Here is a 115,343-nt window from a genome sequence, read left to right as displayed (position 1 = left end):
CTCAGGTTCTTAGCAAAGTTCAACAGGAAAACCGACCACTGCGCCGCACTGTGACCATAAAAGCGGGCAGATATGGCCCAAAATAATGCAGCGGTTAACGCGACAACGATGCCCATGATTTCTGTTCCCTAAACAAAGTTGACCCGCGCACCAGCAGAAGTCACACCCAAAGTCGATTGATCAAAAAACGCTACTATAGGGCAAAGCGAGTTGTCGGGATACGTTCGCAATTGCGACATTGTTTATGGGTTCTGTGCGAGCACACTCACATTACCGTTGGTGCTTAGCCCAAGTTGACCGAGCGGTTTTCTGTATCTTTTTATTCAAAATGCACGCGGACTCATTTCAAAAAACTTTTAAAACGCTTTTCATCGAAACCAGCTATTATCAGATTTTTACCCCAGGCTCTGGAGACCTGACATCATGAAAATCACCATTCAAACCACCGTCAATGCCGACCTCGATACGGTGTGGCAAGCATGGAATACTCCTGCCGACATTATGCAATGGAACGCCGCATCCGATGATTGGCACACCACCGCCTGTGACGTTGACCTGCGCGTGGGCGGTCAATTCAGTTCCCGTATGGAAGCCAAAGACGGCTCCATGGGCTTTGATTTTTCCGGCACCTACACCGTTGTCGAGCCTAATAGCCGAATAGAATATTCCCTCGGTGACGACCGACAGGTTCAGGTTTTGTTTGAAGCAACCGAGGCTGGCGTTAAGGTCACTGAAGTTTTTGATGCCGAAGATCAGAACTCCGCCGACATGCAAAAGGCGGGTTGGCAGGCGATTCTGGACAACTTCGCCAGGCATGTCGCTCAATAAAACCAATAACTGCGCCCTGTAACCATGCGGGTCTCTCGCAAAATCCGCCTCCTCAACAATCCGATTTTAAAATATCCGTTGACACTGCACTAACTGCACTACTATCCTTAGTGCAGTTGATTTGATAAGCGTGTCGAATGCCCATTTCATTCAAGCTCCACACCGACAATCAGGAACCGCTCAGCGCCCAGCTCCGCCGCCAGGTCGAACTGGCGATTGCGCATGGCGAATTGGCGCCCGGCGAAGCCCTCACCAGTGTTCGGCAGTTAGCCAAAGAACTGAAAATAAATCCCAATACCATCAGCAAGGCGTTCGGTCTGTTGGTGCAATCCGGCAGTTTGGTCAGTCATCCCGGCAAAGGCTATTTTGTGGCCCAGACCGAAGTTCGTTTCAGTGACGCCGAAATAGACCGGCAAATAAAGAACGCGGCAGAAACCTTTATTGTCGCAACGCGCCCACTTGGGGTCAGTCGCCAGCGACTGTTGCAAGCATTGGATGAGTTATTACCAGAGGATAATACGCGTGGATAAGCCGGCCATTTCAATTACCAACCTAAAACACCGGTATCAGGGTGACTGGCATCTGCATATCCCCAGACTCACGCTGAACTTCGGTCACATCTATGGGCTTATTGGTCGCAATGGGGCGGGTAAAAGCAGTCTGATGAAATTCATTGCCGGTGCTGAACAACCACTGACCGGTCACATTGCGTGCGCCTCAACTCGGGTTGGTCATATACACCCACAAACGGCGTATCCCGGTTACCTTCGTGTCGGTCAACTGGCCAGCCTGTTCCGCAGTCGTTCGAGCCAAACACAGTCGACCTGGGACGATGCCCGCTTCACCGAAATTGTGAATGTATTTAACATCGACTCACAGCAGCAATACCGCAACCTTTCCACAGGTGAGCGAGCGGGTTTACATCTAGCCATTATGCTGTCTCAGCATCCACAAATCTGGCTGTTGGATGAGCCCACGTTGGGTATTGATGTTGTTGCCATCAATCACTGCCTGGAAATTCTCAGTCAGATGTTTATGGACGATCAGCCCTGCGTTTTGTTTAGCACGCACCAAATGTATGAGCTGGAACGGCTCACCGATCAGGTTCTGATTCTTGCCGAAGGTCGGGTCACGTGGCATGGCGAAACCGAAAGCCTGCACGATATTGAACCGACATTCCGACATGCCATTGAAGCCATGTTACAACCAGCCAAGGAAGCAAGTGTATGACTCTCAGCGGGCTCATGAGCGCAACATTCTATCGACACTACTGGCCAGCGATGGTTGCACAGACGGTATTGAATATCGGCTTAATGCTGTTAACAGCACACTCCCTGACACTCAATGCGGACACCAATGTAACGTCTCTGTTCGGGATTGTTTGGTGGCTCGAAAACTTTTTGTTTATGTCCTATTTAAGCTGGCAGAATGGTCATGCATTTTTGTGGCGCCAGCTGTGGGCAACGCCCGGTGCGCGCCTGCGTGCAATCGGTCTACAGTTTTTGAGTGTTGCCGCGCTGACGCAGCTGGTGCCGATCGCCATTTGGTTGGCCATTCAAACATCGGCCACCTTGCCACTAGATATTGTCGCATTTGTCTGGGTCTGGTTTACATCGTTGTCGGCTATTTTGGTGGCACACTATTGCGCGGAATATCGTCAGGTCCGAAGCATCTTGGTGTTCGTTGCCTCCGGCTTGATACTAACCTGGACAGTATTGCCATGGCATTTGGCGCTGTTGTTTCCGATTTTCATTTTTACTCTGTTGGCTGGCACCTTTGTTACCCAACCCAAGCTCCGTTTTGCTTCCCAACAAATCCTGTTGCTGACCGGCCGAACCACCATAACTGCCCTGTTTGTATTCAGTTGTCTGCTGGTGAGCGATTATTCCTTACGGTTCCCGGTGCTTGTCGCTGAGCCTGCGCAGGCAATACAGCAGTCCGCTGGTGTCGAGTTCGTCACCGACAATGAGAGCGAACGACGCTGGCAGGAAAATACTCAAATGGCGCTGCAGAGCATTCCATCTTTTACGACCGGTGCACAGAAACCCGAACAGCCATCCAGCATTAATTTGACTGTTCGCAACCTGGGAAGCGTGCAACCCCTGGTACGGTCTCTGGGCTTAACCTACCGTACTGGGCAAGACATCAAAACCGACTGGTTAAGTCGTTCGTTAAAAAACCCATGGCTGAATACCGAAGGCTACACAAAGGACAGCAACAGTTATCAACGTTTTATGCAGCAAGCAGAATTGGTGTGGCAAAATCCGACCAGCACCACGCCCGTCTTTGTATCGTTCCAAGGCCAGGAGCTCGCCATACTCAACTCAACCCTTCTGCGCTACGCCAACAGTACAACCTCGGTACTCTGGCGACAGCCAGCGGTCGAGTTAAGTTGGTATTTCGTGAATGACGTTGCAGAAAAGGGTTACCTTGCTTTCGGTAATGCACAGAAAACGTTTCTGTTCAGATTGATCGACGGACAACCCGACATCACTGAATTCCCAACGGTACAACCCCCCACATTTGTGGTTTTCCATCAGACAGACTCTGAGCTGACGATGCTGGATGTATTCTATCCGGACAACAATGGCCAACGCTGGGCTTGGTTGCAGCGCAATCCGAATCGGCAAATGAACATACCGGTGCGGTATACCACCACTGCGTTAAGTGACACAGAAATTTCAAGCACATTGTTTATGTCATTAACTCTTGGCATCACCCTGCTTTGGTTTTTGTTCAGCGCCTTATTTCATAAGTACCGGCGACAGCGAATGCTCTCCGCCTAAACCCAACAACCCCATTTATCAACGATCATTTGGTGCTCCGTATTTTGAGCACCCGAGGCTTCGTTTGCTTAAAAAACGGCGAAAGGATCCAAACATCGCCAACTCAAAAAGGAAAATGCTATGTTAAACAAAACTCTTGGTACTCTGTTCTCACTCAGTATTTTACTGTCGGCATGTGGACCGACAGACCCGCCGACAAATTCAACAACAACGATTGCAGGACGCGTCATCGACGGCTACGTGTCTGGCGCGACTGTTTTTCTGGACCTGAATTACAACGGCATCGCCGACAGTGATGAACCCTCCGCTCTATCAGGTAACGCAGGGCAATATGAACTCGCACTGACGCCGGATCAACGCAGCTGTCTGGCCTACGCGCCGCTTGTTGTGCAGGTTCCGGTGGGTGCCGTGGATGCCGACCTCGGCACCGTGACTCAAGCCTACAGCATGACATTACCACCCAGCTTTGACGAAAACGCCAGCCAATCCAATGTTCACATTACACCGCTGACGTCGGTCATCTGGCAAAGCGCACAAAAAAAGGTGGCTGCCAATACGCTGTCCAATCTGAATTGTGACAGCGTGAAAGCCGATGTTGGCTTACAGACGGATCTGACCAAGCTCGTAGACGACGCCATAGCCGTAGCCGTTGCACACTACAATATGTCCCAAGAACGAATATTCGCCGACTTTGTGGCTTCGGGGGATATCGCCGCGTCTGACATTGCCCAGAAGATTGTCAAGGGTTTACAGGCCAGTGTTGCGCACACAGCACAGTTGCAGGCGCAGTATCCGGACGCCGCCCTGGCTCGGGTCAGTTTTTTTCAATCGGATGATCGCGACGTCGACGCTGACACTTACCCGGATGCCTGGTATCGTGAAACCTACCTGATCACCGATACCATCAATCGTTTCGAATTGATCAAAATCGATGAAGACCTGGAAACCGAAATCCGCACCATTATTTATGGTAACAAGACAACGCAGCCTTACGACAATGCGACCGTAACCGAAAGTTTTGAATTTGAATCCCGAAAAGGTGATGACAGCCCATACAGTTGCGACATAAAAGAAGGCGTTCGGTTGCACAGCGAAGGCATTGGCTATGAATTGGTTAATTTGTCTTCACGTACCGCGACGGAATATAACGATTGTGTGGTCAGTGACTTTGCCGCCATTCTGACCGGACGATATGCGTTTATCGACTATGAAATAGACGACATCGAATATAATACTCAGTACCACTACCCGACTGATACGGATTTTCCATTCTTGATTGATTGGGTCAACCTGAACAGTCTATCGGACTATATTGATTTCGATTTATTGATTCCTACGCTCTATGGCCTGTCTTATCGCTTCGATGACACCGAAACGGGGAGCGCGGATTGGTGGGTAAAAACGAAAACATTTAAAGACGGTGACGACGAGCACAGGATCTCCAGAAACCAGAAAGGTGAATGGAGGCGGAAAATTACCTATGCAAACGGTGAATACACAACCCAGTGTGGAACCGATGGCGTCTACTGGCAAACCTGTGTCGAGTAACCATAAAGACAGTTGCGTCATCGTGGAAAAAACCGTGTAATGCCACGCTATACGCAGCTGCACGGTTGCGTAATCATAGACCCTAAAAACGGACGTCTTAGTCTGATAACACAGGTGATGTCATTGAACGCAACCTATTTCGCAACGTTAAGCACGACACTGCTGTTAGGCAGTGCGTGCCTCTTTGCGGATGAAAGTGCGCCCGACTACCTGCGTGGTGCAACGGTTTTTCTCGATATTAATTACAATGGCACATTGGAGTTGAACGAACCCAGTGCCATTACCGGCTTAACCGGAAATTACATCGACGACCTGGCGGGCAGTGATGATCGCTGCATCGGCTTTGCCCCCATCGTCATTGACGCACCAAGTGGCGCACTCGATGCAAACAATAACCCCATTGACCGCGCACTACGCCTGACCATACCGCCCGCAGCGCAACAACGGCACGTCGATTCTACGGTTCCAAAAACACAACTCTCAGAACTGATTGCTCAAGCCATGGCTGTACCAGGCGAATCCTCCACGACAGTATCCAGCTGTGAGCAGGCAAAAACACTCAAGCAACAGAACACGCGCAACCACGCACTGATCGAAGACGCCATCACCGACGCGATTCGACACTACAACATCAGTGAAGCGCAAATGCTCAGCTGGTTGCAAGATGCGAAGAGTGGTGGGGAATTAGCCCGAGGTAAACAGTTGCTCAACAGCCTGATTAAAAGTGTTGAAGAAACACGCGCCTTGCAGCTGCAACATACCAATGCCATCTGGGCACGTGTCGCTTACCACCAGTTCGATTCCCGCGATGCCGACGATCGTTTTCCAGAAGCTTGGTACCGCGAACTGAACCTGAACAACAATGGCCAACAAACATTTCATCTGCAACGCGTCAGCGACGACCTCAACAACGCTCTCCATACCATTATTTTTGGTCAGGTCTCGCAAACGATGCGAAATGGTTTGTCGGTTCGTGAAAGCGTGGAGATCGAATCGCGGCAAGGCAATTTCAACCGCTACACCTGCGACATTAAAGAAATAATTTCAGCGCGCCAGGCAGGTGTCGAATACGAGTTAGTTAACCTCGCCGGAGGAGACGCGAACAGCTTTGAAGGTTGTTCACTGAATCGCCCTTTCGATGGGCGTTACATCTTTGTTAATTATCAACAAGACAATGCCGACTTCGCCAGTCAGTTTTATTTTTCGGGTAGCGATGCCTTTGCCTTCCTGCCCGACTGGCAACGTATACATCAGCAGGACGTCGACCTGTCGTTGTCGACGTTGGTGGTAACCGTTAACGAATTACCCTATACCTTCGAGACCAACACGCCCTCGCAAGCGCAATGGTGGGTAAAAACCAAAGAGTATCGCGAAGGCAACGACACCGTCGTTCTGCGCCGTGACAACCAGCAGCAATGGACAAAAACCACCACAAAAACGGATGGCACACAAACGGAACAATGCAGCTCCGATGGCAAAAACTGGCGCCCTTGTTAACCGACCCCAGAAAAACCACCCTTTCCCCCGCAACAATGACGACAATTGCCACGTGACATTAACTAAACGGTTTAGTAAGGTTTAGTTCAATTCCATTTGCCAGAAGCAGTTTCATGGCTCAGCTTTCTAAAAAAGACCAAATCGCCAATGCCGCATTAGCCCTATTCCTGGAACACGGAATTAAGGGGACCTCTGTCGACATGGTGGTGAAATCCTCCGGGGTTTCTAAACCCACGGTATACAACCACTTCCCGGACAAAGCCACGTTAATGCTACACGTCATTGAATGTTGGGTTCGCGCTCAACCAGCACCAGCGTTTCGCAGTAGTTCACCAAAAACGCTGACACGTGAACTCGGCAAACACTGGCTCACGCACGATACACTTCGCCTCTATGGTTTACTTATGGGTGAGGGATTCCGTGCCCCTGAAGCCCGGGACATTTTCAAAACCCAGTACGATCAGCCTTGGCGCGAGGCTCTTTACGTCTGGGGGCAGGAAAAAGATATCGAACAGGCTGTGCTGGAGTCGATGGTGAATAACACCATCGTGCATGCTCTGTTGTGACCCTAAACGCCTGCTCTTTTGTAAAACGCTTTGACGATGCAATTGCAAAATTGCCAGAATAGCGGCGAACACGGACAACGCTGAGGATCGACGTGACCGCATTTGCAATTGAATACAATCCCTTCAACGGTGCCCAGGTATCTGTCATCGAACAGGCTCCGACCCGTGCGGATATCGAAAGCCTCATACAGTTAATCCATGAGCAGAACAAAGCCCTGATCTGGATTACCCTGACGCGTGAGCAAGCGGCATGGGTCCCTTTATTTACAACACAGGGTTTTGTGTTTCATTTGTGTGATGAGCAATCGCTAACACTGATCTACCGCGCACAACCCGGAGCCTACGCTCCTTTCGCGCCGACACACACGGTCGGTGTTGGTGGATTGGTGCTGAACGACGATGCACAGGTTCTGTTGATTCGCGATAAATGGATGGACGGCAAGGGTTTTAAATTGCCCGGTGGCTACGTCGATCTCGGGGAAGACTTGAACCACGCCGCCGAGCGTGAAGTGCGAGAGGAAACCGGCATCGATGCCCGCTTCGACAGTATCGTCAGCGTGGTCTCCAAACACCCACATGCGTTTGCAAAATCGAACCTGTACATTGTTTGTCGTCTGTCCCCTTTGAGTACAGACATTAACGTTCAGGACACCGATGAAATCGAAGTCGCCCAATGGATGAACCCAGTCGATTTTATCGAAGACGAAAGCAGCCCGCGTTTTCACCGCCACCTGGTGCGCAGCTTACTGAACAAACAAGGGCTGTTCGACGACGCCTTCGATTTCGCAGACCTCAAAATCCATAAGGGCATGTACTCGGCCATTTAAACACGCATGAACGGCACAGATCATCCGGAGGGCCTTTTCCCAGCCTGCCTTTTCCCGCTAAACTAAACGGCTCAAGCAAGGATAAGCGATGTACCGGATTCATGATTTCTAACCTCACCGCGCTGACATTTTTAATTGGTGGTCTGCAAGGCCTGATGCTAACGGCCGCTCTGTTCCCTTTGCGCAAGCAGCATACCGCTTTTAAGTATCTGATCTGGCTGATCGGCCTGCTCAGCTTCGATACCCTTTCCCAGCTACTGTTCTGGGGAGATCTGCACAAAGCTTTTCCACATTGGCTGGGTATAACCTCCTTTTTTCCGTCTGCCTACGGTCCATTGTTTTACCTGTATGTTCATCAATTACTGCGTCCCGCCACCCGCTGGGGCTGGAAACTGCCGCTGTTGTTCAGTGCGATTATTCTCAGCTACCTGCTGAATGTGAATATTTACACACTGTCTGGCCCTGAGAAGGCGAGACTGGTTGAAACGATCAGCCTCGGAGAAATGCCCATCACCATTGCGATCGGGCAGATCATGATGCTCAGTTCGCTCGGGTTTGTCATCGCCGCGATTCTGCGCTTGCGTCATGACCGCAAAATCGGCATTCGCTCGCAATGGATCGATTGGGTGTGGATCATGTCGATCTTCCAATTGGTCATCTGGTTGTTCGTAATCCTCAATCTATTCACACCGTACAACTTTAATGGCCTGCCCTACATACTAGTCAGCCTTATGATTTACGTACTGGGTTACAAAGCCCTTTTTGCCGAACGCGCAAAACCCACCAGTGCCGCAACACAGGAAAGTACCCAGAAATCGGCTGCGACCGATACCGCCGAAAAAGAAAAATATGGCGGTAACCGGCTGGACGCCGATCTGCAAGCGCAAATCTGGCAAGAGCTGGAACACCAACTTCAGCAGGAGCGGCTGTATACCAACCCCGAGCTGCGCATTGCGGATCTTGCGGCTAAAACAGGCTTTCAAACGCACGTGGTCAGCCAGGTGATCAACGATTGCCGCGCTCAGAATTTCAACGAATTAATAAACGAAATGCGTATCGAAGAAGCCAAACGGTTGCTATTGGCTGAACCCGGCATGTCGGTCCAATCCGTCATGGAAGCCGCCGGTTTTCAAGCAAAAAGCACCTTCAATACGTTGTTCAAACAGGCGGTGGGGCAAACACCATCCGTCTTCCGCAAACAAACCAAAGCCCCATGATTCAAGGCCCTCACGGGTCTTAACACCCGAGATTTGACACTTCTGAACGTTCAATATCCGAATGTTGAACGTTCAGGATTCGAATCCCGGGCGCGCCACCTCGCCTTTCGGGCGATTCTGCTCTCACCGAATCCACGAAGAGCAACGCACCATGAAAACCAATCAATTTGTCTTGTCCATCGTCATCCTGATCGCAGTCGCCGCTGGTTCTTTAGCACAGGCCAGCGAAGCACAACTCACCGCTATCGACCACTGTAAAAGCAAACCCAAGCACGCCTTGTGTTATGACGCGACCCTTGCGGAGTCGGCCAATAGCGACCGGCCGGTAACCATCCGGGTTCAACACTGGCCAGCCAGTGGCGAACGTCTGAACCCTTACCCGATTGTCTGGCTGATGGGTGGTCCGGGTATGTCCAATTTGAACCCGCCACTGCCGGACTGGGTATGGGAACATTTTGATGTACTAACGATAGGATACCGGGGCATTGACGGCACACCTCGTCTGGACTGCCCAACACTACGCAAGCAATTCAAACTGGAAGGCAAGAACAACAAAGAGGATTTTCTGGCGCAAACAACGTTAGACCGCCTCACGGCAGAGGTTCGTGTATGCCAGCAACAATGGGAAGCCGACGGTGTCGACACCCAGGCTTATGGCATTTATGAAGTCGTCGAGGATATTGACCAAGTACGTAAAGCGCTCGGCCTCGCCAAAATTAACTTGCTGAGCGTGAGTTATGGAACCCGCATTGCGTGGTATTTCGACCAACTGAAACCAGGCGTAGTAGACCGCAACCTGATCATGAGCGCCAACCCGGATGGCGGCTTTTTCTTCGATCCAACCTACACCGATGCGCAGTTGACCGTGCTGGAGCAACAATGCAACGCCGACACCGACTGCGCACAAAATCTGCCGAACTTAAAATCGACCATGGCAGACGTGTTGGCGAACTTGCCCGAAAAGGCCTGGGGTGCCCACTTGGATGCAGACCAGATCCGGCTTATTACCTTTATGATGCTGTACAGCCGTAACTCCATGCCCATGGTCATCGACGCCTACAGCAAAGCTGCACAAGGTAACTACAGCGGCTTAGTTGCAATGCAAAAATTCCCAAACCCGTTCAAGAGCGAAGATTGGGTGTGGGGTACCTTCTTCAGCGCTGGAGCCATCGACCTGAATGGCCTGGGCGAAGTTGAGCAAACATTGGCGCGCACCGCCGACTCGACTGTACTGAACGCCCCGTTGTCAGAATTACTTTACAACGGTATCACCAAAGGTTGGCAAGCGCGGGCTTATGGGCCGCTGGCAAACCGACCTACGCAAACGCCAACGTTGATCTTAGGGTCGGATGTCGATGTCGCCACACCTGTTGAACGAATCGAACAGTTCTGGATGCCTTACGTCACCAATGGTGCACTGATTAAAGTCGCCGGAGCCGGACATGCGCCAGACCACATTTTAGCGGGCGGTCCTGCATTGGAAGCACACCTTATGCACTTTCTTGCGACCGGAGAAGCGACAACCGACCAGCAATTTGGCACTCCATTTGATTTCAAACCCGGTTTTTCACTGTCGTGGGTGACCTATGGATTCTGGAGCCTAGTGGCTGGAATCAGCGCAGGATTAATTGTCACCGCATTTGTTTTGCTGTAACCCAAATGAAGGAAACTCAAACCATGAACAAACCCACACACCGTCACCTGTTACCCGCTTTATTATTTGCCACTGCTGGGTTAGCCGCGACGACAAGCCAAGCTCAAAGCCAGTGGACCGCTGGCCTCGTCGGAATGGCTGCGTACCAACAAGAATGGACGCCCGCAGCGCTGCCCTGGCTGAGTTACCGCAACGACAGGCTCACTGTGAACCCCATGAAAATTGCGTTACTTGGTCAGTATGGTCCCATGCAATGGGAAGCCGGACTTAGCCTGGACTACAGCGAACTGTTTGACGACACCGAACGCGGATTTCTGACGCAACTGGACACACAAACCTTTATCGGACCGCTGCGATTTACCGCCAATGCGGCTGCCCGCATCAAGGACTCCATAAATGCCTGGCAAACCAACACCGCCCTCGGTTCACAAATGCCGCTGGGAAACGGCCTGCTTGGAGCTGAACTGGGTTTGCACAGCGAAGCAACGCAATGGGACGATTCCATCACCCGATCCACCGCCGTACTTGCGCCCACCGGCGCCGTACAGTACGGCATGCAATTTGGCGATTGGCAAACTATGGCCATTGCCCAATGGCAAGGGAAACCCTTTAACGCAAACGAAACACGCAAGCAAACCTATACCCTGTTGCTGATGTATAACTGGTGACAGGGTTTGTGTTAGTAAAGGTTCCAAGGGCAGACGAAATTTCGTTTGCTCGCGGTGCTTCTTGATGTATTGGCAGGTGCAAACGGTCGCTTGAGCGTGCGTCCCTGCACGCGTGGCGCTATTTTTTTTAAAATGAAGTAGCATAGTCAACAGCAACAGATAAGAACCTATACTTCTGTAATCGTTCACGGAGATAAAATGAGCTATCACGCCGCGACAAAAGTTGGCGCACTAGTCCTTCTAACACTTTGTTCTGGTTGGGCTGTTGCGTCACAGGCAAAAACCGCTTACGAGAATGAAATTTTTAAGCTGGAAAACATTCTAATTGATATGGATATTTGCCTGGATCATTTAGAGCGAACCAAAGAAGCCCCTTCGTTTGAGGGCGTATGCGAAGCATTTCAGGTTGAAGGGCCTATTGCGGAGCGCAGAAACGCCATAAGATCGTTACTTGGCAAAGCGACAGAGTTGCATAGGTCCGAAATAAGTAAGCTCTCGAAAAGCGAGACAATTGAACTTGACGGTTTGCGTCTGTATCTTGCCTATTTATTTGAAGCCTCTGCCAATCGACTTAATCGCTTTTTGGCGTTCAATGAAGAATACGATTTAAAAGAAAAAGAAAAAGAAAAAGAAAAAGAAAGGTCTACGTCACCATAACGAAACCACGACGTCGCTCAGTCAACGACTCCATAAAAGGCAGAGTTATACATCCAATTACTCGGTCCAATACAACAACGGTACTTAATGAAATTAACAACTAATGAATGACCCTTATATTGTCAAGTGGGGGGATACCCACTTCAAACTCGCATAGTTTGAACCAGGCGAAATACCGGCAGATGCGACAGTGACAACTACCCATGGGTATTGTTTCAGCGATGACGGGCTGTTAGTTGTGGAAAATCACCGGGGATTCGAGCTCCCTGGTGAGCATTTAGATCCGGGCGAGAACTACGAGACAGCCTTTATTCGAGAAGTTTTTGAAGAGGCTTGCGTGCGGATAAACGGTGTACGCTTACTCGGCTACATTCGCGTTGAGCCATTGCATATTGTCACTAAATATCCAGAAGAGTCTTTCATGGCTTTTTGTGCTGCAAGCGTTCATGTCATCGAGCCTTATGTGGTCAGACATGAATGCCTATCTCGTACCTTTATTGATCCATTCGACATCAGGCAAGTACATCATCATTGGCACGACATATACGAGCCATCGCTTCGGTCAGCTATTGCCCAATACCGATAGCCAGCGCCCGGAGTCATATGCCGCTGGCTCGGTTCTCAACTTGCTTCTTCCCGTGATTACCCCTATGTGCTCCAGCGCACCGACCCGTATGTTGATTAACCCCATGATACGCCCACTGACATTTCGCAATATTGCGAAATGAAGTAAAGGAAAGAGGCGTTTTATGAAAACGGCGAATGATCAAACCAAGACAAGCACACCAACGAACGTTCTTAAAGAAGATTGGAACAAGATGATGGGTGACGCGAAGGTTGCCTGGGGTAAGTTAACGGAAGATGAACTGCTCAAAACCGAAGGGCATATTCAGAAGCTGACCGGCATCGTGCAGTCGCGATATGCGATCACCCGGGAAGTGGCTGAAAAGCAAGTCCAAGGCTTTTTAGACAAGCATCGTAAGGTGCCGAGCAAAGCGCTGTAACTTTTACCAACAACAAAAGTTAGCTTTCTCCAAACGTTCAGCGGTTTCGTAAGTCAGCACCGGATCAGCGCAAATGCAGTTCTTAAAGTATTCAAACCACAGGATGTGATTTGTCGTAAGTCAGCAATTTGTTATGTGCCTACATGGAAGTGAATGAATATTAAAAAATCGACTCGCAGCCAAATGGATAGGCGACTTCTGAATTAACCGTTTACGGGGCACATGAAAATGTTGCCCCGTTTTTTTAATCAATGCATCCCGTGGTGCACACGGGCGAGAACGCCGTTGATACAACCAAACTGCGACTCTATTGCGTTTTCAATACCACTGGCACCCAGGTTTCGAAATAACTGTCTTCAGACATCGGGTTAAACCGTTCATCGTAAACCTCAATGTTCACGTTGCCGTCCATGCGGTAGTCCGATTCCGGTAACCACTGGCCGTAAAACGCGTCCAATGTTTCACCAATGTTCTGCAACAAACCATGGTGTGGCAATACAGCGAATTGTTGCCCCGCCACCGGTTCGCGGACTGGTGCGGAGAGTTTAATGTCGCCGTCATTTTCATTGTAACTGGCCAGGTAGCGCAGTTGGCCGCACGCGGGGTCATCGCTTTCATAGATAAGGCCGTAAAAGGTACCTATGTTGTGTGCCTGCGCCTGCGTTTCGGTATTAAAGCGCGCCCACAGTGCCGGCAGTATCTCGAAGTTATTCGCATTCTCCATGCCGTGGCCATTGAAGTAATCACATAAGCCAACCAGGTTCATGGCGGGTTTGGTTTCAATTTTAATGTTCATGGCTTTGCTCCATTGTTTGTCTTGTGGAATAAACAATTGGAAGGAGACATCATCCAGCAATCCGCGTTTGCGATACTGCCCGGGTGTTAACCCAAAATGAGATTTAAACGCACGTGCGAATGCTTCTTGACTGCCAAAGCCGGTATCCAACGCGATATCCAGGATGCCTTGTTGGGTATTCACCAGTTGTTTCGCGCCAATGGATAACTTGAACTGTCTCAAGTGCTCACTCAACGACAGCCCAGTGAGCGCCAAAAAAGTCCGTTGCACTTGCCAACGCGACAGACCGACGCATTCGGCAATAGTGTGGACCGTTAAGTCCTCTATCGGACGGGTGTCGATCTGGTGCACGATGTCTTTCAGCAGTATCGTCGCTTTGTTCATTTGTCTCTCCAATTGATGCATCCAGTGTACGTCCGTTTGTTTGATCAATTTTGATCGTTTGGAGCATGTTTGCAATGATCAGACAGGAAAAGTGCGGCGCAAAGCACGCGCGGTTTTGCTACTCGAAAAGGCGATACTGAAACAGCGGGTTGGTCGTTAATCCAGGTATTTCGTTTTAATCGCCAGCACCTCGTCTTTCAAACGAAGAAACAGATCCACTAAGTCGGGGTCGAAATGGCTACCGCGTTCATCTTTAAGCAAGTCGAACGCTTTTTCAGCGGGCCAGGCCTCTTTGTATGGGCGCACACTGGTTAATGCGTCAAACACATCGGCAATGGTCACAATGCGGGCAATGTAGGGAATGTCTTTGCCGGCTTTACCGGCAGGGTAACCACTGCCGTCGTATTTTTCATGGTGGTTCAGGGCCACTTCACGAGCCATTTTCATCAATTCTGAATCGCTATTGCCTAAAATTTCACTGCCGATTTGAGGGTGTGTTTTCATGATCGCCCATTCAGCGTCATTCAGTTTACCCGGCTTTTGCAGAATGTGATCGGGAATGCCGATTTTCCCAACGTCGTGCATCGGGGCCGCGTGTAATAACAGTTCGGCAGTGTATTCATCCAACCCGGATTTGAGCGCCAGCAATTGCGAATAGTGTGACATGCGAACGACGTGCATACCGGTTTCGTTGTCTTTGTATTCCGCGGCTTTGCCCAGGCTTTGTACAATCTGCAAACGGCTGTCTTGCAGTTCACTCGTGCGTTGCCTTACCTGCCGTTCCAGCTCTACGCTTTGATCGTACAGCGCCAGATGCGTGCGGATGCGTTGCATAACCACCACCGGCTGAATAGGTTTGGTCACATAGTCGACCGCACCCAATTCGAAGCCTTTTACTTCATCGGTACTTTGGCTTTTGGCAGTGACAAAAATAATTGGAATGTTGCTCGTGGTGGGGTCGGCTTTTAACTTTTCGCACACTTCATATCCGCTCATGCCCGGCATCATAATATCGAGCAACACCAGGTCGGGCTTGTCGTCTCCAGCCATTAGCTTCAGCGCGCGTTCGCCATTCAAGGCGGCGCGTACTTTGTAATCGTTGCGCAGCAGTTCATGCCAGAGCTCGATGTTCTGGCTACTGTCATCGACCACCAGTATGGTGGATTGTTTTTCAGCGTTGGTCATCGCCCACTCCTATCATCCGCAATAAGGCGTCGTGTGACGCGGCGAGATGCTGCTGCGCACGTTCAAAGTCGAATTGTTCTATCGCCTGACGCAAGTCGGCAAACGTCTCAGTCGACTGTGGCCCTAACTGCTCTGTCAGATCTGCAATATAGGTCAGTGCTTCGGTATCGTCATCATTCACGGCGTTCACCAACGCTGCATAGGTCGACGCTGCTGCGCCGGCATTCGAGGGTGCGCCGTTTATTTCAGTATGTGGGGAACTGGCGGCGTTTTCGTCGTCCAACCCGTTCGGCGGTAATGTGGCGTCTATCGCCAGCAACACGGCGTCGACCCCTTGCTGTAAATTCCCCCATTGTCTCTCAGAAAGCGGGCTCTGGCGCTGTAATGTGTCTTCCGCTTCCGCTGCAAGCTCACTGAGCGGGCGAGCACCAATGTTACCGGCCATGCCCTTCAGTGTATGCGCGGAGCGCTCCGCGGCCTGCCATTGCTGCGCATGCATATGATTTTGCAGTTGTGCCAATACGGTCGCCTGTTCTTCGCGGAACCGGCGCAATAACTTTTGCTGCAGTTCCACATTGCCGCCGCAAATGCTCAGCCCTTGTGTCAGGTCCAACACTGTTGGCGTACTTACTGGTGAAACCACTGGAAGTGACGGTAACGGGTCATCATTGCCCTGAAGATAACGGCTCAGCGTGGTAACCAGCTCACCCACGTTTATGGGCTTACCCAAATGATCATTCATACCGCTGGCTTTGGCGCGGTCTATGTCCGCCTGCATCACGTTGGCGGTCATGGCAATAATGGGCAGAATGTCGGCCGGGTGCGTTTCGCGGATGGCGTGCGTGGCTTCATAACCATCCATCACGGGCATTTGTATGTCCATCAGCACCAGATCGAAAGCCTGCTGTTGCACCAGGGTGACAGCTTCAGCCCCGTTGTGCGCGAGCGTGACGTCAATCTGTTGCTGTTGCAGAAGTTCGGTAGCCAGTTCCTGATTCAAGGCGTTGTCTTCTACCAGCAGTACCCGTTTGCCGGTTAGTGCGGCCACCTGTTTGGGAGCGCTCGATTTTCGTTTGGGCTGGTAAATGTCGGTCTGAAAATTCAACGCCGCTAACAGCGCTTCCAACAAGCCCGACGGCGTGAGTGGTTTCTGCAAAACGCTGTGGTATTCGATGTTCTCCATCTGCGCCAAGCGGTGGACTTCTTCCTGCCCGTAGGCAGTCACAATAATGAACTGCGGCGCATCCGTTGCGGGCAAGCGCTGCTGCACCTGGCGAATGGTTTCAATGCCATCCATGCCGGCCATACTCCAGTCCATCAACACCAGACTGTAGGGCGATTTCTCTTCCAGACGCAGGTTGATTTCTTCAATGGCCTGCAGGCCTGAACTAACCACGCGTAACTGAAAGCCAAGGTTTTGGAGCATATCGCCAATCACTTCTCGGGCGCTGGCGTTGTCATCCACCAGCAAAATGCGCGCATTGGCTAAGCTCGCTGGAATATCGCGGCTAACCAGCGGCTGCTCATGCGCGATCTGCAACGGTAAGGTAAAACTGAACGCACTGCCTTTGCCTTCGGTCGACTCCACCGACAATTCGCCGCCCATCAGTTCACAGAGCCGACGACTGATGGCCAACCCTAACCCCGTGCCGCCGAAACGGCGAGTGGTTGACGAATCGGCCTGTTGAAACTCCTCAAAAACCCGGGCCTGTTGTTCTGCGCTCATGCCAATACCGGTATCACGGACGGTAAATTCCAGCGACATCTGCTGCCCTTTGTGGCTGCGCACCTGTACATCCAATGTGACCTCACCCGACTCGGTAAACTTCACCGCGTTGTTGCCTAAGTTGGTCAACACCTGCTTCAACCGCAACGGATCACCAATAAACTGAGCGGGTAAGTTTTTGGGCAACCGGATCAGCAACTCCAGCCCCTTCTCAGCCGCGCGCATCCCAATGAGTTGGCTGATGTCATCACAGACATCTTCCAGACTGAACTCAATCGCTTCGATGGTGAATTTACCCGCTTCAATTTTTGAGAAGTCGAGGATATCGTTGATGATAGTCAGCAAGGACTCACCGGCGTGCTGCACCTTCTCGACATAATTTCGCTGCTTGGGATTTAAGCCGGTTTGTAGCGCCAGATGCGTCATCCCGATGATCGCGTTCATCGGCGTCCGGATTTCGTGGCTCATGTTGGCGAGGAAATCTGACTTCGCTCGGTTGGCATCATCGGCCTGAATCTTCGCCTGCAACAGATCTTCGTTCGCGCGCTGACGCTCCTCTACGGTAATAGCCACTTTGAGCGCGGTGGCCAGGCTTTTGGCACCCTGTTCTAACAATGCCATCATCTCCGCCGGGCAATGATGAAGTAACCCGATTTCCAGCAAGCCAATGGTCTTCTTGTCGTGTCTCAGCGGCAGGTAAACCACGGTCGCAGGGGACAGATCACCCAAGCCAAATTGCAGGCGCAAGCCTTGTGGAATTTCCAGACTGGTCATCGGCCCTGCACTTTGTACGGCTTGCCCTAATATGCCACTGACCGGTACCGACTCGTTGCGTTGATACTCCTCAGGATACGCCCAACAAGCGGTTCGCCGAAGTCGATCATCCGGTTCAAGGACATACACCGCGAGCATGGGTACCTTCAGCTCTCGGGCAATCGCCCCAACGATGTGAGCACTCAATTGTTCAATGTTCTGTTCACCCTGCAAGGCCTCATTGATATTGGCCAACGCTGTTTTCTGCTCATTTTCAGCCGCCACCATGGCATTGGCTTCTTTGAGTTTTTGTTCCACTTTTTTGCGTTCTTCAATGTCGCGCCGAATGCCTTTCACAATCACGATCACCAACACCACCCCCGCCAAAAACGTCACCAAACTGGTTACAGCAACGCTGGTTAGGCTGAACTCACCGCGAGAGCGCATACTGTTGGTTTGCAGGCTGAGTATCTGATCGTTCACGGCGCTGGCTTCGCGAGCGGCGTTATTCATCACCGCTTCGGCTTTGGTTAACGCCTCATACGCTGTCATCAACTCGGCCATGCGCCGCTCATTTTGTTCTACCTGTTGCCGCAATGTTTGCTTCAGATCGGCGTTTTCCGGGATGTAGCCCGACAGGCTGGTCAGCAATATTTTACTCAGCTCCGCGTTGCTGAAAAAACGCTCGGCGGCTTTCGGTTCACCATGATTCAGGCTGAATTCCAACTGGTTTTGCCGCAGTTTCAGGGTCACGTCGGCCAACTGCATCATCAGCTGATAACTTTCGATTTGCCCAAGCGGCGTGGTGGACTGTTGCCAGAACGAATTAGCAATGGTTTGCAGCAGACTGTTGACGGTTTCATTGGTCTGCGTGGCCAGTGCATCCAATTGCGTGTTGATTTGCTCAATGTCGCGCTGGGTGGCAACGAAATCATCGAAACCCTGCACGTATTGATTTACAGCAGCGCGTAAACCACGAATGCGCTCCTGATCTGTTGGCCCCCAATATTCGGATTTCTGCTGTGCAGCGTAGGCGTCGAAATCGGCTAATAACTCCTGAATAGACGCGCGGATTTGCGTTACATTCGCTTCACCGCCCATACGCGCGTAGGTTTTCTCCTCCAACCGGGTTTCATACATCAGATTCGCTAATTGGGTCACCCGGTTCGAATACTCTAACCGGGAAAACATCTCCCGGAAGCCGTTATAACTGAGCAGGCTGGATACCGCCAACAACACCAGAATGGCAAAAAAACCGATATAAATCCGGCGTAGCAGGGTATGGCGCATGTGTTTCATGCTGAGAGCTCCAGGCGATCTGTCACTTAGGGATCAAACTTAAGGGCACATTGCAAAGGACTCGCGATTCCCTTTCGTGTTTGCCTTGTTTTGCATGCTGCTAGCACACACGCAGAGATCGACGGACTTTGCAAAAGTGCCCTTCAATAGCCTAGCTGAAATCAATAAAAATGCAGGGGTAAAAAGACCTGTATTGTTATTTATTTCCGGGCCGAAGGCAGCGTTCACCTAGCTGGTCTGGATAACCTAATTCAGGTAAAGTGCTTAGGGCAACATTGATTAATTCAAATCACCTCAGCCCCATTTGATCGATGGCTGAGCGAGGCGTGTGTTGCAGGGAATGGCGAGTCCTTTTCAAAACACACAACAAAGCTCAGTCATCAATCTGAAGGACCAGGAGGGCGGGGCTGAAATGGCCAATTTCGTTGTTAAGTTCTTTGCCAAGATAATGAATATTGCCTGCAGAACTTGCCTCGATTTTTGCGCATTTCTTCTCCCGCTGAGGTAGATAGCAATTATTCAGAGTTGCCCTAGATGCCATAGCCACCATTGGAATGAAAGTAACATGAGTGAATCCATCCTAAAGACAACCTTCACCCTGAACCAAAAGCAAGATGCTTCACTAATGCCCGTGTTGAGCGCGCTTAATGCAGAAATGCACGGAGCGGTACTCAGTTTAACAAAGGAAAAACGATCTTATACCGCACAATGGACGCCATTGGATTATGACGAAGAGCTCATTCTTAAGGTTCATCAGCAAATCGTATTCATTGGAGCCAAAAACCTCATTTCCGAGTTCTATTTTGAAGAAACGCACGAATCTGTTTTCTTATCGTGCCATGAAGGTAAGCTAATCTCGGCAGATACCCCAAAAGAGCTAAATCAAAAGATTGCAGATAACAAGAACAAATCTGGAGTCATTTTTAAGTTAAAAAGGACAGACACGGATGACTATGCTGTTGCCAGATTTCTTATTCCAAAAAAAAATGACCGACAATTTTACCTGCAACTGTTTCAAGGTTTAGCAGATAAAACACCTCAACAGTCCTTAGACAACTTCACTGACGCCACACTAAAGAAGTTCAGAAAGTGGGATGGTCGCCCGGTAAGCTGGTGTCAATGGGTAGCCAAGGACCGGGATAGTGGCACCGAAAAGGTTTACCAAGGGTACAAAGAGCTCGTCCAATCCGTCGAATTTTCGGAACTGCACGATGATTGTCTTTATGTAGCATTTGACCTTAAAAATACTCCTTTGGGTAACCGAGATTTTAAAGCAATGGATTTCGACGAAGAAGACGCATTCGACGCCATGTTGCAAGATACGTCTGTCGCCCTGGGCATGCTTCGGGGAGTAAAGCACATTTTCATAAAATACAGGCTGGCCGGCCATGTCTGCGTTGAACTTAATGTAGCCGGTGTTTACGGCGGTATAGACTATCACCACCGAAAAACGGATGACAATTTTTGGGAAAGAACCTGGGAATAGCTAAACAGGTTTGAGCGTCTGAACGCTTTTTTAAAAGAGGATTGGGTAGATAGCGCGATACCCAACACCACAAGAGTGAAGAAAGGAATGAAGGGTTATGACTGACAGTATTCTCACGATAGAAATCAAAATGAACGATAATGGCACCGTTGATACGGTCAAAGGAATAGTCAATGACCACTTATCGAGGGATAGCAATAAGCTTCACAACAGTTCCATCAATGGCTCATTACTTAAACTGGAAGTGCAGAATCTAACAAATACCAATACCGCAATCGTTGCAGATATTCTCACGGAACTGAAAAAGTTTAGCACCGAGAATCCGTTTGCTTCTATCTGGTATGACAACACTGACGAAACTCTATATTACGCCATAACGAACAATGAACTGGTGGAATACGCCAGTGCAGAGGAAGCCAAATCCGCCGCATTTGAAGTACCAACCCACACATCGCATGCATTAAGTCAAAACCTCCGGCAGAACCTTTCATTGATAAAAATCAGCACTCAGAACAAAGCTCATCATGCGCTGGTTACCCAACTGACAGAGCTGGTCAAGCCAGAGAGCGCCGAGCAGAATTTTAGCTTGAATATCGCGGACAACTGGGCAGGTGATTTCTCAACTATTACACTGGCAGTGGCTTCCGTTATCGACAAAGGTACGTACATCGTTATTGGGTTAAACCTTAAGCAAACTGAGTTATTCCCACTTATCGACGAAGACGGCGACTACGATGCCGTCGATTTATCGATGGAGGCGGCCTCCGAACTCGCGGCAGAAATCTATAACTGGGAACATGTTGATTCCGTCGAACTCATCCTACGTACCAAATATCAACGTGGAAATAAATGCGTTTACGCAAACTATGTAGACGATGATATGGACTACGGTGGCGACAATATCGCTCCCGATAATGGCTGGTTTTAACCCAAAAGACATTAAATAAGGAAGACATAAGGTGAATTTCACATCACAATACTATAGCGGCACAGGGATAAACCACGACCGGGAAGAATTTTCCGGGAGCTTCAAGGTGGAAGCGCTGCCGGGTACACAGACGAAAGCATACCGCTACATCGCAACCCGAACAGCGGACAACACCAAAGTGCATGAAGAGGTTGGCCTGATCACCATAAACGAAAACAATGAGCCCGCGTTGCATGTGCACATGGAAGAAATGCCATGCACCACCGTACACAAATTAAAAGAGGCCAACGAAAAACGTTGGGTTTTTGAATATAAAGGGCACAATCAATTAGCCGGTTTTACCAGTGAGCTGGTGTTTGAGTTTGACGGCGACAAATTTAAATACCTGCACCGCTGGGCAATGGGTGGAGAAGTCAGTGATAAGTCCTGGTGTTTATTGGAACCAAAATAAAGAAACCCCCACGAGGGTTAAGCACCTCAGTAGAAAAGCAAGAAATTGGCAACTCAATTATTATTCGATAAAACTATTAAGGAAAAGACATGGACTCTGTTGAAAATACCGTAACTGATAGTGGTTTTGCCATAGAAGGCTTGAATTTACCCAAGCAAATAGAAAAGCCAAAACTGGTTTATCTCTTTATGCTATGGGCTCTCTTTGCGATCAACAGTCTTGTCGCGTCCACTGTTAACTTGGTTCTCAGCCGGATACATGTCCCAGAGAACTTCCAACTACTCGTTTTCTTGATCTGTGCCATTTGGCTGCTGGCTGGGTTATTCAAAGCTAACGTTACCATCACGCTTTTATTTGGTGGTCTGTGCGTGTATTCAGTTTTTGCACACGCCTATCTGTTACTGACTTTCCCAGAAAATGTCGATGTTTCTAGTGTGATAATTGGTGTATTCGTCGTAAAACTGACGATTTCCTTGGTGATGGCATTATTGATCTTCCGTCGTAACTTCATCAAACACCTTAAAGCATACGAGAAACACTCTTTGCAGCAAGACCGCCTGAAAGCAGCGCAAAAAGCATTAACAAAAAAGTTATGATGCATTTTGGAACTACAGTGTCAGGCAATTGTTAACAACCTTATAAGCAGATGAAATTGAAAAACATAAAAAACTTTGTGCAACTCACGGACACCATCGGCACTGCAGGGCAGCCCACGGCAAGTCAGTTTTCGGACATCGCCGCTGCAGGTTACCGCTATGTCGTCAACCTCGGGTTAAGCAATCACCCAAATGCGGTTCCGGAGCAAGATCGTCTTTTGTCTGAGTTCGGAATAGGCTATATCCATATACCCGTGAAATTTGATTCCCCCTCGAAGGAACAGGTAAAACTGTTTTGCAATCTCATGCACGCTTTGAAAGGGCAGAAGGTGTTCGTGCATTGCATTATGAATTTCCGGGCATCCGCTTTTATGTACCATTATTTAACGAAGGTCGAAAAAATGGCCGACGCTAAAGCGCGATCCATTATGTTCGAATACTGGGATCTGGAACCAGCTTGGGTCGAGTTGATGTCCTGGTCAGCCGAGGACATTGGTCTATTATAAGATCAGGCAGTTACCCCGAGGAGATTTAATGAACACACCGCTTGACCCCCTGTCCCTGTGGACCACCAGCTTCGTGAAGGAAGCCATTTTAAACTTCGTGGCCGATGTTACCAATGAACACCATGCGGACTTCGTGCCCGCTGCTGACCGCATTGCCGTGTTTGATAACGACGGCACACTGTGGGTTGAAAAGCCTCTATTGGCGGAACTGACGTTTATCAAGGAACAACTGCAGTTTAAGCGGGGCAAAACCGATGGTGAGCGACTTTCCTTTTTCGAGAAGTTAAAAGATGTCTGTGAAGACGCTGCGCAAACGCTGCTCAGTGAAGCGAAAGACCTCGCCGAAGACTTATTGGATGGCGTGACGATTCACGAATACGAGCAGGCTGTGAAAGAATGGATAAGCCAAGCACTGCACCCGCGATTCAAACAGCCGTATACATCACTTACCTATTCGCCCATGCAACAGGTGTTACGTCTTTTTCAACAACACCAATTTCAGTGCTTTATTGTATCCGGCGGCAGTACGGATTTTATACGCCCTTGGAGTGGACCTATTTACCAAATAGACAAACCCAATGTCATTGGCAGCAGCCTGCGAACAAAACTGGTAGAAAAAAACAAACGACTGCACCTGGAGTATATGCCCATACCCTTCTACTTCGACAACGGCGCCGCGAAAGTGCGCTCCATTGCCCGGCTTATTGGTAAACAACCCATCGCAGCCTTTGGCAACAGCAGTGGCGACATTGAAATGCTACGCTATACACGCCAAGCACCTCGCTCGCTCGCCTGCTTAATTCATCACACCGACAATGAACGAGAGTACGCATACAGTCCCGATTCCTCACTGCATTTCGGTAAAGATACACTGGAATACGCGAAGGAAGGCGATTGGGAAGTTGTGAACATGAAACTGCATTGGCTGGAAGTGTTCGGTCAACCTCAACGTGGTTGACATGTTAACAAGGCCTGACCAATGGTCACCCATCATCCTGGAAGTGTGCCAGACGCTTGAAAAAGCCGAAATTCGCTACCACGCAGATGCCTCATCGTCACTCTATGTACACGGGTTCGCGTTCAACATGGATGATTTCGATGTCACCGTCGAATGGGGCAAAATAGACCAAGCCTTGGCGTTATTTGAGCATTGCAACCCATCACCCATTTCCGGGACAAATCCAAGGCAATTTACGTTTCGCCTCTATGGGTGCCTTGTCGACATCATGTCTTATGAGAGTAAGACCGGCATTGGTCCAGACGATGAACGAACACAAGTGATGTTCGCCGGTTATCGCGTCTGGTCAAAAGTTCCGGCGTTTTATTTATCACGCATGAGGAAAGACCACCCGATTCGAGCACAGGCTCATCAGTTCTTCACTGATGAGTAATTCGCACCACCATAAAACCTCAAATATGTTTTTATCTCACTCTGTCTATGCTTTCCTGATTCAACGCGTTTACAACTGCGATGTACCTTTCTATCTGCGGCGGAATTTTTCATTCGTGAAATCATTGAATCGAGTTCACCAGGGTCACTTACCGCTGCACTGTCACATTGAATCGTCCGTCACCTTGGTACAGCGACAGAGGGTTCCAAGACCAGCTTTTTTAGGTTTCAAACCAATAGCGTTTGTAAAAACCAACTCAGCGAACTGAAGTCTTACGTTACTTATACCAATTTTTTATCTCAATGCATTATGCAACAGACGACCTCAATATCACTTTTAAACATTTAGATTTAGTTCACAGAATTTCAGTCAAAAGAGAAAATATATTTTTCAACTCCAACTATAAGTAAAGAAACACTCACTGAAATGAATGGTTATGAAACGTTAGAGCAACGCAGAAAAGGAAACATATTTACCTGTCATTGTCGCCATGCCGATAGATCAACTTCTGGCTCAATGGCCTTTGATCAGCAGTAAACTCAAGGCATGCACCAACGTTGTCACACCATTTCCTGTCGCAACCTGGATAGCCAATTTAGGCATATGCTTATAATTGCCTGTAGAATTCGACCGAGCACTGATATAACGTATTCCGATCTGATATTGAATCGACGGACTTTCAGAAGACACGAACTTGATGAATTCAAATTAAAAGTGTGTTGAAAGAGTCAGTCGAGGTAGTTTCGTGTTAGTAGGACCTAACTCAGCATTAATTGGCAGCAAATACATATGAAAGTTCTAATCATCGAGGACGATGAAGTACTTGCAGACTACATCGCGAAAAGCCTCAAAGAATATGGATACATCGTCGACATTTCGTTAAACGGAAAAGACGGACTATTCTTGGCAGTCACTGAAACCTATGACGTCATAATTCTTGATCGAATGTTACCCAATGTCGATGGATTGACCATTCTCAAAACCATAAGGGCTTCTAACAATAACACGTTGGTTCTAATTCTCAGTGCACAAACCTCGCTCGAACAAAAAGTAGAGGGTTTGGCAGAGGGCGCAGATGATTACCTGGCGAAACCCTTTGCATTTGAAGAGCTGAAAGCACGGGTAGAGGCACTGATTCGCCGAAAAGGTGAGGGCGAACGAAAAGATGAGTTTCACCTGACCGCTGGTGATTTACGATTGGACCTGAAAAAACGCAGAGCATGGCTAGGCACTCAGCCCCTGCATTTACAACACAGGGAATTTACCCTTCTTGAGTATCTGATGCGCAATGCGGGCCAGCTAATCTCCCGGACTATGCTGCTGGAAAATGTTTGGGAGTACTCATTTGAACCTCAGACGAACGTTATCGATGTCCATATCAGTCGGCTGAGAAGTAAAATAGATGTTGGACGAAAAAAGAGCCTGGTAACAACCATTCGGGGCAGTGGGTATGTATTTGAGTCAGATTAAAGAAATATTGAGAAGTCCAAATACGCGGTTTTTGGCTCTGTCCTATCTAACTATTTGGGCAGGGACTGCCATTGTTTTAGGTCTCATGTATTGGCTGATCATTCAAAAGATATGGGCCGATCTTGAAACCGACCTCGCCATACAAACAACAGAATTTAGAGCATTACTGACACAACAACCCAATACCCCGATAGAAGAAATTATTGAACAAATGGCTCAACAGCCTGAACTATATGTTGTGCATCCAGCCGACTCGGGACATGTTCATCTAAGCTCACTAAGCCAACAAGACAAGAACATGAACGCGTTGTTGAGCTTGAACAAGCCTCCGCAACATATTCGAGACCACTTGCATATTATGGAGGAAAAAAATGGTGCAAAGTTGATCACTGAAAACATACTGTTGCCTGACGGCACGGTTGTCGAGTTCTCCAAACGTATCGACTACATCGGCACACTAGAAATTCAGTTACTGAAAGTGCTGACCGCAGGTCTTGTTGCAACCTTTACCATTGCCATGATCATCAGTTTATTCCTAGCGCGATTGAGCGTGAAGCGGATCACACAGTATAACGAAACCTTTGAAAAGATAATCGCGGGTAACATGGATCGACGTGTTCCAGTAACCAAAATGAATGATGAATATGACCGCTTGGCGAACACCATAAACAACATGCTTGATCGAATCTGTACTTTGGTGAACAGTACCCGCCAGGTCTCGGATAACATTGCTCATGAGCTTAGAATTCCACTGGCCCGAATTCGCGCTCGGCTCGAACATCTGAACAAATCAGATAGCGCACCGGAAATTGCCAGTAGTCTCAATGATTTGGACAGAGTATTGAGCATGTCGGACCAATTATTGAAGCTTGCCCAAATGGAAAGCGCAACTCTCACGAACGCTAAGACGATCAATTTACATACGCTGATGTCGGACCTGATAGACTTCTATGAACCCTTGGCGCAGGAAAAGAACATTTCTCTGAATTATCAAGGCGAAGATGCAAATATAGTTGGCGAAGCCGATCTCTTATTCCAAGCGCTGTCGAACTTACTCGACAATGCAATTAAGTACACACCGTTACAGGGAGCGATTAACTTGACCTGTAGCGTGAATAAACGGCTCTGTCAGATTGAAATCAGCGATTCAGGGCCAGGAGTCGATGAAAATGAATTACCCCTGTTGTTCAATCGTTTCCATCGTACCGACCACTCAAGATCAAAACCTGGCTTTGGTTTAGGGCTCAGTCTCGTTAAGGTCATTACAACTCTGCACAATGGGCGAATACAGGCCTCTTCCGAGAATGGGCTTTCGATTAAACTCGCGTTTCCATCCCAGGTAAAAAGACCTACTGCACAATTAGCTTGAGCTGAATCAAAGCGACAGCAATGGTAATGGACACTTTGATAAGCATCTTACTTTTAAATGCATGAGTAAACTTTGTGCGAATAATAACCCCTGTCATCGAGCCCAATATCGCACTGATGCTCCCGACAATCAGTACCCCGCTGTACTGCGAAAAGTCAAAACCAACCGATGCAAACAACCCAAGTTTCACAATGTTTATGAACGCCGTAAATGCGGCAGCCGTGGTGACAATGGTCAAAGCGTCTTTAAACTCAGCTTGCAGTCTCGCCAAATGCAGGGGACCCGGTGCACCAACTGTAATAGACAGGTAGCCCATAAAGAGCCCTAACCATCCGTACCCAACCTGAGCAAGCTTCGCAATGACACGATTGCTTAACCAAGTAATCAGCAAAATGTATATACTGACAAATACCAGCAACATGGTTTTATTGATACTCAGATAAAAGAAGAACCCGATACCAACACCGAGCAATGCCCAGAAGCAAAACATCATGGTTGGTCTTAACGCGACATGACGAATAGCAGGCACTATACGGCCAAGATCACCAGAAAGATGAATGACAGCGTGCAATGGAATCATTATCGACAAGGGAAAGTAGAGTGCCATGGTTGCCAGCAACATCATTCCACCCAATGCCCCGGTCAAGCTGGTGACAATGAATGAAGCATAGGCAACCAATGCGATATATATTTCAGCGTTACTCATTGGCAGCGATGTAACGAATCAAAGAGTCGTCCAAGCTATGGAACATCTCTCGCGTCGGCGCTGACAATATCCAGTCTTTAAACTCGATCACTTGCAAAAGAGTCTCTTCATCGAGATCACTGGTTGGTATAATCAAACTGTAGATATTTGGAGTATCGTGCTCCTTTAGAACCACCAGATCTCGCTTGTTCTGGAACAGATAGAATGTAGAAGAGTCAACAAACATATAGGCTCCCATGGCCGCAGCGGTATTGAGAGACTGCCCACTGCCTGCACCCGTCTCTAAATAGTACTCCGACTTCGAGTAATCAACACCGTGCCCAGCCCAGGTATTCCTTTCTGCAATATGTGTCCCCGAATCGTCCCCTCGACTGATAAAAATTTGCTCTGCGTCGAGAATTAACTTGATCGCCTCCGCAACGGAGCTCGCTTGCGCTACGTTAGCGGGGTCATCTTTAGGTCCAACAATGACGAAGTCATTGGAAAAAATCTCGATACGCTCCCCAGGATGCTCTTCCAGGAACAACAACTCGCGCTCTTTGTTATGAACAATAGCCAAGTGCAAATCCTTCGTGTCCAGATAAGACAATACTTTACCGGTACCGGAAACCACTATTTTCAAATCTGTGTTAGAGAAGAGACTGTCATAGCTGTCTTCAATCAGTTTGGTAATGCCTGCATTATCCATGGAGGTTGTCATACCAAGCTTCAACTTATGGTCTTTGCCAAACCCGGTGCCTGCGATCAAAACTGTGAATAAAAACAATATAATGAGTCGATGATTCATTTCATTTATCCTAGAAAACTGTTGATGTATTTTCTGGCCGGGTCGGACACGGGCATTTTAAAGAATTCAGACCCTTCCGTGACCTCTGACACCATTCCTTCATGCATATAAACAACACTATCGGCTAGTCTCTTTGCCTGAGAAATGATGTGAGTTGTTAGTACTATATTGACGCCTTTCTCTTCTTTAAGATCAAAAAGGAGTGACTCAATCTCACTTTCCGTTTTTAAATCAATATTCGCAGTCGGCTCGTCAAGTACTAAAATCTTCGGGTTCAACATCAGTGCCATAATCAACGCTAGCTTTTGGCGCTCCCCGCCCGATAACCTGGCAGCGGGATGTTGTTTCTTTTGACTAAGACCCAAACGTTCCAATAATTCGTCTGCAAGAAAACCTTGGCCTTTGTTACGACGAACACGGACTATAAAGTCGATATTTTGCTGAACGGTTCTGTTCAACAGAATCGGCTTCTGAAAGACAAAAGCGATATCTTGACTGGAGAACTCTTTTCCGAGCACAACAGACCCGGACGAAGGGTTGACCAGACCGGCTAACACTTTTAAAAAGGATGTCTTTCCGGCACCGTTATGACCTAAGATAACCGTACCACCCTCTTCCAGGTCACACGTTAGGTCCGTTAAAATCTGGTAACCTCCGTCACCTATCAACGACAATGTCTGGGCGGTAAAAATGGCGTTTTTCATATTCATTTCTTCTGAAACAGCAGGATAGTCATACTTAACACAATGCTAATGGCAAGCAACGTAAGACCTAGATAAACAGCTTGATCGATATTTCCGCGAGAAGTCTCTAACACGATACTAGACGTTAATACCCTCGTATCTCCACGAATATTGCCCCCGACAATCATGACTGCTCCAACTTCAGACAGGCACCGACCAAGCCCGACCAAATACGCAACCTGAAACGTGGCGACATTTTCAACCATAATTATCTTAAGTCGTTCCCACTTCGATAAATGCAGCACTTTAAAAAAGTCAGTCCGTTCGTCGACGTAGACCCTAATCGATGAAAATGCACTGATAACGATGACTGGAAAGGACAGCACAACCTGAGCAGTAACCATCGCAGACTGCGTAAAAAGCAGCTCCATTTCCTTAAAGAAACCGGCGTAACTGAACAGAAGATACAAAACCAAGCCCACGAACACTGGCGGTAGGCTATTCGCCATGGTCAGTGACATCAAAATTACACGTTTGCCAAATGAATGCTTCTTATTAGTCAACCATAAGATAATAGGAACGGCTGTTAAGAACGCGATAAAGCTAGCGGTTAAACTTACTTTGAGTGTAGTAAGCAATATTTCAATCATGCTATATCCCTACAGTGAAATAGTGCCTGCATCTACAATGATTTTGGCGTTAATCAGGTAATTTAGACCAAAGATTGTTGCAGTAGTCCTTAAGGAAGTGCGCTTCAAAAAGCATCAGGCTTATATTCTTCATGTCATAACATGCATGCCACGATAAATGCCATAAGCAATTCTCCACGCACCGTCGAAGCACAGGTAACGTCGGTTGACTATCAGCCACCTGCCATTGCTTGGATTACGCGAATATTTTCATGCCCATGCAGGTTCACATTACTGAAGTTATCCGTCACTTGTTCATCGCTAACAAACACTTTGATGTGTTTGCGCACACTGCCATCGGCATCGCACATAAAAGGCAGTGCACCGGGAATGTCCTTGTCGAGACAATTGAACAGTTCTTGAAGTGAACCGGACTGAAAGGCTTCAACTTGGACGGACTTAGAACTCAAATCAAGTTCTTCTCGCATTCTGGAGGGTAAATGGACAGTAATCATTTCATTTCCTTTTTTTAATTAAGCACTACACACTTTGCATTGATGATCTTTTTCTATCTTTAACTTATTGAAATCCATGTCGGTCAAATCGTAGTGAAGCATCTTGCCTTTAAGTTGCAACTCGCCTTTCGCAATGTAGCTGATCGCTTCGTTCGCCAGCAGGCAGCCGATAATGCCCGGACCTGTTCCCAGTGCGGGGAAAACATGGCGGTCCACCCAAAACTCGGGTTTTTCAGGATACAAACATGAAAGGCACGGCGTCTCGCCTGGAACGAAAGACATCACATAGCCCTCTTGAGCGTACATAGAGCCCGATATCATGGGTATATTCAACATTTGAGAAAGCAGGTTGTTGTTATAGCGTTCTTCGAACATTGGCGCCGCATCGATAATGACATCAGCCTCATTAGCAAACGCCTTGATGTCATCAATTGACTTAGCGTGCTCCCCCAATACTTCCACCTCAACAGAGCTGTTGATTCTTGCAATTTCTTCTTTGAATACATCGACACATGGGCGGCCAACATCAGACTCGTGTGCAAGGTGCCACCGATTCAAATACTCGGCATCAAGAGTTCCACCATGAGCAAGCAACAGCCGACCAACGCCACTGCGAGCAAGATAGTTCGCCGCGGTGCCACCAACACCACCGACCCTAGAGATATAAACAGTTGCGTTGGACAGCTTTTTTTGTCCTTCTTCCCCTAGAACGGAGAGATGGCGCGCATATTTGGCGTTCATAAGTTAATTCCTTTTGTTAATCATAAGTGTCGTCTTACGGATTACTGAAAGTATTCAATGCTCTCCACTTCTTTTGCCCATTTTTTGATACCACCGCTCATCGAGTGGATCGTAACCGGGCCTTTATCTTCAGAAATCTTACAGATGTGATTGAGCGCCTTCATCGACCGCACGCCGCCTAAGCAATACAGTACAATTGGATCCTTCGACAGTTCCAAGAGTTCCTCGTCATACTTACCCGCTAAAATTTCGGCTAATGACATGTGTCTGGCGCCAGGCAAACTTGAGTACTGGAATTCATAGTCATGCCTAACGTCAATTAACACTGCACCGTTGTCCTGGATATAACGAGGCACGTGAGCGGGTTCGAGCTCTCGATCCGATTTCACCGGGTTTGCAACCTCACAACTGATGTCTGGGGTATCACCTAAGTGCTGTAAACTCCAGTGACCACATGCCGGACATTGAGGGTCTTTCTTAATGCTGAGCGTGCTGTATTCGTTCGTTAGTGCATCCATTAACAGAAGCTGACCCACCAGCGGCTTGCCCATACCGGCAAGATACTTAATCGCTTCGGTCGCCTGTGTAACCCCAATAATTCCGGGCAATACTCCGAGAACACCCGCTTCAGAACAACTTGGAATACTTTCTGGCGGCTCAGGGTAAAGGCAGCGATAGCAGGGGCCGTTCTCAGTAGCCAAAATAGATATCTGGCCGTCGAAGCGATATATGCTTCCGTAAACAAAGGGTTTGGAAAGCTTTACACAGGCGTCATTGATCAAGTAGCGAACAGCCAGACTGTCGCAACCATCGATGATCAAGTCATACTGACTGAAAAGATCAAGCGCATTGTCTGCACTGAGAAACTCTGCGTAGGTTTCAATAGTAATGAGTGGATTCAGCTTAGAGAGCGTCGTTGCAGCTGACTCAACTTTCAATTTGCCAACCGTGGAAGTGTTGTGAACGATCTGACGCTGCAGGTTACTTTCGTCAACGGTGTCGGCATCTATGATACCGATCGTCCCAACACCCGCTGCCGCCAAATACAAAAGACACGGTGACCCTAACCCGCCTGCACCAATAACCAAAACCTTCGAAGACTTTAATGATTCCTGACCGCGCAGACCAAAATCATCTAGCTTTAAATGTCTGGAGTAACGACGTATTTCTTCCTTATTCAGCATCCTTTTCACCTTGTATTCTGTTTTTTTTAAACACTAAACGAACTTCCAAGCATTGTTGAGTTAACAAACATTACGAAATGTTAATAGTCAGGAAAGCTACTCGTAAGGGCAATGACGCTACACTGCTTGGACAATATTCAATACGCTAATCAGAGGCGCTGAACTCATGCTAAGACTCGAGAACATAAATAAACAGTTTAAGGGGCAACAAGTCCTCAACTCCCTGAGCTTTGAAATTAAGAAAAATGAAATGATCAGTATCATGGGAAGATCCGGATCCGGCAAAAGTACGCTTCTGTCGATTATGGCCGGCCTGCAAGCCCCCGATTCTGGATCCATCGTATTTGATGAAAAGCAGCTCGGTGTTCTAAACGAAGAATCACTTGCGAGCTTTCGACTGCACAACATCGGATTTGTGTTTCAGGATTTTCTGTTGATGCCTTCTCTGAGTGTGTATGACAACATTTACATTGCTGCCCATCCACGAAAGGACATCGCAAAAACGATCAAGCATCAGCGGGTCACAGACCTCATTGAAAAAGTGGGCTTAGCAAGTAAGGCAAAGCAACGAATAGACAAACTAAGCGGTGGCGAACGCCAGCGTGTCGCTATCGCCAGAAGCCTGGTCAATAAACCCAAGCTTGTTTTGGCCGATGAACCAACGGGGAATCTCGATGCCAGCACCGCTGACGATATCATGAGCCTGTTTCGTTCTCTGCACAGTTCAATTGAAACTTCCTTCGTTATCATTACCCATGACGAACACATCGCGACGCTTACTGACAAAACATACCAACTGACAAATGGATCACTGCAATGAAAAACAAAATACACTCTATATTAGCCTTCGCAGCACTAACCTTTTCTGCACTGTTCAGCGTACCGGTGTTTGCGGGCGAATCTATAAAAATCGATATTGTCTACCTGCCACACGGTCCAGTGCTCAGCGTAATGAGAGACATCGAAAAGATTACACGTCAGTTTCCTGATGCCGATGTCACAACCTACAGTTTTGATGAAAAAGATGGCGTCGCCCTCGCAGCTTCGTATGGCTTTCGCGGACATATGCCAATTTTGGTGGTCGTCAACGGGTCCTACAAACATATTCTGGAAGGTACTGAGGTAGAGTTCTATAACTTTCCGTCGGACAATTCCTTCGCGCCAATGTTCAAAGGCTCGTGGTCTTACAGTGACCTTTCCCTGCTTTTAGATGAACTCGCTGCGAGGTAACCCAATGTTAACTCGGTATGTTATTTCGCACCTGCTTTACCAGTATAAGAAGGTCATTCCTGTCGCTATTATTTCAGCGCTCATACTGGCACTGCCTCTGGTAACCTTTTTGATATCTGAGCAAGCCAAAGTTCTGGCACTACGACCGCTAAAGCAACTGAATTCTGAGATCATTTTGCAGCTTAACAGCGAAACAAAAGCAGCGGCAAATTTGATGACCACAGGGCTTATTGAACCTTTCAACTTAACAACCTTTTCGAAGGAGGCCGTATCGAACATCGTCAACCAGGTCGATGGTGTCGCTCAGGTTTCATCTGCTCTACTGCTCTGGAAATTGGGACCCAGCGGCACATCGATTTTTGCGGGTATTGATTTGTCCGACCCAAATACCGGCATGCGAAATATCGATAACCTACTGGTTAAACCAGACGTGACATTTTCATCAAATAGCGCCCGGGAAATAATATTGGAACGCCATTTCGCGACGCTTATGGGGTATAAAATCGGCGACAGTTACGAACTCAGTAACACGTCGTTAACCATTATTAATTTCGTCGATTTCCAGGAAGAAAGTAACATTAACAGCGCAACCGGTTTCTTACCGTACACCACCGCCATATCTATTTCGGGCTTGGACGCTGGCGTCGTGAATCAGCTATTTTTGACGCTCAACGACAGCAGCAACCTTCCGGCAATATCAAAGGCGATCTCAGAACAGTTGCCAACCATTCAGGTCATAACGAAAGACAGCATGTATAAAAACCTTTCGGCGTACAGTCAATTCATTTTTAACGCTGGCGATTGGTCAATTACCGTACTGGTTCCTATTGCTCTGGGGTTAATCTATTGGATTATCAGGCTTTACCAGAAAGAAAACCGAATCTATATAAAAACGCTGCGCCTTATCGGCTGGCCTCGCCGCTACACACTGCAATGGCAGATATCCGATGTCGCCATCATTCTGTGTACCGCACTTATTTTCGCGGTCGGAATTGCGCTATCAACACAAAGCCTTTTTACTGCAGGGCTTGATCAATCCATCGTCATTAACACAGGGCTAAAATTATGATGATTCGTTACATGACGTCGTACTTTTTGAGCCAGCGATATAAAACCACGGCACTGGTTGTCAGTCTGTCCATCTACTTCGCGGTACTGCTTATCGCCTTCGTACTATTGCGGGCCATTCCAGATATCGCTGCGTTGCCGCTGAAGAGTATTGGTGTTCAAACGATCGTGCAAAAAACCGGTGAAATACCCGAGCAGATGATAGGTGTAGTATTCCCGCACTCCAATGCGCCGATCTCAGAAGAAGAGTATCAAAAACTGTCAGCACTGGAGTTCACAGAATCCGCCGAAGCCGTGCTGTTCTTTTGGTTCTTCGATGAAAGCTATTTCAAAGCCGTCAGTGGCATTAAACCAGAGAGCGATGTAGCAAAGCTGATCATAGACAACTCGCCGAACACCGTTGACAGTTTGCGGCTTAATGATGCCATTATCACCAGCTCTTTAAGCGAACGTCAGAATCTGGCCATTGGCGATAACATAGTCATTGGCCACATGACCTTTATCGTACGCGATGTTCTGGAGAAACACCCAAGCGCCAATATTGTTGCGTCTGACATCTACATTTCTTTTCAGAGTGCCTTTGATCTTGCGACAGCGTCACCACAAATTACTAACCTTTATTCTGACATATCGCAAACCGTCGGAAATGTCGTTTTATTAAAAACGAACCCGAGCGTTATGGTTGATAAAGAAACAGCCGTAAAAGACATCAACAAAAAGCTGATCGTTTTTAGTGAACAGAGTTTTACGGAGGAAGTTAATGACCAGCTTGCTTTAGTGTCAAATGCGGGCCAAACACTCCTTGGAATCGTCGGTACACTGTTGATCATTGCCTTTTGCTTATTGGTGTTTTATAACCTAAAAACACGAGAGACGGAAATTGCGACGCTGCGGAAAATCGGATGGAAACTGGCGGATCTGCGACTCCAGTTCGGCGCAGAAAGTGCCATCATTCTTGCTACCAGCCTACTGCTTGGCAACGTTATGGCGTTTATCGGCTTCCAATACCTTAAACAAACAACCATAGAGCTTGCTCTGCCTTGGGACATTACGGCCAAGCCTCATTTCCTGATGGAAGAAAATGCGATTGACCGGACCATAGAAGCCGCGTTACCCGTAAACTATGAGCCGATTATTGCGGTTTTAGCCAGCGGTGCGATGTTTGCCTTTTTCATCTCTATCAGCCTATTGATATTCCAACAACTGAAGAACATTAAGCCATACGACATGGCCAAGTAGCCGATACTTTTAGTGTTGGAGGACCCATATTCGGAATTCTCCAACACACGCTTTCGTTTGCCACAAAACGCGTCTGATCACCGGCGATCCAAATTCTTAGCAGGATTTCCCACCATTAAGGGCATCGTACCGACACCTATGTTCTGTTTGCTCATTACCGACGGATTAAAAACTCAGGAATTTTCGGACTGAACGTGGTAAAAATGGCTCATTCAGCCAACGGGTCAGAAGCCATGCAGTCATTTAAAACAACCTTTACCTTATCGCGCGATTATCTGGCGGAATGCTACGACCAATCGCTGCCCCATGGCAAAAACGCCAAGCCGAACTTTTTTTTCCCGGGCGCGTTACTGGTCGTCGGCGTTGGATTGTTTGTCTATACCGAGCAACCTAAAATACTTGGCAGCCTGTTTATTGCCATGGCCGCATTGGAATTACTGCACATCCGGTACCGACGTGCCTGGTGGCTGGCCAGACAGATGTGGGGCAATACAGCCAACACGACCGTCGAACTCACCATCGACGACAACGGTATTACGGCGAAAAGCACCAATAACGAAACGACCCTGTTATGGACAGATATAGACCGGATGATAGATACGGAGCTGGGGCTAATTCTGGTCAGCACTTCGAAAGGACAGCAGTACTTGTCCAAGGCGACACTGACACAGGACACGGTCGATCACCTCTTGGCAAAACACAAAGAGTCTTTACCTGAAAGCACATGAAAATTTACCTGGCACTGTTGGCCGAACATTGTATAGAAGTCGATGCGATTCGCGCTGAACACGACCCGCTGTTCGAGAAGGTTCCACTACATCTCACCTTGGTTTTTCCGACAGATGTGGACGATATTAATGACAGCGGGTTAACCCACTTCTTCGCGGCAGAAAACCCCATGACGGTTTCCGTAAGAGGCGTGACGGGTTCTCACGATAACTTGCTGTTCTTAACGCTGAGTCGCGGAAACGATGACATTATCGATTTACACCACCGGCTATATACCCAGTTCTTTCCTGACTCGTATGACCCAGCCTATACGTTTTTTCCGCATTTGACGGTTGGCCGGATGAACAGTCGTGTTGATATGCTAAACGCCATCCACCGAATGGGTTCCGTAAGCTATGAACACATCGACTTGCGTACTGTGGCTCTCGTCGAAATATGCGCCGATGGAGAACGGAAAATACTGCGTCGGTTTAAACTCGGTCATTCCTGAATGGCAGTCTTCAACTCAACCCCATTTTCTGCGCCTGTATCGCGGCTTCGGCCCGGCTGGAAACATTCAACTTCCGGTAAATGGCTTTGACATGGCTGGCGGCGGTATTGGCGCTGATGCCTAGGTAGTTGGCGACTTCAGTCCGGCTAAACCCTTTGGCAACCAGGCTGAGCACCTCTGCTTCACGCTCGGTTAAGCGTTCGGTTTCTGCGGCAACCGGCGCGGGGCTCGCTGCGGGTGCATTCAAGGTACTCGACTCTTTGAAATGGCGTAAGATTTTCCGGGCAATGGAGGCGGAAAGTGGCGGTTGGCCCAACTTGATATTCGACAGCGCAGAAAGAATACGATCCTGCCGTTCTTCCTTAAGAATGTAGCCGTGTGCGCCCGCTTGCAGAGCTTGGTACACATGTTTGTCGTCATCGTAAATAGTCGCGACCACCAAGTAGGCATCCGGCTGCTCGGCGGCCATTTTCTCGATCAGGTCATTGCCGCTGCCGTCGGGTAAGTTCAAGTCAATCATCGCCAGCGTATACGACTTTTTCGCAATCGCATCATAGGCCTGTGAAAGATTCGCTGCTTCATCGACTTCGCTATCCGTAAAAGCAATTTTAACCACTTCGACCAGCCATTCGCGGGTCGGCTGATGGTCTTCTAGCACTAATATTCGTTCCATGAAGTGGGTCTCCTGTTTGTCATGCGATCGCTTATAGAGGGACCGGGAAACGCAAATTAATATCCACGCCCTGCCCTTCGCGATCATCAAAGGTGATGGTGCCTGCCAATTCGTTCATGCGTCGGAACATGTTTAACATGCCATTATTCGCCTGCCAGTTTTGCACGGGTACAGCCGGGCCGTCGTGTTCCAGGTGCATGTCGATTTCAAATGCGTCAGTAAGCGACATGGTAATCCAAATGTTTTTGGGTTGACTGTGCTTCAAACTGTTCGTCATGCATTCCCGAATCACACGGCTTAGGTTAATCTGCACATGCGCGGTCACTTTGCAGTTACCCGTGGCAGGTACTTGCCAATGCAGTTCACAATTTGCCGCTTCGCACCGGTCAATACATTCTTCACGCAGGCTCGCCATAAATTCATCGAGCGGGCGGTCATTGTCGTTACCCAAGCTGAAAATAGTTTCCCGTAATGTGGTTAGGGCGGAACGGGCCATGTCCGCGTATGGGTCAGGTACACGGTGTATTAAGGTTAACAGCTTTGCGCCAACGTCGTCGTGAAGGTCCCGCATAATGCGTTCGCGTTCCCGGTTCGTGGCGTCTTCACGCAACATATATTGGTGCTCTCCGAAGCGTATAAGGTCGTAACATTGTTGCAGCACGCTGATGTCGCTGTGACTGAACAAACGGCGGCCTCCGTCGCAACCGGCCAGCTCCAGCGAATATTGACCATCGATACTGGGTGCGCGTAACACCATGCCATCGTCCTCAATCGCAAACTGCTCAGAGGGCTGTTTGTCTATTTCCTGCTGAATGGGCCGTATAGCCTGATCCAATAACGACTGCCAAAACTCTTCGGCTTTTTCCCGCGTGTGAGGGGTCAACATAAACGACAGAATGTTCGGCAGCAGTTCTTTTAAGGGTTGAGATTGACGACCCATAAAGCGACGCAATACACGCTGGCGCAATGGGAAATAGAGCCAACCGACAATCAAAATCGTTAAGGTCAATGAGCTGAGCACGCCAATATCCAATAAGGTGATTAACGCAATATCGACAATAAACACCAGCATACCGCTGAGAAACCATAACCAAACGGCTAACCACCAGCGTTCCAGATCAAAGATCCGGTAGCGACTGATGCCAACGGCAATGCCCAGGAATACACACAGCACAATGTAGGAGGCAACAACAAGATCGAGTTGCAACGCACTCGTTAAAACAATGGGCAACACATACAACAGCCAGATTAAGCTGAAGCTGATTAAAAAACTGAGCAACAACCAACGCAGCGCAGCTCGTTCCAATGGCTGGTCTTTTGAGCGGCGCCATTGCAGCATGCCATTTACAAACGACAACGTCGTGCAGATAAAAAACAGATCAAAGTAGGAATGAAACGGCGTGTCGATCCACTGCATGGTTTCATTCGTCCAGGCCAACAACGCCACCACGAAAGTCACACGACCAAATGGAAATTTGCCTAACTGGCTGGGGTAGTGCCAGAGCAGTGCTGACCCGCCATAGGTCAGTAACACCATACCTAAACGATTCCCGGCGTGGGCTATCCGAAAGGCCAGTTCGCTGATGGCCAGTTCACGGGTGGAGTAATACGCGAGTGTGGAACACAACAGGGCAAAACCGACACCGCTGATTAAAAAGATTCGTGCAGAAAGCAACTGAGGTTTGTAACTCCACACACCGGCGGTGATCATCAACCCTAAAAAACCTGCAATAATCTGCAACCAAAAGTCGATGGGTAAATCGCTGAGGTGTCGATTGCGCAGCGGCACGTTCAATTCATCGCCGTTGGCCAGAATAAGCGTTAGAACAGGCGCCTTAAGAACATCCGCCAGCCGCTGTTGGCGTGCCATGAATTCTTGCACCATGGCGAATTTTGGTAGCACATCGGGTTCGGGGATGAGATCGTCCGGGGTAATGTTGAAGTATACATTGCTCGAAGCAACGGTCATAACGTGGGCGTTTTTTAGTTCAGCGGCTTCGGCCACCTGGCCAGACACGGTAACGGTGTTTTCATCTACCTGCCAATCCAGACCGGTAACCCGCTCGTTGGAAACGGCGAGTACAATACCGACAACAGCGGCCAGAAACAGGGCCGCCACGGTGGATAACAATGAAGAAGGGGAGAAACGCACCATGATCATCCTTTGATTAAACGCCGGTTTCGGTCGTCGATCATAGAGCATCCCTGCCAGCTTGTCCTCCCCTTGCATAACGTGCCCTTATTCAACCCATTCAATGTGACTGACGGTGAAAACACTGGTGTCCAGTTCGTCTACACGCACGGCGGCATTGGTGCCCGTGTTGACCAGATACAGTTCGTTGTAGTCATCCGTTTGGTCTGCGACATAGGCAATGGCGGAATTGTCCGGCGACCATTGCGCACCGGCGACGTGCACAAACTCAGCGTTTTTCTCAGAAGGGTTAATCACCACCGCGTCGCCGCCTTCTGGAGATGCCAACACCAGATTCGTAGCGGTATTGACCATGGTCACCCGGGCAAAGACCTGCTCACTGTCCGGCCGGATGTCGTAGTCTTCCAATTGCGCCTGAGCCCCCACACCAACGAGTGTGTTGTAGAGGGTGTCGTTACTCATGTCGACTTGAAAAAGAGTATCTTTCTCGTCAATGTATTGGTCCGCGTGGTAAATCACGTACTCACCATTGGGTGCCACAATAAAACCACCCACATCCATGTCTGCGTTTTCAAATTCACCCACAGGGTCAGAAATTTTCCGACGATTGGTGCCATTCACATTGGCCGCGTATAACTCCATACGATCGTCAACGTCACCATCGGCGATAAACACCACCGGCCCGGCATCGGTGACCCAATCGAAACTTTTAACGTCGCCATTTTCAACCAAGGCATTGTTCAAACGCGTGCGGTTACCGCCGTCTATTTGCGCGACAAACATTTCTGTCACACCGTCGATCAGTACATCCCCCATGAAAGCAACATGAGTCCCGGACTCGTTAAGTTTCCAACTCAACACCGAGCCGCCACTGACCAGATCGTCATTAATGCGAACCAAACTGCTGCCATCCACCTGAGCCTGGTAGAGGTTGAATTGGTTATCGACAATGTCATCAGCTTTAAACAAAACACCACTGCTGTCTGGCAGCCATTGATAGCTGCTGTAGGCATCACCGTTTTCAACCAGATCTGCATTCAACTTACGAAAATCGCTGCCGTCTCGACTGGCGTAGTACAGGTTGTATTCGCCGTCGATGGCGGCATCGGCGCGGTACACCACGCCCTGACCGTTCGGCGACCAGCTCGGGGAATAGACATCGCCACCGGCGGTCAGGGTTTGATTCAGTTTGGTGCGGATGCCCGTCGCGAAGTCCGTCACATACAGTTCAAGCACACCATCGAGCTCGGCATCGGCGGTAAACAGCACAGCGTCGTCGGACGGTGCAATCTGGTAGATGCCGGCGTAGCCACCTTCCACCAAACTACCGGACAATTTCTGTTGCGCAAGGTCTGCCAAGGTGACGCGGTACAGTTGGTACTGACCATCCACCTGATTGTCGGCACGGTACACAATCGCCGAGCCGTCGTTTGTCCACTCAAAGCTCACCACATCACTGCCGTCGGTTTCCAGCGGCGCGTTTATTTTGCTGAGTTCTCCGCCGTCCATGGCGACAATATACAACTCCGATTTATTGTCATCGTCCAGATTGGCGCGTAGGGCAACCGTTTCACCATCGGGCGATGCAGCAAAGCTGTAGATACGCGTATTTTCCGTACCGGGCAACGTCAACGCGGTTGAAGTACCGATTTCAGCGTCCAACACATACAGGCGTTCGGCACCGGTTTCGGTGTGCTCACTGACAAATAAAAGGTGATCGTCGGATTTCACCGTCACCGAATGGACCGTCTCTGCGGTACGGCCGTCGGCGGCTTTCACAGACACTTTAAAGGTCAGCGTTTCTTCGGTGCCGATTGGCAATTCCGGTAATGAAAGTGAGACCATTCCATGGTCATCCTGACTCCATCCGTAGTCGGTTCCCGAGGTTTGCGTCCAGCTGATCGTCGTAAACTGGTCCGCGTTACCCGGAGCAAATGTATAGGTTTGGTTTTCGTGTAATACCGTTTCCGTCGGTAGGGCAATGCTCAGCGGGTCTTTCTGACCGTTATTATTATCCCCTGTTTGATCAGAGGGGTTACAGGCCGCTAATACAGCCGCTGACAGCAAGCAAAGTTTGTAATTCATCGTCACGTTCCTGGTGGTTACTTTGGAGACGCTAGAATGCGGTCAAACCGGAACGCTGAATATGCCCCACCCGGAGGAGACCCAAGGTGAGGTGGGTATCACCCGTTTGGGGGAGACGACTACGCTAATCTGCATCACTCTAGCCAGGTTATGATCCAGATATCGGTCCTTGCTTGCGGCACGTCCATACGTGTGTGATCTTTACTGGTCTTTGATAACGAGGGATGAGGCGGCTACAAAGAGCCAACAAAACGGCACGATAAGTTGGGCAATATTCAGACGGTTGGCCAAAAAAGACGTTTCAACCTTCAACAGATTTGGAACAGAATTTGAGCGCGCCACAAAGACCCTATGCGAGTATGTTTTGCGCCCAGAGGATTAGCGTAAGCGGAACTGGCCAACCAATGTCGACAATGACTCTGCGTGATCTGACAAAATAGAACTGGTCTGAGCTGTCTCATTAGCTGAGTCAGCCGTAGACTGAATAATGTTGACGATGTTCAGAACATTGCGGTTAATCTCTTCGCTGACATGTGTCTGTTCTTCTACCGCAGCGGCAATCTGAGTACTCATATCATTAATATTGGAGATTGCGTTGCTGATATTATTCAGTGATTCAATGGCATGCTGCACTCTTTCAACGGTCTTACTGCTTTTTTCGCTAGAGCGCTCCATCACCGAAACCGCTTGCTCCGACCCCTTTTCGAGCTTTTCGATCATCGCTTGTATTTCACCGGTGCTCTCTTGGGTTCTGGCAGCTAAAGCGCGAACTTCATCAGCCACGACAGCAAAACCTCGCCCCTGATCTCCAGCCCGTGCTGCTTCGATGGCAGCGTTTAATGCCAGAAGATTCGTTTGTTCTGCTATACCCCTTATGGTTTCCAGTACGCCAACAATACCGTTCACGTCACCCTTCAAAGACGACATTACTCCGGTTCCTTCAATAATTTCCGAGGACAGCTCAGCGATAGATTCACTGGTCTGGTTAACAATACCCTGCGCATTTAACGTTTCCTGATTCGCGTGCTGCGCAGATTGCGATACTTGCTGTGCGTTGTTAGCAACTTCATGCGCAGTCGAATTCATCTCGTTTATGGCAGTAGCTACCTGATCTGTATCTTGGTGTACCTGCTTGACTGCATTAAGGTTTTCTTCCGCGTTCTGAGTCACCGTATCAACGGCCTTGGTCACTTCCCTGGCGGAATCATCCACCAATTGCATAGAGTGCTGAATCTTTTCGACGAACACGTTAAAGAAACGAGCGACTAAACCAATTTCATCTTTTCGTTGAATACGGAGTCGTTGAGTTAGATCACCATCTCCCGAGGATATATCTTCCAACGCATCGGAAATTTCCTTCAACGGAGTCTTAACCAACCGCTGTACCAATGTGCTTAGCGAAATTGCAACCAGTAAATCGAGTATGACAATCTGAAATATGGCCTGACGCACCGCCCTCTGCTGCTGCATTTCAATTTCGGCGACGTTTTTCGCCAGCAAGACACGACCAACTTCATATACCGTGCCGCCTTCCTCGTAGCTAAGCTGCGTTTCCTGAACTTGCCCTTTCAACGCAGATGCATCGTTCGCTTCTGTCACTTCGCCATCAGGAGAGCGTACAAAGCCAGACAGCACTTTGTCTCCATCCAATACCATCACACCGACGATAGCGGAGTTTTTAATCGCGCTGGCAAGAGTCAGGTTGACCTGCTCGGACTCAAAATTCCACAACGATGGCGGAATCGTTTCATTCAGCGAGTCACTTAATATGGCTAGATCGGCATCCATTCTCTTATTCAGCTCAGCCGATTCACTTTGATAGTCATACACGCCAAAACTCACCAGAATTACGGTAATAATCGCAATAGCAGATAAATTAAAGCGCCAAATTAGAGACTGTTTCATAAACCACCTCGGGCATGTTCATTATTGCTATCGTCCATATCTCATTAAACTTTAGAATTTACAGAGTAGCAGACAACAATATGAGCGCATGTCTTGCCAGATTGCGGAGACCTCAGGCCCATCGCCACCCTATTCATTCAGAATCGGCCTGCTGCTTTCAGTTTCTTCAGTTCCGCTTCCAAAACCGGTACTAAGTCGGCATTGGCCGGGGTAAGCCAGGTGAAAAAGGGTATTTCAAGTAATGGCTCATCGATAATTCGCAACGGCATACCGGCATCGATCAGTTGCTGTGCGATCTCACGAGTTGCGGGCAAAAAATCGGCACGCCCGCCAGCAATCATTTTCGCGGAAGCATCTAAGCTGGACTGCTCAGACACCGTGGCCTGCATCTGTTGCCCAAGTAAGACATGAACCTGAATACCCTTCGTGGACGACATACGTTTGCCGACCAGATCTGCTTTCGTATTAAATGCTGAGTCACTCTTCACGATGGCAACCATAGGTAATGTCGCCAAGGGCACTTGCACCGGTATGGCTTCAGGAACAATATCCCGGAAGTTTGCCAAACGCATTAAATCACCATCGAGCTCTCCGGCTTTCAACATAGCAATCGCTCGCTCGCCGGGCAGCTTGGTTTTCACCATAGTGTGGCCTGCATTAGCATAGGCCTCAGCAACAGCTTCAATAATTTGAGGAAAAAACTGCTCGGTAGTATCGCTGGTAGAAACTCTATATTCTCTCGCATAGGCTGATGTGGCCAACGCAAAGACAACAGCCAATGTAGTCATTAAACGCAACATGAGCACTTCTCCAATACTGCTTTTTGGTGTGCCTTCTCAGCTTAGAATAAATTCCGGAATCTACCAGTTAAAAAATTACTGATCAGAAAAATAAAGGCAACGATATGAGCAAGGCGCTTTTTTACCACTGTACGCAAAACAGCCCCCAGAAAATGCCCGTGGAACTACGGAACGCCACTGACGCTAAATTCAAATCACCTCAGTCCTATCAGATCGAAGGATGAGTGAGGCGTGTGTTACAGGGAATGGAGAGTCCTTTTTAAAACACACAACATGGCTCAGTCATCGATCTGAAGGCCCCGAAAGGCGGGGCTGAAATGGCAAATATTCAGAGATGCCCCATCTGAAACTTACACGGCTCTCTTCAACCATCGCGCTTCGGTTAAGCGAAATTGCCAAAGGCGTTGCGCACCCGCAAACTGAGCAACATCCGGCGCCTGCCAGAGAATGCTTGCTCGGCCTGTCATGCTCAGCACATCGCCATTTTCAAAATCAATAAACAACAATCCGGCTTTTCCGGTTTGATGAATATTGCCCAGCGTACTGAACATCTGATTCCCCCGATAATCCGGAATCGTCAGCTGTTGATCGCTGTCGATGCGCACAAACCCCGGGTTGCCACCCCGGTGAGAGACGTCCGCGCCGTTGCTCTTGTTGGCGGGTTGTTCGTCGTCTTCGTAATAACTGGCCACGAAAAACGTATCGGCGTAACGAATCAGCGCCTGCATGTCGGCATCGAAAGTTTGCTGTGACGGCAACGACCCATCTTGCGCAACAGCTGTCTCGCTTAAGGGCAACCCCGGACGCGGGTGAATGTACTGAGGGCAATTGCCAAAGGTTTGCTCAATGGCCAGCGTCATACCCGCCGACGAATGTTCAGCCACGGTCGCGGTGAGGCGATTACGCCGTTTGTTGCTTAAATCGATGCCCAGCACACCCACTTTTTGCCCCGTTTGAATGTGAGCTAACGGGTCTGCGCTGAGTGGTTTGGCGGCAACGGTGAGGTGTTTTTCATCGCTTATGGTGATCAAACCATTTGGTTTTGCCAATACCGACGCCCAAGGCTGGCCCGCGTCGTCCACATGACCCACAAACACATAAGGAAGCTCGCGATAAAAGACTTGATGTTGTTCCGGCAGGTAATCACGTATAAACCGAGCGCCAATCGATTCCATTTTTTCCCGCACACCCAATCGAGCTTGAACCCACTGTTCGCCCCGGTGAAAAGGCGATGCATGGGCAGACTTGGAAATTGCATCAGACATAGCGACCTCGATTCAGGCGTGTTTGGCCAACAGACCAACCGGCGTTTTCTGCATGGCGACAAAACCCGGCAATTTTTCAACACGCAACAACCATGCACTCACATGGGGGTAGTCTTCCAACGCTATATCGCCTTCCGGCGCATGCGCCACATAGGTGTACATGGCGACATCGGCAATGGTCGGGTGCTCGCTAACCAGCCAATGTACTGTAGCCAATTGCGGCTCCAGAAAACGCAGTAACCCATGAGCAAGCTCTTGCGCTTTGGCTTTGTCCGCTTGAGCGCCAAACACATTAACGACCCGCGCTGCAGCAGCACCAAAAGCCAGTTTACCGGCCGCTAACGACAGAAAACCCTGAATACGGGACTGCAACAAAACGTCGGTCGGGTACCAGGTTCGCGCAGCGTCATAAACACTTGATAAATACACCAGAATCGCGTTCGAGTCGGCCAGGGTAACCTCACCGTCCTCGATCACCGGCACCTGCCCCGCAGGATTCTTAGCCAGAAACGCCGCTGTTTTATGCTCGCCCGCGGCCAAATTAATGTTAATCAGCTCCGCCTCCAACCCTAACAACGACAACATGAGTTGCACGCGGTGCGAGTGGCCCGATAACGCAAATCGATACAGTTTAATGGTGTTCATACACGATCCTTTTCTTGGGAATGTTGGGTTGTTCAACTGAACTGCCATTATCCGTGTTGACAATAGCCGGATAAATCGCCCTAATGTTGTTTAATTGTCAACATAATGCGAACAATACATGGATACATTGGACGGATTAAAAACCGTTATCGCGGTGGTCGAAACGGGCAGTTTTACGGCGGCAAGCGAACGACTGAACAGCTCGAAAGCGTTGGTCAGCAAATACATCGGTGAAGTGGAAGAGACTCTCGGCATTCGTTTGTTTAACCGCACCACGCGCAAAATATCGCTCACGGAAGCCGGAAACCGCTATTACGTGCAAGCGCAGCAGCTACTCGAAAGTTATCAGGCCATGGTCGATGACGTGGTTGGTGAACAGGTAAACCCACGCGGTGTGTTGCGCATCAGCGCACCGGTGTCTTTCGGCGACCGACAACTGGCGAGCATCGTGCCAGAATTCTGCCAACGCTACCCCGATTTGCAAATAGAGCTGGTGCTGAACAACCGGGCCGTGGACATGATTGAAGAAGGCATCGACGTTCGCATCAAAATCGGTTCCGTACCGGACACCACCTTAATTGCCCGCCACATTTACGACATCCCTCTTGTCGTTTGCGCCTCACCCGAGTACCTGCAGAAACAGGGCAAACCCGAAATACCCGCGGATTTAAGCCGACACCTCTGTATTGTCGACCGGAACTTTAAGCTCGGCCGTGTCTGGCCGTTACGCGATTCACAAGGCAAAACACATAACATCGACATTCAATCCCACGTCAGCGCAGACAGCCCCGTGGCCATTGCCAACATGGTTAAATCGGGTGGCGGCATTGGGCTGATCACGCAGCACGTTGTGGCCGATGATCTGCGTTCTGGAGAACTCATCGCCCTATTGCCTGCGTACAGCACACTGACGTTTGGCCTTTACCTGATGTACCCGCATCGCAAACACCTGTCGACAAAGGTAAAGTGCTTTGTCGAATTCATGCAGGAAAAATTCGGGCACACAACGCTCAACAACTAACCTCTTTACTGAACAAGGCAACCCATGCAGTACAACCAAAAACACCACATAGACGTTACCGCTCGTGCCGCCGGCGCGGTTATTTACAACGACGCGGGCGAATTACTCTTGGTACAGGAACGGCAAGGTTCCAAAAAAGGGCTGTGGCACATTCCATCGGGCTCTATGGAAAGCGGAGAGTTTCCAGCCGATACGGCCACGCGCGAAATCAAAGAAGAAACGGGGCTGACGATTCACCTGACGCACTACCTGAACACCTATGTGGGCTGTTTTGACGATGGCGACTTGGTGCTGCGTCATGTCTGGTTGGAAAAATACCCGGCCGACCAACCGTTGGCGCCGCAATTAACGGACGAAATTGCGAACCTCCGGTTTTTCAGCAAAGCCGACATCGCCGAACTTTACGCAACCAACCAATTGCGCATGTACCACACCAAACTCATGACCGATGATGCCTTCCGCGTACTGGAACGCTGACGACATACGCTGAGATTAGAGCCTGGTCGGGCTGGGCTAGGCTGGGCGGCTACCGGGGTTAAATCACTCGATGGTCATCTGGTAGGTTTGCCAATGGGTTTTATCGGCTATTTTGTCGTACACCGCGCGTGCCCGGTAATTGTTTTCAGCGGTAATCCAGCGGACCAAAGGCCACCCCTGATCTGCGGCAAATGATTTCAGCGCTTTAAACAGCGCATCGACAACACCCTGCCCCCGCGCCTGAGGCGACACAAACAGGTCATCCAGAAAGCCGACCATTTTACCGCGCAAAGGCGACGGCATCGCCCGACAATGCATCAAGCCCAAGCAATGACCGGCCCCGTCTTTCGCCACCAACGCATAAAATGGCTGCTGCGCATCGAAGATCCACGACCACACCGTGTTTAAAATATCCTCGTTCATCGGCACCTGATAAAACTCCGCATACCCACGGTATAACGCAGCCCATTGTTCGCGATCTTCCACCGACAACTCAATCACAGTGACGGCCATAAATACCTCCGAGTATGTAGCAATAAAAAGCTGAGACTACTGATTATGAAAAGCGTCATCCAATTGGGCAATCACCAATCGTCTCATTTTCAACATCGCCTGCATCGCCCGCTCTGCACCGGCTCGATCTGGGTTGCCCAAATAGTGAAACAACACACGCGGAACAATCTGCCAGGATAAACCGAACTTATCTTTCAACCAACCGCACTGACTTTCCTCACCACCATCGGCAATCAGCGCATACCAGTACTTATCGGTTTCCGCCTGATCATCCGTATACAACACAATCGACACCGCCTCATTGAACTTAAATTGTGGCCAACCATTCAACACCTGGTACGGCACACCGTCTAACTCAAAATCCACCGTCAACGGCTGTTCTGTTTGCACGTCACTGATGATTCTGGAATTGGGAATCAACCCCGTATAAAAACGCGCCGCCTCTAACCCATTACCGTCAAACCACAGACAGGTTTTTACATTACCCGCCATAGCGATGCCTCACTTTTGCATTGTTGAGATTCCGGCAGTGTAGACCAAACCCGGCTGCAAACAGCAGTGTGAGATGTGAATGGTACGGCATCCCGATTCGAGATGTTGTTTAAGTTTTGTGTAGGAGCGAACAACCGAGGCACGAGAGCGGTCGTGATATTTTTTTGGACGTTGTTTTTGGTGTTTGTGCTGGGAAATAGTTCAGTTTTTTCTTTCCAAGAGGATCTTTGAAAGCTGAATTCTTTTTGCGCCCTGAAGTTTTTGCATCATTCGGTCATTTGGTATCACTGGAAAATTTTCGCCGTCAAGGGCCGAACCGGTCCGACGATTCGGGCTCGGCCCTTAACAATCCCAGCCGCCGCCACAAACGACTGATCACACTTCTCAATTTCGTCTTCGACAGGTCGTTCACGACGGCCACCGAAACGTCGGACCGCCATTTCCAGCTCACTTGTTCAAGCATCCCTGCTTGACCAACCTGTGAAACGTAAATTGCTCCGCGTGGTCGTTTGAAAGGCGGTGAAACGGCCGCATGAGTTACCTTCTTGATAGATATTTCCAGGTCAATTTCTGTCACACCTTTATATAACTAGCTAATCGATAGCCATTGTCGACATTGGCGTAAATAGCTGTTCCGTCGCATCTGCTTTGGCTGACATAGCTGACACGTCGCAACGGATTCAAGGGCAGGGATGCCCTTGGAAGCGCCGCGCGTGCAGGGATCGCCGACTTGTCGGCGCACGCTCAAGCGACCGTTCGAGCGATGTGTTAGTTATGGAAGAGAACCAAAGCGGGCGACAAACGGGGGTGCAAGGGGGCTGCCCCCTTGGGAGAGAGAAAACTAACTAAACCATATCTTGAATGATAAAAAAAACCGAAAATTAAAATTCAAACTCGACAAAACGAAGAAAGCCCAAGACCACTGCTCTGGCGAAAAAAATCCCATCTCCTCATTGCTGCCGGCAATGAACAAATCTAATTTTTTTAGACATCCATCACAATAACCTCACCTCACACAAAAAATAAATTGTGTTCAATCCTCACCCAGTGTTTTATACAGTTTGGTTTTTAAGAAAATTCAGGAGGCAAATAACGGAAAGAAAGTAGCGAAAACTAAGCGCTACCCTCAAGTGCGGACACACTCAAGGGCAGCTAACCACAACCGATATAACAGGTATCAATTATGGCTAAGCAGGATTCTAAGCTAGAGCACCGCTCGTTCCAAGAAAATTTCCACTCACAAGAAAAACTAAGCGCACAAAACAGCGACCTTCAACACCCTGTTGAAGTGAAAAAAGCTTGTGAAACCGCTGTTAAAACAACAGCAACCTCCACACACGCCAACCGGCACCGAAACCCACAGATAGAAACCGACCCCGCGTACTTACGCGCCCTGCACTGGTGGCGTTTTCGTATAGCCTTGGCGTTGTACACCGGAGCTTTTCCAAATTCGATGCGGCTTAAGCCGTGTTCTGTGAAATACGTGAGTTATCAGCAACTGTTAAAGCAGTACCGAAGTAACAACAGCCGCTGAACGCACGCAGTAAAAAACACAGAACACATTGCTTAGCCGCACATCTTGCCTGCGCACGCAGGCAAGGTTTCTGATGCTTTAAAAACAGAAAACGAACTAACGAAAAGCGAGACAACCATGTACAAAAAAATCACCAACATCGACGACGAACTGCTGTTCACCCACGCCCATCAACGTGAACTGGAAAAACCCAACCCGGTTATTCTGGACAGCATCGCCCGTGCCGAGCTGTACATCGCCAACACCTTCATCCACCTAAAACACGAAGCCATACACGCGCTCATGCTCAGCACCCGAAGCGTACTGTTAGAAAGTAGACCGATTCTCACCGGTAAATTTTCACTGAAAGAACTCACCACCAATTTACTCATCAGCCACATTATTCAGGCCAACGCCACACGGCTCATCCTCATCCATCACAACCCAAAGGGAAGCTTATCGATCAAAGACAAACACCTGCTGGAAGCCACGCGAATAAAAGACCGCTTGCTGGAATACTCAATCTGGCTGGACGACTTCTTCCTCATAACTAAAGCGGATACCGCTAACAGCAGTGGCTACAACCGAATGAACACCACCTCACTCGCCAGACTTGGATTGGTGTAATCTCTTTTTTAAGTCGGGCTTTAGCCCGACAATCTTTCAAATCCGTCGCCGCTAAAGCTGGCTTCCACAGGTACGTGATTACATATGTGCCTTCTAACCACGTAGGAGCCTTCGGAGCAACGCGGAGAGGCGATATCTGTGTGTGTCGGGCTTCAGCCCGACATATTCATACTTCTACCCAGTAGACTTCAGAGCAATCCGGAGACGCATCGATTATGAAGGTTGGCCTTTAGGCCAACAAATGAATCTATTAAGCGAAGGCAGCCCAGCAACCACCCCAAGGTTCGCGCCTTCTCCCCAATAATGGGTAACCTTTGCCCAGTCACTTAGCAAGAAAGCCACTTTCGCGCCATAAAAGCTTTTGCGCCGCATATTCAGGAGAATTCCTGAATATCTATGCACGCGCGGCAAACCCAGGCGAAAACAGAATGACCATTTCCCCGCTTATTAAACTAACCCCCACGAACAGGGCGTTTCAGGCGCGCGAGTATTTCGGTAAAAACCGCTCGTGCGTTTTTTTTCAGGGTAATCAGATTGACAATAGTGGCTACACCGCCGAATATGAGCAGAAAACAATTCTGCATATGCGGCGCCGGAAAAACCGCAGTGGCGGCATAAGAAACTGTTAGGTGAAGGAATGAGAGTAATAGTCGCAAGGCATGCGGAAACTCAGAAGAACAAAGAAAAAATATTACAAGGATCTGGTGCAGGCCTAGGCTCTACTTTGACTGAAGTTGGTATTCGTCAATCCAATAAGCTTTGTGATCACTTACTGCGAGAGTTTGATATTAGTACTGTGATTTCCAGTCCCTCTAGGCGTACTCTTGAAACTGTTAGGTCGATTCAGGATCGAGTAAGTGTTTTTACTACAAACTCTAATCTGAGAGAGATAGATTGTGGTGATTGGGAAGGGGTAAAGATTTCCGTTCTCGAATCAGAATATAGAGCTGCATGGGATCGCTGGAAGAATGAACCGCTTGGCTTTACATTTCCTGGGGGAGAATCCCTTAACGACGTGTACAAACGAACAAGATTGTTTCTTAGTGAGTTATTTAATGGAAAAACACAAGGAGACGTTCTTCTAGTCTCGCATAGTGCCACCATCAGCACTTTAATTGCTAATGCAATGAAGATAGATTTAAGTGAGGCATGGGAAACAGGCATTGGGTATCACAAGAATGCTCATTATTCTGTATTTAGCTTTGATGAATTAGGTGGGATCAAAGAATCAACATTAAAGATTGGCTCTCACCTAACAAACGCATGAAAAATCGCGCGTTTAAAGACACCGCTTCGCGGTACGCGCTGGACTCGCAACACGTTTCTCGCCATTTATGCGGGCGTTAAGAGCTATGAAAAACACTATCACTATAATTTTCATCTCATTGTTACTATATGGGTGCTATGCCGGCAATGTGATTACTCAGTCATTCTATTCCGAAAATATAGTAGTGATTGAACTGGAAAAGCTCTTTTCTGATGCGGGATATGAGAGGTGCAATAAGGATTTATATGAAAATGCCTTTTGTAGCATTCGCACAGGTTATCTTAGCTTTTTCATGAGTGTGACTGAAAATGACATGCTAATCGAAATGTATGTAGTGCACGTTTCTGGGAAGACCGAATCTCAAAATGAGCTAGAAGCTATTACTAATTTGATAGAGTCAAATACGACGATTGTCCGAGGCTGTACTAAATCAAAAACACAGTGGGGCTTGGTAGGTACTGAAACTGACTCATGCGAAGGCTCTTAACAAAAAATTGTTGTTCAAAACCGCTAAAGACTTGCTATGCAAGCGGGCTTTGGACTCGTTTTCGCTAGCGCTCAACTCGCCCCAAAATATGGGCATTCTGTTCTAAAAGAAATATTTTAAGGAGCATCCTGAAAGTGATATATCCCGAGCCACTTAAAAAAGGTAGTCGAATAGCGATTACGGCGTTTTCTTCAGGCATTGCTGATAGACAGGAAAAAAGGTTTATCGAAATTCAACGAACACTCACTGAAAGAGGTTATGAGGTTGTCATAGGCGATTGCTTAAAAGGAAATCACAAGCACGTGAGCGCGTCAAAGGAAAAACGCGCAAATGAACTTATGAGCTTTTTAACTGACGACAGTATTGATGCTATTGCTCCTCCTTGGGGTGGCGAGTTGGCTATCGAAATCCTCCCTCTTCTAAATTTTAAAAAAATAGAAAATTCAAAGCCAAAATGGATATTTGGGTTCTCTGATGTTAGCACAGTAACCTCAGTTATAAGCTCAGTTGTGGGGTGGGTAACTGTTCACTCCTCAAATCTCATGGATATAATTGACACTAATACTGACCCTTTGATGGCTAGTACACTTAATTATCTTGAGCAGAAGGTTGGTACATCATTTTCTCAAAGAGCATCAGATAAACATACTCGGAGCTGGCCGGACATAAGCGTTGACCCATTGGCTGCTGTGGTAGGTGATAAGACCACTGAATGGAAGTGGCTTAATAAACCAGAAGGGAGCGAGCTTGTAACAGGGAGATTGATCGGAGGATGCTGGGATACCCTTATTCACTTATTTGAAACCCCCTTCCTTAGTCTTTCTAAACTAAAGTCAAAGTACCCTGATGACGGGTTGATATTGTATCTTGAAAATGTCGAAATGAGCCCTTGTGATGTTGTCAGAGCGATACACAGTATGGAGTTTAGGGGTGTGTTCGAAGCGATTGATGGGTTAGTTTTAGGACGATCTTTTGCCATTGACTCTAACGATGATTCAGCACTTACTTACCTAGAGGTTCTTCAAGAACACCTGGGTAACAAGAGTATACCCATTATGTATGATGTCGATATCGGCCACGTACCCCCGAACTTAACTCTAATGAATGGCAGTTTTGCACAATTCACTATTGTGAATAAACAGGGTGAGGTTACTCAATGGTTGAAGTGAGCCTCGTGGAACAGAACAAGACGTTGCATTTGACTAAAGCAAGCTTCGCAAATGAACGTGGGCGTTGGAAGCAATTATGAACCACCACATTAATCTTCATATCGAAGGAACAGAAAGCGATACTCAACCTGTAGAAGTTGAGTATTTGTCTGAAAATATCTATAGAGTTGTTCATTCGCCTGGTTTTGTTGAAGGTATCGCAGCTGGTGACGTAATTGAACTTGCGGAGCATGACACGACTAAGTTTTCTGTTGTTAGTTATGGTGGAAATGTTTCCGTTAAGATCTCTGATACCGCTAGTATCATTGAAAAACTACCCACTCTAGACAATATTCTCGGCACAGTTGGTGCGCGTAGAGATGGCAATTTAGAAAGGGTTGGGGTGTGGACTATGCCACTTAAAAGTGGTTTCGAGCCAATTGAAATAGCTATTAAAATGGCTTGTTCTGAACTCTGCGAGCCTACTTGGTGGTTTGGCAATGCCTATGATTCAAACAACCAGCCTTTAAACTGGTGGCTAGATTAATGCTGTTTCTAACAACGAGTAACAATTGCATAAACCAGCCTTATTCCCGCTTAGCGGGTTGGCCTATCGCCACACTATCGCTCGCGCCTGCACAAAGACGTTAAACAAAATGATATCGATACTAGGTTGTAGTGGTGTTGGAAAAAGCACCATAATCAAAGAGATTGTAAGTCTTGAGGATCAATGGGTTGTTCTCGAAGAGAACGTTAATGAGGTGCTTGAGCCTTTAAGCAATATAAGTTTCGATAGTCCGTATCAGAAATTCATTGCAACTCAGGAACGGTTTCTTGAACGGGACATATTAGAGCTTAATCAAGGGAGTCAATATTCTCTGTTCGATAATAGGTTAACTGAATATATCTTCTACTTGTTACATCATCCTGATTATTTAAATCGAATCGATGAAAGCAGAATGAGACTGAGTTCGAGTATTGAGCGAATTATAGCCGATAACCGAATCCGTTCTTTTTACTTAAGTGATAGTATCGACAATATTGAAGCTCGGGTGATATCAGATCACACGAGAAGCAGAAGCTTTTGGTCATACTTTATGGAACACTTCTTCCCATTTCATGAGGAGTGGCATTCTAAAAATGGAGCACGAGTAATCCCAATAAATGATCGCAATCCAAAGGAAATTGCTGTGGAAATACTGAATGCTCTCTAATAAGTTTTTGAACCCCAGGCCAGACATCCTTGCTCCGCAAGCTGGTCTTGGACTCAATTTCACTGGCGTCAAATTCAGCCGGTGTGCAACCTGTTAAATTCAAGGATAATATGAGGCTATTTGCAACCCCAAATTCACCTTTTTCTAGAATGGCTCGCATCGCAATTCACGAACTTGGTTTGTCGGATCAAGTAGATATTCAGTTTGTTACTGTTCGAGATTCTAAGAGCGAGTTACTTAACTATGGTCCTCTAGGAAAAGTCCCCGCGCTGCAAATTGGTGATGACCTGTTTTCAGATACTAGTATAATTATCAAGATGCTTGAGTCTGCTTCAGATTCTTGTAGGCTGACTGCTGAGAATGAAGATCCTAAAGCAATTGCATTCGAGGGGTTTTGTATCGGTTTCTTGGAAAGTATTGCCGTATGGATACGAGAAGCACGTAGAAAACCTGAATTAATATCTGAAGAACTTCTCAAAGTTGAAAAAGAACGAGCTCTAAGGTGCGTAGATTACATTAGCCAAAACATAAGCTACTTAAGAAGCTCGCTTTCACTATCTGCCATTGCTGTCGCTTGTGCTCTCGACCTTGCTAACAGAAGGCTTGGCTTTTACGAGTATGAGAAACACGGATATCTAAACGAGTGGCTACAAAAGGTAATTAAAAGAAAGTCATTCCTAATTACAGAGCCACAACCAATTTAACAAGGCGCGGATGGAATTAATCCTCCGAAAACCGCTACGCGCGGGCTGGGACTCGTGACCTATCCCAAGCGCTTAACGTTATGACATTTATGAATAAACTAATCTTGTTTTCCATACCTATAGCCGCCAGTAATAGTTTTGGTTTCGTTAGATATTCACTAATTCAATTAGGAATTCTTGATGGAATTGATAATCTTTTTAGATATGTGTTTTTCTTTTTAGCTGTTGGGTTAGCTTTTCTGATATCAATAACAAGGAATAGAGTTCTTGTTTGGGTGGCAGTAGTTTTACTTTCATTGAGTGCAGTTTTTTCTATATTTGGAATCTGGCTCGGAATACGCTTTAGCTCTCCCGTCGCTGTTCTTTTGGCGGTTTTGTGGTCGGTGGTTTTTTCTATAGCAGCCATTAAACTTCCGAAAATTTATATCCGGGCGCAACATGCATAACGAGTAGTAATTTCAAGTTGGCCCGCTTAAATCCGCTGCGCGGCGGGCTAAAGGACTTACTCCTTATCTTGGTAGCGAGATGCCATAAATTAACCACAACACAACCAACACTTCATTTAATATCTGCTACGAATCCAAACCCGGTTTCACCACAACAATATTCAAGCCTTCATCGTCACCCGGTGCCTGAAAGTACTGCGTGACTTCTGCAAACATTTCCGGTGTATCAAACTGTGACCGTTCCGGTTGCTCTTGCCGACGTTTGGCTACCTGTTGCAAGCAGGCATCGTCAGACAGTTCCAAATATATTGCTTGATGCGGGGCATTGGCAGATTCTGCAACACGCAAGAACCATTGCCGCGCATTGCGGGTGTTGGCAGGGAAATCCATAATCACCGATGCACCAGCAGCCAGTATCTGCGGTACGTGTGAACGCAGCACCGTTAACAGTTTGCGATGACGCACCAGGAAGTCGTCAAAGCTGTTAATTTCACCGGGGTACAGTTTGCTTAACCAGTCGTCTTCGGAAATGAGCACTGTGCCATTGTCTTGTGCAAAGCGTTTGGCGTAGGTTGATTTACCGGCGCCCATTTTGCCGATCAAAAAATACAACGTCCCGGCTGTCATTATTCAAGCTCCTCGCGGTCACCATGGCTCGGTGGTGTGGATGTCACGGTAAACACTAAATCCTGTTGCCCGTTGTTGGTTAATTGATGCGCGGTACCGGCGGGTACATGCAGCCCCTGCCCTGGCTGTAAATTATGTACCTGCCCGTTCACATCCAGAGTCGCCACACCAGACAAAACAAAAAAGAATTGTTCTGCTTTAAGGTGCCTGTGTCGCGTTTCACCACACCCCGGTGGTACCCGTTCCTGAATCACGCTGAGCGTGGGTGTGCGCACCAGGTGCCAACCGTCGCAGCGCTCACCCCAAATATAGTGTTCCGCGTTTTCAACAGACACCACTGCCATACAACAACCTCGGTTACTTTGTGTGGGTTCCCAGAATATCCAACGCGACCGCTTCGGCAACCCGGATGCCATCGACTCCGGCCGACAGAATACCACCGGCATAACCGGCGCCTTCTCCGGCGGGGTACAGGCCTTTTACGTTTAAGCTTTGGAAATCTGCACCACGGGTAATACGCAATGGCGATGAAGTGCGGGTTTCAATACCGGTGAGTACGGCATCGTTCATGGCAAAGCCTTTAATTTTTTTGTCAAATTCTGGCAACGCTTCCTGCATGGCTTCAACGACAAAATCGGGCAAGGCTTCCGCCAGGTTAACCAACTTAATACCGGGTTTGTAAGACGGTTCCACGCTGCCGAGTTCAGTGGTGGCTTTACCGGCGATGAAGTCGCCCACCAACTGACCGGGCGCTTTGTAGTCTCGGCCACCGATTTCAAACGCCAGCGATTCCAGCTTTTCCTGTAATTCAATGCCCGCCAATGGGCTGCCGGGGTAATCCACTTCTGGGGTAATGCCGACCACGATGCCGGAATTGGCGTTGCGTTCGTTACGTGAATATTGACTCATACCGTTGGTAACGACACGGTTGGGTTCGGATGTCGCAGCGACCACGGTGCCACCCGGGCACATGCAGAAGCTGTAAACCGAGCGGCCGTTTTTGGCGTGGTGCACCAGTTTGTAATCCGCCGCGCCGATCTTCGGATGACCGGCAAATTTCCCGAGCCGGGCTTTGTCGATCACCGATTGCGGATGCTCAATCCGGCAGCCAATGGAAAACGGTTTTGCTTCCATGAACACGTCTCGTTTGTGCAACATGCGGAAGGTGTCGCGTGCGCTGTGACCCAGCGCGAGAATAACGTGCTTGCTGTAAATTTTTTCGCCACTGGCAAGCTCTACGCCTTTTAGTGCTCCGTCTTCAATAATGACGTCGGTGAGGCGTTGCTCAAAGCGCACTTCCCCGCCGAGTTCGATAATCTGATGTCTAATTTTTTCCACCACGCCGGTGAGCCGGAAGGTACCAATGTGCGGTTTGCTGACGTAGAGAATTTCCTCTGGCGCGCCTGCGTTCACAAATTCATGCATGACTTTGCGACCGAGAAAGTTCGGGTCTTTAATCTGGCTGTACAGTTTGCCGTCTGAAAACGTTCCGGCACCACCCTCGCCAAACTGCACATTGGACTCTGGGTTCAGCACGCCTTTACGCCACAATCCCCAGGTGTCTTTGGTGCGTTGACGAACTTCTTTTCCACGCTCCAGCACAATCGGCTTAAAGCCCATCTGCGCCAGCAGCAATGCGGCAAAAATACCGCAGGGGCCAAAGCCCACGACCAAAGGCCGTTCTTTAAGGTCTTCCGGGGCTTGCGCCACAAAGTGATAGGCGGTGTCCGGTGCGGGGTTGACGTGTTTGTCTTTGCCAAGCCGAGCCAGCACGCTGGCTTCATCGCGAACTTCCGCGTCGATGGTGTACACAAAACAGAGTTCCGCGTATTTCTTACGGGCATCGTAACTGCGTTTGAACAGCGTGAAATTCAGCAGGTCGGCATCGTTAATGCCAAGGCGTTTCACAATGGCTGGGCGCAGCGCCTCTTCTGGGTGATCGATCAGCAGTTTAAGTTCGGTAATTCTGAGCATGCGGGACTCCGGCTCTAGGGCCGGAAGCAACCCGGCAACAATGGAAGGTGGCGATTATACGCGAAAACCGGCGCGACCGAAGTTTTAAGGCTCAAGGCTTTTAGGGTTCAAGAAGATAGGCGACGACGTTACTTCCTTTAGGACTAGTGAGTTGCAGCGATAGGAGTGCGCCATCACTGGCGCACGTTATTTGTCGACCCTTACCAATTTTGCAAAGGATGACTGTCAAGTTCATAAATCCGCACCCAATCATACTGGGTGGTCATTGGGTAAACATTGGCCCATTTATTTCCACCAAAAACATCCTGAATACTGTCGTTCGGAATCCAAAAATTCATCATGAGTTCGGTCAGATCATCAGGAATCGGTGTCGCGTGTATCTGCGGCCAAACACACCCTTTCGAACAATTAATATCACTTTGCTTAAGCGTTTTAACCAGGTTGCCATCGACAAACCACCGAATCTGGTCGGGTGTCCATTCAATGGCAAACACGCGCCATTGATCAACAGCACCGACGTCAATTTTGTGCTCCCATGCCCCCCATTGTCGCGTCGCATTCCAGTCTTGCGCATTATTTCCGTAGATGAGGTTGGCCTGAAACTTATCTGGTCGTCCTCCTTCCAACTCAATATCAATTTCTTCCCATTCGCGTGGATTTCCCTCATTCCGATACGTAAACAGAGAGGAAATGTAGCCTGATGCAACGTTGCGGTTGGGTGCTCTCATGCGCGTTTCTATGCGCCCATAGCGAATACGCTTTTCAGGAACCGTTCTTAACTCGCCGCAACTGAAGCTATAGGCCCCTTTCCAAGATTGGTGATCCTGAGACCACGAAGCCGGCACATATTCAGAACGCACCGTGAGTTCCAGATTGCCATCAACCACATTGACACCATTGTCGGTAAAGCGGCACATAGACTCTGCGCCAACAGCTCCGTCGCCTTTCGCCCAAACAGATGTATTAAATGTGTTAAAGCGTTCATCCAACACTAGGCTAAAACCCGGATAAACACCTGTATAGCCGGGATATGCGGTCGGGTTATCTGAGCCCGATGTAGGCGTAATTCGAAAGCTATCCAGGTTATAGGCACCTGCTCTTTGAGTCACCCGAATTGTATGGCTTCCGGCATTCAGTGCGATGCTCACCGGATCGGTTGACGACCAGTTCTGCCAGCCCCCTGTGTCTCCCACAGTGATCTCAGGTGCAGTTAACGAAGTACTTCCGCTGATCTGAAACTGAATGCGGCCTCCGCTTGGAGAAGCGGTACGGGCATCCAACAGGTAATCCCCCGGGTGCGCAACATTGACAGTGTAAGTTAACCACTCTCCTGGTTCGAACCAGCCCACGTTGTAGTCGCCGATTTGACTGCGTTCAATGTCTACCTGCTCATCACGATACTGCCCACCAATGTTTCGTGTACTGGTGTCGTAATACCCATTTACATCAAAATTTTCGGCCTGAACGGTGCCTGGCAGCTGTGCGACTTGCCCTTGAAAAGGTGTGCCTGCCAGGGCAAAACCAGTCAACCCCATCGACACCATGACGGCATGAGACACCTTTTTCTTTATTGTTTTTGTTTTCATTATCTTTTTGAACCTCGGTAATTTGACTTTCCCGAAGCCCACTACGAAAAACGAGCTTCTAGCGAGCGCGTTGTTACGCAATTAGTAACAAAGCAGAGAGGAATCTAACAGACTGCTATTCGAAAACTGTGATTGACTGCATAGTAATGTAAGCGCTTTCATTTGATTTCAAGCGGCCTGGCTCTTTTGGGATGCCATTCGCACTGCCTATGTGATGCCATTCAAGGTACTGAGCATAAATACACTCATGCACAACATGACCCCAGCTATCCACCGCTTGACCGGTTGTGTCATAGAGCCTATCCATACATTCCAATACTGTGCTCGGTATCTGAAATAAGTACCGAGCACCTTTATGAACGCCTTCGCCAAATACACCATGTTGCAGCTTGGCCAGCTGTTGCCAATTCGAGACCGCAACGCTTTTCTGTGCTGGCTGAAAGGCAAGTACAACATCGCCGCGCAGGCCGTCCGGTCGGGTTACCACCAAACCGTGGTGCTGGAGTTGGGTGAGCGAGTGGTCACTTCGGAGGAGCTGTTGCGCCTGATTGATGTTCGCGAAGGTAAGATCAGTCCGGAAATGGCGCGCTTCCTGGTGGATCTCATGCACAGCGACAAATTACCGAACGACATATACGCCGAAGATAAATCAATCGATTCGGCGTTCTACCAATTTGCGCTGCAAGCATGAAGGGTGGGCTTTGCCCATCCTTTAATGACAAAACTCGCGACGACCCATTTCCAACAGTTTGGTATCCAACATGTTCAGCAGGTGTCGCCGCATTAAAACGCCAATGACCTTATTGGTGCTGTCGACTACCGGGTACGTTTTCGGTTTCGCTTGTAACATCCGTTGCGCAATGTCGAATGGATCATCGTCTAAAGTCACGGCGATAACATCTTTCTGCATGACTTCTTCGACAGTCGATACTCGTGTGTTCTGGTCAGCACCATCACGAACCACCCGCTAATTTCACAAGATTTTATTGCAAAAAACCCACACCTAACCCTTACGTCAAGAACCCACTCGCACCAAAGTACGAAACATCTCCCCCAAGTGACCTCAACCATGACCTTGGCCATGTCGGCACACTCTTACACTCGCGACACCGATGTTTCGTTGACGTTGGTGACTCAAACAAAACACTTAGGAGAGAGTTATGGTGAAAAAATTCAGCTTTGCCGCGGCGGTCCGCGTGGTCTTGTCCTGTTTCCTGGCATCAATGTCGTTTGCGACGAACGAAGTCCGTTTGCAATACGCACAGTTCACGCCGTATTACGAGAACGGGTTTGACCACGCCGAATTAGAGGGCAGCATAGAAGTTAAGAATCTGGGCCCAGTGAAACAGGTCTGGTTGCATTACCAAAATGCACTTGGTGAATGGGTTGACCACCCAGCGTTTTACACGGCACCCACGGCCGATAATTATGAAGCGTTTACGTTTCGGTTGCCGTTGCCTGGCTCGGTCTCGTCGTTGCGATTTGCGGTGAAATACCAGGTGAGCGGTCAAACCTACTGGGACAACAATAACCAGCAGGACTATCGCTTCGATGGCAACACACAAACGGCATTCAGGCACCAATCGGTCGCCGTGGATGACGCGAGCCGGTATTACAACAAAGTCACCTTGTCGGCACGTTCACGGTATCAGTCAACAGACGATAAGGTCACCTTGGTCTATTCATTGGATCATTGGCAAACACAGCAACGACGGGAACTGACTCTCAGCCACACGGTGAATGGGCTTTATGGCACGAGCGGCTTTTGGCAAACCTCACTTGGCATCGAATACTATCGTCCTTTCGAGTATTTTCTGGAATATCAAACCGGCAATGACGTGGAACAAGACGACTATCACGGCAAGGGCTATCGGCTGTTAGCCTTTAACGACAGCTTCGGATTCGGCATGTTCAAGCAACGTTATCCACAACTGTATTTTCGGGGTCAACCCACAAACTGGACGTCGTCGCCGATGAGTCTGATCGCGGACTACACATGGTCGATTCTGGTGTATTTCGATGGATCTACGGATTTTAAGTTTGATGTCTATAACGACTGGTCACGCAATTTCGGAGACAACAACGCCGATGGCTTCATCGACCTTAATGGCAACAACCTGAAGGTCAACACGGCGGGGTCTATTCAAATTACAGTGAACACACAGACCGCAGAATATTGGATAGAACCCTATTATTGAACGGGCTTAAACAAGCGAGTTGCGCGGACGTAAGACCGCGCAACCGTCGTTAACTCAGTATTCGGCGTTGTGATAGACGTTTTGCACGTCATCTAGGAAGTTGAGCATGTCGAGGAATTTATCGAACATGTCTACGTCATCGCCACTGATTTCGGTCATCATCTGCGGGACAAACTGCACTTCATCGACTTCAAAATCGATCGACGGGAAGGCGGCTTTCAACGCATTGCGGGTATTGGCGTATTCAGTGTGCGGCGCAAAAACGGTGACTTTGCCGTTTTCCACTTCGATGTCGGTCACATCCACATCCGCTTCCATTAACGCTTCCAGAACGGCTTCTTCGTCGTCACCGGCAAACATGAAAATTGCGCTGTGATCGAACATATGGCTCACGGCACCTTGCGCGCCGATTTTCGCCTTGGCTTTGTTAAAACAGGTACGCACATCACCGTAGGTACGGTTCGGATTATCCGTCAGGCATTCCACAATCACCATGGTATTGCCGGGTCCAAAGCCTTCGTAACGTGCAACGGCAAAGTCTTCACCACCGCCACCGGCGGCTTTATCCAGCGCTTTCTGAATAACGTGCGCTGGTACCTGGTCCTTCTTCGCGCGCTCCAGCAAAGACGCCAGTGCCAGGTTACCTGACGGTTCAATACCGCCGGATTTGGCACAGACGTAGATTTCACGACTGTATTTACTGTAAACCTTGGCTTTCATGTCCGAGGTTTTGGCCATCGATTCTTTGCGGTTCTGATACGCGCGACCCATGCTGTTACCTTTTTCAAACAATTCAATTAGGCGGCGATTCTATTGAGTTTTTGTGTCTGAAACCAGCGCTCGACCGCTGTTTCTTTTCATCCAGAATGAGTTACTGTACGTAAAACAGGTCGATAATTCAGACGGAGCCACCTTTGAGACCCATTTTTGCCCTTTTCAGTACCCTATTGCTTCTGGCCACCCCGTTAGCGCAGGCACAAAACCGCGGCTGGACCATCGGAGGTGGCTTCGTCTCCAGCGACGTGGTGAACCCGGAACAGGCCGATCCGGTATTTCCGGCATTTCAGTTGGAAAACAAGCAGGTGATGTTTTTGCCTAATCTCAGTTTCCGCTGGGATCAATGGTCCATTGGTGCCGATGGAATTGGCTGGCAAACCGAAACGTTAAACGGCCTGAAAACGCAGATCACCGCGGGTTACCCCAGCAGCCGTTTCAGCATTGGCGGCCAGAGCGGTTGGTTCCGCTATGGTCTCAACAGTGGTCTGAGCTACAGCAATGGCGTGACCGCAACGCAAGGCATTACCCTGGGGCCGGTCGGTTACGAAGCCACGCTGGGTTTGGGAGAACGAGCGGATGATTTCAGCCAGAAAGCGTCTCTCGGTTTTCCTCTGTATATCAACCAGAATGCTGGCCTCACGATCATTGGCACCGGCTACCTGCAACAAGACAACGCGAGTTTTACAGCGAATGACCTGGAACTGAGCCAGCCGCTGACCAACGAGAATTTTGTGCACACCGGGCTGAATGCCTTTGCCGTATTCCAGGCCAACCCGAGGTTGACCCTCTTGGTTTCTGGCACGCTGCAATGGAACGACTCAAACCTGACTGACGAAGTAAGCGCTGTGGCACCGGTGCAGTTTAACGTGTTCACCATGTTGTCATTCTATTTAGGGCAGCTGTGAGCCGGTTGTTGCTGTCACCAGCGGCGGCCGATTTGTAACCGCAGCCGAGCGCTCCGTAATGCCAAACCCAACCCGAACATAAGGTACTCGCTTCAGCACTTCATAGCCGAGCACACTCAGCAGAAGTGTCGCTAATGCCATGAACCAGAATTTCGAAGCGATACTCCACGGCAGCGGTACCACCCAGAACGCCAGCAACACAATCCAGGTTTGATGCAAAATATAAATGCAGTAGCTCGACCGGCTCAGGTACCTCGACACAGGTGTGCGACGATTCAGGTAGCGTTTGCCATAACCAAGGACCGTCAGCAGCGCAACCCAGGTAAACACCGGTTCTGCGGCCCAGTACGGGTGAACGTATTCCGGGAATTGCAGATGCGCAAACCGCGCTAAGGTTAACATCAGGGCCAGGCTCAACAGCAGGGTCCGATTCCGCTCTATCGTGGCGACGAACCTGGGTTGCTGAATAAACAAATAGCCGTAACTGAACAAAGTGCCGTAGAACAATAAGGTAGCCCAATCGCCAATCAAGGCGTGGGTGGTGGGAAAGATCGGGCTCAGTATCAGTTCGATCAGCACTAACGGTAATCCGCACAGAAGTATCGCCCACAGATGAGCGCTGATCCGTTCGATCCAGCCATGCAAGCGAAGGCTCACAGCATTGGAACGCTGAAATATAAGGCTACCCAACAGGCAGTACACCAGCAGATAGACCACAAACCAGAGATGATGCCAACTGAGATTCCCTTGCGGATAGGGTACAAAGTCGAAGATTGTTTTATAGAAAGCGCCAACAGAGGCGTATTGTTCACCCTGTACCGTGCGCTCAACCCAAAGTTGCGGCGGTACCACCAGAAAAATGGCAAACACTACAGGCCAGCCAAGGCGCTGCAACCGTTCCCTCACATACGCGCGGCGGCTGCGTTTTTTGAACGAAAACACCGTAACCGCACCTGCAATAAAAAACAGGACTGGCATCCGAAAATCGCTAAGGGGGCTCATCCACCAGATGAACAACTCGCTGACCTCGGGGTTTTTAATGTGAAAATCCCAGGGTACAAAAACCATCCCGGTGTGGAAGAAAATCAGCAGCAAAATAGCCAGGCTGCGCAACCAATCCAGATAATGTTGCCGCGCTCCGGTCTGAGGTACTGTTGATGAATTGACGAGAGGGTTCTGTATAAAGGTTGAAGTGGTCATATCGGCTCCGTCTGATGATGAACTCACTAAAAGACTAAGTGTTTCGGGCAGCGCATTCTTACGGAATACCGGGAATATCTGACGGATTTTGAAATCCGTCAGGTTTTGTACAAATCCGTCAGGCCATTAAAACCGAGTTGAACACCGCTTGAGCTATGCGAACCGGACCGGTGTAATATGTGGAGCTGAGTTTGCGTTGACACGGGAAGCAATAATGGAGAATCGACAAACTGGGTCCTGCCTATGCGGTCGGGTGACATTTGAATTGATAGGCCAATTTCAGTCATTTTATTTGTGCCACTGCACGCGCGGCGCTTCCAAGGGCATCCATGCCCTTGAATCTGTTGCGACGTGCAAATTAATTCAGCCAATGCAGAGCGACGGAGCGGTTGTTTACACCTGTTCTTGGTAAATAGAATTTGGCGGTTAGTTTTATCTTTCGTGAGAGTGACTCATGCCGCTGTTTCACCGCCTTTTAAATGACCACGCGAATCAATTCACGTTTCACAGGTTGTTCCTAATCTGAGCGGCCACATATCGTGAAAGTAGAGCCTACATTCCCGACTGCCAGAAACTCTGAAAGATTCAACGAAGCGCAGACGCTGTTCCGCGCATGGATGCGCGGGCAAGTGAGGGCATACAGGGCGGTCCGACGTCTCGGGGTATGCTACGAACGGCGTCTCGAAGCAAGTTGGATATGAAGATAAGTTTCTGGGTCGGTGGCAGGGGGTTTTACTCGGTGCGACGCTTCGCTTGAACCCCCCCAAGGCAGAAAAAAACAGTCTGAGCCATGCCATGTATTTGCAGCGATAAATTAAAGATTACCAGTATATTTTGGATATATCGTTGCAAGGGGGCTGCCCCCTTGGGAGAGAAAAAAACTAAACCATTTCTAAAGTGACAAAAAACGCATATTTAAATTCAAGCTCGACAAAAACGAAAAAAAACAAGACCACTGCTCCGACGAAAAAAAACATCCACACACTGAACAAACCAAATTTTTTAGACATCCATCACAATAACCTTACCTCACACAAAAAATAAATTGTGTTCAATCCTCACCCAGTGTTTTATACAGTTTGGTTTTTAAGAATATTCAGGAGGCAAATAACGGAAAGAAAGTAGCATAAAACTAAGCGCTACCCTCAAGTGCACCACACACTCAAGGGCAGCTAACCACAACCGATAAGTTAGGTATCAATTATGGCTAAGCACGATTCTAAGCTAGAGCACCGCTCGTTCCAAGAAAAAACCCTCTCACAAGGGAAACTAAGCGCACACAGCAGCGACCTTCAACACCCCGTTGAAGCGAAAGAACCTTGTGAAACTGCTGTTTACTCAACAGCAAACTCCACACACGCCAACCGGCACCGAAACCCACAGATAGAAACCGACCCCGCGTATTTACGCGCTCTGCACTGGTGGCGTTTTCGTATAGCCCTGGCGTTGTACACCGGAGCTTTTCCAAATTCGATGCGGCTAAAGCCGTGTTCTGTGACCTATGTGAGTTATCAGCAACTGTTAAAGCAGTACCGAAGTAAAAACAGACGCTGACCAAACGCAGTAAAAAACACAGAACACATTGCTTAGCCGCACATCTTGCCTGCACGCGCAGGCAAGGTTTCTGATGCTTAAAACAGAAACAAAACGAACTAATGAAAAGCGAGACAACCATGTACAAAAAAATCACCAACATAGACGACGAACTGCTGTTCACCCACGCCCACCAACGTGAACTGGAAAAACCCAACCCGGTTATACTGGACAGCATCGCCCGGGCGGAACTGTACATCGCAAACACATTCATCCACTTAAAACACGAAGCCATCCACGCACTCATGCTCAGCACGCGTAGCGTTCTACTGGAAAGCCGCCCCATCCTCACCGGAAAATTCTCACTCAAAGAACTCACCACCAATTTACTCATCAGTCACATCATTCAAGCCAACGCCACACGGCTCATTCTTATTCACCACAACCCCAAAGGAACCTTATCGATCAAAGACAAACACCTGTTGGAAGCCACGCGCATCAAAGACCGTCTGCTGGAATACTCGATATGGCTGGACGACTTCTTCCTCATCACCAAAGCCGATACCGCTAACAGCAGTGGCTACAACCGGATGAACGCCACGTCACTCGCCAGACTCGGCTTGGTGTAATCTTTTTTGTAGGAGCCTTCAAAGCAACGCGGAGAGGCGATATCTGTGTGGGTCGGGCTTTTGCCCGACCATTTCCAAAACCCTCGCCGCTAAAGCTGGTATCGTTATCGCCTTAATCGGGGGAATGAACGTTCAAATGAGAACCGGGTCGCAGTTCCATAGGCTGTTGGTGTTTCACCTGCACCCGCTTTTGTATGATACAGCTCGTCCAATCACACAACAGCACACCGAAAAAACTCAAGGAAAAAATTGTGGTTGCGTAACCACAGGGAGAAAAAACACATGGCCAGTAAAAGCGAATACTTTGACGGTATCGTAAAGGATAAACCCTATATCATCGGCGATGATGACGACCACGTCCCCATCCCCGAAGGGCAAATAAAACGGGATTGGAAGTTTAGAAAAACGTTGCTCAACGCGGTTGAAGGCAACCCGAACCACCCCATTTTTAACGGGATTATAATGGCCGCGCACCACCTTATTTCAGTGGAAGGTATGGCTAAGTCCGGTTTGGGTAGCTTGGTTGAAGACCGTGGCTACAACATTAACCTGGTTGAAAACCTCATCTTTCTGCCCTATGAACTGGAAGGCGCGTGCCATTTAGGGGTGCAATTGCACCGGGGGGATCACACTGCTGAGGTGAATGGACGGAATTATCATGCGGCTGTGAAGGCGTTGCTTGAAAAAAAGATAAATGAAATTGAGAAATGTGAATCCTCGCCAAAAGAAACACTGAAAAAATTGACTCGAACGCTGAATGGCATTTCTGAATTGATGGCGGAAATGATCGAAGATTGGGAAGTGTTTTTATCAGGCATCGCAAAAGACTTCGAACCGGATAACGCAAAGGGTTGTGGTAACACCAAAACCATTGGTCAGCATCGGTTGTCGGACAGACATTGTCATTTAAACCGGGACCATCAGTTTAAACCTGGGCGGGTCGTCATGAACGTGAAAAACCTCCCCATCACCCTTCCCAAACAACATTACAAACTCAAGGCAGGCCAATGAGCAAATACGACCACGAATACTACATTCCCTTTGCACCCAACACAGAAGATAAACTGTTTTGGGGAAAACATAAGAAAACTGTTTTTCGATATAGACACTTTCATCGACTGACCTTATCAGACGGTCCAATGCTGTTTTTAAACGATTATCGTGAAGAAGATGCCAAGAAAGGGGTCCGAACGCCTCTACCGGATGTTTTTGAAAGCATTGGTTTTATGCTAATTCCGAAACCGTTCATGGAGTTCTTGCGCTACTTCGATATACCTGGTTTGCAGTTGTTCCCAGCTGTGTACATTGATGATGACGACGTCTGGCACGAAGACCTCTGGCTGGTAAATTTTTACGAAGGCCTGGATTGCATCGACCTGGAAAACAGCTCCGTGAAATATACGCTGTGGGAAGAAGGGGACGACTATCGCGTGAAAAAACCATCATTATCTGAAACGGTGCTCTCCGAAATACCAGAAGATCAACGCCTCATGTTTAAAATCGCCAAAGTGGATAACCCTCACTTGTATTGCCACCAACGCGTCGTCGATTTTGTTCGGGAAATTGGCTATACGGGTATCGACTTCATCAAAGTGGCCGACTTTAAAGAGGGCATGCAACGGCAATAACGTTGCAGGCAGGCCAATGAGCAAATACGACCACCAATACTACATTCCTTTTGCACCCAACACGGAAGACAAATTGTTTTTGGGTGTTCATAAGTCTAAAACTGGTCGGAGACACCGGCACTTTTCAAAACTAAACCTCGCAGAAGGCCCAATGTTTTACATCAATAATTATAAAGAGGAAGACGTTAAAGCAAATAGCCGTACACCGTTACCAGACGTTTTTATAAGACAGGGGTTTATGGTGATTCCGAAACCGTTCATGGAGTTCTTGCGCTACTTCGATATACCTGGTTTGCAGTTGTTCCCAGCTGTGTACATTGATGATGACGACGTCTGGCACGAAGACCTCTGGTTGGTGAACTTATACGAAGGCTTGGATTGTATCGATACCAAAAATAGTGACATCGATTACAACCCGGAATTATGGGAGGAAGGGGACGACTACCGCGTGGATAAACCGTCGTTGTCTGAAGCAGTGCTCTCCCAAATACCGGAAGATCAACGCCTCCTGCTTAAAATAAAAGGGGTGACACCGAAACATCTCTACTGTCACCAACGCGTCGTCGATTTTGTTCGGGAAATAGGCTATACGGGTATCGACTTCATCAAAGTCGCCGACTTTAAAGAAGGAATGCAACGGCAGTAACGTTGCAGGCAGGCCAATGAGTAAATAAGATCACGAATACTACATTCCTTTTGCCCCCAACACGGAAGACAAATTGTTTTTCGATATAGACACTTTCACCGACGGACCTAATCAGACGGCAATTTTTTTAAACGACTATCAAGTACAGGACACCAAAGCGGGCACGGGGAACACAGCCACTACCGGAGCGTTACTCATAAAATTAACGGTTCATCCCCGTGGGCACGGGGAACACTTACTCATCGGAAACCCCCAGAGAAAACGGTGCGGTTCATCCCCGTGGGCACGGGGAACACAACCCGTGTTAATGACGACGGTGAAACAGAGACGGTTCATCCCCGTGGGCACGGGGAACACATACGCGATGCAATAAGCATTAAGCACAGATACGGTTCATCCCCGTGGGCACGGGGAACACGTTCCGCTTGGGTCGGGTTTTGGCCTTGAATGCGGTTCATCCCCGTGGGCACGGGGAACACAAGTCGTTTAAATTCATACATTCCTCTAAGGGCGGTTCATCCCCGTGGGCACGGGGAACACTCAGATCAGCTCTTGGGACTGGGATACACCGCCGGTTCATCCCCGTGGGCACGGGGAACACAAATGCTCAGGTATGGGTTCGCCTACCGAATTCGGTTCATCCCCGTGGGCACGGGGAACACCTGAAATTGGCCGAGCCATAGTGCTGATACACCGGTTCATCCCCGTGGGCACGGGGAACACTTCGTTAAATTCCTTGCTGCCGTTCCATTCGACGGTTCATCCCCGTGGGCACGGGGAACACTTAAAACGGTTTGCTCTGAATCAGGCGTGAAACGGTTCATCCCCGTGGGCACGGGGAACACATCAACTCTTACCTCATCACCGACAACACCGCCGGTTCATCCCCGTGGGCACGGGGAACACTCACCCACGGTGCGAATGGCGGCGCGGCCAAACGGTTCATCCCCGTGGGCACGGGGAACACCAATTTTTTTGTTTTGATCAACAGTTGGTCATCGGTTCATCCCCGTGGGCACGGGGAACACGGAAACGGAATCGTCATCACCCGTGAAATACTCGGTTCATCCCCGTGGGCACGGGGAACACGTTCACGAATACAACGAATAATGATGCCGGTGCGGTTCATCCCCGTGGGCACGGGGAACACGTACACCTTGGGCAGCATTTCGGCGCGTAAGTCGGTTCATCCCCGTGGGCACGGGGAACACTAGACGGCATCACGCAAGAGCGAACGCTATCACGGTTCATCCCCGTGGGCACGGGGAACACCGGTAGTTGAGCAAGTACCGCCAGTAAACTGACGGTTCATCCCCGTGGGCACGGGGAACACATACGCGATGCAATAAGCATTAAGCACAGATACGGTTCATCCCCGTGGGCACGGGGAACACTTAATAGCCTCATCGACTTGAAAACGTGACATCGGTTCATCCCCGTGGGCACGGGGAACACTCGACCTAAATATCGCATTACACCGGAAGACGCGGTTCATCCCCGTGGGCACGGGGAACACGACAGCGCTGATGCAAGACCCCGAGATGAAGCCGGTTCATCCCCGTGGGCACGGGGAACACACATTAACCGCGTTGACTTGATTCGAAACTATCGGTTCATCCCCGTGGGCACGGGGAACACTGAATAATCGGCTCCTGCCACCTTGGATATTTCGGTTCATCCCCGTGGGCACGGGGAACACTTAACGTAGAAACAAGTTAATTGAGATAACGCCGGTTCATCCCCGTGGGCACGGGGAACACTTTGAATTTAGTCATGTCGCCCAAGTTAGGCACGGTTCATCCCCGTGGGCACGGGGAACACGCTTGAGTTTAGTGCGCTGATGGATGATATGACGGTTCATCCCCGTGGGCACGGGGAACACCCCGGAGTACTCGGAGTTGAAAAGAAACCCTACGGTTCATCCCCGTGGGCACGGGGAACACTCTTACTGTACACGATTGATTTATAAGATAAAAATCGCTGCGACTTTTTCTACCAGCTTTTTTTCAATAAATTTTTAAAGATCTCATGGACGTCAGTCAATCGGTAAAAACGACACCAATCTTAAGCCATCCATATCGATGGGTATTCTTCGATTTTCGCCATAGGTCTGAAAATCAAAACCCGATTCCGTATTGGTCGCCCAGGCCATAACAACATTGCCGTCCTCAGCCAATTCGCCAATTTGATACCAAATCATTTCGCGTATCTTTTTGGATACGTCACCGATATAAACCCCTGCACGGACTTCCAATAACCAGACTGCCAGCCTTCCTCTCAGTCTTGGGGGGACTGCTTCGGTAACGACAACGATCATAGCCATCAGTGGCTCCTGTGTCCGTCATCACCCAGGGAAATCGGTTCGGGTATCGCAGGGGGTTGACTGTCTTCTGGTGCGGCGGGCGGTTGTATTTCTCCTGCGGCAAGCACCTCTTCGATAAGTGGAATCAGGCGTTTTAACGTTTTACTGGTACGAAACATTTCCCGGCACGCAATTCGTACCTCTGTCTCAGGTTGGAAACTAGCCTTCTTTGCTATTTGAAATGCAACAGGAACCACGGTTTCAAATTTTACTAAATCTGCAATGTCATACACGAAGGAAAGAGGTTTGCCGGAATGTAGAAACCCGATAGCAGGCGCATAACCTGCGGCTAAGATGGCGGCTTCACATACACCATATAAACAGGCAGTTGCGGCGCTGATACATTGGTTCACGCAATCACCCGCCTCCCAGTCTTTAGGATCGTACCTACGGCCATTCCAAGGCACACCGTACTGCTTGGCTAACATTTGGTAGATTTTTCTTACTCGCGCACCTTCTATGCCACGCAATTGATCAACACTTCTTCGCGCTGGGGCGGGCTCACCAAAACGGATCTCGAACATTTTCCGGACAACTTTAAGCCGCAAATCTTCATTTAACGCCAGTTGTGCCTGATACAGCAGTTTGTCGCTGCGTGCACCACCGGGTTGACCTACACTGTAAAGACGAACACCTGCTTCACCTACCCATATCAAGAGTGTACCGGTTGTCGCTGCCAGTTTTACGGCAGCGTGGCTAATCCGGGTTCCAGGCTCCAACATAAGGCAAACAACTGAACCGATTGGAATGTGCATTCGCTCGCCCGTTTTATCGATAACAACGAAAGCACCATCTTTTACGTCTATTTGGCCCATGCCAACGAAGATCATTGAAGTCCGATCTTTTATTGGAATGGGTTTCAAGGGTACAAATGCCATTGTTGTTCACCTTACATCCATTTAAATCGTCTACCCGACTTTTTTAATCAGCATTAGCCCGCATCCAAATCCTTTGGCATGTCCAAAGCCACGAGACAACTGATTTAAAAATCTCTCGGGGTCTTGTACGGTGAGTAACCCTTGATAATCGACACTGGAAAATCGAATAGCTTGGCTATTTCCTTTCTTGCTTCGGTGCTGGGTGTAGTTTTCGACTTCCGGTTCTACATCCAGGCTGATCCCCCAACCGTGAAGCCGTTCTGCATGACATATCCATCTTTTTGCAGCGCATTCCATTGCGTCTTTTATCGCTTGTGGGTCCTGTTCGCCGCTCTCTTTCGCGATATGTTTGGCATGCATCATGACATCGTGACGCTTCTGTTTACCATCTTCGTTCTTTGTCGTCACCGTAGGATTTACCCGTAGTCGAAACGCTAACCGCATGCCTGCTTCAAGATAAGGAGAAAAAGGTTTGCTCTGCACCGCCAAAATGGGGCTGTCTTGAAGTGGTTTCGAATCCGATAGAATATAAAACTCTGCCTGGCCTGACGCGGTTGTTTCTTCTCTGAATAAAAAACTACGATCTTCCTGAGTAGATTCAAATAGCGTCCATATTAATTGATGCGATGCGTAGGGGCCGTTACTTTGAATGGACAAAAATTCTTTGGCAGCCTGCACTGACTGTCTCATTGTTGCTTTCGTTAAGTACACTAGCCTTCCTCCATCGTAACTTGGTGCAACGTACTTTGCTTGAATTGCCAGCGGCTTCGGCTTATGGGTTCGTCCCACGGCTGAAAAGTCAGTGTTCGTTCGCAGTCGATTTCAGCTGCGTCACCTTCCCAAAAATAAGTCGCTTGGTTTGATTTGTGTAGCCATAGCGCATCTTCTTTATCACTGCGCGTCAGCGCTGGAAAGCAATGGTCTAAGGCAGATTTCAAGCCACTAAATTCTGCTATTGTGGGCATGAGTGGCAGCGAAGGCGGGCACGATTTTCGCCCCAAACTCAATGCATAGACGGGGTTAAGTAACGCACTTTTTAATTGCTCAAGACTGTAATGTGCGGTTTCAGTCAGCGCTACCGAAACCACCCATAAGCCATCGCACCGGTAATCTCGTGAAGACAAAATCGTGTTGAGTTTCTCCTCGCGCAACTCGCTGGCGCGAGTTCTATGCACTCTTTTCTTGCTATGCGACGGTACTTGCGTGGTGTGATAGTCTCTAACCAACGTTGTCGGCACACATTGCTTGACACCAAAACGCACACTGTTTTGCAGCGTTAACAACGCCTCTTCGTCGTCGCGTTTAATACCTAACGCTGCGCCCAACAGTCCCAGTAAGGCAGATCGCGTGGGCTGCAACCCTGTCGGGCGGTCACCACCAACAGCGGCTTGCCCCCAACTGGCCATCGCTCCGTAAAGTCTGAATACCAAATACTCTTTCATTGCGTATTCCCCAATCCGTTAACGAATAACGAAGTCCATTAATTCCGCAAATGATCCTTCGCCCGCTATTGCATTAAGTTGGTAACGTTCGTCAGCACACGCACCGTAAACCTTGTCCATCTTCTCAACTGTATTTTGCATACTTAGAATGGCTTCGCTTGCCATACCTTCGACTTTCCCTTCAATTGGCTTTAAAAAGGCAACCGATAAAGAACGAGGTTGTTGTTGACCTTTTTCCGCCAGTACGTAGCTGGCGTAGGCATGCGATGCAAAACTGTTTTGCTTGCCTTTGGGGGCAATTTTGACGGCGGCTTCGGTTAATGCTTGTATTGCTTTGTTGGCGAGTTCTTCGTTGCCGTCCAGGTTTTCCAACAGCAGTGTTTTGTTAATACAAATATTGCTGTAAAAGACAGAGGCTGCGAAACTGGATTCTCCAATATGGGAAGAGCCAGAGCTTTCGGCTTTGTCATTTAAGTCATCCACTGCGGTAAAATAGTCGTCTTCTACGACGATGCTGTGGACACTTATGGCATGGGCGACTTGGCAAGCCGCTTCTACATTGAACGCCGGGCTCGAAGCTAACATGCGTCCAAACATGGCGATGTCGACTGCGGTTGATTCGGCTTTGAGTAGTTTTAATTCTTCGTCGTCCGGCGCTCTGGACTCAGCTATCAGCTTCGCCACCAGTTGGTCTATTGCCTGTTGTTCTTCAGGGCTGATATGCACAAGCTGTGCAATTTCCACACTGTCTTTTTCAGTTTTGCCAAACACGTTGGCAATTTTTTCAGCCCATGCAAAGGCATCCTTTTCTTTAATACCTGCGTCTTTAAGCTTTTCAAGTACCTTCAGTCCCAGTTTTTTTGTCCGAGTGCCTATATGCCCCTTTAAGGCTTCTTCAAACAAGTCAGACACGCGCCAGTTTCGTTTCAAGCTTTGCGAACTGATCCGAAGGCGATCAAAACCGCCCATTTTTGCAGTTTTTGGCCGCCCAAGATCATCACGGTTTAAATTAGATGGTGGGTAGGATGTCAATAAATGCAGTTGAATGAATTGGCTCATTTAGGTTTCCTTTTAATCGAGATTATTTTTTAGTTGAAGCAGCGCGGTAATAGTCCATCGCCCATTGCGTACAAATACGTTTATCCGCTTTGCGGGGGCGAAGCTGGTAAAATTCCTCATACCATTGCTGAATGTCGGAGGCGAGGAGCGCAACATTTACGCTTCCTTCGAGCTGTTGAATAATCCGCCGCAGCCTAATTAACAGTTCATTCGGCGTCTTGGCATTTTGCAGTTGTGCGAAACGCAATTCACTCACGGTTGATTTATCAGAACCTTCTCGTTTTTGTCCGGCTGCTTTCGCGAGTGATGTCGAGATATCCTTCTTGACACACACCAGAACTGCAGCAATTGTCGCCCAACTTTCTATGCCTTTTGTTGTGTATGTTTCCGTAACCGTATCAGGCAAGGATTGCCACAACACCTGAAAACCTGTGGTTAACATCGCTCCTTCAACATTCGCACATCGCTTCAATTGCGCTTTCTGCGACGTAGGTGCAGGAACAATGCCTTTCTCCTTCAACTCACTGGCATGCAAAAACATACTTTGCCACCAGCGAGTGACTTGCCTCTGTGTTTGGTCATCCATTCGCTACCTCCTTTAAGGTGTCTATTTGGAAATCTGCCCTAAATTTTTTGATGTCTTTACTGCCGTACAGCCATCCTGTCAGAAATTGCCGGGCTTTTATTCGCTTGGCCATGGAGCGTTCGTTACCTAATTCGGACAGGGCAAATTCGTCAAAAATATCCACAACCGTACGCTGAATGGTCTTAACCCATCGCTGCGCACTGTCTGGTGATAGCGGTGAGTCGGTTTTTTGGGTCGTTTCAACAATAGTATTTACGGCTTCATAAAAGGCATTTTCGGTTCGCTGCCAGAAACTTACGTCAACAAACGAAAAATCCCCCCCGGCGTCACCTGGCCTTGAAAACCAGGCGGCTTTCAATTGCGACCGACACTGGGACAGTGCTTTTGACGCCAGTTCCTGCAATGTTTTAACCGTATCAAACACGTCTTCCTGCTGCTCAACAGGCACGTTAAATATAGGAAGGCTTGCCGAGTACCAACCACGCGCTTTCATGTTGTCCATGTCATACCCAAACACCCAAAGCGCAGGGAACTGTGTGTATTCTTGCTCCAGATATCGGTGCACCTCGTAGAAATGCTCAACCACCGTGGCACAGAGCTGACCCTCTTTCTCGCTGGCCAGCAACAACGCGGCCCATATTTTGTAGTTAATACCGCCTGGCTGGCCTTTGGCCGACAAATGGTCTGAGTTTGGCTTTTTTGGGTCCCACTTATAAGGCGTCAACGGGTGCCGCCAATTACCGGAGTAATTGCCGCCGTAGTTCTGACTTCGGTAATTGGTCACGTAGGTATCTACATTAAGACCACTAACCGCACAGGATGCATTGCCCTGGGTAATTTCCAGTCGAATACGACGTGGCATCGCCCAATACATGTGTAGTTCGTGAATATTGTCATCGGTTGCGTAAATCTCTGTTCCTTTTTTGTCGCTTGTTTTGGTGGGTGCGAGCCAAGGAAACACAGAGCCGTCGTGCAAATTCGGGTCGTCGTATGGAAAGAAAGAACGATTAATCACGTTAAGCCATAGCTTTTTCCACAATGGGGTTTGCACCGTGGCTGGCCTGATCAATGTTGTGAGTGGTCCTCCCCCGCGTAAGCCAACCCGGTGCCCTTGCCCCCCACTCGGTGCATTTATTTGCAGTGTAAAGAGAGCCAAGCACGCCATGGGTAGCGACATTTGCTCTCCAATACCTCGTTTTATGAAGTGATCGGTATTCAGTTTCAATCCGTTTTCACCCGGCGCTTCAATCAGCAACCCGGAAACGGGGCTAGATTTGGCATTTTCCAGCAAGTCGAAGTCCTGCATAAATAACGGGCCGTCACCTGTCACATTAAATGCGTGCTCGATACGCTTAAATTCGTTTTGCAGTGTGGCTTTGGGGGGTGGCTGTTGAAACATATTCTTCCAGTCCCGCTTATTTTCAGGGGCGATGGTCGTTTGCAGAACACCGATAAGGAACTGATAAGCGGCTCCGTAAAAATCCGCTCTGGGCAACGCAAGATCAATGACTGTCGGGTCGGCTATGTCATGAATAGGCAACATTTTTTCGCTGCCATCGGCCAGTCTGAACGTCAGCCAGGGGTCGGTAATCAGATTCATTTCACCTCCTTGTTGGTTTGTGAGGAAAACCCTCGATTAGGGCTGTAAGAAAAATCAGGATCTAATTCTGGCAACCAGCACTGCAAATACTTCGCTGCTTTGTGATGGGCTTTAAATTTGTCGAGTGCGGGTTCCAGTTTTTCCGGGATAGCGGCCAACCTGTCCGCAAATTTGTGTTTAGCCAGTTTGACGGTACTTAACGCGATAGCGTTTTTCTGGCTGCCCACCCAGGGTTCAATTTCGTTACGTTCGTTCAGTCTTACCAGTAACACCTCAACGGTTTCGATGTCACTAAATCGCGTGGAAATATCGATATCATCTTCATACCAGGTGGCAGCACTTTGATCGCTGTAACCATTTCGTTTCCAATCAAGCACTGCGGATTTACCAACATGCGCCTTGCTTCGCTCTTCGGCTTCCAGTTCTTTTTCCAGGTTAACCAACGACTCGGGGATGTCGTCTTTTGCATTTTCGCCGTAAACCGCTTCGATCAGTGCTCGCGCTTGGTCAGGCATCACGATAGCCCCTGCCTCTCTGAGTTTTCGGTAGGCTAGCCACAGTCGACCCGGAGACCGGTAGACATATTGCGTATTGCGAAATTTTTCCGTCAACCAGTTTGCACTTGGTGCGAGGGTCCATTCAGGGCAGTGCAACCAAAGTTCCGGTGCCTGTCTGTTGTCTGCCCCGTCTCGCACATAGGTACGCTCGGCGTCTCGTGTGTGACGGTGCAGCCTGCCCGCACGTTGAATCAGATCGTCAATCGGGCATAGGTCAGAAACCAACAGGTCGGCATCGGCATCTAGGCTTTCTTGAAACACTTGCGTCGCAACCAACACTTTGCCTTTGCGCTCGCGGCCATTGCTTTCCTTCCCAAACCAATCCAAAACATTCGCTTCTATCCGTTTGCGATCCTCCAAAATAAAACGACTGTGAAATAACAGGCAATCGCTCGGCGTCGTCATTGCTGCCACCAATGCTTCATAAGCCTCCAATGCGTCATCCACTGAGTTCCGAACCCAAACAACACATTCTCCGGCCTGAACCGCTTGCAAAATTCGTTCGATACAGTTTTCGAATGTATGTACAAACCGTATTGCCACAGATCGACACACATCAGGGCGGCTTTTCAAACTGATTTCCTGAAGCGATGGCACCTGATCAATCGAGACTTTGGTTGCTAACGGAAAGGCCGTATTTTGAATGGGTTCCGGCACTAACCCTGCCGCTTTCTGCCAGATAGTAATGAGTCGTTGTCGTTGCCTTTTCGAAAGGGTCGCCGTTAAGAGAATCGCACTGCCACCTTGATGTAGATGCAGCGCCAAAAGGCTTTCCAACAGTTCAAACATGTAGTCATCTGCGGCATGTATTTCGTCGAATATAAGTACTTTTCGAGCCATCCCGAGTAAGCGCAGTGATTGATGGCGACGCGGCAACACGGCGAGGAGTGCTTGATCAATTGTGCCAACGCCTACGGGGGCCAGTAGCGCTTTTTTACGTGAGTCGGCCAGCCATTGATTGCATTGTGCCGTTGCTGTTTGGTCTTCGGAATTGTATTGCGTACTTGGGTTTTCAACATGGAGTATTGCTTCTTGAAACTGTTCACTCATGTCGCGCGCGCCGTGTGCGAGCACAATACTTGGCACACCTTGCTCACTACTGAGGATCGACAAGTATTGGCTGGCAACACGTGAAAACATTGCGTTAGACGTTGCCATGGTGGGCAACCCAAAGTAAAAACCATCTGCCGCTCCCGCCAGCAAGAGCCGATGCGTCAGCGCCAAGGCAGCTTCAGTTTTACCAGACCCGGTAATGTCTTCAAGTATGAACAGTTGCGGAGAGTCGTTGACCGGTATCGATTCTGCCCACTGCTGTAGTGGCGTGGGTTCGAAATTGAATTGATCCTGAATGGAACGGTAGGGCTGTATCGAAAGAGGCTTAACAAGGTCTGTCTGATCTAAAGCGATTTCTGCTTTAACTAATGCATCTTGCCAATAGTCTTTCAACGCTCTGGGCGCAGATTCGAAAGGGAAATGACTGTTGTCCGAGCCTACCCAGTCTGAGACCACATACAGACCCGCCAGTTGCCAGGAGACGAGTGCCAATCGCTTTTGCCATTCCCTGTTGCGCATTTGTTCAACGGGCACTTCTGGCTGAAACATGTCGAAAAGCGCGTCGAAAAACGCGATGCTGGCAATCACATTATGATCGCGGGTAAATTTCTTTAAGCCTTGGGTGTGTTTTGTTTTGCACGGCCTCCCGTGATGGCCTAATGCACAATTAACGAACTGCATAATGCCGTCTTCGATATCTTCCTCGCTATCGTCGCTGTCCTGGGCCAGTAACTTTGGCAAGAAGCTTCCTTTCCAGATGTATTGCCAAAAAAACAACCCTAAACGGTCATGGCGATACTCTTTACCATCATAAACATTCGCATGCTCACTCACTAAAAACCCGGATGTATCGGTATACAAATTCTGAAAACTGGAAGCGAATTTCCCAAGGTCGTGTAAGGCGGAAAAGAAAACAAGTAATTGCTTTAGTGCACTGCATTCAAGCGAAAGAAACTGAGCAATATCGTTTAGAAATTTAGGCCGTTTTTCCAAATAGCACCACGTCACTGCGGCCACGTCCAAACTGTGAAACGGCAGCAAGTGAAAGTTCGCTCCATGCTCACTTTCGGTTCTTTTAACCTTCCCCCAATAGCGCATATAGCTCTGGTTGGTTGACATTTCCCCTACCCCTCCACGATGTTTGCCGGCATCACCCGGCAATGTTCCAGGTAATACAAGTTCGCCCGCTTGGAATGCAGAATGGCTTTCAGGTCGGTAGGGCTCAGCTGTTCCATGATCGCGCCTCGAACAATAGTCCACTACGAGTAACGCATATTATTCAAAATGGCAAGCAACATGCGGGATTATTCGTGTGCTGCTTGATTGAGGTTAATGTCGCTGGTTAGCGGTACATTTAACGCTGTGGCAAAAGGAGATTTGCGGCTGAACCCCTCTCCCACAGACTTTGGCTGTTCGCCCTGACAGGCGGTGTTTTTTAAGATGCTCGGGACTACCAGTTCAACCCAAGCCCGACACTGATTGGCACGTTAACGTTGAAGGTGGCTAAGTCGTTGATGAAGCCCAGCTCGGTTTCATAGCCGTGAATGTAAAACGTTGGGGCGGCGATCGCTTCCAGTGAAAACAAGCCAACATCCATTTGCAGGCCAACTGGTAAACCGAACCCCAGCATGCCAAGCCCATCACTTTCGTGACGAGAACCATGGATCACAACTGGCGTATCGAAGCCGTAGCCCAATATGGCTGATGTAATTCTGGCACCGATCAAAAAGTCGATATCCGCTTGTTGAAAAATCCTATGCACATCAAAGTCGACGCCAAACACCATAGGGCTGTTAAAGCCGTTGGTGCCTGAGCTCTGAAAATCCGCGCCGTTGCCATGCAACGCGACGCGGAATTGGTGGACATCATCGCCGCCAGTGAAGGAGATCTCATAACCGCCATTCACGTTGTATTGGTTCACGCCTACATTCAAGGTGGCGCGTTTGGCAATGCCGACCCGGTTGTTCGCGAAGCCTCCGCCGCCGTCATAGTCGTCGTCATAATCGTCATCGTAAAAATCGCCAAAATACACGGCGGAGATATCCATGTGGCCGAAAAAGCCGCCATGATCCGCGTCGACATTTACAACGGACGAGGTAGTCGATTCTATGGCCTGACTGAGTTCGGAAGTCGACATTTTAATATCGTACCGGCCACTGCTGGCGCAGCCGGTTAACACACTGAGTAGCACGATAGGGAGTAATACTTTCATAAGGTGTCCTTAGGGCCTGTCTGGCGGTTTCAACAAGCCGGAAATAACCGACAACGCATGAAAAGACCAGACGGGTTTTCATCCTTTTTTAACCGATTTCAAACCGGTTTATACCCGACGCCGATAGGCAATTAACAGCCCCATAAGTAACAGGAATCCGCTGAAGCTGCCTCCGGATACGGTGACCTGGGTCGAACCGTCGTCCTTGGAGGAATCGACGATAACGACCACTTCCTGAACGTCCGCTGAATCATCAACTGGCGCCTCAGTATCGGCCTGAGATTCCTCCTCAATGGCCAACTCACTGAGATACACCAAGCTGGGGTCCAATGCTCCGCGCGCCAAGACCAGATCCGCCTTGAGGTCGTCATTGATGGGTGCCAAAACCACATCACGGGTGTTTTCCGCGATAAAGGCGAACGCCAACTCAAAGCTCCCGGCACTTTGCTGATAAAGCTGCACCACGCCCTGCGAATTAACGACGGCCATGTCTGGTAATTCGTCACCGTTATAGTCCCCCACAGCAATGGCGATCACATCGCCAGCATCGACCTGCCACAAGGTCACGGCAACGGCATTCTGCACACGATACACCTGCAGACTGACAGTGTTGTCTGCGGTATCCCGACCCACAATGATGTCACTGACGGTACCGTCGGCGCTGAAATCGGCAGCCTGAATCGCGGTGCTCGGGGTCTGAACCGTGCCCAGCAGTACAGCATTGTTATCAAACACTCCCGTCGATTGATCGGCACCATTGTTGAGATACACCAGATCATCATCATCGCGGTTTGCAAACACAACGTCTGCGTAGCCATCTCGGTTGTAATCGATCACGGCCACTTCAGCGCTGTCCGCGGAGCCTAATGACTGTGCCAGGGTAAACTGGCCACTGGGCGCATTCAGATAAACGCTGTTAGCATCGTTATTGGCGAAAATCAGATCGGGCAATTGATCGTTATTCACGTCGGCGCTGACCACCGCGACACTGTCACTGCTGCCCAGCCACTGCGGTTCACCGAAGACACCGGCAGTGGTAGCCAGGTAAACCGCGTTGGCGCCCAGATTCGCGACAGCCAGATCGGCTAGGCCATCGCCGTTCAAGTCCCGAACCAGAATATCCTGCGCATCCCCATTCCAGGCTAACGCGTCAGCCAACGTTAATCCGGTAAAGTCTGGTGTAAAATCGTATCGCTGTTCACTAGCGGCGAGGTTGTTTGCCAACCACAGTTCCGGCTGATCGTTATCATCAATATCCGCCACTACCGCTGCGTTCGAATGCTCGCTTTGGGCAACGGTTAAAGGTAACGAAGGTTCGCTGACAGTATTCGCAAAGACGACGGTCGTATCTGCGCGATTGTTGTCTGCAAAGGTATCGGTTTGCGTTGCGGTGACAACCGCCGCAACGGTCACGCTACCCTGCTCCGTTGCGGTGACGTTCAAGGCAAATTGATCGTTGGTCGCCAATTGCGCGTAGGCACAAATTACGGTGTTCGCGTCGGTTGTCTCACAACGGGCGTCGAGCTGGCTGACTTGGCTTGTGTCCGGTAACGTTATTGCGACCGACCCACTGGCAAAGGCTGCCGGTCCGGCATTGTCCAGATCCACATAGAATGAAACCGTGCTAGCCACTGCTGCCAACGCGTCGCTTGCCGATACCTGCAACTGAACATCTGTTTCGGTGGCATCGTTCACGGTTAGAGTGAACGTCTGGCTGTCATTCAACAGACCATCGCTGATGTTTACGGTGACCGTTTGGCTCCCTAAATCGTCGGCGCCTGGGGTTCCGCTTAACACACCGGCGCTATCGATAGACAGCCAATCGTGAACGCTGGACACGCTGAATTGCAGGTCGGCACTGTCGATGTCCGTCGCCGAGAAGGTGGCGCTGTAGGCCTCACTGAAGGTTGCGGTCGTCGAAGGCGTGCCATTCAGAACCGGAGCGTCGTTGATTGCGGAGACCTGTATGGTCACGTTAACCGTGTCGCTGTACTGGAGGCCGTCGAATACGCGTACCGGTACTGTCAGCACGCCGTTGAAATCGGCATCTGGTGTCAGGGTTGCGCCTGCCAAACTGTAATAAGCGCCCGTGCTGATGTCCAATGTAAAACTGGTCGAGTCTGCGTCGACAATGGTCAGGTCGGCGAGGCTCAGGCTGTAGTTGGAGTCTTCTGCAATGGCGATAGTCGCGGTTTGGGTGATCACCGGCTTGTCGTTCACCACATTCACCAAGACAATCACGTTATAACTCGCACTGGTGTCCGTCCCGTCACTGACAGTGACGGGAATCGTCAAGCTGCCGCTGTATTCCGCAGCCGGCGTGACGGTGTTACCCGACAAGGTGTAATTGGCTCCAGTTCCGGCGCTTAAGATAAAGGCGGAGCTGTCAACGTCGGTAATGGTTAAGTCTGATACTGACAAGGTCAGGCTGCTGTCTTCGTTAATGCTCAGCGAATTTTGACCGGTAATTACCGGGGCATCGTTTACCGGCGTCACCGTGACGCTGACCGTGGTCGAAGCACTGCCTCCATTGTCGTCGGCAATATCAACGTCGACCGACAGCGTGCCATTAAAGTTGACGGCCGGGGTCAGAGTATTACCGGACAACGAATAGTTCGCACCCGCTTGAGCCGTTAAGACAAAGGTGGCTGAATCAACATCCGTCACCGTGAAGTCGTCAAGGCTGATGACCAGACTTTCGTCTTCCGCCACAGTGAGTGACGGCGTGGACACAATAACAGGGGCATCGTTCAACGCATTCACGGTGATACTGGCGTTGTACGTTGCGCTGTCGGCTTCTCCATCGTTTACGATGACCGGCACGGTCAGTGTGCCGTTAAAATCACTGTCCGGCGTAATGGTATTGGAAGTGAGCGAATAGTTCGCACCCGTGCTCACCGTTAAAGTAAAGCTGCTGTCGTCCGGGTCGGTAATACTGAAATCACTTAATTGGAGCAATAAGATCGAATCTTCATCGACGGATAAAGTTGACTGACCACTGATGACCGGAATGTCATTCACCGAGTTTATGGTGACATCAAAGCTGACGCTGTTGCTGTAATCGCTGCCATCGAAAACACGGGCATTGACTGAAAGCGTGCCATTGAAATGTGCATCCGGCGTCACCGCATTGCCAACGTCGCTGTAATAGGTGCCGGGTAGAATGTCGAGCACAAAGCTGGCGGAATCAACATCGCTGACACCAAACTCACTCAGCGAAAACGTGTAGGTCGAGTCTTCATCGACAGTCACCGTTGGCGTTGAGGTCACCACCGGCACGTCATTTTGAGCCAGCACACTCACGTTGAGATTAAAGCTGGCGCTGTCTGCTTCACCGTCGCTCACCGTCACTGGCACGGTTAGCGTTCCATTAAAATCAGCACTTGGGGTGACCGTGTTGCCAGACACCGAATAGTTCGAGCCCGCATTCACCGTTAAGGTAAAGCTGCTGTCGTCCGGGTCGGTAATGGTGAGGTCGCCAATCGTTAACGCTAAGCTGTTGTCTTCATTCACCTGCAATGTATTTTGCCCGGTGATCTGTGGAATATCGTTGATGGCATTCACGGAAACACTGAGGTTAAAACTTGCACTGTCATCGGTGCCGTCATTAACGGTCACAGGTACGGTTAAGGTTCCGTTGTAATTGGCATCCGGTGTGATGGTGTTACCGGATACTGAATAAAAGCTGCCGCTGTTCACGGTGAGTGTAAAATCCGCCGGGTAGCTGTTGTCGCTGTCAGACACGGTTAAATCGTTTAATGACAGAACCAAACTGTTGTCTTCGTCCACCGAGAGCGCACTTTGCCCGGTAATAGTTGGGGCATTGTTGCTCGGTTCATATATGGTCCAACCAATATCCTCAAGCAGCGCAACGGAATGGTTGTATGTCGCGTTGCCTGTGTATTGAGGCTCCATCAACTCGTTTGGTGTCAGCGCGGTATCGAAATGGGAAACCGAAGAGCCACCTTCGTACGTACTCGGCGCGTACATCTGCACATTACCGCCATTGACCCCGGCGGATAAATCACCCGCCAACGAGGTGACACCAGCACCGTTCCAGACCAAATTGCCGGTATCCAGCAACGACGCACCACGCTCGCTGTTGCTCATGGCGGTCCAGTTGGTGGCCGAATCCTGATCCCGTAAAAATGTTGAGAAGATGTCGACCACGCCGCCGCTATAACTGCCATCAGAATTCACCAGTGACAAAATGCCTAACCCATGACCAAGCTCGTGCAGCACAACCTCGTAAAAGTCGATGTAACCAGACGGTGTGTTGCCGTCCATTCCATAGTACCAACCACTACCAGATAAGCAGTCCGTGTCACCGATGTCGGCATTAAAGGTCGCATCAATATCAGCATTGGATGGGAAATAATCGGAACCGTAATGCGCGTTGATCAACGCAGTGGGATACCAAACATTGCTTTGCAAACCAAAACTTTCGGCACCGGAACTGAAGTAGGTATTCAAGGGTCCAGCAGAGCCCAGGGTGGCACTGTTAGACACACAATACAGCGATGAACTGAACTGCGCGTCGATCACTATCGTCACCGGACTGACCAGAATGTCGGCCCAGACCTGCGCAGCGGCAACAAAAACGGCTTCACGATTCGCCCCATCTTCACCATCGAACCCGCCGATCTTGTTAATAACGATGGTCGAGCCGGCTCCGGTTACCGTCACGGCGGAGGCCAGACTGGCGAACATTATGGTGCTGACGACCATCAGGCCACGGACAAACCTCAACAAATTAATACTCATGAATGGATACCGTCCCATCTTCATTCATTACCGCGACAGGTACTACGCGGGGCCCCTGACCGGCGGCCAGCATAAAAACCCCAGGCTTCACTTCGATTGGAGTGCGTTGCGCTTGATCCCGGCCACTGAGTTGGAGGATTTCCTGCTGCATCGCTACGGGCAATGCCTCGAAATTGGCGGCGGGATTACCCGTCGTTGCTGGTGTGGCCGGTTGTTCACTGGTTTCAACGATGGCCAGCGATTCTGGAGCGGATCCCATGACTGGCAAGCCATTAGATAGCGTATCATTTTGACCGGCTACAGCAGTACCATGGTTACTCGATGGGCTGATCGCTGATGTGACCACAGCGAGTTGATTTGATGTGGCAGGCCACTCGAACAATAGGACGGACAACCCCGTTAAACCGACTAAAACCGGCATCCAGATTCTTTTCACAAACACGTCTCCAGCAAACCACACCATCAGCGTACGGTGCTCAAACCAAGAAGCCAGACCCGCTAACAATTGTGCACAAAATCGATTTTCCTGACGGATTTTTGGCGAAAACCGTGCGTTAAATGCGGAAGATGGCCTGCAAAGTTATGTCAGATTCGTGACAACCACCAGCCGAAGGCGAAAAAGTCAAAAACGGCTACGCACACGGCCGCGTAGGGTCAGAACCGTCAGGAACTTGAACCAGTCCATGCCGACGCTCGAGCCCAGAAAATTCCGGGCTAGTGCTGAGTCGCGGTCTTTTGGCCGAGATCATCAACCAGTTCGTTGATTTTCCGGTCAAAGAGCGGATCGTCCGGCAGTGCCACTATCTGCTCATTGCGCATGGCCATGGCCAAACCGATGGCCGAACGTTCAGCGACCTTATCGCCACGGAAATCGGTAAACACATACTTACTGCCCTGTCCGACAATCAGGGTTAAGCAGCCTCGAACCCAGTGATTCTCACTGAGTTCAATGTCAAACCACTGCTCGGTCTTCAGCTGTTCAACCTGATCCATGTAATAGCTCAAATCCGCGCTCTTCAGGGTGACAACGGGCTCATCCACTACCAGCGGCGCGGGCTCGTCGACCAGATGTTCGGCTTTCTGAGATTGCACTTCAAAGTAGTCCAGCTGCTGCTGCGCATCCCAAATGGCTTCGTTAACCGGATTAGAGTGCAGCGCATGGTGATCCTGAATCGCCCCCAGAAAACCGGCTCGCTCAGCCTCACTCAACCCTACTGCTTTTAACCCGTTGTCCACGCCATCCAGCACTTTCGGGACAATCTCTTTAAACCGGGTTATGTGCGTGAGCTGTACACTCGGTTGCAGAGTCCAAACCAGCTCTCGGGCAATGCGCGCAGTGGTTTTCCACGCTTTGCTTTCGCCCTGCTTGTTAAAGATGCCGGACATTAATCGATACCAATGGCGTTTCAACAACTCAGTTATCGGGCCGGGAAAGACCTGATTTTCCAGCAGTGCGTCAATGATTAACCGGGCGCGATCCTGCTTCTGATGCTGTTCAAAAGACGCCACTTCGCGTTGCTGCAGCTGGGCGATAGAATGATGCGTGACATCCCGGTAGCGCGTTTGCAGTTGATCGAAGTCTTCCAATAACCGGTCAAAAATCGACAGGTCATCTTCAAATTCCCGGTTCAGTTGAGTGACGATACGTTCCATGCCGTCGAGCAACATATCGTTCTGAATGTCGGCGTCTGGCTCCCACCCTGTGGCAGCTCGCGCCATGCGGTTCAGTAATAGCCGAGCGCTGTTGTCCGTGTCGGTAAAAAAGTCTTTGTCGAGAATCGCTACCTTGATGATGGGAATCTGCATACGCGCCAGCAATTGCTTCATATGCACGGACAACTTTGCGTCATCCAGAATGTATTCAAAGAGCATGGCCACCAACGACACTGTACCGGCTTCGAGTGTACCCGCCACCTGTTGCGTTACTGCATTGGCCTGAGCCACGGCCCAATGGCGCAGATCTTCTGTTTTGTGCGCCTCTGGGGCGGTTTGAGCCTGAAAAGAAGCCATGGTGGAAATCATTTGCCGAAGCAGCGCAGGATCGACCAACATACCGCCGGACGGTGCATGACCGTGGCCACTTTGTTGCATCGGCGTACCGGTACCGCCGCTCAAAGGCCAGTGCTCGGTCGTGTTGCCTGCCAGGTTAGCACGAAGGGTGTCAAACATTTGCGAGTCAGCCCTGGGCTTCTCGGCACGGGTGCTCTGGAGATTCAAGTTAGGCAGAATACCTTCGGCAATCAGCCATTCATTGGCATCGCGATAAAACTCCATCATCCGGGGAATGGCCAGATCATCGAAAAGCCGGAACAGCATAAGAGCAGATTTAAACGGAAAATCCAGTAATTCGATTTCCTTCAACACAATATGACCCAACGCGGAAGGATTGAACGGTGTGTTTTTATTAGACAGTTTTTTCTGGCAGGTTAACGCAACCATGCGTTCATGAAACGCCAGCCACTCACTGCCACTGCGCCCAATCAAACGCGTAAAGAAACTATCCGTTGCCAGCGTGCGCTCCAGCACCACGTCATCCATCAAACTGAAATCGCCCGGGCTGGGGTTGGCCTCTAAAGGTTGAGATGCTATCGGCAATGATTGTGCACCGCCTTCAATCCAGCGGCGTACGCCATCCAATACGTGCTGCCGAACCTGTACTTTGCGTTTGCGTAATACCCGTAGCTGATCGAAGTAATCCGCAGACTCCAGGCTGCTTTTTTCGGCCAGCTTGAATAAAAAATCATCGGCAGCACTGAAAAATTCGTCCATGATATTTGGGATAACCGTTTGCAAACGGTCACCCAAGGCAGTCAGCCTTTTGATATCGGGATATCGCTTCGCCAAACCAATCGGCGATATTTGAGAAGTTGTAGCGGCCTTATTCATCCTTAAAAGCGTCCTATTGCTGGTGACTTCGTTTCAACACAGCCTGTTATTAAACAATACTTCGCAAACAAGAAGTTGATTCGAGTCGCGATAAAACGTTGTACTGGTGGAGCCGTTGACGAAATCTCAAAACGACCAGAAACAAGTTGGTGGATATTCTACTCCGATGCTGGCACCTTTTAGACATTTGCGACCTGTTGCGTCTCAATATTGATAACCGGTTCAAACTTTTGAAGACTGAGAGCTGTCGTTATGACAACAATGGGGCGCTAACCAACCGTATTTAAGTTATTTTTACCATCATTCACAAATCCGCACCGCAGAATGAACGGAGTTCGAGCCATGAAAATTAAAGTCCGCCGATGAACAGAGCCTGGGTTATACTCATAATGATTTGCTTACTAATGACGGGACATTAAATTCTGCTATGGAATGGCTACTTACCTTCGCATTGGCTATCGCCTTGTCCGGCTGGCTGTTAAGCGCCAGCGAGTTAAGACGCGCCCGGCAACTCAATGCCGCCAGCGAAGCGAGGCTTGATCTACTGCATAAAGCCATCAGTGCAGCACACGCCGGTGTGTTTAATTATAAAGTTGCCACCAACAAATCCTTCTGGGACGAAAAATCTCTGGCCATGTTTGGTTTAGAAGGCAAAGCCCGTTACATTCTGCCGGGTACCTGGGAATCGATGTTGCACCCAGAAGACCGAGAGGGAGCTCTGTCGAACATTACCCAGGTATTGAGCGGTCAAGGCAACTTATTCAATCATACCTACCGCATTATTCTGCCTGACAATTCCGTCCGCTGGATTGAAGGTACGGGCTTCGTCATCCGAGATAAACAGGGCAATCCATTGGAGGTGACCGGTTTTCACTTTGATGTCACCCAGCAGGCGGAATACGAACAGACGCTTCGAGCTTCTGAGTCAAAAGCATTGCGGGCTATGGAAGCGAAAACCCAGTTCCTGGCCAACATGAGTCATGAAATCCGCACGCCCATGAACGCTATTGTCGGTATGATTGAACTGCTGAATCTTGAAAAACCCACGACAATTCAGCAACGCTACCTGCATACGTTACAGAACAGCAGTGACGTTCTGTTACGCATTATCAACGACATTCTGGATGTTAGTAAAATAGAAGCCGGTAAGCTCGCCCTTGAGAGCACGGAGTTCAACATCCGGGAAGTGATTCTTCAGTGTTTAGCGGTCTATACCCAGGCCAGCGACCGAAGCAATGTGTTACTGACCGGCTGGGTGGATCCAGCCATTCCTACAGTCATTCGGGGCGACTCCACGAGGCTCCAGCAAGTGCTGATGAACCTGATCGGCAACGCATTTAAGTTCACGGAACAAGGTCATATTACTCTACGTGTCCGGTTCGATGTTTCAGCGTTGCGATTTGAAATTGCCGACACCGGCATCGGTATTCCTAGCGACAAACAAACGCACCTTTTTGAGCGTTTTCATCAGGCTGACACTTCAACCACCCGCAAGTTTGGCGGTACGGGTTTGGGTCTGGCCATTGTCAAAGAAATCATTCAACTGTGGGGTGGCGGTATTCAGGTAGATAGCACTCCAGGTCAAGGCACGACGCTCCAGTTCACCCTGCCGTGCTTGCTGCCAGCACGCGAGACGGCTCCTCACAGTGGTCGCTATCTGCTGTGCACCCGCCATTCCGAGCTCGCCGATTTATGGCGTCAGGATGATCGAGCACCGCAAATGACCTGGGTAAAAAATAAGGCAGAATTTGAGGCTAGCCTGGCCAGAGCCACGTTCACTCACCTTATCGTCGAACAGCGCTTCCCACAGACCAGCGGCATGGCGCTGATCCAACAAACCAAACAGCAAGTGCCTGAACTGCAGGGGATATTGATCGGTTTTGAAAAATACGTGAAAGACCTTGAAGACACGACTGCCATTGACCGGTTTCTGGCCCGACCTTTTGTGGTCAATCAATTGTGGGATCCAGAATTCGTCCGGTTAGAATCGGCACCGGTGGACAGCGCAAAAGAATACCAACCCGACTACAGCTATCTGTCGGTTCTGTGCGTCGACGACAATCAAAGCAACCTTATTGTATTAGCAGGCTTATTGAAGCGGTTCCAGATTAAGGCGGAATGCGTGAGCAATGGTGCCGACGCCATTAAGCGAGTCATGGCGCAACCCTACGACCTGGTCCTGATGGACTACGAAATGCCCGACATGGACGGCCCAGAAGCAACCGAACACATTGTGGCTATTCGACCAACCAATGTCGTCGGGCTTTCGGCACACACGGGCGACTATTTCCAACAACAGGCGACTGCCTCGGGCATGCAGGCTTTTCTGACCAAACCCATTCGCCTCAAGGCACTGGCCAGTTTGTTGGCAGACTATGCCAAACCGAACGCGACAGAGTCTGAATCGAACCGTCTCAATAGCGAATACTGAACGCGAGTTGCGCCCCACCAGCAACAGGCAATAGCGCAACATTCAAGTCTGATTGATCGCGCACCAGCCATTCATTGATACCCATCGCCAATGCTGCACCGGCGGTAACATCCCACCAATCGTGTTTGTTCGCATGCACACGACTGAATCCCACGAAACTGGCGGCAAGATAGGCCGGTACACCTATGTCCCAACCGTATCGTTTTGCCAGAAACGACGCGCCGGAAAACGCACTGCTGGTGTGAGCGCTCGGAAAACCGAGGTTATTGGAGCCATCGGGTCGTTCCTTGCCGATGGCAAACTTGCCCGCGTACGTCAGGCTCAACGTGGCAGCATAAGACGTCAGCAGCTGTTTGCGTCCATCCGAATCCTGCAACGTGTAGGTTGCCGTTAACGCCGTCAAAGGTAGGGCAACAGCCAACACATCTCCAGTACGCTCAATATAAGTATCCCAATCCGCCTCAGCAATCGCGGACGACGACAGACCAATCAGTAAAACTGCTAGGGTAATTTTGAATTGCACACGTTGTCCTTATGAATGGTCAGTCCACTCTGCCTTTGTTGAATTTGATTTTGTTTTCCTGCTTTTTGCGCTCGCTTTTTTTAATCAACACATAGAGCGCGCCAACGCCACCGTGGTGTTTTTGCGCGCTGTGGAACGCAATAACCTCCGGTATCTGCTTCAACCAGGTATTCACACAACTTTTCAGGAACGCTTTTGGCTCACTAAGTTCGCCCTTACCGTGGAGGATAATCGCGCTGCGGATGTCGTACTTCTGACAATCCTGAATAAACTGAAAAACGTCCTGACGGGCTTCCGCCATTTTCTTTCGATGCAAGTCCAACCGTGCATCAATAGGATACTGCCCGCGCTTAAGATTACGGTACACGCCAATGGACACACCGTCGCTGCGGTATTCGATTGGGTCCAGCGGGTGCACCAAATCGATAATCTCTTCCGTAAGATGATTATTACTGCCCGTCTCGACTTTCACCGCCATCTGCCGTCGGTGGATCAGCGACGGTTCCGGTACCGTTTTTTTGGTAACATCGACCTTTTCTTTGGCTTTGATCGGCTGCACACCCTTCATCTCTTCACGAAAGGCTTTAAAATCTTCATCATCTTCTATCATAAACTTCCAAACCCGGACATGATGGCCCCAGTACTGTATGTTCGGGCATTGACGCAAAATTCTAGCGTAATCACCCGAAACTGATAAGCGGCGATTACCTGACCCTAGTGGCTCATGCGCAACCAGGTCGGTCCATGTCATACGCAACACGGGGGCTGCACCGGTGTAAACATGCAGTAAAAGGGTCAATCGGGGTCTTGGGATTTATCCTGCGAACACGTATTAAAGGCGCTAACTAACTGTTAAAGGGAACCATGTCATGAGTACACACAGCATTTTGCTGATCGACGACGATAAAGACTTAGCGGAATTGCTGGGTGAGTACCTGGCAGCGGAAGGCTACCGGCTGGAAGCAGCCCACACCGGCGAAGCCGGTATTGAACAGATTAACCAACATCATTTTGATCTGGTCTTGCTGGACGTCATGATGCCGGGTATCGATGGTTTCGAAACCTTAAAACGCATTCGCCAGACATCCATCGTTCCGGTACTAATGCTGACCGCCAAAGGTGAAGAAACAGACCGGATTCTGGGACTGGAACTGGGTGCCGACGATTACTTGGCCAAGCCTTATAGTCACCGCGAGTTGCTGGCACGTATCAAAGCCTTGTTACGCCGTATCGAACTGGACAAAACACAGCAAAGCGACGACAGCGGCATTCTGGCTTGCAACGGCGTTGAACTCAATTTCGACACTTACCGTGTATACAGCGACGGCGAACACATTCCGATGACCACCAGCGAATTCAAAGTCCTGCGTGTGTTGATGACTCGTGCGGGCAAGGCAGTGCCTAAAGAAGATCTGTATCTGGAAGTGCTCGGGCGTGAAATCATGGCTTACGACCGTTCGATCGACATGCACGTCAGCAACGTACGCCGGAAACTGGGTGGCTCATCTGAACAATCCAAGATTCAGACCATTCGCGGCATTGGCTATATGTTTGTCGATCCCGCTCAGTGAGTCTGTGGTCTAACCTGCGAAAACTGAACCCCCTGGGTTCCGTTTTCGGCAAAATCTGGTTGAGTTTTTGGCTGTCGCTTATTCTTATTGTGATCGCCGCGTACTTTGTATCCTATCAGGCGGCACAGCAATATCAGGTGGCGCCACCGACCTCTCGGCAAATCTCAATTCTCAACAGCGTGCAAGTACCGGAATTTGGGGAAACCCTGGGTGACTTCACGCTCATCCAGCAAATGCTGGCCGCCTACAATGAAAATGCCAAATATCAGCTGTACCTGGTCGATGAAACCTACCGGCTCTATGGCTTGCCGCAACCGCCCAACCGCATTTTGGTGATGCTCTCCGAAATGATGGAGTACGAAGGTTTGCGGGTTGGTCAATGGCGCAACGAGGCCTGGTTGGGCCCCATGTCCATCACCTTCAGCGGCCTTAACTTCCGTTTGTTTGTACGCGGTGTTCCGTCGTTACCTCCGGCGAATCTGCCGTTTTGGTTAGAGAGTCAATCGGTGCAGCTGGCTTTTGCACTGACCATTTCCGGCATCATGAGTTTGATTCTAACTTGGTCACTGGTACGACCCATCGAAAAATTGCGTCAAACCGTACGTGCTCTGTCTCGTGGAACCTTAGGTGCCCGCGCGGGCAGCAGCGTCAGTCGACGTTCAGATGAAATCGGCGAACTGGGCCGGGATTTCGACGAAATGGCGGGGCGGATTCAGGATCTTGTGTCAGCGCAACAACGCCTGCTCAGCAATGTCAGCCATGAACTGCGCTCGCCTTTGACGCGGTTACAGGTAGCGATGGGCATTGTACGCCAGAAGGCGCCGGAAGGCCTGGATCGCGCTTTAGATCGCATCGAACGGGAAAGCGACCGGCTGGAAAACATGATCGCGCAGATACTCAAGCTCAGTCGGTTTGAAAACGACATGCATCATGTGGAATGGCAAACCATAGAGCTGGACGATATCGTCAAAAAAGTCGTTGAAGATGCGCGCTTTGAGGCCGAACCACGCCATATCCGCATCGATCTGGACATTGATGCTCCACTGCGCATGGTGGGTGATGCACAACTGCTGCACAGCACGGTCGATAATGTTCTGCGTAATGCGTTGCGTTTCTCACCAGAACAGGGCGCAATTGCGGTGACGATGAAACAGAACCCGTATCAGGTCAGCATCACCATTGCTGACGAGGGGCCAGGTGTACCTGAAGACAAGCTTATCCGGTTGTTCGACCCGTTTTATCGGCTAGATCAATCCAACACGGGCGCTGGTCTGGGGTTGAATATCGCACTGCAGGCAGTGCAGATGCACGAAGGGTTTATTCATGCGTCAAACAATCAACCGCATGGCCTCATCGTACAGATCGACTTGCCCATTTCGACCGAAGCCCGTCCCAAACCAGCTCGGTAAGCCTTTGGAATCTCCCTATGACACCTGCAATTGTGTACCTGAAAAAGCAAAAGGTTGCCTATACTCTGCACGAATACGTTTTGACCCACAGCAGCGATAATTACGGCCAGGACGTCGCCGATGCTCTGAACGTCAGTCATGAACGTTTGTTCAAAACGCTGCTGGTAAGCCTCAATGGCGACCCCAAACAACTCGCGGTTTGTATAATTCCGGTGTCAGCCACGTTGAACCTCAAAGCAGCCGCGGCAGCACACGGTGCCAAAAAAGCGCAAATGGCAGATCCTGCACTGGCTGAAAAGATCACCGGGTACGTGGTTGGTGGCATCAGTCCTTTCGGTCAGAAAAAGCGCTTGCCGATGGTTATTGATGACTCAGCCCTGTATTTCGAACAAATTCTGACCAGCGCGGGCAAACGGGGATTACAAATAGAATTCGCGCCGCAGGACCTTATCCGCCTGCTGGGCGTGAAATCCCATACCATTCGCAGTTGATTGTTTATCTTAACTCACTAAATGAATCGTCAGACTTGAGCATTAACCGGCATTTGCTAAGGTAGTGACGTTACTAACCGGAGAACACAATAATGAAAAAAATCCTCTCAACACTGCTACTGATGACTTGGGCAAGCATTTCCATGGCGGCCTCGACGTCCCCCGAAGGCGTATGGAAAACTATTGACGATGAAACTGGCGACGAAAAAAGCATCGTCACCGTTTGGATTGAAAACGGTGAACTGATGGGGCGGATCGACACGCTGCTCAACCCAAGTGAACCCAACCCAACATGCGATGATTGCAAAGGCAAACGCAAAGGCCAGCCCATTGAAGGCATGACGTTTGTTTGGGGTTTGACTCAAGACGGCGATGAATGGAAAGGCGGTACCATTCTGGACCCAGGCAATGGCAAAGAATACAAAGCCAAACTGAAGGTGATCGACAACGGCACTAAGCTGGAAGTCCGTGGCTTCATCGGCTTCGCACTGATCGGCCGGACACAGGTTTGGGAACGCGCTAAATAATTAGTTTTTAAATTAAAAAATCAAAAAGCCAGCAAAACGCTGGCTTTTTTGTGTAGACGATTTCGGTTTAGAAAAATTCCCCGGATGAAGCTGATGTATTAATCACCGTCAGGGTTTTCACGCCGTCTTTCGTGCCCAGCAATAAAACGTCAGCCGGTCGAGCCGCGAATAAGCCGTTGGTTACGACGCCGACAATATTGTTCAGCTTACTTTCCAGACTAACCGCATCGGTTATGCTTAAGCCATGAACATCCAGGATGACATTACCATTATCGGTTACCACGCCTTCCCGATACACCGGGTTCCCACCCAACGCGACAATTTTCCGTGCAACTGCGCTGCGAGCCATTGGGATTACTTCGACCGGCAAAGGGAACGCGCCTAAGGTCTCCACGGCCTTCGATTCATCGGCGATACAAACGAACTTTTTCGAAATCGATGCCACAATTTTTTCACGGGTCAACGCCGCACCGCCACCTTTGATCAGGTGCAACTTACGATTTGCTTCATCAGCACCGTCGACATAGACCGATAAAGACTCGACGTCATTCATATCAAACACATCAATGCCATGACCACGTAAGCGGTCAGCGGTTGCATCGCTGCTGGCCACGGCGCCTTTGAATTCATCTTTATATTTTGCCAGTGCATCTATAAAGCAGTTTGCCGTGGAACCAGTACCGACACCGATAATCGCGTTCGGCTGCAGTTCTGGTTTTATGTAATCCAAAGCGGCCTGAGCGACCAATTGTTTCAGTTCATCTTGAGTCATGAGGCATTCCTGAAGGTAATTGCGCTCATTATAGGGGTCCAAAGCAAAATTCTCACTATTCGGGGTGATTTCTGGCACATTTTCGAAAGGCTGTATCGCAACAATTGGGATGTCGCCATGGCACGTTTTCCGTACACTGTGCACTTTGAACAACCGATTGGCGGCATTCGAACGGCCGTCACAAGGACCTATCATGCTTGAACAATACGTTAAGAAAATCCTCAACGCGAAAGTCTATGAAGCCGCGATCGAAACGCCGCTGGATGAAGCAACGTCGCTCAGCAATCGCCTCGGCAATCAGATTTTAATCAAGCGTGAAGATTTACAGCCCGTGTTTTCGTTCAAGCTGCGCGGTGCCTATAACATGGTGGCCCACCTGACAGAGGCTCAAAAAGCCGCAGGTGTTATCTGCGCGTCGGCGGGCAATCATGCGCAGGGTTTAGCACAGGCTGCTAAGCTGATGGGCATCAAAGCGATTATCGTGATGCCGGTAACAACACCAGACATCAAAGTATCGTCGGTCCGTGCCCGGGGCGGCAAAGTCGTTCTGCACGGTGACTCTTTCGACGAAGCCTACGCCCATGCCGTGAAGCTGCAGGATGAAAAAGGCTACACCTTTGTACACCCCTATGATCACCCAGATGTTATTGCAGGCCAGGGCACCATCGCTCGGGAAATCTTGCACCAATATGGCCCCGGTGAAATTAATGCGATCTTCATCCCAGTCGGTGGTGGCGGACTCGCGGCGGGTGTCTCCGCCTACATCAAATACCTGCGTCCGGAGATCAAGGTCATCGCCGTTGAATACGAGGAAAGCGCCTGTTTAGCCGCAGCAATGCAGGCCGGTAAGCGGGTCACACTGAAAGAAGTGGGCTTGTTTGCAGACGGCATCGCCGTGGCGCAAATCGGTAAAGAAACCTTCAAAGTCCTGAAAGACTGCGTCGACGAAGTGATCACTGTCAGCGCGGATGAAATCTGTGCCGCCATTAAAGACGTCTTCGATGATACTCGCTCTGTCGCCGAGCCGGCCGGTGCCACCAGCGTTGCAGGCATGAAAAAATACGTTGAGCGCGAGAGTTTGCAGGGCAAAACTCTGGTCACTATCTGTTCCGGTGCCAACATGAACTTTGACCGGTTGCGTTATGTGGCCGAGCGAGCGGACGTCGGTGAACACCATGAAGCCATCTTCTCGGTCACCATTCCGGAAAAGCCTGGCAGCTTCAAGCGTTTCATCTCCCACATTGGTAAACGCTCAGTCACTGAATTTAATTACCGCTATAACGACAGCGACAACGCACGCATTTTTGTCGGCCTTAAAATCAGCGCCGATAGCGAACGTGAAGACTTACTCACCCGACTCACTAACGATGGCTATGAGGTACTCGATCTAACCCAGAACGAAGTGGCCAAAGGCCACGTCCGGCATATGGTGGGCGGCCATGCGCCTCAGGCAACCGATGAGCGACTGTTCCGCTTTGAATTCCCGGAACGGCCCGGTGCCCTGTTGAAGTTTTTAAACGCCCTTGGCGGACACTGGAACATAAGCCTGTTCCATTATCGCAACCACGGTGCCGCCTACGGTCGAGTGTTGTCCGGCATTCAGGTGCCAAAGAGCGACCTGAAGGACTTTTATAAAAAACTGGATGAACTCGGATATCGCTACTGGGATGAATCCGACAACCCGGTGTATAACGCGTTTTTGAGTTAGCGCCTGTTCTCCTGAAGACTACACTGAAGGCACCATCCAAGTGCGGGTATGCCTATGCGAAACTCTCTGATTATCGATTACTACACGGACGTACTGTGCGTGTGGGCGTGGATCGCCCAGAAACGTGTTGATGAACTGCACAAGGAATGGGGCAACCGTATCCAGTTCCGGTATCACTATCTGAATCTGTTTGCGGACACTCAGAAGAGAATCGGCGAAGGCTGGCAGGCGAAAGGCGGGTTCGAGGGATTTTCGGAACACGTGCAGGAAGCCGCAGCACCGTTTCCGGATGCCGAAGTCAGTGATCAGGTTTGGCGTGAAACCCGTCCGAAAAGCTCGCTCAATGCGCACCTGTTGCTCAAGGCACTGGAACTACAGGAAGGATCGCAAGCAGCGGCACGCTACAGCGTGAAAGTTCGACAGCAGTTTTTTGTTCAGAATAAGGATATTGGCGATCTGGAAATCTTGCTGGCTCTCGTCAAAGACTGTGGCTTCGAACCGTCCGCGTTACAAAAGCGACTCTACGATGGTTCGGCGGCGGCCGCGTTAGCCAGCGACTATCAAACGGCGCAGGAACTGAGCGTCAAAGGCAGTCCATCCTGGATCATGAACAACGGTCGCCAAACCCTATACGGCAATGTCGGTTACCGGGTTCTTACCGCCAATGTGCGCGAACACCTTGAACATGATGAACTCGATGCCAGCTGGTGCTAACCAGCGGCAATTATCCTTCGAAGTCCAATTGCAAAACAGCACAAACAAAACCGCCTGCGTTGTATCTTTTTCGACCACAACCAGTATAATCCGCGCCCTTAAAACTCATGCGGAATTAGTACAGTGATCGAAAATTTGCGTAATATCGCTATCATTGCTCACGTTGACCACGGTAAAACAACTCTGGTTGACAAGCTCCTACAACAATCCGGCACATTGGGCCGTAAAGACCAGGATGCCGAACGCATCATGGACTCCAACGATCAGGAGCGAGAACGCGGTATTACCATTTTGGCGAAAAACACCGCCATTAAATGGAACGATTACCGTATCAACATTGTGGATACACCGGGACACGCCGACTTTGGTGGCGAAGTTGAACGGGTATTGTCGATGGTTGACTCCGTATTGCTGCTGGTGGATGCCGTTGATGGCCCGATGCCACAGACTCGCTTTGTAACCTCCAAAGCCTTTGCGCAAGGCTTGAAGCCCATTGTCGTGATCAACAAAATAGACCGTCCAGGTGCCCGACCCGATTGGGTGATGGACCAGGTGTTTGATCTGTTCGACCGTCTGGGTGCCACAGAAGAACAATTGGACTTCCCAGTGATCTACGCCTCTGCCCTGAACGGCATTGCCGGCATGGACCCAGATGAGATGGCGGAAGACATGAACCCGCTGTTTGAAATGATCACTGAAGTTGTGCCAGCGCCAGATGTCGATTCTGAAGGTGCTTTCCAGATGCAGATTTCAGCACTGGACTATAACTCGTATGTGGGCGTTATCGGTGTTGGCCGCATTACCCGCGGCAGTGTTAAGCCAAATGATCAGGTCGTAATCGTTGGCGCCGATGGCAAAACCCGTAAAGGGAAGATTCTTCAGGTCATGGGCTACCATGGTCTGGAACGTGTCGAAGTGACCAGCGCGAGCGCCGGTGACATCGTCTGTATTACCGGTATTGAAGGCTTGTCGATTTCCGACACGCTGTGTAACCCACAAACGGTTGAGGCCTTGCCACCTTTGTCTGTAGACGAACCTACCGTTAGCATGACATTCCAGGTAAACGACTCACCATTCGCTGGTAAAGAAGGCAAATTCATTACCACACGTAACATCAAGGAACGTCTGGATCAGGAATTGATTCACAACGTAGCCCTGCGTGTTGAACCCGGTGATACCCCGGATAAGTTCCGTGTCTCCGGTCGTGGTGAACTGCACTTGTCTGTGTTGATTGAAACCATGCGCCGTGAAGGTTTCGAGCTGGGTGTGTCCCGTCCGGAAGTGGTACAGCGAGTGGTCGATGGTGAAGTACAGGAACCGTTCGAACAGGTTGTTATTGATGTAGAAGACGAGCATCAGGGCGCCATCATGGAAGAAATGGGTCTGCGCAAAGCGGAAATGACCAACATGGAACCGGACGGTAAAGGTCGGACCAAGTTGGAGTTCCTGGCCCCATCCCGTGGTTTGATCGGCTTCCGTGGTCTGTTCCTGACGCTGACCTCCGGCTCAGGCATCATGACCAGTATTTTTGATCACTATGGCCCGATCAAAGAAGGTGAGGTGGCTAAGCGTCAAAACGGCGTACTGGTCAGCATGGTGAAAGGTAAAACACTGGCTTACGGTTTGTTCCCTCTGCAGGAACGAGGTCGCTTATTCTTAGGTCACGGCGTTGAAGTCTATGAAGGTCAGATCGTCGGTATTCACAATCGCTCGAACGACTTGGTGGTTAACCCGACTAAGGGCAAGCAGCTCACGAACGTCCGTGCCTCTGGTACCGATGACGCGTTAACGCTGTCGCCACCCATCAAGCACACGTTGGAACAGGCACTGGAATTCATTGAAGACGATGAGCTGGTCGAAGTGACGCCAGTCAGCATTCGCATTCGTAAAAAGTTGCTGACCGAGAACGAACGTAAGCGTTCGGGTCGAAAGTAAGCAACCATATTCAGGTAACTGAAAAACGTCAGCTCCGGCTGGCGTTTTTTTTTGCCGCTAAAACGTCAAAAACCGGCGCCATCAAAGGTTGCCTATTGCCAGAAATCTGGCTAGCCTGACTTCTTTAACGTCCGGATGACATTGTGCAGGTACTGGTTTCCCCTCTTCGTTTTGAATCACTGGTCTTCGGTAACGCGACGGATGCCAAAGCTGCGGTGGTCTATCTTCATGGCAAAGGCGGTTTTGGCTGCGGTGCTACCGGTCAATTCGAATGGCCGGACATGGCGACCTTACTGTATCGGCGAGAAATACATCCTGTGTTGCCAGTCATCATTGCCTGCGCTCTGGACGGCGACCGCTATCAGGTCGATACCCTGATACAATACCTGGATGAATTAAAACAAACCTTTGGTCTGCAGCAGATTCACATTATAGGTTACAGCCGTGGCGGCTTAGCCGCCTACCAACTGGCCGAGCGCGGTTATCCATTGGCCAGCCTGACCATTATCAACGCTAACTGCCCAACGCCAGCTGGGCAATCACAATGTCAGGGACCGATCAGTCGGTTTGCCAGCCCACTGCATATTGTTCAGGGTGAGGCAGATGATCGTGTCGATGTCGCCGCCGTCAAAGCCTTCGTTGCAGAGTACGATGGCGAACTGATCTATACCCAATGGGACGGTGATCATTACATCGTCGCCGATGTCCTCGCAGATCCAACGCTGTGGCAGTGGATCGCCGACAAACACGGCCCCAGCAACATCAACGGCCTGACATGAAAAGGACAGGGCCAGCAACGCAATGAAGAATCACATCCGACAATCAGACATCACTCTCCTGAACGAACTCGATAAACTAAAAACCATCTACCGGAAGTCCTATGTCGGTGACGGTTCTCGACACGAAAACTCAGCCGAACACAGCTGGCATTTGGCACTGTCGTTTATGGCGTTGAAACACTGGCTACCGGTTCAGGTAGATATTGATCACGCGATCCAGATGGCGTTACTGCATGACGTCTGTGAAATCGGCGCGGGCGATGTCTGCGCCTATAATGCCAACCCCAGCAAAGCCAACGACGAGGCTGCCTACCTCGATCAGCTGCGTACACGCTTTCCCGGTTTTGGAGAGCACGCACTAACATTGTGGCGAGAATATGAAGCGCAAGAAACACTTGAAAGTCAGTGGGTGAAAGTGTTCGACAAACTGTTGCCATTTCTGCTAAACCTCGCCAATGAAGGGCGAACCTGGCGCGAACAACGCATCTCCTCAGAGCAAGTCATCCGGCACAATGAGTTTATCCATCATTTGGCGCCGGAATTGTATGAATGGATACTAATGGAGATTGACCAAGCTGCCGCCAAAGGCTGGTTCTCGTCATGACACAAATCCTTTAAACAGCGGTTCTACGCAATAGAGGAACGACATTATTCATTATGCTGTTTGTTTGACGCGCTTGCTTACGATAATCAGAAGGTGTCATCTCATAGGTCTTCTTGAAGTAGCCGTAAAAAGTCGACTTATTCGAAAACCCGGCGGTGTAAAAAACTTCAGTGACTGACTTCTCAGGAGCATTTACCAGTAGTTCCGCCGCATATGCGATCCGTAGATCGTTCACGTATTCGTAGAAATTTTTCTGAAATCCGGAATTTAGAATTTCGGACAATCGATGCGAACTCAAGCCCAGCTTTGCAGCCAATGTCGGCAACGACAAATCCGCGTTTAAGTAAAGCGACTCACGCACAATGCGTTTTTCAATAAACCTGACATCTTCCTTCAGATCGGTACGATCTTCCTTTCGTGGTGCCAAATACACGGACTCTTCGAATATCACGTCTTCGAACTCTTCAGTTTGCTCTGCGCGAATCATGGCTCGTGCAGCGAGATAGACAAAATGAACGACTAAAACCATAAAGCCGAGATCACCGATGGACACTTTGCTACCGGTTGGATTCAAAAAGGCTGACAACACTTGTGTACTATTGGCAATGATCATCACCACCAACACTTTAATCATGTCGTACCAAGACTCTGGTAACGTTTTACTTTGGTAGCCGGTCCAGTCCCGCCGCATCTTAATGATTAATTGACTGGCACGACCTAAGTAAACCAATAGATGAATCCCGGCCATGGCGCTGATCAGATTGAAGATCATCACGTAACTATCAATCACGTATGCATCGCGAGGTACTGTCGAAAAAAGCGAGTATCCACCAAGCAGGTCTGAACAGAACAGTGCGGTCATTACTGGCAACAAACAGAAAACAAAATCCTTAACATGGACTTCTTTGCGAGTCGAAATGTGGCTGACATACCCCAAAAGCAACGGACCGGGTAGGAAGGTGATCGACAATAAACAGAAATAAGCCGTTGGTGAAATCCGTACATCGAAACTATCGAGCAAAATTAATCCGGAATAACCCGCCAAAAACAACATAAAGGCCGTCAACCATTTTCGCGCCCGACAATCCACAGATCCAACGAAGACTGCCAAAATCAAAAACATCCCGGTGACTATACCGTATACCATGCTCATACAACTCTGCCCTTTTACTAACTGATAACTCTGCTTGGAAGCTCCAAGCTCTTATCTACTCTAGCAATGCAAGGTCTTCAATTAACCTACCCAGCAAGGTAGTTTTAATAAAACGTGCGATTGAAGCGAAGTACTCGCAACGGTTTTGGTTTAATTCATTCACGCACGCCACATCCGTTTTACCGATTACTCTCGCAGGTGAAAGTGGCCCCTGAGCGGTCTCGTGCTAGACTTGAGGCCTATGCGTACTTACTAGAGCCAACTAACACTAAGATCTACTATGACTCAGACTTTGCAAATTCAAGCCGTTAAGACACTTCTGGCTGACACTCGGGTAAATGTCGATATCTGGACCGATGTTGCGCAGACTATGGTGGATAATTTCAGGCTTCATATTTGCCATATCCTGATCGTTAATCGTGAAACGCTCGGTTTACGTTTCCATGTCAGTGCTGGAGCCCGCGGGAACAGTGAGCTTGTCGAAAGTTATTTAAAACACCATGTCCATGACGACCACCTGCTGAGCCGAATCATCCAAGAAGGCCTGGGGCAGTTTCATGCCATCAGCACCCTTCCCCCTGAAGATCAAGCCTTTAGAAGCGAACAATTTCAACAATGGGCTGCGGCGCAAGGATTGATCGACTCCGCGGGTTGTTGTTTTTTATCTGAGAACAGTTGGGTTGGTCTAATGGTGTGCAACCGGCAAGCAGAAATGGGCACCTTTACACAACAAGATCTGGCGACATTGAATACAATTTATCCAGACTTGGTGGAAGCGGCACTCCAGACACTGACGACCACTGAGCAGGAAAACGCCCTCCGTCTGCAATCTGTCGTTGAAACTTTCCGTATTCCCGTGGCCATACTCACCGAAAAAGGCACTGTTTGTGCGATCAACCAGAGCATGTCAAAACTAATTGACACAGTGCCCGACGTGGCCATTGAAGGTGGCTGTGTCACACTTTCAGACAAACAGCGGGAAAAGCTGCTGTACATCAGTTTGATGATGACAGCCAAGCAAGTGGAAGGCTACGATTTAGCACCCGAAGACATCCTCGAAGTATCTCCGAGGCTGCACTTTGGCTTTCAGCCTCTGATTACCGGACTGCCAGGTGACGAAGGGCGTTTTAATGGAGTCATGATTTACGCCATTGCCAAAGACTTGATACGCCCAGTCCCCGCCCAGAAACTCACCGTTGTATTTGGACTTTCACAAAAAGAAAGCCAGGTGGCGGCGCTGTTGGCTGAGGGATTACCCATCAAAATAGTTGCCGAACGGCAATTTATATCGGAAAACACCGTCAAATTTCATCTGAAAAACATATTCAAAAAAACCGGCTGCTCTTCACAGCTATCCTTAATCAATCTCCTCAACAGCATCCCATTCAGTTAAAAAAATCTTAACGCATGAGGGTGTCATCAGCGTGATAAAAACTTCGCACTCGAATCGAACACCGAAAAAACCGTCCATCTAAGCCGTCGAACGTCCGTCTGGATCGCCTGAGACGATTCCGAGACTCAAAACGCTCATTCTTTGCTCACTTCTAACCAAATCCATTAGCGCGGGGAAGTTGACCCGCATGACTGTTGAGCAATGATTATGAAACGTACACTTCCTGTTGCACTCTCAACCCTGGCCACGATTATTCTGGCTGGGTGTAATTCATCGTCCGATCCGGATGATTCTAAAAGCCCGGTCGATCAAAACACGATGGGCACCTTTGTTGGCAGCCTATTTCAGGGGTTGCAGTACCAAATCGACAACCAGACCGGGGTTCTGAGTGAAAATGGTGAGTTTCCGTCGGCTAAAGGCAAAACCATGACTTTTTCAGTGGGTGGCATTGAGCTCGGCAGCACCGATTGGGCAGAAAGTTTGTCGCCTGAGCAGTTACAGAACACGCACCTGATTGACAATGGCAGTGCTCTTGCAGTCATTTTGTCAAACAACACCGTGCATGGCCTGGATATTGTCGCCAACCAGATGGCTCTGCTGAGTGCACTCGACAACGACAACAACGCCAGTAACGGCTTTAACCTGGGCAACTGGCACAATGTATTGAAACACGAGAGCGTCGATTTTAACCTACCCTATCGGCTCTTCATCGAGACCGAACTGGCTGACTTCGCGGATCGTCATGGTCTCGACGCCACGCCGTCTCTGCATGGTCTGCAGGGACTGTTTGATGCTGCGGGTATACAGCTGCGCACCTATCTGGTCGAATCACGCAATGAAACCCATTTAAACAATGGTACTGGATACAGCGTGAATTATGCGTTCACTTACAATGCCCAGGGCCAAATCACACAGGAAACCAAAACCAGCGACAATGCAGCTGATGGCACCATCGACCGAATCCACAATACTGAAATCACCTTCGACACAGAAGGCCGCCAAACCCGTACCTACTATACCGAAGACCGCAATTTCAATGGTTCAGCGGATTACATCAAAGAGCGACTGTATACATACAGTGGCGAAGGCAACAAGTTAACGGACCTCGAACGTATCGACAAAGATGGGGATGGATACTGGGATGAATCGCTGGAACTTGCGCTGACATACGATGCAGAGGGTCGTTTGATAAACGAGGTGAAAACGGATTCGGTTCACCATATGTTTGAACCGGACCGAACCCATGTTTATGAGACGAGCATTACCTATACAGCAGCAGGGCAAGAAGCCTCAAAAGTCATTCGCACTGACTATTCGGGAGATGGTTCAATAAACCACATCTCAACAGAAACGTACAGCTATGACGAAGCCGGCAATCGCATCCGCCATCATTCTGAATATGACAACAATAACGACGGCACGATTAACCGCACCGCAACCACGATTCGCGAGCATGATGCCAACAACCACATCACGCTTGAGCGTATCGAGAATGACAATGACGGCAACGGCGATTTGGAATACCTGGCTATTTATGAATTTACCCGTGATGACTTGGGACGCATCTTATCAAAGCGTGAGCAACTCGATACCAATGCCGATGGCGTTGTCAATTTCCTGCGTGACACACAAACCGCCTATAACGAAGCTGGTCGTAAAGTCAGTCAACTGGAGCGTATCGATACCAATTTGAACGGTGAATACGATTCCATTGTGAATAGAACGTATGAATACACTTTGAATGAGAGAGATCAGGTCATCGAAACGCTTGAGCGGGTCGACGCCGGTAACGACGGTAGCGTCAATACCATCATTACCATTACTACGAACTGGAATGCATGGGAACAACGTACTGGCTATACCAGTTTACAGGACTCAGGTAACGATGGATCCATTGATCTTGGTTCAACCCGTGACATGGAATACGATGCCAACCTGAACCTACTAACAGAAACTTCTGGATTAGATAAGCCATGGGATGGAACACCCGATAAAGTAGACACGTACGAATATACCTACACCTCGACTTTAACAACGTTGGAAAGCATTCTGAGTTTCCGCCAAGGCTCGATCCGATAAGTAAAATACGACTAAAAAAAACGGCCCTACAACGGGCCTTTTTTTGGTTTATACCCACTTTCATTCGGGCGCAGCCAACATACAACACTGTTTACAGAGACGGCTAAGAACGCGCCTATTGCGAATATGAAGGAATCGACAGTACACAAGCCCAGCGCGGGCCCGTGTATTAGCGACTTGGCAATAAACCGAGGCTGGTCAACGGGACACCGGTTTTTTGCAAGGCGAGTTGCAAGGTTGAACGGATCACTTTCGGGTCATCCAGATTCAACAGCCCGTTCGCCACGGTTTCTGCCCAACCGGAATCGATTTGTCGAAGCACCGCCTTAACCCGCAATAAATTCGCACTGCTCATGGATAGGTTACGATAGCCCAAGCCCAACAGGGTTACGGCTCCCAGCGGATCGCCAGCCAGTTCGCCACAGACGCTGACCGGGACGTTTTTCTCTAAACCGGCCGACACAATAATTTTTAACGCTTTCAAGACTGCCGGGTGCATGCTGTCATAAATATCAGCCACCCGCGGATTATTGCGGTCGACGGCTAACAGATATTGCGTTAAATCGTTACTGCCGACGGACACGAACTCGACCATCGACATAAACTCTTTGACCAGATATACCGCGGAGGGCACTTCGATCATCACGCCAACTTCGGGCACTTCAACCTTAACGCCCTCTTCATTGAGTTCGTATACCGCACGGTGAATCAACGCCAGGGAGTCTTCGACCTCACCAACGCTGGTGACCATCGGTAACATGATACGCAGATTGTTCAGTCCGAAACTGGCACGCAACATGGCCCGAACCTGCACAATGAAAATTTCCGGATGGTCCAGTGTGACGCGCAAACCGCGCCAGCCGAGAAAGGGGTTGTCCTCCACAATCGGGAAGTATTCCAGGCTTTTGTCGCCACCGATATCCAGCGTGCGCATGGTGACCGAGCGAGGGTGAAAGGCTTCCAGTTGATTGCGGTAAATTTTGGCTTGCTCTTCTTCACTGGGAAAGCGACCCAGCATCATGAAGGGAATTTCAGTCCGGAACAGACCAACACCGTCCGCGCCACTGGCTTGGGATCGAATGATATCGGTTTGCAAGCCGGTGTTGATCATCAGATCTATGTGCTCGCCATCGGCGGTCTCACCGGGCAGATCGGCTAAGGCGTCAAGTCCCGATACGCGTACTTTTTCGTCGCGTACTAGGTCTTCAAAATACTCACGTCGTTCATCGGTGAGGTGGTAATAAACGTGCCCTCGATAGCCGTCAACCACCAGCTCATTACCGTCCAATTCCTGCCAGGGGATATCCTGAGCGCCCAAAACGGTGGGGATATTCAGTGCTCGGGCCAGAATCGCCAAGTGGGAGTTGGCGGAGCCTTGAGCACAGACTATACCGCCGATTTTTTCTGGATCGAGAGAGCCAAACACGGTTGCAGAGATATCCTGACCCACCAGAATACAGCCGTCGGGGATTTTACGTTCTGATTTTTCTTCCATTAGATGGGTCAGCAATCGCTGCCCCAGATCACGCATATCAGATGCCCGTTCACGCAAATAGGCATCATCCATATCTTCAAAGTGCTGTACATAGCCCCGCATGGTATCGGCCAGCGCACTCAACGCACTTTCACCAGCGCGGATTTTTTCCTGCACGGTGCCACCTACCGCCTGATCGTCAAGAATACCTGCATAGACGTCAAACAGGGCCAGTTCTTCCGGGCGTAATTCGCCTTTCAAGCGCTCACGGGTATCCGCCAATTCTTTGCGCAAACCAGTAATGGCGGCGGCGAAACGTCGCAGTTCTTCTCCAATGTTTTTGGCTTTGCTATAGCGGACGCTATCGAGACTGATGGTAGGGGTCACCACATAGGCTTGACCAATAGCAACACCACTGGCGCAGGCAACACCGGCAAATCGGATATCGTTCCCTGCCTGACCGCCCATCAAATTCATACCGGAGAGGGTGCCGGTCGCTTCCGCGTGTGCGATGATGCCCGCTAACTGAGCAGACAAGGTCACCAGAAAGGCTTCTTCTTCGTCACGGAAGCGTTCTGCCTTAAAACGCTGAACGGATAAAACGCCCAGCAACTTACGGTTATGGATAATCGGCACAGCCAGCAAGCCGTGAAATTCTTCTTCTCCGACGCTGGGGACGTGATGATAATTAGGGTGCAGATTAGAGTTGGCCAGGTTCAGCGGTTCTTCGCGCTTGCCAACCAGACCAATCATGCCTTCGTTCTTAGTCAAGGTCACTTTGCCGATGGCATCATCCCTCAGGCCGTCGGTTGCCATGAGCACATAACGCTCAACACTGCTATCCCAGAGGAAAACCGTGCAAGCATCCACCTGCATGCCATTGCGAACCATGTTCACCAAGCGTTGCAGGCTCAGTTTCAGATCGCGGGCACTGGTGACCGCTTCAACGACACGACGAAGTAAATTCAGTAAATCAGCCATAGGCTACCTGAGGTCGGGTAATTCTGGGCGCCAGCTCGGTTAACGCCTGACGGTAAACATCGCGCTTGAACGAAACCACTTTGGACAATGGATACCAATAGGACACCCAATCCCAACCATCAAACTCAGGGTCATCGCTAGCGTCAAAACGAATACGACTTTCATCCGATTTCAGGCGCAACAGAAACCATTTCTGCTTTTGTCCCACACAAATCGGTAAGGTGTTATGGCGGATCATACGCTTCGGCAATCGATATTTCAGCCAACCCCGCGTACAGGCCAGTACATCGACATCGTGCGCCTGCAAACCGACTTCTTCCTGCAATTCGCGATACAACGCCTCGACCGGGGTTTCGTGTTGCCGGATGCCGCCTTGCGGGAACTGCCAAGCATCTTGACCAATACGACGGGCCCACAATACCTGTCCATCGGTATTGGTGAGTATTATGCCGACATTAGGCCGGTAACCGTCTGAATCAATCATACTTAATTATTCCATTTGAGCTTCAGTGCGCCAAAAATCTACAACCAGACATCTAGTTAAGGTCGTTTACCGTCGAATATCAAACCACCAGAGTTACAACCCTGTTGACAGAATCTAACCTTATTCGTGGTCACAGTATGCCACAATCCATCCAACACAAACCCTGTCATATTAAACGGCCATGCTGACGGCTCGCCAGGCCTAGTCCTTCGCCCGATTAGGATCATTGCCGGCTCGTACGTTGGCTTGAAAACGCAGGTTACGTCACAAAACGTTTCAACCGCATTGTTCCATAAGCATCCACAAAGCGCCAATGTCAAAAATGGCGACAAACAGCAACACCTTGGCGTTAAGTGGACTCAATAGGTGAATAATTGTCGAAAGAACCCTACTCAGACCTTAGCAAGCTGAGCGATTCAGGCTAGAATCTGGGCTTTAAACGGTTGATGGATTCTATTGTGACTTTGGCTATTTTCGACTTGGATAACACCCTAATTAATGGCGACTCAGACCATGCATGGGGGCAATTTCTGATCAACGAATCGTTGGTTGATCGCGCCGAAATGGAAGCCATTAACGACCAGTTTTTGGGTCAATATCAGGCTGGCACCCTCGACATTGAAGAATACCTGAGCTTTGCCCTCGCGTTTCTGGCTAATAAAAGCCCTGCGGAGCTCGCTCCAATTCACCAGCGGTTTATGCAAACCATGATCGAGCCCATGATGCTGCCCGACGCGGAGCAGCTCATAGAAACGCATCGCCAACAAGGAGACACCCTGCTCATTATTACCGCGACCAATCGGTTCGTTACCGAGCCGATTGCTCAACGATTGGGTATTAATCACCTCATTGCCTGTGAACCAGAACTCAAAAATGGACGTTACACCGGTAAGCCAACTGGCATTCCCAGCTTTCAACATGGTAAGGTCGACCGCTTGGATATGTGGTTAAAAGAGCAGCAACAGTCACTGACCGGTGCTTGGTTCTATTCTGATTCACACAATGATTTACCTCTGCTGGAACAGGTCGATAATCCAGTCGCTGTTAATCCGGATGACCGGTTGCGTAAGCGCGCGCAAGAGCAGGGTTGGACAATTTTAGATTTAAGGAAGAATACGTGAACAAAACCATTGTGGCGTTAAGTGTTCTGGCGGCAAGTATGTTCGGCTGCAGCGAACCGACGCCAACCAGCAACATCGACGATAATATTCCAGCACCTGTGGTTGAACCCGCATCTGTGACGCTGGAACCGACCACTTTGCTGGACTTCAGTGACGCAGCCCAAGCCTTTGCGACAATCGCAGCAGACGACAGCAAGGTCATGCTGAACCACTGTTCCGCCATGCAGTCTGACATTCAGGCGTTCGTCGCTAACCCAACAGACACCACACAATCGGCAGCACAGGAGAGCTTTTTACCCTGTTACCAGAGCTGGAACGGGCTGGCGCTCTTCTTTCAGCAACCATTCGACTTGGCGGATAAAAAGCCGTTCCAGAATCTTATAGACCTCATTGATACGCACCCCTTTTTACCGGGCTACATCGATGGAATTCCTGAATACCCCTATAGCGGCCTGGTTCATGAATTGGATATCGACATCAATGCGGATAACCTGCGAGGCCAACACCGGCTGATGGACGAAGAATCAGCCTCGGTTGGCTTCCCGGTCATCGAATTTTTCTTGTGGAAAATGCCCGTCACTGAACATTGGCAGGCCACGCCGAATACCGATAACGCCACCATAGTTGATAGACGCAAAGCCTATTTAAGCACAGCGACCGATCTCTTAATGGAGCACCTGACGCAAGCCGTACTGCGCTGGCAGACCAACGGTACGTTTGCATCGCTACCGGAACGCGCGCAATTCTCGTTTGTACTGAAAAGCCTGCAACGATTGTCGATGATCGAACTGCTCGCAGGGCAATTTGAAGAAGCGGTGTTTACCGACCCTGGCTGGTATCACACGGCACCATTCACCGGTTTTGGTCGCTCTTTCATCACCATCAAATTGAAATCCATGCAACAGGTTATTGGTGACTCCGAATCGAATGAGTTCAGTGCCTGGTTGGATAAAAACCCTGAGTTGCCCTTTACCGCCAGTGATCTGCACAAAACACTGACTGACGCCCTCACAGCAGTATCGGCTCTGCCGGAAAACTACCCGTTCGACAGCAGTGCCGACGAGCAATGGCAAGCTGCTCGGCAACAGCTCGCCCAACTGACCGTGTATTTCAGCCAATTATCCAAGCACTTTCAGGTGACTATCGTCACCGAATAAGGTCCGGATAATCAGCCTTGGCGCTAAAGTCCAGGGCTGATTTGAGCGAATATGGCCTTGATATAGCGAGTTTCTTTGACGGCCGGCAACACCGGGTGATCCGCACCTTGTCCACCTTCCGCCAGGATCAGCGCATGCCGGTCGAGACTGCGCGCTGAGGCACGAATCATATCGCGCAACCGATCGTTTTCCAGATGCATCGAGCAACTGGCGCTGACGAGCAAACCGCCCGGGTTCACGAGTTTCATGGCCATGTCATTCAGCTTCTGGTAGGCCCGCTCACCGGCTTCAATATCTTTACGCCGGGCAATAAAAGCGGGTGGATCCACGATAACCACATCGAATCGTTGCTTCTCCAAACGCAATTGATCGAGCGTATCAAAGGCATCGCCCAGACGGGTTTGAACTCGATCAGCGCAGCCATTCAAGTCGGCGTTGCGCATAACGCCCTCTAAGGCCAGCTCGGAAACATCCGCACAGGTGACCGATGTCGCGCCATTCATAGCACAGGTAAGGCCCCAACCGCCTAGGTAAGAGAACACATCGAGAACGGTTTTCCCTCTGGCGTATTGTGCAGCGAGCGCCCGGTTCGGCCGATGATCATAAAACCAGCCTGTCTTCTGTCCGGTCATTAAAGGCGCCAAAAATCGTACGCCATTTTCAGTCAATTCAACCTGTTCCGGCACTTGCCCTGCTGCAACCCGGACATAGGTGTCCAAGCCTTCCGCAGTACGCATCTTGCCATCGTTTTTTAACAGGATGCCAGTCGGTTGCACCAATCGCTGCAGGTGATCGAGAATAACCTCGAGCTGACGCTCCATGCCAGCTGTCGAGACTTGCACCGTTAAGATATCGTGAAAACGATCCACCACCAGACCCGACAGGCCATCGCTGTCACCGTATACCCAACGGTAACAGGGGGCATCAAAGCACATATCACGCAGCGCTAAAGCTTGCTTCAAGCGATTCTTTATGAGAGAGCTAGTCAAGTCGCGGTCTTGCTGTCGGGAGATCATGCGGCCGCAGATCAATGCATGAGGGTTGATCATGAAACTGCCCACGCCTTTACCACGAAAATCCACCGCATTCACCACGCTACCCGGAACGAAACCTTTCAGCGGCGACTTCTGGTTATCGACCTCGTTGTTGTATATCCAATGATGACCTGCGCGCAGGCGTTTTTCCGCGCCTTTATTGAGATGGAGCACTGAGTGAGTCAAAGAAAACTTACCTATGAGTTAATTATCAGTTATGCCGAGCATCGAACCCAGCGACTGCTACACTTTTATCCAGTCCATTTAAACGACAATGAACCTACTATGAGCATAGAGCTGGATTCAGAACAGATCGAACAAATTCTACAGGGGATCAGCATCCCGCCACAGCCACAAATTATGGTTGACCTGCAGATGGAACAGTTTCAGCCCACGCCCGATCTAGGTCGCATCGCCGACCTGATCGCGCAAGACGTCGGTTTGGCTGGCACAATGCTGAAAATCGTGAACTCGCCAGCCTATGGCCTGGCCAATAATATCACGTCGGTCACGCAGGCAGTGATGCTGTTGGGTATAAAGTCCGTGGTGAATATTATCAACGGCATCAGCATTCGGGGAGAATTGAGTGACGAAGACATTGTCCGTCTGAACAATTTCTGGGACGCTTCCATGGACATCGCCTCCGTGTCCCTGCATATCGCCAAACAAATCGGTATGCCCGCACCGGAAGACGCCTATTCCCTCGGTCTGTTTCATAACGCGGGGATTGTGTTGATGAACAAACGATTCCCAGACTACATGGACATCATGCAATCGGCCTATTCAGGTGAATTCGAGCGGATTATTGATGCAGAGAATCGTCATTTCAGAACCAATCATGCGGTCATCGGATATTACACAGCGCGCTCCTGGC

The 115,343-nt window shown here is 49.4% G+C and carries 110 protein-coding genes and 1 CRISPR repeat array (2 of these 111 cut by a window edge); of the genes, 62 read left to right on the top strand and 48 right to left on the bottom strand.

What is annotated here, in order from left to right:
* Positions 1-116, bottom strand: partial view of a DMT family transporter gene (locus IYN85_RS22260; protein ID WP_196161164.1) — the 5' end (the start) only. It extends 751 nt beyond the left edge of the window; only the first 116 of its 867 coding nucleotides appear in the window; the start codon lies at positions 114-116; its stop codon lies beyond the left edge, outside the window.
* 307 nt (positions 117-423) lie between these two features.
* Here IYN85_RS22260 and IYN85_RS22255 point away from each other — a divergent pair, with 307 nt between their 5' ends.
* The 14 genes from IYN85_RS22255 to IYN85_RS22190 all read left to right on the top strand — a co-directional run bounded on the left by IYN85_RS22255 (position 424) and on the right by IYN85_RS22190 (position 13,252).
* Positions 424-828 carry an SRPBCC family protein gene (locus tag IYN85_RS22255; RefSeq protein ID WP_196161163.1) on the top strand — a complete coding sequence of 135 codons (405 nt, stop codon included), beginning with the start codon at positions 424-426 and terminating at the stop codon, positions 826-828.
* 137 nt (positions 829-965) lie between these two features.
* Positions 966-1,358 (top strand): GntR family transcriptional regulator, encoded by a 393-nt coding sequence (locus IYN85_RS22250; RefSeq protein ID WP_196161162.1) that lies wholly within the window; start codon positions 966-968, stop codon positions 1,356-1,358.
* Positions 1,351-2,058: an ABC transporter ATP-binding protein gene (locus IYN85_RS22245; protein ID WP_196161161.1), complete on the top strand. Its 708-nt coding sequence runs from the start codon at positions 1,351-1,353 to the stop codon at positions 2,056-2,058. The genes IYN85_RS22250 and IYN85_RS22245 overlap by 8 nt, the downstream gene beginning before the upstream one ends.
* Positions 2,055-3,614, top strand: coding sequence for a hypothetical protein (locus IYN85_RS22240; RefSeq protein WP_196161160.1), 1,560 nt, complete (start codon positions 2,055-2,057; stop codon positions 3,612-3,614). The genes IYN85_RS22245 and IYN85_RS22240 overlap by 4 nt, the downstream gene beginning before the upstream one ends.
* Positions 3,615-3,734: 120 nt before the next feature.
* Positions 3,735-5,162 (top strand): hypothetical protein, encoded by a 1,428-nt coding sequence (locus IYN85_RS22235; RefSeq protein WP_196161159.1) that lies wholly within the window; start codon positions 3,735-3,737, stop codon positions 5,160-5,162.
* 39 nt (positions 5,163-5,201) lie between these two features.
* A complete protein-coding gene (locus IYN85_RS22230; protein WP_196161158.1) occupies positions 5,202-6,659 on the top strand; it encodes a hypothetical protein in 1,458 nt (485 codons plus the stop codon).
* 113 nt (positions 6,660-6,772) lie between these two features.
* Positions 6,773-7,225 carry a TetR/AcrR family transcriptional regulator gene (locus tag IYN85_RS22225; RefSeq protein ID WP_196161157.1) on the top strand — a complete coding sequence of 151 codons (453 nt, stop codon included), beginning with the start codon at positions 6,773-6,775 and terminating at the stop codon, positions 7,223-7,225.
* Between the two features lie 92 nt (positions 7,226-7,317).
* Complete coding sequence (locus IYN85_RS22220) at positions 7,318-8,052, top strand: NUDIX domain-containing protein (protein ID WP_196161156.1); 735 nt, start codon at positions 7,318-7,320, stop codon at positions 8,050-8,052.
* Positions 8,053-8,153: 101 nt separating this feature from the next.
* Complete coding sequence (locus tag IYN85_RS22215; RefSeq protein ID WP_196161155.1) at positions 8,154-9,269, top strand: helix-turn-helix domain-containing protein; 1,116 nt, start codon at positions 8,154-8,156, stop codon at positions 9,267-9,269.
* A 151-nt stretch (positions 9,270-9,420) separates the two neighbouring features.
* The gene (locus IYN85_RS22210) at positions 9,421-10,923 is read left to right on the top strand and encodes an alpha/beta fold hydrolase (RefSeq protein ID WP_196161154.1); all 1,503 of its coding nucleotides are present in this window, start codon (positions 9,421-9,423) and stop codon (positions 10,921-10,923) included.
* A gap of 23 nt (positions 10,924-10,946) precedes the next feature.
* Positions 10,947-11,591, top strand: coding sequence for a hypothetical protein (locus IYN85_RS22205; RefSeq protein ID WP_196161153.1), 645 nt, complete (start codon positions 10,947-10,949; stop codon positions 11,589-11,591).
* A gap of 198 nt (positions 11,592-11,789) precedes the next feature.
* Complete coding sequence (locus tag IYN85_RS22200) at positions 11,790-12,248, top strand: hypothetical protein (protein WP_196161152.1); 459 nt, start codon at positions 11,790-11,792, stop codon at positions 12,246-12,248.
* 190 nt (positions 12,249-12,438) lie between these two features.
* Positions 12,439-12,834 (top strand): NUDIX domain-containing protein, encoded by a 396-nt coding sequence (locus IYN85_RS22195; protein ID WP_196161151.1) that lies wholly within the window; start codon positions 12,439-12,441, stop codon positions 12,832-12,834.
* Between the two features lie 163 nt (positions 12,835-12,997).
* Positions 12,998-13,252, top strand: a complete 255-nt coding sequence (locus IYN85_RS22190) for a CsbD family protein (protein WP_196161150.1) — start codon at positions 12,998-13,000, stop codon at positions 13,250-13,252.
* 307 nt (positions 13,253-13,559) lie between these two features.
* Here IYN85_RS22190 and IYN85_RS22185 read toward each other — a convergent pair whose 3' ends face one another.
* From IYN85_RS22185 to IYN85_RS22175, 3 genes are all read right to left on the bottom strand, one after another.
* Complete coding sequence (locus tag IYN85_RS22185; RefSeq protein WP_196161149.1) at positions 13,560-14,432, bottom strand: AraC family transcriptional regulator; 873 nt, start codon at positions 14,430-14,432, stop codon at positions 13,560-13,562.
* Positions 14,433-14,588: 156 nt separating this feature from the next.
* On the bottom strand, positions 14,589-15,617 hold the full coding sequence (locus IYN85_RS22180) for an HD-GYP domain-containing protein (RefSeq protein WP_196161148.1): 1,029 nt from the start codon (positions 15,615-15,617) through the stop codon (positions 14,589-14,591).
* On the bottom strand, positions 15,604-19,395 hold the full coding sequence (locus IYN85_RS22175; RefSeq protein WP_196161147.1) for a response regulator: 3,792 nt from the start codon (positions 19,393-19,395) through the stop codon (positions 15,604-15,606). The genes IYN85_RS22180 and IYN85_RS22175 overlap by 14 nt, the downstream gene beginning before the upstream one ends.
* A gap of 565 nt (positions 19,396-19,960) precedes the next feature.
* Here IYN85_RS22175 and IYN85_RS22170 point away from each other — a divergent pair.
* The 9 genes from IYN85_RS22170 to IYN85_RS22130 all read left to right on the top strand — a co-directional run bounded on the left by IYN85_RS22170 (position 19,961) and on the right by IYN85_RS22130 (position 27,592).
* On the top strand, positions 19,961-20,881 hold the full coding sequence (locus tag IYN85_RS22170; protein ID WP_196161146.1) for a hypothetical protein: 921 nt from the start codon (positions 19,961-19,963) through the stop codon (positions 20,879-20,881).
* Between the two features lie 97 nt (positions 20,882-20,978).
* Positions 20,979-21,809 carry a hypothetical protein gene (locus IYN85_RS22165; protein WP_196161145.1) on the top strand — a complete coding sequence of 277 codons (831 nt, stop codon included), beginning with the start codon at positions 20,979-20,981 and terminating at the stop codon, positions 21,807-21,809.
* A gap of 31 nt (positions 21,810-21,840) precedes the next feature.
* On the top strand, positions 21,841-22,260 hold the full coding sequence (locus IYN85_RS22160; RefSeq protein ID WP_196161144.1) for a hypothetical protein: 420 nt from the start codon (positions 21,841-21,843) through the stop codon (positions 22,258-22,260).
* An 89-nt stretch (positions 22,261-22,349) separates the two neighbouring features.
* Positions 22,350-22,856: a hypothetical protein gene (locus IYN85_RS22155; protein ID WP_196161143.1), complete on the top strand. Its 507-nt coding sequence runs from the start codon at positions 22,350-22,352 to the stop codon at positions 22,854-22,856.
* 56 nt (positions 22,857-22,912) lie between these two features.
* Positions 22,913-23,362 carry a protein tyrosine phosphatase family protein gene (locus IYN85_RS22150; RefSeq protein ID WP_196161142.1) on the top strand — a complete coding sequence of 150 codons (450 nt, stop codon included), beginning with the start codon at positions 22,913-22,915 and terminating at the stop codon, positions 23,360-23,362.
* 28 nt (positions 23,363-23,390) lie between these two features.
* The gene (locus IYN85_RS22145) at positions 23,391-24,320 is read left to right on the top strand and encodes an HAD family phosphatase (protein WP_196161141.1); all 930 of its coding nucleotides are present in this window, start codon (positions 23,391-23,393) and stop codon (positions 24,318-24,320) included.
* 1 nt (position 24,321) lies between these two features.
* Complete coding sequence (locus tag IYN85_RS22140; protein ID WP_196161140.1) at positions 24,322-24,753, top strand: hypothetical protein; 432 nt, start codon at positions 24,322-24,324, stop codon at positions 24,751-24,753.
* 789 nt (positions 24,754-25,542) lie between these two features.
* Positions 25,543-26,223: a response regulator transcription factor gene (locus IYN85_RS22135; RefSeq protein WP_196161139.1), complete on the top strand. Its 681-nt coding sequence runs from the start codon at positions 25,543-25,545 to the stop codon at positions 26,221-26,223.
* A complete protein-coding gene (locus IYN85_RS22130) occupies positions 26,210-27,592 on the top strand; it encodes a HAMP domain-containing sensor histidine kinase (RefSeq protein ID WP_196161138.1) in 1,383 nt (460 codons plus the stop codon). The genes IYN85_RS22135 and IYN85_RS22130 overlap by 14 nt, the downstream gene beginning before the upstream one ends.
* Here the strand turns inward: IYN85_RS22130 and IYN85_RS22125 are convergent.
* The 7 genes from IYN85_RS22125 to moeB form a co-directional block, all read right to left on the bottom strand.
* The gene (locus IYN85_RS22125) at positions 27,573-28,298 is read right to left on the bottom strand and encodes a TSUP family transporter (protein WP_196161137.1); all 726 of its coding nucleotides are present in this window, start codon (positions 28,296-28,298) and stop codon (positions 27,573-27,575) included. The genes IYN85_RS22130 and IYN85_RS22125 overlap by 20 nt on opposite strands.
* Positions 28,291-29,085, bottom strand: a complete 795-nt coding sequence (locus IYN85_RS22120; protein WP_196161136.1) for a substrate-binding domain-containing protein — start codon at positions 29,083-29,085, stop codon at positions 28,291-28,293. Before IYN85_RS22120 ends, IYN85_RS22125 begins: the two co-directional genes overlap by 8 nt.
* 5 nt (positions 29,086-29,090) lie before the next feature.
* The gene (locus IYN85_RS22115) at positions 29,091-29,789 is read right to left on the bottom strand and encodes an ATP-binding cassette domain-containing protein (RefSeq protein WP_196161135.1); all 699 of its coding nucleotides are present in this window, start codon (positions 29,787-29,789) and stop codon (positions 29,091-29,093) included.
* Between the two features lie 2 nt (positions 29,790-29,791).
* Positions 29,792-30,418 carry an ABC transporter permease gene (locus IYN85_RS22110; protein WP_196161134.1) on the bottom strand — a complete coding sequence of 209 codons (627 nt, stop codon included), beginning with the start codon at positions 30,416-30,418 and terminating at the stop codon, positions 29,792-29,794.
* 212 nt (positions 30,419-30,630) lie between these two features.
* Entirely contained in the window at positions 30,631-30,912 is a 282-nt protein-coding gene (locus IYN85_RS22105) for a MoaD/ThiS family protein (RefSeq protein WP_196161133.1), read from the bottom strand.
* Positions 30,913-30,930: 18 nt separating this feature from the next.
* Positions 30,931-31,653: a HesA/MoeB/ThiF family protein gene (locus IYN85_RS22100; protein ID WP_196161132.1), complete on the bottom strand. Its 723-nt coding sequence runs from the start codon at positions 31,651-31,653 to the stop codon at positions 30,931-30,933.
* 41 nt (positions 31,654-31,694) lie between these two features.
* On the bottom strand, positions 31,695-32,837 hold the full coding sequence (moeB, locus tag IYN85_RS22095; RefSeq protein WP_196161131.1) for a molybdopterin-synthase adenylyltransferase MoeB: 1,143 nt from the start codon (positions 32,835-32,837) through the stop codon (positions 31,695-31,697).
* Positions 32,838-33,003: 166 nt separating this feature from the next.
* Here moeB and IYN85_RS22090 point away from each other — a divergent pair, with 166 nt between their 5' ends.
* From IYN85_RS22090 to IYN85_RS22065, 6 genes are all read left to right on the top strand, one after another.
* Positions 33,004-33,657: an ABC transporter ATP-binding protein gene (locus IYN85_RS22090; protein ID WP_196161130.1), complete on the top strand. Its 654-nt coding sequence runs from the start codon at positions 33,004-33,006 to the stop codon at positions 33,655-33,657.
* Complete coding sequence (locus IYN85_RS22085) at positions 33,654-34,067, top strand: hypothetical protein (protein WP_196161129.1); 414 nt, start codon at positions 33,654-33,656, stop codon at positions 34,065-34,067. Before IYN85_RS22090 ends, IYN85_RS22085 begins: the two co-directional genes overlap by 4 nt.
* A 4-nt stretch (positions 34,068-34,071) precedes the next feature.
* Positions 34,072-35,136: a hypothetical protein gene (locus IYN85_RS22080; protein WP_196161128.1), complete on the top strand. Its 1,065-nt coding sequence runs from the start codon at positions 34,072-34,074 to the stop codon at positions 35,134-35,136.
* Positions 35,133-36,374, top strand: a complete 1,242-nt coding sequence (locus IYN85_RS22075; protein ID WP_196161127.1) for an FtsX-like permease family protein — start codon at positions 35,133-35,135, stop codon at positions 36,372-36,374. Before IYN85_RS22080 ends, IYN85_RS22075 begins: the two co-directional genes overlap by 4 nt.
* A 203-nt stretch (positions 36,375-36,577) precedes the next feature.
* A complete protein-coding gene (locus IYN85_RS22070; RefSeq protein ID WP_230390907.1) occupies positions 36,578-37,102 on the top strand; it encodes a YcxB family protein in 525 nt (174 codons plus the stop codon).
* Positions 37,099-37,593 (top strand): 2'-5' RNA ligase family protein, encoded by a 495-nt coding sequence (locus tag IYN85_RS22065; protein WP_196161126.1) that lies wholly within the window; start codon positions 37,099-37,101, stop codon positions 37,591-37,593. The genes IYN85_RS22070 and IYN85_RS22065 overlap by 4 nt, the downstream gene beginning before the upstream one ends.
* Positions 37,594-37,603: 10 nt before the next feature.
* On the opposite strand, the gene IYN85_RS22060 is transcribed toward IYN85_RS22065, so the two are convergent.
* From IYN85_RS22060 to IYN85_RS22030, 7 genes are all read right to left on the bottom strand, one after another.
* Positions 37,604-38,266, bottom strand: a complete 663-nt coding sequence (locus IYN85_RS22060; RefSeq protein WP_196161125.1) for a response regulator transcription factor — start codon at positions 38,264-38,266, stop codon at positions 37,604-37,606.
* A 31-nt stretch (positions 38,267-38,297) separates the two neighbouring features.
* Positions 38,298-38,681, bottom strand: a complete 384-nt coding sequence (locus tag IYN85_RS26520; protein WP_370592238.1) for a sensor histidine kinase — start codon at positions 38,679-38,681, stop codon at positions 38,298-38,300.
* Between the two features lie 1,824 nt (positions 38,682-40,505).
* Entirely contained in the window at positions 40,506-42,503 is a 1,998-nt protein-coding gene (locus tag IYN85_RS22050; RefSeq protein ID WP_196161123.1) for a PD40 domain-containing protein, read from the bottom strand.
* Between the two features lie 378 nt (positions 42,504-42,881).
* Positions 42,882-44,408, bottom strand: coding sequence for a methyl-accepting chemotaxis protein (locus tag IYN85_RS22045; protein ID WP_196161122.1), 1,527 nt, complete (start codon positions 44,406-44,408; stop codon positions 42,882-42,884).
* Between the two features lie 137 nt (positions 44,409-44,545).
* Positions 44,546-45,208 carry an ABC transporter substrate-binding protein gene (locus tag IYN85_RS22040; RefSeq protein WP_196161121.1) on the bottom strand — a complete coding sequence of 221 codons (663 nt, stop codon included), beginning with the start codon at positions 45,206-45,208 and terminating at the stop codon, positions 44,546-44,548.
* A gap of 350 nt (positions 45,209-45,558) precedes the next feature.
* On the bottom strand, positions 45,559-46,473 hold the full coding sequence (locus IYN85_RS22035; protein WP_196161120.1) for a pyridoxamine 5'-phosphate oxidase family protein: 915 nt from the start codon (positions 46,471-46,473) through the stop codon (positions 45,559-45,561).
* 12 nt (positions 46,474-46,485) lie between these two features.
* Complete coding sequence (locus IYN85_RS22030) at positions 46,486-47,118, bottom strand: glutathione S-transferase family protein (RefSeq protein WP_196161119.1); 633 nt, start codon at positions 47,116-47,118, stop codon at positions 46,486-46,488.
* Positions 47,119-47,236: 118 nt separating this feature from the next.
* Between IYN85_RS22030 and IYN85_RS22025 the strand changes: the two genes are divergently transcribed.
* Positions 47,237-48,139 (top strand): LysR family transcriptional regulator, encoded by a 903-nt coding sequence (locus IYN85_RS22025; protein ID WP_196161118.1) that lies wholly within the window; start codon positions 47,237-47,239, stop codon positions 48,137-48,139.
* Between the two features lie 24 nt (positions 48,140-48,163).
* Positions 48,164-48,616, top strand: a complete 453-nt coding sequence (locus IYN85_RS22020; RefSeq protein WP_196161117.1) for an NUDIX domain-containing protein — start codon at positions 48,164-48,166, stop codon at positions 48,614-48,616.
* A gap of 63 nt (positions 48,617-48,679) precedes the next feature.
* Here the strand turns inward: IYN85_RS22020 and IYN85_RS22015 are convergent, their stop codons facing one another.
* From IYN85_RS22015 to IYN85_RS22005, 3 genes are all read right to left on the bottom strand, one after another.
* Positions 48,680-49,129, bottom strand: a complete 450-nt coding sequence (locus IYN85_RS22015; protein WP_196161116.1) for a GNAT family N-acetyltransferase — start codon at positions 49,127-49,129, stop codon at positions 48,680-48,682.
* A 36-nt stretch (positions 49,130-49,165) separates the two neighbouring features.
* Positions 49,166-49,621, bottom strand: a complete 456-nt coding sequence (locus IYN85_RS22010; protein ID WP_196161115.1) for a VOC family protein — start codon at positions 49,619-49,621, stop codon at positions 49,166-49,168.
* A gap of 284 nt (positions 49,622-49,905) precedes the next feature.
* Positions 49,906-50,061 carry a hypothetical protein gene (locus IYN85_RS22005; protein ID WP_196158681.1) on the bottom strand — a complete coding sequence of 52 codons (156 nt, stop codon included), beginning with the start codon at positions 50,059-50,061 and terminating at the stop codon, positions 49,906-49,908.
* A gap of 743 nt (positions 50,062-50,804) precedes the next feature.
* On the opposite strand from IYN85_RS22005, the gene IYN85_RS22000 reads away from it, so the two are divergent.
* The 8 genes from IYN85_RS22000 to IYN85_RS21965 all read left to right on the top strand — a co-directional run bounded on the left by IYN85_RS22000 (position 50,805) and on the right by IYN85_RS21965 (position 56,581).
* Entirely contained in the window at positions 50,805-51,155 is a 351-nt protein-coding gene (locus tag IYN85_RS22000) for a hypothetical protein (RefSeq protein ID WP_196161114.1), read from the top strand.
* Positions 51,156-51,272: 117 nt separating this feature from the next.
* On the top strand, positions 51,273-51,761 hold the full coding sequence (locus IYN85_RS21995) for a JAB domain-containing protein (protein ID WP_196161113.1): 489 nt from the start codon (positions 51,273-51,275) through the stop codon (positions 51,759-51,761).
* A gap of 637 nt (positions 51,762-52,398) precedes the next feature.
* Positions 52,399-53,028, top strand: a complete 630-nt coding sequence (locus IYN85_RS21990) for a histidine phosphatase family protein (RefSeq protein WP_196161112.1) — start codon at positions 52,399-52,401, stop codon at positions 53,026-53,028.
* Positions 53,029-53,113: 85 nt separating this feature from the next.
* Positions 53,114-53,515: a hypothetical protein gene (locus IYN85_RS21985; RefSeq protein ID WP_196161111.1), complete on the top strand. Its 402-nt coding sequence runs from the start codon at positions 53,114-53,116 to the stop codon at positions 53,513-53,515.
* 134 nt (positions 53,516-53,649) lie between these two features.
* Complete coding sequence (locus IYN85_RS21980) at positions 53,650-54,684, top strand: S66 peptidase family protein (protein ID WP_196161110.1); 1,035 nt, start codon at positions 53,650-53,652, stop codon at positions 54,682-54,684.
* A gap of 76 nt (positions 54,685-54,760) precedes the next feature.
* The gene (locus tag IYN85_RS21975; RefSeq protein WP_196161109.1) at positions 54,761-55,210 is read left to right on the top strand and encodes a DUF4265 domain-containing protein; all 450 of its coding nucleotides are present in this window, start codon (positions 54,761-54,763) and stop codon (positions 55,208-55,210) included.
* 25 nt (positions 55,211-55,235) lie between these two features.
* On the top strand, positions 55,236-55,877 hold the full coding sequence (locus IYN85_RS21970) for an AAA family ATPase (protein WP_196161108.1): 642 nt from the start codon (positions 55,236-55,238) through the stop codon (positions 55,875-55,877).
* Positions 55,878-55,924: 47 nt separating this feature from the next.
* The gene (locus IYN85_RS21965) at positions 55,925-56,581 is read left to right on the top strand and encodes a glutathione S-transferase family protein (RefSeq protein WP_196161107.1); all 657 of its coding nucleotides are present in this window, start codon (positions 55,925-55,927) and stop codon (positions 56,579-56,581) included.
* 163 nt (positions 56,582-56,744) lie between these two features.
* On the opposite strand, the gene IYN85_RS21960 is transcribed toward IYN85_RS21965, so the two are convergent.
* The 5 genes from IYN85_RS21960 to IYN85_RS21940 form a co-directional block, all read right to left on the bottom strand.
* Positions 56,745-56,987: a hypothetical protein gene (locus IYN85_RS21960; protein WP_196161106.1), complete on the bottom strand. Its 243-nt coding sequence runs from the start codon at positions 56,985-56,987 to the stop codon at positions 56,745-56,747.
* 166 nt (positions 56,988-57,153) lie between these two features.
* Positions 57,154-57,654 carry an ATP-binding protein gene (locus IYN85_RS21955; protein WP_230390906.1) on the bottom strand — a complete coding sequence of 167 codons (501 nt, stop codon included), beginning with the start codon at positions 57,652-57,654 and terminating at the stop codon, positions 57,154-57,156.
* Positions 57,654-57,998 carry a cupin domain-containing protein gene (locus IYN85_RS21950; RefSeq protein WP_196161105.1) on the bottom strand — a complete coding sequence of 115 codons (345 nt, stop codon included), beginning with the start codon at positions 57,996-57,998 and terminating at the stop codon, positions 57,654-57,656. The genes IYN85_RS21955 and IYN85_RS21950 overlap by 1 nt, the downstream gene beginning before the upstream one ends.
* A 13-nt stretch (positions 57,999-58,011) precedes the next feature.
* Entirely contained in the window at positions 58,012-59,628 is a 1,617-nt protein-coding gene (locus IYN85_RS21945; protein WP_196161104.1) for an NAD(P)/FAD-dependent oxidoreductase, read from the bottom strand.
* 200 nt (positions 59,629-59,828) lie between these two features.
* Positions 59,829-61,214, bottom strand: coding sequence for a family 16 glycosylhydrolase (locus IYN85_RS21940; RefSeq protein ID WP_230390905.1), 1,386 nt, complete (start codon positions 61,212-61,214; stop codon positions 59,829-59,831).
* Between the two features lie 355 nt (positions 61,215-61,569).
* Here IYN85_RS21940 and IYN85_RS21935 point away from each other — a divergent pair, with 355 nt between their 5' ends.
* A complete protein-coding gene (locus IYN85_RS21935; protein WP_196161103.1) occupies positions 61,570-61,905 on the top strand; it encodes a hypothetical protein in 336 nt (111 codons plus the stop codon).
* Between the two features lie 21 nt (positions 61,906-61,926).
* On the opposite strand, the gene IYN85_RS21930 is transcribed toward IYN85_RS21935, so the two are convergent.
* A complete protein-coding gene (locus IYN85_RS21930; protein ID WP_370592237.1) occupies positions 61,927-62,178 on the bottom strand; it encodes a CBS domain-containing protein in 252 nt (83 codons plus the stop codon).
* Positions 62,179-62,374: 196 nt separating this feature from the next.
* On the opposite strand from IYN85_RS21930, the gene IYN85_RS21925 reads away from it, so the two are divergent.
* On the top strand, positions 62,375-63,412 hold the full coding sequence (locus tag IYN85_RS21925; RefSeq protein WP_196161102.1) for a carbohydrate-binding protein: 1,038 nt from the start codon (positions 62,375-62,377) through the stop codon (positions 63,410-63,412).
* Between the two features lie 54 nt (positions 63,413-63,466).
* Here the strand turns inward: IYN85_RS21925 and IYN85_RS21920 are convergent, their stop codons facing one another.
* The gene (locus tag IYN85_RS21920) at positions 63,467-64,183 is read right to left on the bottom strand and encodes a YebC/PmpR family DNA-binding transcriptional regulator (protein ID WP_196161101.1); all 717 of its coding nucleotides are present in this window, start codon (positions 64,181-64,183) and stop codon (positions 63,467-63,469) included.
* Positions 64,184-64,326: 143 nt separating this feature from the next.
* Here IYN85_RS21920 and IYN85_RS21915 point away from each other — a divergent pair, with 143 nt between their 5' ends.
* Positions 64,327-65,094, top strand: a complete 768-nt coding sequence (locus tag IYN85_RS21915; RefSeq protein ID WP_196161100.1) for a hypothetical protein — start codon at positions 64,327-64,329, stop codon at positions 65,092-65,094.
* On the opposite strand, the gene IYN85_RS21910 is transcribed toward IYN85_RS21915, so the two are convergent.
* Positions 65,080-66,294, bottom strand: a complete 1,215-nt coding sequence (locus IYN85_RS21910; RefSeq protein ID WP_196161099.1) for an acyltransferase family protein — start codon at positions 66,292-66,294, stop codon at positions 65,080-65,082. The two genes, IYN85_RS21915 and IYN85_RS21910, sit on opposite strands and share 15 nt — an antisense overlap.
* Before the next feature lie 1,203 nt (positions 66,295-67,497).
* Between IYN85_RS21910 and IYN85_RS21905 the strand changes: the two genes are divergently transcribed.
* The 5 genes from IYN85_RS21905 to IYN85_RS21885 all read left to right on the top strand — a co-directional run bounded on the left by IYN85_RS21905 (position 67,498) and on the right by IYN85_RS21885 (position 70,730).
* Entirely contained in the window at positions 67,498-67,848 is a 351-nt protein-coding gene (locus IYN85_RS21905; RefSeq protein WP_196161098.1) for a hypothetical protein, read from the top strand.
* A gap of 119 nt (positions 67,849-67,967) precedes the next feature.
* A complete protein-coding gene (locus IYN85_RS21900; protein WP_196161097.1) occupies positions 67,968-68,456 on the top strand; it encodes a JAB domain-containing protein in 489 nt (162 codons plus the stop codon).
* A gap of 282 nt (positions 68,457-68,738) precedes the next feature.
* Complete coding sequence (locus tag IYN85_RS21895) at positions 68,739-69,467, top strand: AHH domain-containing protein (protein WP_196161096.1); 729 nt, start codon at positions 68,739-68,741, stop codon at positions 69,465-69,467.
* Positions 69,464-70,084, top strand: coding sequence for an imm11 family protein (locus IYN85_RS21890; protein WP_196161095.1), 621 nt, complete (start codon positions 69,464-69,466; stop codon positions 70,082-70,084). The genes IYN85_RS21895 and IYN85_RS21890 overlap by 4 nt, the downstream gene beginning before the upstream one ends.
* Before the next feature lie 16 nt (positions 70,085-70,100).
* On the top strand, positions 70,101-70,730 hold the full coding sequence (locus IYN85_RS21885) for an imm11 family protein (RefSeq protein WP_196161094.1): 630 nt from the start codon (positions 70,101-70,103) through the stop codon (positions 70,728-70,730).
* A 145-nt stretch (positions 70,731-70,875) separates the two neighbouring features.
* A CRISPR array of direct repeats spans positions 70,876-72,673; the repeat unit is 29 nt; unit sequence CGGTTCATCCCCGTGGGCACGGGGAACAC.
* A 92-nt stretch (positions 72,674-72,765) separates the two neighbouring features.
* Here IYN85_RS21885 and cas2e read toward each other — a convergent pair.
* From cas2e to IYN85_RS21825, 12 genes are all read right to left on the bottom strand, one after another.
* Positions 72,766-73,053, bottom strand: a complete 288-nt coding sequence (gene cas2e / locus IYN85_RS21880) for a type I-E CRISPR-associated endoribonuclease Cas2e (RefSeq protein ID WP_196161093.1) — start codon at positions 73,051-73,053, stop codon at positions 72,766-72,768.
* A complete protein-coding gene (cas1e, locus tag IYN85_RS21875) occupies positions 73,053-73,970 on the bottom strand; it encodes a type I-E CRISPR-associated endonuclease Cas1e (RefSeq protein ID WP_196161092.1) in 918 nt (305 codons plus the stop codon). Before cas1e ends, cas2e begins: the two co-directional genes overlap by 1 nt.
* A gap of 30 nt (positions 73,971-74,000) precedes the next feature.
* Complete coding sequence (gene cas6e / locus IYN85_RS21870; protein WP_196161091.1) at positions 74,001-74,681, bottom strand: type I-E CRISPR-associated protein Cas6/Cse3/CasE; 681 nt, start codon at positions 74,679-74,681, stop codon at positions 74,001-74,003.
* Positions 74,681-75,412: a type I-E CRISPR-associated protein Cas5/CasD gene (gene cas5e, locus IYN85_RS21865; protein WP_196161090.1), complete on the bottom strand. Its 732-nt coding sequence runs from the start codon at positions 75,410-75,412 to the stop codon at positions 74,681-74,683. Before cas5e ends, cas6e begins: the two co-directional genes overlap by 1 nt.
* Before the next feature lie 18 nt (positions 75,413-75,430).
* Complete coding sequence (gene cas7e, locus IYN85_RS21860; RefSeq protein WP_196161089.1) at positions 75,431-76,471, bottom strand: type I-E CRISPR-associated protein Cas7/Cse4/CasC; 1,041 nt, start codon at positions 76,469-76,471, stop codon at positions 75,431-75,433.
* A gap of 22 nt (positions 76,472-76,493) precedes the next feature.
* Positions 76,494-77,057: a type I-E CRISPR-associated protein Cse2/CasB gene (casB, locus tag IYN85_RS21855; protein ID WP_196161088.1), complete on the bottom strand. Its 564-nt coding sequence runs from the start codon at positions 77,055-77,057 to the stop codon at positions 76,494-76,496.
* The gene (casA, locus tag IYN85_RS21850; RefSeq protein ID WP_196161087.1) at positions 77,050-78,657 is read right to left on the bottom strand and encodes a type I-E CRISPR-associated protein Cse1/CasA; all 1,608 of its coding nucleotides are present in this window, start codon (positions 78,655-78,657) and stop codon (positions 77,050-77,052) included. Before casA ends, casB begins: the two co-directional genes overlap by 8 nt.
* Positions 78,654-81,386 carry a CRISPR-associated helicase Cas3' gene (gene cas3 / locus IYN85_RS21845; RefSeq protein ID WP_196161086.1) on the bottom strand — a complete coding sequence of 911 codons (2,733 nt, stop codon included), beginning with the start codon at positions 81,384-81,386 and terminating at the stop codon, positions 78,654-78,656. Before cas3 ends, casA begins: the two co-directional genes overlap by 4 nt.
* A 331-nt stretch (positions 81,387-81,717) precedes the next feature.
* Positions 81,718-82,479 carry a hypothetical protein gene (locus tag IYN85_RS21840; RefSeq protein WP_196161085.1) on the bottom strand — a complete coding sequence of 254 codons (762 nt, stop codon included), beginning with the start codon at positions 82,477-82,479 and terminating at the stop codon, positions 81,718-81,720.
* Positions 82,480-82,587: 108 nt separating this feature from the next.
* Positions 82,588-87,243: a tandem-95 repeat protein gene (locus tag IYN85_RS21835; protein ID WP_196161084.1), complete on the bottom strand. Its 4,656-nt coding sequence runs from the start codon at positions 87,241-87,243 to the stop codon at positions 82,588-82,590.
* Entirely contained in the window at positions 87,233-87,679 is a 447-nt protein-coding gene (locus IYN85_RS21830) for a hypothetical protein (protein WP_196161083.1), read from the bottom strand. Before IYN85_RS21830 ends, IYN85_RS21835 begins: the two co-directional genes overlap by 11 nt.
* Positions 87,680-87,957: 278 nt before the next feature.
* Positions 87,958-90,129: a DUF1631 family protein gene (locus IYN85_RS21825; protein WP_196161082.1), complete on the bottom strand. Its 2,172-nt coding sequence runs from the start codon at positions 90,127-90,129 to the stop codon at positions 87,958-87,960.
* A 427-nt stretch (positions 90,130-90,556) separates the two neighbouring features.
* Here IYN85_RS21825 and IYN85_RS21820 point away from each other — a divergent pair, with 427 nt between their 5' ends.
* Positions 90,557-92,560: a PAS domain-containing hybrid sensor histidine kinase/response regulator gene (locus tag IYN85_RS21820; RefSeq protein WP_196161081.1), complete on the top strand. Its 2,004-nt coding sequence runs from the start codon at positions 90,557-90,559 to the stop codon at positions 92,558-92,560.
* On the opposite strand, the gene IYN85_RS26515 is transcribed toward IYN85_RS21820, so the two are convergent.
* A complete protein-coding gene (locus tag IYN85_RS26515; RefSeq protein ID WP_196161080.1) occupies positions 92,544-93,083 on the bottom strand; it encodes a phosphatase PAP2 family protein in 540 nt (179 codons plus the stop codon). The two genes, IYN85_RS21820 and IYN85_RS26515, sit on opposite strands and share 17 nt — an antisense overlap.
* A 19-nt stretch (positions 93,084-93,102) precedes the next feature.
* A complete protein-coding gene (gene smrA, locus IYN85_RS21810; RefSeq protein ID WP_230390902.1) occupies positions 93,103-93,882 on the bottom strand; it encodes a DNA endonuclease SmrA in 780 nt (259 codons plus the stop codon).
* Between the two features lie 70 nt (positions 93,883-93,952).
* Between smrA and IYN85_RS21805 the strand changes: the two genes are divergently transcribed.
* From IYN85_RS21805 to IYN85_RS21790, 4 genes are all read left to right on the top strand, one after another.
* The gene (locus IYN85_RS21805) at positions 93,953-94,654 is read left to right on the top strand and encodes a response regulator transcription factor (protein ID WP_196161079.1); all 702 of its coding nucleotides are present in this window, start codon (positions 93,953-93,955) and stop codon (positions 94,652-94,654) included.
* Positions 94,651-96,063 (top strand): ATP-binding protein, encoded by a 1,413-nt coding sequence (locus IYN85_RS21800; RefSeq protein ID WP_196161078.1) that lies wholly within the window; start codon positions 94,651-94,653, stop codon positions 96,061-96,063. Before IYN85_RS21805 ends, IYN85_RS21800 begins: the two co-directional genes overlap by 4 nt.
* 17 nt (positions 96,064-96,080) lie before the next feature.
* Positions 96,081-96,554: a Cys-tRNA(Pro) deacylase gene (ybaK, locus tag IYN85_RS21795; RefSeq protein WP_196161077.1), complete on the top strand. Its 474-nt coding sequence runs from the start codon at positions 96,081-96,083 to the stop codon at positions 96,552-96,554.
* A gap of 92 nt (positions 96,555-96,646) precedes the next feature.
* On the top strand, positions 96,647-97,081 hold the full coding sequence (locus IYN85_RS21790; protein ID WP_196161076.1) for a DUF2147 domain-containing protein: 435 nt from the start codon (positions 96,647-96,649) through the stop codon (positions 97,079-97,081).
* A gap of 67 nt (positions 97,082-97,148) precedes the next feature.
* Here IYN85_RS21790 and rpiA read toward each other — a convergent pair whose 3' ends face one another.
* Positions 97,149-97,853, bottom strand: coding sequence for a ribose-5-phosphate isomerase RpiA (gene rpiA / locus IYN85_RS21785; protein ID WP_196161075.1), 705 nt, complete (start codon positions 97,851-97,853; stop codon positions 97,149-97,151).
* 193 nt (positions 97,854-98,046) lie between these two features.
* Here rpiA and ilvA point away from each other — a divergent pair, with 193 nt between their 5' ends.
* The 5 genes from ilvA to IYN85_RS21760 all read left to right on the top strand — a co-directional run bounded on the left by ilvA (position 98,047) and on the right by IYN85_RS21760 (position 103,593).
* Positions 98,047-99,561, top strand: coding sequence for a threonine ammonia-lyase, biosynthetic (ilvA, locus tag IYN85_RS21780; protein ID WP_196161074.1), 1,515 nt, complete (start codon positions 98,047-98,049; stop codon positions 99,559-99,561).
* Positions 99,562-99,615: 54 nt separating this feature from the next.
* Positions 99,616-100,275, top strand: a complete 660-nt coding sequence (locus tag IYN85_RS21775) for a DsbA family protein (RefSeq protein ID WP_196161073.1) — start codon at positions 99,616-99,618, stop codon at positions 100,273-100,275.
* Between the two features lie 123 nt (positions 100,276-100,398).
* Positions 100,399-102,210, top strand: coding sequence for a translational GTPase TypA (gene typA, locus IYN85_RS21770; RefSeq protein ID WP_196161072.1), 1,812 nt, complete (start codon positions 100,399-100,401; stop codon positions 102,208-102,210).
* Between the two features lie 143 nt (positions 102,211-102,353).
* A complete protein-coding gene (locus tag IYN85_RS21765; protein WP_196161071.1) occupies positions 102,354-102,989 on the top strand; it encodes an alpha/beta fold hydrolase in 636 nt (211 codons plus the stop codon).
* 22 nt (positions 102,990-103,011) lie between these two features.
* Positions 103,012-103,593, top strand: a complete 582-nt coding sequence (locus IYN85_RS21760) for an HD family hydrolase (RefSeq protein WP_196161070.1) — start codon at positions 103,012-103,014, stop codon at positions 103,591-103,593.
* A gap of 10 nt (positions 103,594-103,603) precedes the next feature.
* On the opposite strand, the gene IYN85_RS21755 is transcribed toward IYN85_RS21760, so the two are convergent.
* Positions 103,604-104,746, bottom strand: coding sequence for a helix-turn-helix domain-containing protein (locus IYN85_RS21755; protein ID WP_196161069.1), 1,143 nt, complete (start codon positions 104,744-104,746; stop codon positions 103,604-103,606).
* A 280-nt stretch (positions 104,747-105,026) separates the two neighbouring features.
* Here IYN85_RS21755 and IYN85_RS21750 point away from each other — a divergent pair, with 280 nt between their 5' ends.
* Entirely contained in the window at positions 105,027-106,139 is a 1,113-nt protein-coding gene (locus tag IYN85_RS21750; RefSeq protein WP_196161068.1) for a helix-turn-helix transcriptional regulator, read from the top strand.
* Between the two features lie 207 nt (positions 106,140-106,346).
* On the top strand, positions 106,347-108,218 hold the full coding sequence (locus tag IYN85_RS21745; RefSeq protein ID WP_196161067.1) for a hypothetical protein: 1,872 nt from the start codon (positions 106,347-106,349) through the stop codon (positions 108,216-108,218).
* Between the two features lie 169 nt (positions 108,219-108,387).
* Here IYN85_RS21745 and ptsP read toward each other — a convergent pair whose 3' ends face one another.
* Together ptsP and IYN85_RS21735 are read right to left on the bottom strand one after the other, a co-directional pair.
* Complete coding sequence (gene ptsP / locus IYN85_RS21740) at positions 108,388-110,673, bottom strand: phosphoenolpyruvate--protein phosphotransferase (RefSeq protein ID WP_196161066.1); 2,286 nt, start codon at positions 110,671-110,673, stop codon at positions 108,388-108,390.
* Positions 110,666-111,157 carry an RNA pyrophosphohydrolase gene (locus IYN85_RS21735; protein ID WP_196161065.1) on the bottom strand — a complete coding sequence of 164 codons (492 nt, stop codon included), beginning with the start codon at positions 111,155-111,157 and terminating at the stop codon, positions 110,666-110,668. Before IYN85_RS21735 ends, ptsP begins: the two co-directional genes overlap by 8 nt.
* 458 nt (positions 111,158-111,615) lie before the next feature.
* Between IYN85_RS21735 and IYN85_RS21730 the strand changes: the two genes are divergently transcribed.
* Complete coding sequence (locus IYN85_RS21730) at positions 111,616-112,278, top strand: HAD family hydrolase (protein WP_196161064.1); 663 nt, start codon at positions 111,616-111,618, stop codon at positions 112,276-112,278.
* Positions 112,275-113,435, top strand: a complete 1,161-nt coding sequence (locus IYN85_RS21725) for an imelysin family protein (protein WP_196161063.1) — start codon at positions 112,275-112,277, stop codon at positions 113,433-113,435. Before IYN85_RS21730 ends, IYN85_RS21725 begins: the two co-directional genes overlap by 4 nt.
* A gap of 23 nt (positions 113,436-113,458) precedes the next feature.
* On the opposite strand, the gene IYN85_RS21720 is transcribed toward IYN85_RS21725, so the two are convergent.
* Positions 113,459-114,655, bottom strand: coding sequence for a class I SAM-dependent rRNA methyltransferase (locus tag IYN85_RS21720; RefSeq protein ID WP_196161062.1), 1,197 nt, complete (start codon positions 114,653-114,655; stop codon positions 113,459-113,461).
* On the opposite strand from IYN85_RS21720, the gene IYN85_RS21715 reads away from it, so the two are divergent.
* Positions 114,647-115,343, top strand: the 5' portion of a protein-coding gene (locus tag IYN85_RS21715; protein WP_370592236.1) for an HDOD domain-containing protein. The gene runs 290 nt beyond the window's last position; only the first 697 of its 987 coding nucleotides appear in the window; the start codon lies at positions 114,647-114,649; its stop codon lies off the right edge, out of view. The two genes, IYN85_RS21720 and IYN85_RS21715, sit on opposite strands and share 9 nt — an antisense overlap.

Origin of the sequence: Reinekea sp. G2M2-21 (genome assembly GCF_015687175.1) — a bacterium.
Taxonomy (GTDB): domain Bacteria; phylum Pseudomonadota; class Gammaproteobacteria; order Pseudomonadales; family Natronospirillaceae; genus Reinekea.
The sequence above is the reverse complement of the archived record's forward strand: the minus strand, read 5'-3'. Positions and strand labels throughout refer to the sequence as shown.

Bases quoted from the DNA above. Each gene is read 5' to 3' on its own strand.
- IYN85_RS21745 (WP_196161067.1), top strand. From the start codon at position 106,347: ATGAAACGTACACTTCCTGTTGCACTCTCAACCCTGGCCACGATTATT.
- IYN85_RS22205 (WP_196161153.1), top strand. From the start codon at position 10,947: ATGAACAAACCCACACACCGTCACCTGTTACCCGCTTTATTATTTGCC.
- IYN85_RS22075 (WP_196161127.1), top strand. From the start codon at position 35,133: ATGATGATTCGTTACATGACGTCGTACTTTTTGAGCCAGCGATATAAA.
- casA (WP_196161087.1), bottom strand. From the start codon at position 78,657: ATGAATCTGATTACCGACCCCTGGCTGACGTTCAGACTGGCCGATGGC.
- IYN85_RS26520 (WP_370592238.1), bottom strand. From the start codon at position 38,681: ATGGCGAGCCTGCGTGAAGAATGTATTGACCGGTGCGAAGCGGCAAAT.
- IYN85_RS22050 (WP_196161123.1), bottom strand. From the start codon at position 42,503: ATGAATTACAAACTTTGCTTGCTGTCAGCGGCTGTATTAGCGGCCTGT.
- IYN85_RS22210 (WP_196161154.1), top strand. From the start codon at position 9,421: ATGAAAACCAATCAATTTGTCTTGTCCATCGTCATCCTGATCGCAGTC.
- IYN85_RS22175 (WP_196161147.1), bottom strand. From the start codon at position 19,395: ATGAAACACATGCGCCATACCCTGCTACGCCGGATTTATATCGGTTTT.
- IYN85_RS21925 (WP_196161102.1), top strand. From the start codon at position 62,375: ATGGTGAAAAAATTCAGCTTTGCCGCGGCGGTCCGCGTGGTCTTGTCC.
- IYN85_RS22030 (WP_196161119.1), bottom strand. From the start codon at position 47,118: ATGAACACCATTAAACTGTATCGATTTGCGTTATCGGGCCACTCGCAC.
- IYN85_RS22250 (WP_196161162.1), top strand. From the start codon at position 966: ATGCCCATTTCATTCAAGCTCCACACCGACAATCAGGAACCGCTCAGC.
- IYN85_RS21940 (WP_230390905.1), bottom strand. From the start codon at position 61,214: ATGAAAACAAAAACAATAAAGAAAAAGGTGTCTCATGCCGTCATGGTG.
- IYN85_RS22145 (WP_196161141.1), top strand. From the start codon at position 23,391: ATGAACACACCGCTTGACCCCCTGTCCCTGTGGACCACCAGCTTCGTG.
- IYN85_RS22115 (WP_196161135.1), bottom strand. From the start codon at position 29,789: ATGAAAAACGCCATTTTTACCGCCCAGACATTGTCGTTGATAGGTGAC.
- IYN85_RS22010 (WP_196161115.1), bottom strand. From the start codon at position 49,621: ATGGCGGGTAATGTAAAAACCTGTCTGTGGTTTGACGGTAATGGGTTA.
- IYN85_RS21975 (WP_196161109.1), top strand. From the start codon at position 54,761: ATGAACCACCACATTAATCTTCATATCGAAGGAACAGAAAGCGATACT.
- IYN85_RS22215 (WP_196161155.1), top strand. From the start codon at position 8,154: ATGATTTCTAACCTCACCGCGCTGACATTTTTAATTGGTGGTCTGCAA.
- moeB (WP_196161131.1), bottom strand. From the start codon at position 32,837: ATGCTGAATAAGGAAGAAATACGTCGTTACTCCAGACATTTAAAGCTA.
- IYN85_RS21890 (WP_196161095.1), top strand. From the start codon at position 69,464: ATGAGCAAATACGACCACGAATACTACATTCCCTTTGCACCCAACACA.
- cas5e (WP_196161090.1), bottom strand. From the start codon at position 75,412: ATGAAAGAGTATTTGGTATTCAGACTTTACGGAGCGATGGCCAGTTGG.
- casB (WP_196161088.1), bottom strand. From the start codon at position 77,057: ATGGATGACCAAACACAGAGGCAAGTCACTCGCTGGTGGCAAAGTATG.
- IYN85_RS22005 (WP_196158681.1), bottom strand. From the start codon at position 50,061: ATGGCGGTCCGACGTTTCGGTGGCCGTCGTGAACGACCTGTCGAAGAC.
- IYN85_RS22185 (WP_196161149.1), bottom strand. From the start codon at position 14,432: ATGAACAAAGCGACGATACTGCTGAAAGACATCGTGCACCAGATCGAC.
- IYN85_RS22200 (WP_196161152.1), top strand. From the start codon at position 11,790: ATGAGCTATCACGCCGCGACAAAAGTTGGCGCACTAGTCCTTCTAACA.
- IYN85_RS21885 (WP_196161094.1), top strand. From the start codon at position 70,101: ATGAGCAAATACGACCACCAATACTACATTCCTTTTGCACCCAACACG.
- IYN85_RS22025 (WP_196161118.1), top strand. From the start codon at position 47,237: ATGGATACATTGGACGGATTAAAAACCGTTATCGCGGTGGTCGAAACG.
- IYN85_RS22045 (WP_196161122.1), bottom strand. From the start codon at position 44,408: ATGAAACAGTCTCTAATTTGGCGCTTTAATTTATCTGCTATTGCGATT.
- IYN85_RS21805 (WP_196161079.1), top strand. From the start codon at position 93,953: ATGAGTACACACAGCATTTTGCTGATCGACGACGATAAAGACTTAGCG.
- IYN85_RS21825 (WP_196161082.1), bottom strand. From the start codon at position 90,129: ATGAATAAGGCCGCTACAACTTCTCAAATATCGCCGATTGGTTTGGCG.
- IYN85_RS22020 (WP_196161117.1), top strand. From the start codon at position 48,164: ATGCAGTACAACCAAAAACACCACATAGACGTTACCGCTCGTGCCGCC.
- cas7e (WP_196161089.1), bottom strand. From the start codon at position 76,471: ATGAGCCAATTCATTCAACTGCATTTATTGACATCCTACCCACCATCT.
- IYN85_RS21790 (WP_196161076.1), top strand. From the start codon at position 96,647: ATGAAAAAAATCCTCTCAACACTGCTACTGATGACTTGGGCAAGCATT.
- cas2e (WP_196161093.1), bottom strand. From the start codon at position 73,053: ATGGCTATGATCGTTGTCGTTACCGAAGCAGTCCCCCCAAGACTGAGA.
- IYN85_RS21990 (WP_196161112.1), top strand. From the start codon at position 52,399: ATGAGAGTAATAGTCGCAAGGCATGCGGAAACTCAGAAGAACAAAGAA.
- IYN85_RS21910 (WP_196161099.1), bottom strand. From the start codon at position 66,294: ATGACCACTTCAACCTTTATACAGAACCCTCTCGTCAATTCATCAACA.
- IYN85_RS22080 (WP_196161128.1), top strand. From the start codon at position 34,072: ATGTTAACTCGGTATGTTATTTCGCACCTGCTTTACCAGTATAAGAAG.
- IYN85_RS22125 (WP_196161137.1), bottom strand. From the start codon at position 28,298: ATGAGTAACGCTGAAATATATATCGCATTGGTTGCCTATGCTTCATTC.
- IYN85_RS22190 (WP_196161150.1), top strand. From the start codon at position 12,998: ATGAAAACGGCGAATGATCAAACCAAGACAAGCACACCAACGAACGTT.
- IYN85_RS22135 (WP_196161139.1), top strand. From the start codon at position 25,543: ATGAAAGTTCTAATCATCGAGGACGATGAAGTACTTGCAGACTACATC.
- IYN85_RS21735 (WP_196161065.1), bottom strand. From the start codon at position 111,157: ATGATTGATTCAGACGGTTACCGGCCTAATGTCGGCATAATACTCACC.
- IYN85_RS21920 (WP_196161101.1), bottom strand. From the start codon at position 64,183: ATGGGTCGCGCGTATCAGAACCGCAAAGAATCGATGGCCAAAACCTCG.
- IYN85_RS22065 (WP_196161126.1), top strand. From the start codon at position 37,099: ATGAAAATTTACCTGGCACTGTTGGCCGAACATTGTATAGAAGTCGAT.
- IYN85_RS22100 (WP_196161132.1), bottom strand. From the start codon at position 31,653: ATGAACGCCAAATATGCGCGCCATCTCTCCGTTCTAGGGGAAGAAGGA.
- cas1e (WP_196161092.1), bottom strand. From the start codon at position 73,970: ATGGCATTTGTACCCTTGAAACCCATTCCAATAAAAGATCGGACTTCA.
- rpiA (WP_196161075.1), bottom strand. From the start codon at position 97,853: ATGACTCAAGATGAACTGAAACAATTGGTCGCTCAGGCCGCTTTGGAT.
- IYN85_RS21905 (WP_196161098.1), top strand. From the start codon at position 67,498: ATGGCTAAGCACGATTCTAAGCTAGAGCACCGCTCGTTCCAAGAAAAA.
- cas3 (WP_196161086.1), bottom strand. From the start codon at position 81,386: ATGTCAACCAACCAGAGCTATATGCGCTATTGGGGGAAGGTTAAAAGA.
- IYN85_RS22120 (WP_196161136.1), bottom strand. From the start codon at position 29,085: ATGAATCATCGACTCATTATATTGTTTTTATTCACAGTTTTGATCGCA.
- IYN85_RS21750 (WP_196161068.1), top strand. From the start codon at position 105,027: ATGACTCAGACTTTGCAAATTCAAGCCGTTAAGACACTTCTGGCTGAC.
- IYN85_RS21935 (WP_196161103.1), top strand. From the start codon at position 61,570: ATGAACGCCTTCGCCAAATACACCATGTTGCAGCTTGGCCAGCTGTTG.
- IYN85_RS21955 (WP_230390906.1), bottom strand. From the start codon at position 57,654: ATGACAGCCGGGACGTTGTATTTTTTGATCGGCAAAATGGGCGCCGGT.
- ptsP (WP_196161066.1), bottom strand. From the start codon at position 110,673: ATGGCTGATTTACTGAATTTACTTCGTCGTGTCGTTGAAGCGGTCACC.
- IYN85_RS22040 (WP_196161121.1), bottom strand. From the start codon at position 45,208: ATGTTGCGTTTAATGACTACATTGGCTGTTGTCTTTGCGTTGGCCACA.
- IYN85_RS21945 (WP_196161104.1), bottom strand. From the start codon at position 59,628: ATGCTCAGAATTACCGAACTTAAACTGCTGATCGATCACCCAGAAGAG.
- IYN85_RS22170 (WP_196161146.1), top strand. From the start codon at position 19,961: ATGAGTGAATCCATCCTAAAGACAACCTTCACCCTGAACCAAAAGCAA.
- IYN85_RS22060 (WP_196161125.1), bottom strand. From the start codon at position 38,266: ATGGAACGAATATTAGTGCTAGAAGACCATCAGCCGACCCGCGAATGG.
- IYN85_RS22085 (WP_196161129.1), top strand. From the start codon at position 33,654: ATGAAAAACAAAATACACTCTATATTAGCCTTCGCAGCACTAACCTTT.
- IYN85_RS21995 (WP_196161113.1), top strand. From the start codon at position 51,273: ATGTACAAAAAAATCACCAACATCGACGACGAACTGCTGTTCACCCAC.
- IYN85_RS22070 (WP_230390907.1), top strand. From the start codon at position 36,578: ATGGCTCATTCAGCCAACGGGTCAGAAGCCATGCAGTCATTTAAAACA.
- IYN85_RS22235 (WP_196161159.1), top strand. From the start codon at position 3,735: ATGTTAAACAAAACTCTTGGTACTCTGTTCTCACTCAGTATTTTACTG.
- IYN85_RS22255 (WP_196161163.1), top strand. From the start codon at position 424: ATGAAAATCACCATTCAAACCACCGTCAATGCCGACCTCGATACGGTG.
- IYN85_RS21950 (WP_196161105.1), bottom strand. From the start codon at position 57,998: ATGGCAGTGGTGTCTGTTGAAAACGCGGAACACTATATTTGGGGTGAG.
- IYN85_RS21900 (WP_196161097.1), top strand. From the start codon at position 67,968: ATGTACAAAAAAATCACCAACATAGACGACGAACTGCTGTTCACCCAC.
- IYN85_RS21820 (WP_196161081.1), top strand. From the start codon at position 90,557: ATGGAATGGCTACTTACCTTCGCATTGGCTATCGCCTTGTCCGGCTGG.
- IYN85_RS21775 (WP_196161073.1), top strand. From the start codon at position 99,616: ATGCGAAACTCTCTGATTATCGATTACTACACGGACGTACTGTGCGTG.
- IYN85_RS21960 (WP_196161106.1), bottom strand. From the start codon at position 56,987: ATGGCTGCTATAGAAAAAACCACCGACCACAAAACCGCCAAAAGAACA.
- IYN85_RS22165 (WP_196161145.1), top strand. From the start codon at position 20,979: ATGACTGACAGTATTCTCACGATAGAAATCAAAATGAACGATAATGGC.
- IYN85_RS21985 (WP_196161111.1), top strand. From the start codon at position 53,114: ATGAAAAACACTATCACTATAATTTTCATCTCATTGTTACTATATGGG.
- IYN85_RS22110 (WP_196161134.1), bottom strand. From the start codon at position 30,418: ATGATTGAAATATTGCTTACTACACTCAAAGTAAGTTTAACCGCTAGC.
- IYN85_RS21755 (WP_196161069.1), bottom strand. From the start codon at position 104,746: ATGAGCATGGTATACGGTATAGTCACCGGGATGTTTTTGATTTTGGCA.
- IYN85_RS22090 (WP_196161130.1), top strand. From the start codon at position 33,004: ATGCTAAGACTCGAGAACATAAATAAACAGTTTAAGGGGCAACAAGTC.
- IYN85_RS22140 (WP_196161140.1), top strand. From the start codon at position 24,322: ATGTTAACAAGGCCTGACCAATGGTCACCCATCATCCTGGAAGTGTGC.
- IYN85_RS21835 (WP_196161084.1), bottom strand. From the start codon at position 87,243: ATGAGTATTAATTTGTTGAGGTTTGTCCGTGGCCTGATGGTCGTCAGC.
- IYN85_RS22225 (WP_196161157.1), top strand. From the start codon at position 6,773: ATGGCTCAGCTTTCTAAAAAAGACCAAATCGCCAATGCCGCATTAGCC.
- IYN85_RS22155 (WP_196161143.1), top strand. From the start codon at position 22,350: ATGGACTCTGTTGAAAATACCGTAACTGATAGTGGTTTTGCCATAGAA.
- IYN85_RS21895 (WP_196161096.1), top strand. From the start codon at position 68,739: ATGGCCAGTAAAAGCGAATACTTTGACGGTATCGTAAAGGATAAACCC.
- IYN85_RS22035 (WP_196161120.1), bottom strand. From the start codon at position 46,473: ATGTCTGATGCAATTTCCAAGTCTGCCCATGCATCGCCTTTTCACCGG.
- IYN85_RS22180 (WP_196161148.1), bottom strand. From the start codon at position 15,617: ATGACCAACGCTGAAAAACAATCCACCATACTGGTGGTCGATGACAGT.
- IYN85_RS21760 (WP_196161070.1), top strand. From the start codon at position 103,012: ATGAAGAATCACATCCGACAATCAGACATCACTCTCCTGAACGAACTC.
- IYN85_RS22230 (WP_196161158.1), top strand. From the start codon at position 5,202: ATGCCACGCTATACGCAGCTGCACGGTTGCGTAATCATAGACCCTAAA.
- IYN85_RS22105 (WP_196161133.1), bottom strand. From the start codon at position 30,912: ATGATTACTGTCCATTTACCCTCCAGAATGCGAGAAGAACTTGATTTG.
- ybaK (WP_196161077.1), top strand. From the start codon at position 96,081: ATGACACCTGCAATTGTGTACCTGAAAAAGCAAAAGGTTGCCTATACT.
- IYN85_RS22015 (WP_196161116.1), bottom strand. From the start codon at position 49,129: ATGGCCGTCACTGTGATTGAGTTGTCGGTGGAAGATCGCGAACAATGG.
- IYN85_RS22240 (WP_196161160.1), top strand. From the start codon at position 2,055: ATGACTCTCAGCGGGCTCATGAGCGCAACATTCTATCGACACTACTGG.
- IYN85_RS21840 (WP_196161085.1), bottom strand. From the start codon at position 82,479: ATGAAAGTATTACTCCCTATCGTGCTACTCAGTGTGTTAACCGGCTGC.
- ilvA (WP_196161074.1), top strand. From the start codon at position 98,047: ATGCTTGAACAATACGTTAAGAAAATCCTCAACGCGAAAGTCTATGAA.
- IYN85_RS22000 (WP_196161114.1), top strand. From the start codon at position 50,805: ATGGCTAAGCAGGATTCTAAGCTAGAGCACCGCTCGTTCCAAGAAAAT.